Raw genomic sequence first — 115,343 nt, forward strand, 5'->3', positions numbered from 1 at the left:
CGAAAATTTTGATAATAAAGTCTATCCAACCATAGGCATGTCCACATCAATTGAAGTAGGATTTAAAACCAATTTGAATGAAATGGACACCAATTTTGTCTATCTCATTCCCGAGATTAGTTTTGTTCATAAACTAAATGCTTCAGGGAGTTTGGTTTTAGCTACTAAATTAAAAAGTCATCTTATTTTTAATAACGATTTCGAATTTTACCAAGCGGCAACCATAGGTGGAACAGATGGATTGAGAGGTTTTAGAAACCAACGTTTTACAGGGCAAAAATCCTTTTATCAAAATAGCGATATCCGATTTAGTTTTAATAGTTCAAAAACAACCCTTTTACCTATTCGATATGGCTTGTATGGCGGCTTCGATTATGGTCGTGTCTGGATGGACCAAGAAGATTCTACCAAATGGCACAATTCATATGGAGGTGGATTGTTTATAAATGCATCAGAACTGCTCTTAGCTAATATAGGCGTCTTTAATTCATCCGATGGCATAAGAATAGCCTTCAATCTCGGTTTTGGATTCTAAGCCGTTAAAAATCCTTTAACACTATTTAAACGACGACACTTTTAGGAACAAGGCTTCATTTAAAAATGGCTTCATTTCTAAAGTCATACCAAACCAGAATGGCTAAAAGTGTTGCGCTAACAAGTGTTGCAGGTAACGTTCCTAAATCCAAACCTCCTTCTAGTTTTGTTTTGGTAAGCAAATCTCCAAAAGTAGCACCAAAGGGACGTGTAAAAATAAACGCCATCCAAAATAAAAGAATGTGGTTTATTTTAGAAACATAATGCAACAAAACAACTACTGCAATAACGCCTGCTGTAACCATGGCGCCTTGCAAATAACTTAAACCGGCATTGTCGCTTAAAAAATCGCCAAAAGCAGTTCCTAAACTATTAGAAAATAAAATGGCTGTCCAGTAAAATAACTCTACTTTTCTAGTAAAAATAGGGTAAACAGTTATTTTTCCCATGGTATTTCTCCAAAACCAAAGTGTGTTTATCAACAAGGTCATTAAGATTAAAGAACCAGCTAAATAGCCTAAGTTTAAAGTTCTATCCATATAATCAGAAATTTCTGTACCAACCGTTGTGGTGCCAATAATAACCAACCAGTATAAAATGGGATTGTACTTTTTAGCTTTTAATTGAAAAAGTAAAAACAGGACAAAGAAAAGGGCTGTAATTATTAAGCTTATGGCATATCCTAAATTTAAAGTATGAGCTAATAAATCGCCTAAAGTTTCCCCCAAAGTCGTGGCTAAAATTTTCATAAGCCAAAACAGAACGCTAATCTTAGCAACCTTATTTAAGGTTTCTGAAGTGTTGGGTTTTGTTATCATTTTATCTATTGGATTCGTCTAGAAGTTTGCGTTTTTTCATGATTTTCAAAATCAAATAAATAATGCCAGATATCATGGCGCCATAAAACCAAAACGTAGGTTCAAAATAGATGGTTTTTTCTTCCACAAAATCGCCAACCATATCAAAGATCCAAAAGAGTAGAAAAACAGCAACTAGGCCATTCTTTTCTTTTTTAAGCACTTTCTTTATACTGAATGGATATTTCGGTTTTTCGTAATTTTTAAACGAAGGAATAAAGGCTGGAACTTTTTCGGCCCAATTTAAATAGCTAGAACCAAACTTGGTGCGTAAAAAGTTTTCTTCGGCATACATAATACGTTCATAATAAAAGGCGTAGAAAAATATAAAAGCGATGCTAAACCATGCGTTTTCAGTAAGCATGGCAACACCAAGCCACATAAAGAAATTTCCTAAATACAAGGGATGTCTCACCACCGAATAAATACCAGTCGTGTTTAATTCTTCAGCTAGTTGTCCATCTTTTGTGTTTCTACCAGAGGTGTTTTTAGGTGTTCTTGCAACCGTAATAACACGAATACATAAACCAAGTAAACTAACAGCCAGGCAGATGTATTCAAAAGATTCAGAAAACCAGGTGTCTGGAGTTTCTATTTCATAATATTCGGTATTGATAAAAACCAAAAGGCCGATAACCAAAATAATTAAAGGTAAATAACTTCTGTTTTTAAATAAGAAATCGCCTTGTGTTTTTAACTCTTCTTGTAATGCCATTTTCGTAAATAATTTAATAGTGTCTTTAGTTGATCACTCGATTGTTAGTACGAATAACGGAAGATATTTGACAGGTATTTTTTCTAATAGGTACAGAACAAGTTATCTGTACGAATTAGCTTTTTTTATCAAGTTGTTTTTTATATTCGGTAGGTGTTAAGCCCGTGATTTTCTTAAAGGTGGCGTTGAAAGACGACTTGGAGTTAAAGCCTACATCTGTAGCTATTGCTAAGAGTGTGAACTGGTCATTCTGGTCGTTTTTTAGTCTATTTATAAATTCTTCCACGCGATAGGAGTTTACAAAATCTTGAAAACTGGTATGCATGTGTTCATTTAAAACTTCAGAAATATACTGACGTGGCATCTTTAGTTTTTTAGAAACATCATGAATAGATAATTTACCATTTAAATACAATTTATCCGTTTCCATGAGTTGGATTAAATCCGATTGATATTTTTCAATAGTTTTTGGATTAAGATTGGATTTTTTATACTTACTAGGTTCTGTTTTAGGTAAAATACCTTGGCTTTTATTAATCAGTTTAAAGGCTATAAAATAGAAGAGGAAGGCTACAATTAATAAAATAGACGTATTAAAATTATGGTCGTTAAAAATTGAAAACTCATGAAAGCCAGCCAATTTTAAAATATCGTTAAGAGACGAAAAACCAATCAGGATAGCTATTGGAATGCTGAAATACAAGATCCAATGTTTGTTTTTAGAGGAAATTATGTAGTAAACAATCAGCATTAAATAAGCGAAAAAGGTTAATTCTGAAGCAATTTCAAAAATTTCAATCAGCAAATTATCTGCAGTCATATTTAACTCGATTACTTCAATAATAAAGTAAACAAGGTTTGGGATAAAGAAGAGGAGATCTAGTTTCGCAAAGGTTTCTTTTCCGTTCATGTAATACCTAAAAAACAGAAAAAGAAAAGTTACAAATAAAGAACTATCAAAGAGAAACCAATCTGCTCCTGCTACAAAGATGTTATTTTCATCATCTCCTGCAATATAAAATAGCACAGATAAAAGACTACCAAAGAGTAACCAGAAAGTTGTTTTCTTGTATTCTTTCCTATTAGCAAACAAAACGCTAAGAACAAAAAGCCCTTGAATGATGGCAATTATTTGGAAAGTTTTAAGCATGTAAGTTATTTAGGAGCATAAGGTAGATAAAATAGAAATTCAGCAAGTATTTTCATGGGTTTTAATTCCATTTTAATAGTTAACGCAAAGGATGTCTTTAAATTTTAGTGCACATCCATTATAACTCGAATAATAGCAATATGTAGCAAAATAAATTGAATTTTTAAGCCTCCATTTTGGTCTTGTTCGAGTTATCTTCGGGGATTGTTCGGGTTTGGTTCGTAAAATCGGGGTTTTTACGAAGGATCCTCGAAGGAATGTCGAAGGAAACTCGAAGGAAACCCTAAAAAAAGCAGTTTGTTTTATGGTTTTCCGTAAAATATATTTTATTAAAGGATTTACATTAGCATTATATACTAACTTTTAGAAGGATTTACTTATATATTAAATGAGGGGCTATCCTTAATTTGAAAAAAGAAAAATCGATGAATGAATTAAACCAAAACGAATTAAACATTGTTACTTCAAAAGCAAGAGCGGACAAAGCAATAAATTCTTTAAAAGGAATTTTATTAGGTATCAATTTAGATCAAAAAGTTAATGAAAGGGAATTTGCTGAACTAAAAAAATGGTCGCAAAATCATAAAGAATTAATCAATCGAAATCCATTCAAGGAATTTATGACTATTATTAACGAAACTGTTTCTAATAGGATTCCAGAAAAAGAAACTATAGAAGACTTGTATTGGCTTTGTCAAAAATATGAAAGTAATAATTATTATTATAATGCTGTAACAACCGATTTGCAAACTTTACAAGGAATTTGTCACGGAATTTTAGCAGATGGAATCGTAAATGAGAAAGAAGTTTATGACCTTGGAAAGTGGCTAGAAGAAAATACTCATCTAAATACTTACTATCCTTATGACGAAATTAGGAGTTTAATATTATCAATTATTTCTGACGGAAATATTGATGTTGAGGAAAAGTTAATTCTAAAAGCTTATCTAAATCAATTTGTAAATTTAGAAAACAAAGAAGTTGCTAAACAAATTAAAAAAGATACTCTGGACGTAAATATCTCTGGGCATTGTACGAGTGAACCTAATGTTTATGTTGACGGTAAAACATTCTGTGTAACTGGAGTTTTGAAAAGTGGAAATCGTAGTGAGCTAGAGAAATTAATTACAGATTTAGGAGGAATTCCAACAAGAACATTGACTAAAAAAACGGATTATTTGATTGTTGGAGATAATGGAAATCCTGCTTGGGCTTTTGCTTGTTATGGTAGAAAAGTAGAAAAAGCATTGGATATGAGAAAAAGAGGTCATACAATCAGTTTAATTCACGAATTTGATTTTATGGATGCAATTGAAGATTTAAGATATAAATCTAATCAATACATCGCATATAAAAAAGTTATTTTACTTAATCAAGGTTAAATTCTTTACTTCCAAATTTGTAATTTCACTTCTAAATAACTCTCTAAGTTAATATAACCAAAAATTAAAATTATGAACTTTGATAAATGCCCCAATTGTGATAAATCACTAAATGGGTTTTTTAGTGCAGATTTACTTCTTGAATCAAAAGTAAATTTCATTAATAAACATTTAAAGCAAGATAAGAAAGCCTATTGTTCAAGTTGCTCAAAACCATTGTTGAATAAAATAGCAGACAGCTTTAGAAAACAAAAATCTGAAATTGAAAAACGACTTCAGCAAATAATACATTATATTCCTGTAATGACCAGCCCATCCCCTGTAAATTGGGAATATGAAGTTTTAGGAATGGTTAGTGCTCAAACAACATCGGGTACAGGGTTTGCAACAGAATTATCAAGATCTTTTAATGATTTTTTTGGTTCTGGCTCTAAAACTACTAATAGAAAAATTGGTAGAGCGACAAATTTATGTAAAGCAGATTTACGCGTGCAATGTGTAAAGCAAGGCGGGAATGCAATTATTTCTACGGATATTGATTTTAACGAAATTGGTACAGGAACTACAAATATGTTAATGGTTTGTATGGCTGGAACAGCAATACGTGTTACAGATATGGAAAACTTTAGTGCAAAAAACAGAGATACCATTATAGAAGTTATTGAATTAACAGAAAAGTTAGAAGCAATTGCAACAGTAATAAAATAAGTACTTCTTTGCACATTTATAAAATGAATAAACCTTCTGATGTATCACAAAACAGCTATTTTTCTGGGTTTCACAATAATAAATAGATAGGTGGCTTAGACAAAGCAGTTTGTTATATGGTTTTCCGTAACCTGGATATGATAAAAGAATTTAAATTTGAATCATATCCTTTTTAGTTTTTGGGATATCAGTATATTTATTGATTATATAATATGTTGGCAAACATTAAGATAAAACTCTATGGAAGAAGAAATTAATAAGATTTTAAATAAAGTCAAAACCGAATTTGAATTTTCTCCAGAGAGCAGATATAATTTTGATTCTGATATAGAATTTAATAAATATAAAAAAGCCCTTGTCCATTTAAAAACTAAAGGATTCATTAAAATTGAAAGAAACAGATATGTTATATCTGAATTAGGAATGGATATTATAGATTTAGGAGGTTGGAGCAAATACCAAAATTTTCTAATGCAAGAAAAAATAAATGAAAAAGATATTAAACAAATTGAATTTGAAAAATCTAAAGTTGATTTAGAGTTAGCAAAAAAAATGCTTAAAGAATATCCAAAAACTAAATTGATTGCAAGAATTAGTATCATAATAGGAATATGTTTAGCAATTTTAGAAGTAATACGAGCATTAGGATTATTAAATCCCAATAATTAAGAATTTTGATTTCTTTTAAATTTTTATATGACATAATGATAAATTTTTAGATTAATAATTTGATTAAAAACGATTTGGCAACACCTCACAAAATTAATTACTTGGTTTTAAATTACTTACGAAAATTCTAGCGGATTTTCTAGGTCGGTAATTATTTATTAAATTAGTTGTTTAACCAACGCAACTAATCTTGTACAAACTCGGTTCCATTCATTGCACAAACTCACACAATTTTGATACATATGAATAAACTAAATAAATGGATTCTAACGAATTGTTGGATTTCATTTTTAATGTTTTGTTTTATTTTTTATAAAAACATGGGTGTTTCTGGTGGAGATATGGCTATTTACGCTTTCAATATACTATTTGGAATTCTTCAAATAATAATAGTATCCATCCTAATTTGGAAAAAAGAAAATACATTTTTTAGAGTGATAATTTTTATTATACTATTTCAAATAATTGAAATTACTATCATGACAATTTGGGGTTATAGAATAAGTACATTTCTTAAATCTTATTAGTAATCTGAATTTAACCTGTTTTTGAATTGCAAACCTAAACAGAATTGCAAACTTTTAACAATAGAAACGGACGATTAACTATAATTCTAACGTAAACAAATATTCAAAAAATAATGGGTGGAGGAGGAAGTATTCAAGGAATGATTACTAGTCTGAATAATAACAAAAAGTTACTTAGGTCTAAAAGGTTTTTCAAAAAAGAAAGAACTTTTATGAGCTTAAAGAAAGAATATTTTAAAGCTGCACAAGGGGAATTAAATTTTAAAGAAGCTTCAAAAGAAGATTTATTAAGAATAAGAGTTAAAATTGTAAAAAAAAGGAAAAAAGAAAATCTAGCTATCGTTATATCTGCCTTAATCGTTATTAGTATCTTTTCGTATTTTGCTTTTATCTTAGTAGAGAAGCACAATTTATCATCAAAAAATCTACAGTTACGGGAATTTAGAAAAAAGGAAATAAAATTTTTAGCTCTTATCGATGATGGAGACGAATGGTTCAAAAAAGGAAAATGGCAGCATTCTATTTATTTCTATGAGGAAGCAAAAGTTATTTTTCCTAAAAACTACGATATTAATTATCGACTCATTAGGACATACAGTTTTCAATGTGAAAATCAATATAAAAACTGTCACACAGCCAAAGAACTTTTAGACCAACTTTTTTTAATATTCCCTAATAAAGAAAAAGAATTATCAGAAATTAAAAAGCAATTAATATATGAATATTAGCAAACTCTAAATCCATGTGTTATTTTTTCGAGAGTACTAATTAAACTAGTGTCTAAATTTACATCGCTTGCTTCTGTATTTACATTTTAAGGTATGTTCATTAAACAACTTCTGTTGTATTCTTTATACCAATAACAGCTTAGTTCTTTAACTCAAGAGTATTTTGCATGGAAGTTAGATGATTAATATTAAACTAAAACAGTCTTTAATTAACAAAACATAAACATACTAACTGGTATTTTTTTTATTATTTTTGTACCATGCAACAGGAATTAAAATCTGAAATCACCAAACAACTCATTATAAATAAAGCTTTTAGTTTATTTTATGAACATGGTTTTAAAACAACCAGTATCGATAAAATAATGAAAGAAACAACATTAAGTAAAGGTGCCTTTTATCATCATTACAAGAGTAAAAAGGAGTTAGGGTTAGAAGTTATTAGTTTAAAAGTAGAAAAAAGAGTGGTTAATGGTATGATTTTGCCATTAAAGGAATCTGGTAATGCTTATCAAATACTTCAGGAGGTTTTTGTAAATCGTTTAAAAGATTTTTCTATTTACGACAAGCAACATGGATGCCCAATGAACAATTTAATTAATGAAATTGGCAATAATGAAGTCGCTTATCAAAAAGCACTTAAAAATATTATTGAACAATGGAAAACTGCTTTAGTACAACTTATTGAAAGGGGGAAAGTTGAGAATTCCATTAAAAAGGATATTTCAAGTAAAGCAACTGCAATGTATTTGATAAGTTCTTTTGAAGGTATTCGAGGTATTAGAAAATTGTATGATACCGATGTAGTTATAGAAGAGTATATCTCAGGCCTTTCTTTTTACTTACAACAGATGAAAGTTTAATTTTTTTTAACTATAAACATACCTATTAGTATGTTTTATTAAATATATATGTATTATGATAAATGAAAGAAGAGATTTTATTAAAAAATCAACATTAATGGGATTGGGTCTTGCGGCAACACCTCAATTTGGAATGGCATCCAGCACTTCAGAAAATTCAAAAGAAGATTTAAGTACTAGACCAAAAGTATTATTTTTTGATGTAAATGAAACCCTATTGGATTTAACTGCAATGAAAGAGAGTGTAGGGAAGGCTCTAGGGAATAGAAACGATTTATTACCATTATGGTTCACTACAATGTTACAATATTCTTTAGTAACAACTGTTGGAGGACAATATAATGATTTTGGTATTATTGGTGCGGCCGCGTTACAAATGGTAGCCGCTAACAATAATATTACCCTAACAGAAAGTCAAGCAAGAGAAGCTATACTTACTCCAATTAGGTCTTTGCCAGCACATCCAGATGTAAAGCCATCGTTAGCGAGATTAAAAAATGCTGGGTATAAGTTGGTCTCATTTACAAATTCATCAAATAAAGGTGTTGAAACTCAATTTAAAAATGCAGGTCTAATCGATTATTTTGATGAGAGATTAAGTATTGAAGATATGGGTAAATTTAAGCCAGATACGGATAGTTATAATTGGGCGGCTAGAAAAATGGGTATAGCTCCAAAAGAAAGTTTATTAGTAGCGGCACATGGCTGGGATATTGCAGGTGCTATTTGGGCAGGCTGGAGAACGGCTTTTATTAGCAGACCAGGAGCTCAATTATATCCTCTTGCTCCAAAACCTGAATTCAATGAAATGAATTTAAAATTAGTTACAGATAAATTAATCGCATTAAAATAAGATGAAAAAAATTATCCATTTATTAATAAACCTAGTGTCCATTTTAATCCTCTTGTTTTTTGCCATACCAAAAATATTAGGCCAGGCTAAAAGTGTCGCTGGTTTTAATCAATTTGAAAGTCTTCTGGGTATTGACGCTACTTTTTTTAGACTTTTCACAGGCTTTTCAGAATTAGCAATCATTATTTTAATACTAATTTATACATTTATTAGAAAAAAAATAGCTGGTAAATTGGCATATCTGTTTTTATTCGTAACTATGATAACAGCCTTAGGAATCGAATTTTTTATTAGGCCAGAACCTGTAATGCTTTTGGTTATAATAGCCATAGTATTATCACTATTTTCCATTTATCAATTAAAATACATACTAAATCATGAATAGCCTAGACAACAAAGTAATCTTAGTTACTGGTTCATCAAAAGGAATTGGTAAAGAAGTTGCGATTCTTTTAGCAAAAAATGGAGCGAAAATTATAGTCAATCACTCTAACAGTACTCAAGAGGCGGAGACCACCGTAAATGAAATTAAACAAAATGGGGGAGAAGCCATTGCTATAAAAGCAGATGTAAGTGATAAGAATCAAGTAACTCAACTATTTGACAAAGCCATCATGAAATTCGGAAAAATAGATGTTTTGGTTAATAATGCAGGAACTATGATCTCCAAAAAATTGAAGGATAATACCCAAGAAGATTTTACAAAACAGTTTGAAGTAAATGTAAGAGGTGTTTTTAATACCCTACAGGAAGCAGATAGTAAATTGGCTGATAATGGAATTATTATTAACTTCTCATCGAGTACTACAAAACTAATGCTCCCAACTTATGCTATCTATTCAGCAACTAAAGCCGCTGTAGAACAAATAACAAGAGTGTTTTCTAAAGAGATAGGTAGAGGGATTTCAGTTAATGCTATTGCTCCAGGAGCAACGGAAACTGAGTTGTTTTTAAACGGAAAATCTCAAGAACAAATTGATAAGCTAAGTTCTATGAATGCTTTTAATCGACTAGCAAAACCTATCGATATAGCCAAAGTTGTGTTGTTTTTAGCTAGTGATGATTCTAAATGGATATCGGGACAAGTAATAGGGGCTAATGGAGCTTTAGTTTAAGATTAATTTAAAAGTTGAAAATCCATTATTAACTATCGATTTCTAGCTTAATTATGAATATGGAAGCATCAAGACTCGCTAAATTCTACTAACTTTGTATTTACCAAATAGGCTCTTAGCGAATAACTCTGAAATTGTATAAATCAGTAAAGCTAAATAATACCAAATAGTTAGAATAAGGCATGAATGATAATATATATATAGATAAATTTCAAAAAAAAACAGACTCCGAATTAGAGGCTATTATAGAGCATAAAGAAAAATATAATGATGAAGCTTTATTAGCAACTATAGAAGTTTTAAAATCTAGAAATCGTGAATCAGCTATTTTTGAAACTATTGAAACTGAGATTCAACTTTCAAAAGAAAATGAGATTCTTGCTCAAAAGTTAACAATAGAAGAAGACAAAAAGAATAACAACATTTCTGATAATTCAACTGCACCCGAATTGTATTCAAAACGTGTTATAATGGTTTTTTCGGTGTTATTTTCAACTATTTTTGGAGCTGTTTTACTCATGGCTAATTTAAAGCAAACGGGCAACACAAAAGGCCAGATGCAAGTTTTAATTTTTGGCGTGTTGTATACTATTGGATCTGTTGTAATAATCGATTTATTAAAGATACAATCCAATTTAGGAATCATTTTTAATTTTGTAGGCGTAGGAATTTTAACTGAATACTTTTGGAATAAATATATTGGTAAAGAGGTTGAACACAAAAACAGAAGCTGGATAAAACCAGCCATTATTTCTGTATTAATTACTATTCCACTAATGCTAATAATTATCTACGGACAGTAATAATTAGTCATTTGAATGTTGTAAAACCTTATACTTGGAAGAATTAAATGTTCTAAGAAAAAAAGGTTTTAAACGCTTCTTTTTAAAAATGGAATATACAATTGTAGAAAAAACTGACGTTCTCAAAACCTCTCCAACAATTCCAACACCTCTTTCTTATAGCTTCTACTTATGGTTAGGGCTTGGCCATGAATAACAATATGCTCGTTGGTAAATGATGTAATATGAGCCAATGCAATGACATAAGATCTGTGAATTCTAAGAAACTGTTTGCTTGGTAATTTGGCTTCGATAGCGCTTATAGTTTCTCTGGTAACAAGAGTTTCTGTAGCCAGGTGGATTTTTATGTAATCGCTATAACTTTCAATATAGATAATATGTTCAAAATCCACTTTAATCATCCGTCTGTCTGAACGCACAAACATAAACTGATTATTTTCTGTTTTCTGTAAAGTCTTGGTATTTGTATCGCTATAAACTTCAAAATACGTGTTTACAGCTTTTAGTAAGCGTTCAAACGAAATAGGTTTTAATAAATAATCTACAGCTTGCAGTTCGAATCCTTCCACAGCATAATCGCGATAAGCAGTTGTGAAGATAATTTTAATGTTTTTGTTAATGGACTTGGCAAAAGAAATTCCTGAAATCTCAGGCATGTTAATATCTAAGAAAACCAAATCAATGTCATTGTTACTTAAAATATTAAAGGCTTCCATGGCATTAGAGCAACTTGCAATCACGTTTATGTGACTTATTTTCGACAGATGGGTGGCAATAATCTCTCTAGCAATAGCTTCGTCGTCGACAATTAAGCAGGATATGTTTTTTGGATCACTCACTTAGTTTGCGTTTAATTTTAATTCGACTTTAAATAGGTTTTTAGTGTCGTCAATATGTAGCTGGTAGTTGTTTTTATATAGTAAATCTAAACGTTTTTGAATGTTCTCCAAACCAATACCATGGCTGGTGTCTTCAGTTTTTGAATGTGTGTTTTCTATTGAAAATATTAAATTGTCATCTTTGGAAACTAAGTCAATTTTAATGGTTAAAACCCCATTCTTTAAATGTCCATGCTTAAAGCTATTCTCTACAAAAGGAAGTAGGAGCATAGGCGCAATTTGGGTGCTTTCTAATATGTTTTCAATATGAAAAGAAACATCTAAAGTGTTGTTGAATCTCATTTTCTCCAGTTCGATATAATCTTTAATATGATTAATTTCTTCAGATAAAAGCACAAAAGGTTTATCGACCTGATACAACAAATAATCTAATAAATTAGAGAGTTTTAAGATCATCTCAGGAGTTTCATCTGCTTTCTTTAAAGCGAAGCCATACATGGTATTTAAGGTGTTAAACAAGAAATGCGGATGAATTTGCATTTTAAGGTAATTCAATTCTTGTTCCTTAAGTTTTAGTTGTGTTTCTAAGATTTTAGTTTCTAGTTTCTTGGTGTTTTCGGCTTGTTTTAAATTCAGTTTTAATAATTTATAACCACTTACAATAATAACCACTAAATAAACACTAGTTGTTACCAGCAGAATATTTCTGGTAATGGGGTTCATGTCTGTATAATTGAAATTTGCCAAGTAAATAAGACTAAAAAATATGGAAACCATTATCAGGTAACCAGAAATGATAAAGGTATAAAAACTGTACAATCCAAAAAGCCAATAGCGTTTGGTTACTAAATAATCTGGGATTAATTTATAGATGGATACATACGTTGTAGTAATGGTAATGGGCATTAAAAATAACGAAAACATCAAGGTCTTATTGAAATCATTGCTCCCTGTACCAAAAAAATAAGTAAAAAACAATAGGACTCCACACCAAAAAAGGAAGTGCAGCAAGCCACGTATTAAGGTTTTAAATATGATTTTTTGGGTAAGCATGTCAACAAATTATGCTACAATAATAACATAATTTTTCAGGAACTCATTTTTTTATAGACGGATAACCAATTAAGCAAGCAATTTAACAAACCTGTTGAAAAGGATTCTAATTTGGTAGAGTATCGCTTTGTTCACATTCAATTCTATTTGAAGTATATGTTTGTAATCTATTAATCATAACCCTTATAAACATGAAAAAGTTACTTATTATAATTTTGGTTGTTTGGAATTTTTCAAACCTAACAGCACAAAACTTTAATCAATTAGATGAATTTCTAGAAACTCTATACAAGAATCATAAAATGATGGGAAATTTAACCATCTCAAAAGATGGAAATACCATCTATAATAAGTCTGTGGGTTATCAAGTTATAAACGGAAAAGAGAGTATTCCAATTACTGATGCTTCTAAATTTAGAATTGGTTCTATAACTAAAACCTTTACAGCTGTCATGATATTTCAGCTTATAGATGAAGGAAAGTTAAAACTAGAACAACCATTATCCAAATATTTTCCACAAATTCCAGGCTCGGAAAGCATCACAATAGCTAGTATGTTAAATCATTCCAGTGGCTTGTTTAATATTGCTCAAGATGAGAATTTTAACGAGGAAATTGAAACAACAAGAGAGCAAATGTTATCTAAGATTTCAAGTCATCAACTAAATTTTGAAGTTGGTGAAAAACATGAATACAGCAATACCAACTATGTGCTTTTAGGTTATATTTTAGAAGATGTTGAAAAAGCACCTTACAGCCAGATTTTAGAAACTAGAATTGTCAAAACATTAAATTTAAAAAATACATTTTTTGGGAGCGCAATAAATACAACTAATAATGAATGTTTATCATATTATTATGATGATAATGATGGCTCTTTACATGAAGCAAATCAAGCTATCTTAACAATTCCTGGGGGAGCAGGAGGAATTGTTTCAAATCCTTCAGATCTAGTTATTTTTCTCAATGGGTTGTTTCAAGGTAAATTAATGTCTGAAAAGAGTTTTAATGTGATGACCACTATAAACGATGAATTTGGAAGTGGTATTTTAAGTGCTAAAAAAAATGGGATGACCATCTATGCCCATAACGGCACGATAGACTTTTTTAGATCCATGTATATTTACATTCTAGATTTAGATATTGCTATTGCTTTAAACACGAATGCATTAGATTACGGTTTGATGCCCATTATGTTTAACGCTATTGCAGCTATAAAGGGAGAAGATTTAAATATGCCTTCTTTTAAATCGGCAGTTTTAAGTGAATCTGAATTAAACCAATATATAGGTGTTTATGAATCTGATGAGTTGCCATTCAATTTGGTTTTTGAATCCGATGGTAAGGTTCTTAAAGGTGCGCCAGAAGGCAGTGATATGAAAGTTTTAAAAGCAATTAATCCCGATGAGTTTGCCTTAGAATCCTTAGGTGTTACTTTAATATTTAATTTAGAAGCTAAAACATTATTATTTAATCAAGCAGGCGAAGCTCCTAAAACCTTAACCAAGATCAAATAATTATAAGACGGAGGTTAATTCCTTTACTAATCTGGTTGTTCGTCGCATTTAAGTTTTTTTACCGAGGAACTCCATTAAATTTGAACTATAATTAAATATTAAAACCCATCAATTATGAAACTATTTATCTTATTACCAGCAACATTACTTGCCGTAAACCCTTTTGTTGACAGATTTAATGAGGGAGGCCCACTTTTTATGTCTTTAATATTAATTTGTTTGTTGTTGTCTTTGTTCTTCATAGTAAAAGGATTTCTAAGCATAAATAATGACAGCAAGAAATCAAAAAAAATGTTACAGTTAACGGTAGATACTAGTTTATTAGGATTGGTATTGGGGTTTTTAGGCTCTGTCATCGGATTAATTACAGCCTTCGATTCTATAGAAGCTATGGGCAATCCAGATCCAGCAATTTTTGCTGGAGGTCTTAAAGTATCTTTATTAACAGCAACATTTGGATTATTCACTTTTATTGTTGCCAGAATTGGAATTGTTATTTTAAGAGGGATGCAAAAAGAGTAAGTCTTTAAGACAGACCATAGATGCTATTTTTGCTACATAAAGCGAGTCACTTGATTGTTAAATCCCTGTCTATTTATAAGGAAATTAGCTCAAAGTGACTCGCTTTTTTTAGGTTAAAAAATTTAATACTTGCCTAAGTAAGAAAATTTGAAGATATTAGTTGCTTGATAATTATAATAGCTTATTAATTATTAAAGTAACCAAGTCGATTTTCAATACTAAATTTATGTATGGTATATAAATTATTGTTAGGAAGGTTTTGATATGAAGCAAGGTTAAACTAATCCCTTTTCAGAAATGAAGAGGGATTTTTTGGTTTTTCAGGAATAGGTTTGAATTTAAAATCAAAATAGCCGAACTTAGCTTTATGCTTTTAATGGTAGCATTTTAAATTTAATCTAAAACAAATCAGATGCCAATAGAAAACATTCCTGAAATCTTTATCACCAACAAGAAGGAACATCCTGATTTGTTTGTTTACGATTTTAAAATGACGAGCGATGTTGTAAAAAGCAAGGTGAATTTAGGAATGAATATGTTTAGCTTTTTACAAGTTGGAAAAAAACAAGTACATTTTGCAGGAACATCGGTAGCAGTTAATAAAGACCAATCTCTATTGCTTAAAAAAGGAAATTGGCTATGGACCGAGTTATTGGATGCAGAAGCTATTTATTATTGTAAACTCTTCTTTTTTTCTGAAAAGAAACTCACAGATTTTTTAAGTAAGTACACTAATAATGTCAAGCCATATATTGAAGAAGTCCCTTATTTTGTTATAGAAAATGACGAATATATTGCTGCTTTTATAGCCTCTTTATCGTCTAATACTTTTAAAAATCACAGCTATAGCGACGCTTTAATAGTTTTAAAATTTGAAGAAATCATGCTGTATCTACTTAATAAATATGGTAATAAATTCGAATATTATTTACATTCTTTAATTTCTAAAGAAGTTTCACCATTTAAGAATACAGTAGAAAGTAATGTGCACTCTAACTTAAAATTGGAAGAAATTGCTTTTTTATGTAATATGAGTTTATCTACATTTAAACGTCATTTTACAAACGAATATAATGAACCACCAGGAAAATGGTTACAAGACAAGCGTCTACAAAAAGCAAAAGAGCTGTTACAAGGAGGGGATTTAAAAGCGTCTGATATCTATTTAGATATTGGGTATAATAATCTGTCTAACTTTAGTGTTGCTTTTAAAAACAAGTTTGGAATTAGTCCAACAGACATATCGAATTAAAAAGGCTATCATTATATCATTGATTTTTAGTTAGTTAAATATTATTAGTAATATTAATTCATCCTAAAAAACCACATTGACCTTTTTTCATAAGTTATTGAACCGTATCAATAAATAGAAAGCTAAGAAGCTGACGTAAATTTGCATTGTAATTAAACAACACTTGTTTTGGCAAGTTCAATTAAGAATCAAATTTAAAATTTATAATTATGGCAAATGTAACAAAACCTGTATTCAAAGAAAGATACGGGAACTTTATTGGCGGTAAATTCGTAGCACCTGTAAAAGGTCAGTACTTCGATAACGTATCTCCAGTAGACGGAAAAGTATTTACTCAAGCAGCTCGTTCAACACAAGAAGATATTGATCTTGCTTTAGACGCGGCTCACGAAGCATTCCCATCTTGGAGTACTTCATCAGCAACTGAGAGAAGTAATGCTTTATTAAAAATCGCTCAAGTAATGGAAGACAACTTCGAATACTTAGCAACATTAGAAACTATTGATAACGGTAAACCAATCCGTGAATCAAGAGCAGCAGATATCCCTTATTGTATTGATCACTTCCGTTATTTTGCAGGGGTTATCCGTGCAGACGAAGGAAGTATCTCTGAGCATGACAAAAACACAGTAAGTATTGTATTAAACGAACCTATTGGTGTTGTTGGTGAAATCATCCCTTGGAATTTCCCAATGTTAATGCTAGCTTGGAAAATAGCTCCAGCTTTAGCGGCAGGTTGTACTGCAGTTGTAAAACCAGCAGAACAAACTCCAACAAGTGTTATTGCTTTAATGGAACTTATTGGTGATATTTTACCTCCAGGTGTTTTAAACATTGTAACAGGTTTTGGTGCAGAAGCGGGTGCCGCTTTAGCAACATCTAAACGTATTGCTAAACTTTCATTTACTGGTTCAACTGAAACAGGTCGTAAAGTATTGCATAACGCAGCGGAAAACATCATTCCAGTAACTATGGAATTAGGTGGGAAATCTCCAAACATTTTCTTCCCATCAGTAGCAGATCACGATGATGATTTCTATAGCAAAGCTATTGAAGGCGCATTAATGTTCGCATTGAATCAAGGTGAAATTTGTACTGCTCCTTCTCGTATTTTAGTACACGAAGATATTGCTGACGATTTCATCGAAAAAATGAAAGTACGTTTAAAAGCAATCAAAACAGGGAATCCATTAGATCCTGAAACAATGATTGGTTCTCAAGTTTCTAAACCTCAATACGATAAAATTCTTAGCTATATTAAAATTGGTAAAGAAGAAGGTGCAGAAGTTGTAGCTGGTGGAGATGCTGGTAACTATGAAGGGGAGCTTTCTGAAGGATACTATATCCAACCAACCGTATTAAAAGGTAAGAACAACATGCGTGTCTTCCAAGAAGAAATTTTTGGCCCAGTTGTAGCTTTAACAACTTTCAGTTCTACTGAAGAAGCAATCGCAATCGCAAACGATACTCCTTATGGTTTAGGTGCAGGGGTTTGGTCTCGTGATGCGCACGAATTATTTCAAGTTCCTCGTGCTATTCAAGCTGGTAGAGTTTGGGTAAACCAATACCATACTTATCCTGCTCACGCACCATTTGGAGGCGTTAAAGAATCAGGATTTGGTCGTGAAAACCATAAAATGGCTTTAGATCATTACCGTGTTGTAAAAAACATGTTGATCTCTTACGACAAGAAACCTATGGGATTCTTTTAATTGATTAATAGCAATTATTTATTAAATAGAACCTCGGACTTTCCGGGGTTTTATTGTTTCAAACCAAAATTTACATAAATACTTAATCACTAATTATTATGAAAAAACCATTTTACGCCTTTAGATACATTAGTTGGATTGCTATTATATTTTCACTTTTAGGCTCATTATTGCTGTTTATCGTGGGAGCCTTAAAAACACTAAATGCTTTTCGAGTTTTCTTTTTAGGATACATTCCGGAAGGAAAAGAACATTTACACACTGCTGATATAGGAATTATGTATCTTATAAAATCTTTAGACACTTTTTTAATCGCTTTGGTGTTATTTATTTTTGCTCATGGTATCTATACCTTGTTTATTTCCAATACGTCAAGTACCAAAAATAGTGGTGTTTTAAATTGGATTCAAACGCCTAACATTGGCCATTTAAAAAATGTTTTGGCAGAAGTTATTGTCATCATACTTATTTGTAAAATTTCTTGAAGTGGTTTTTGTAAATATTGACAATCTAAATTGGAATCTACTAATCCTACCAATTTCCATTGTATTAATGGCTGTTGGCTTAAAAGTATTGAAGCTTAATAAGGAAGAAAATAATAACAAATAAAAGGCAGTAAACCATGAGCAGAGGATTTGTAAAAGAAGACGATCAAGAAGAAATTCCTATAGTACCACCAAGAGCGGACTTACCAGAAGGTGTGATAAATTATGTGACCCAAGTTGGTATGGATGAACTTTTGATGGAAAAACAGATGCTTAATGATGAAAGAGAGCATCTGAACATTTCAAATGAAAAAGAAAGACGCATTGCAGTCAATTATATAAACGCCAAATTGCAATTGTTGAATAACCGAATTGCCACTGCCAAAATAGTAGATTTAAAAATGCAACCACAAAATGAAATCCGGTTTGGTGCTTTGGTAACCCTAAAAATAGGTTCTGATACGAAGCTTCAAAAATATCAAATTGTAGGTGTAGACGAAGCTGATATTTCTAAAGGGAAAATCTCATTCATTTCTCCAATTGCCAGAATACTGACAAACAAAGAAGTGGGAGGTAAGGCTATATTAAAGCTGGCAACAGAAGATCGGGTTTTTGAAATTATAGAGATTTTATATTAAGATTTCTTTTATTTCTTCCGAAGATGAAATTCTTAAGTTATTCTAAGCTTAGACTCTTATCGCTAATTAATATTAGCTCATTTTGATTTTGTAAAGTGAAAATTTAATAAAATTTTCACTAATAAAATTTCATATGCTTTATGATTAATCGTAATATTGCAATAGAGCAATTCAAAGAAAGCAAGAATTATGAATAAAGAGCAAGAATTAAAAGACATTGTAAAAGAGCGTTATGCTAAAATCGCAGAACAAGGAAAAGCTGAAAACGCGTCTTCTTGTTGTGGAGCCACAACGCCATCGAACAAAGTGTACAACATTATGATGGACGATTATTCTGAAACCTCTGGCTATATCGAAGATGCCGATTTAGGTTTAGGTTGTGGCCTTCCAACGCAATTTGCACAAATTAAAAAGGGAGATGTCGTTATTGATTTAGGTTCTGGTGCTGGTAATGATTGTTTTGTAGCTAGACATGAAACAGGAAGTGAAGGAAAAGTTATTGGTATTGATTTTACACCAATTATGATCCAGAAAGCACGAACAAACGCAGAAAAACTAGGGTATAACAATGTGGAATTTAGAGAAGGAGATATCGATGCCATGCCAGTTAGCGATAATGTTGCAGACGTTATAGTAAGTAACTGTGTGTTGAATTTAGTGCCTAACAAAGGAAAAGTAATTTCAGAAATTCACCGCGTATTGAAACCTGGAGGTCATTTTAGTATTTCAGATATTGTTTTGGTTGGTGAATTGCCGGATGCTCTAAGAGAAGATGCTGAAATGTATGCAGGATGTGTGGCAGGAGCCATTCAAAAGGAATCCTATTTAAAACTGATAAAAGATAACGGATTTCAAAATATAAAAATTCAGAAAGAAAAAACAATTAGTATTCCAGACGATATTCTTATTAAATATCTTTCTCAGGAAGAAATAAATGCCTTCAATACTGGAGCAACTGGTATTTTTAGTATTACCGTTTACGCCGAAAAACAAGGCACAAGTCAAGAAAAAACAACACTTGAATTTTCAGAGCTTCAAGCTACAAATTCTTGTAAGCCAGAAAGTGGCTGTTGTTAATCAAATTCCTGTGAAAGCCGGACTCTTTTAAGTTCAGCTCAGCAAATTTTAATTATATAAAAATCCCTTTTCAGTAATGAGAGGGGATTTTTTGTTGCTAACTTTGATTTTAATGAGGTCTACCAAATGAATCAATAAAAAAGCAACTATATTTGATATATTGAATTAATAGGTACAACACAAATCACATTTTATTAGGTTAAATTTCATGAGTAAAATTGATATTCGAACAGTAAATGTCGTCCAATATGTTTGTCCTTTGCGCGAAGGAGGTTCGCTTCCAGCAATTGTTAAAGCAGATGATGGCTTCTTATATGTGCTGAAATTTAGAGGTGCAGGACAGGGTAAAAAAGCCTTAATCGCCGAGTTTATTGGTGGTGAAATAGCAAGAGCAATAGGTTTAAAAGTTCCAGAATTGGTTTTTATGAATTTAGACGATTCGTTTAGCAAAACAGAACCAGATGAAGAAATTCAGGACTTACTTAAATTTAGTGTTGGATTAAATCTTGGTTTGCATTTTTTATCCAGTGCCATTACTTATGACCCTTTGGTTTCGAACGTCGATGCTATGACTGCTTCAAAAGTGGTTATTCTAGATAGTTTAATCAGCAATATAGACAGAACAGCAAAAAACACCAATTTATTAAATTGGAATAACGAATTGTGGGTTATTGATAACGGTGCTAGTTTTTATTTCCATCACAATTGGAAGACCTGGGAAAACCATTTAACCAGAACATTTCCACTTATTAAAGACCATGTGCTTTTACAAAAAGCGACATCGTTAGAGAAAGCTTCGGAAGACATTAAACAAACTCTTACTGCCAATAAAATAACTGAAATCGTGTCTAATATTCCAGAAGATTGGCTGATAAGTGAAGCCGATTCTATGAGTCCTACCGACATGAGAAACGCTTATATTGAATTTATTAATGCCAAACTTTCTATGATAGATTTGTTAGTTAAAGAAGCTGAAGATGCAAGATAAACAGACATTCGAATATGCTATTATTAGAGTAGTACCAAAGGTAGAGAGGGAAGAATTCTTTAATGTTGGGGTTGTTCTTTTTTCAAAACGAAAAAAATTTCTTGGCATTAAATACCAAATTGATCAAAAAAAGTTAGAAGCTTTTTCTGATGAAATAGATATTGATTTTTTAAATAATTATTTAAAAGCTTGGAGATTAATTTGTGAGGGAGAACCAGAAGGCGGTCCAATAGGTAAACTAGAATTATCCGATAGATTTCGATGGTTAACAGCCTGCAGAAGTACCATTATTCAAAGTTCTAAAACGCATTCGGGACTGTGTTTGGACCCTAATATAGAACTAGAAGATATTTATACAAAATACGTTCTGTAAAAGCGTTTAAGGTGTAAAAATTACTTCTTATTTCGCTTATTATAATTCTTATCGCCACTAAATTCCTGCGCCTGCCTGTCGGTAGATAGGAAGGCAGGAATCTCATTCATCAAAGTGAGTATTTATAATAATTGAGGTAAGGTTTGGTTACTTCTTATTGCGTTTGTTATAATTTTTATCGCCTCGAGTTTTAGGCTTCTTATATTTTGCTGCAATTTTAAATTTATAAGAACCCCCTTTATTTTCTTGTTGATTTTTTTCAGATTTTTCATGAAAAGCAGCTCCAACCTCGTCACTCTTTTTAAGTCTTAGCGGATTGTTACGTTCTTTAATAACTTCGCGTTCTTCTTCAATAAGTTCTGTTGAAATAACAACGTCTTCAGGAATTTCAAGAAACGGAATTTCCATTTGCATCAAGGCTTCTATTTTATCAAGAGATTCTTGCTCTTTTACAGTAGAAAAAATAATAGCTTGCCCTTCACGTTCTGCACGCCCTGTTCTACCAATTCTATGCATGTAATTCTCTGGAAAATCTGGCGTATCAAAATTAAATACATGAGATACATTATCGATATCCAATCCACGAGCCATAACATCTGTGGCTACAAGAATTCTGTTAAAGCCTTCTCTAAACTGCTCTATACTTCGCAATCTGTAGTTTTGTGTTTTGTTGGAGTGAATAACACATAATTCATCATGAAAAATTTCATCTAAAGCTTCGAATAATCTATCGGCCATTTTTTTATGAGCCACAAATATCAATACTTTATTATATTTCTCTGTGTCACGTAATAAGTGGTTTAACAGATTCAACTTCGTATAAAAGTTTGGAACTGTATATTTTGTTTGCGAAATGTTTTCCAATGGGGTACCAGAAACGGCAATAGATACACGTTCTGGTGCAATAAAGAAGTCGTAAATTAAGTCATCAACATCTTGAGTCATTGTAGCCGAAAACATGATATTTTGTCTTTTTTCTGGTAGAATATCAAAAATATTTAAAAGCTGATGTCTAAATCCAAGATCTAACATAACATCAACTTCATCGATTACCACTTTTTGAATGGATTTAAATTGTAACACACGACTAACAGCTAAATCATACACACGACCAGGAGTTGCAACAATAATATCCAAGCCTTGAGCAACTGCTTGTTTTTGAGTATTTATATTCACACCACCATAAACCCCAAGCACACGTAAATTGATGTATTTAGAAAGTTTTTCAATTTCATCAACTACTTGAACCACTAATTCTCTAGTTGGAACTAAAACTAAAACTCTTGGGTTTTCTTGAGTAGAGAACTTTAGATTTTTCAGAATTGGTAACATATAAGCAAATGTTTTACCCGTTCCTGTTTGTGCAATTCCAACCACATCCTTCCCAGAAGCTACCACATTAAAGGCTTCTTGCTGGATTGGCGTAGGTTGTGTAAAACCTAAATCGCTTAAGGCGTTGTATAAAGGGGTATTTAAATTTAAATCTTGAAAAGTGCTCATAGTTGTTAATTCTGGTGCAAAGATAGATTTTTAAAAGGATTTCACATTCCTGAGAAGGCAGGAATCTTATAATTAGTGATTTGAACGATAATTGAAGAGATTTTGCCAATCTTTCGGGATTGTCTCCCAAATTATTTTGCAAAAACTCCCATTGTTTTTTTTGTATTTAGTGCTAATAAAATCAATTATAATCAAGAGTGGTAATAAGTAAGATTATCGCGATATAATGACATAAAAAATAGAAAACAAAACGGTCTTCCCTTTCAAATCCGTTTTAATTTTCGGTAATTTGTGTCAGTGAGAACAACACATTTACATACACCAAAATCCATAGACACTTTTAAAAGGCAACTCTTAAATTGGGGACAGCAGTTTCATGAAAGCGTTTGGATGGATTCCAACCAAGTTCATCAAACTTATTCAAGTTTCGACGCTGTTTTGGCTGTGGATGCTGTTACCTGTATTAAAACAGATTATTCTGAAGCTTTTTCTAGGTTAAAAGAATACCAATCCATCACTAAAGACTGGATTTTCGGCTATTTAACATATGATTTAAAAAATGCTGTTGAAGATTTAAAATCTGAAAATATTGATGGTTTACAATTTCCTGAACTCTATTTCTTTCAACCAAAAAAGTTGTTTTTATTTAAAGGAGATATCGTTGAAATGCATTATTTAAATATGGTTTCAGATGAATGTGAAGAAGATTTAAAAGCAATCTGTCATTGCGAGGAGGAACGACGTGGCAATCTGTTAAATGATATCAAAATAAAACCTCGTATTCAACAAGAAAATTATCTTGAGAAAGTAAACACCATGCTGGAGCATATTCATCGAGGTGATATTTACGAAGCCAATTTTTGTCAGGAGTTTTATGCTGAAAATACACGTATAAATCCTTTAGAAACCTATCAGAAACTGAATGATATTTCTAAACCTCCTTTTGCTTCTTTTATAAAACTTGGAGATAAATACATCTTGTCTGCTTCTCCCGAACGGTATTTAAAGAAGACTGGAAATAAAATAGTTTCACAACCGATTAAAGGAACAGCAAAGCGTTCACAAAATGAAACAGAAGACAATCTATTAAAGGAACAATTGTCAATAGACGAAAAGGAGCGAAGCGAGAACATTATGATTGTTGATTTAGTTCGGAACGATTTATCAAAAACGGCCAATAAGGGAACTGTAAAAGTGGAGGAATTATGCAAAGTATATACTTTCCCGCAAGTGCATCAAATGATTTCAACTGTCACATCAGAAATTGAGGCATCAATTCATCCTGTAGATCTTATTGAATCGACATTTCCTATGGGAAGTATGACTGGAGCTCCAAAAATTTCGGCCATGAAAATTATTGAAGAACTTGAAGAAACGAAACGTGGCGTATATTCTGGAGCCGTTGGATATTTCACACCAAACAATGACTTCGATTTTAACGTGGTTATTAGAAGTATTTTATATAATGAAATAAAACGATACGTCTCTTTTTCTGTTGGAAGTGCCATTACTGCAAAAAGCAACCCTTTAAAAGAATATGAAGAATGTTTGATAAAGGCTAAGGCAATGCGTGAGGTATTGGAGAGTTAGTTTAAGGCAAAAGGCAAAAGTCATAAGGCATAAGGTATAAGGTATAAAGTAGGCAAAATGGATAAGGCAGAAGGCAGAAAGGAGAAGACATTGGTTAAAAGTTGTATTTTTGTATTATGAATAGTTATCGAGATTTAATTGTTTGGCAGAAATCTGTTACTATGGTAACTTTAGTTTATAAAATTTCAGCTAATTTCCCTAAAGATGAAAAATTTGGATTAACATCCCAATTAAAACGAAGTTCCATTTCAATATCTTCAAATATTGCTGAAGGTTATGGAAGGAATTACACGAAAGAATATACTCGTTTTTTACAGATTGCGCGAGGCTCTTTATATGAAATGCAAACACAATTACAGATAGCTGTAAATCTTAGATTTATTGAAGAAGCAAATTTAGAAGACATAACTAACCTTTCTATTGAAATAGAAAAAATGCTTAATACTTTAATTAAAAAATTATCAATTTAAAGTGTTGTAACATCAACCCTTATGCCTTTAACCTTATGCCTTTTAAACTAAACGACTTCCAAAACCATATAAACAACCATCTTAATTTTCTACGGGAATCCAAGCTCTTGATAGCTATTTCCGGAGGATTAGACAGTGTTTTATTAACACATCTTTGTCACAATTTAAAATTAAATATCAGTTTAGCACATTGCAATTTTAATTTAAGAGGAAACGAAAGTGATGCAGACGAAGATTTTGTTTTACAATTAGCTGAAGATTTAGAACTAGAGGTCTTTATTGAAAGTTTTGATACTGAAACGTTTGCAGAAGACCACAAATTATCTACTCAAATGGCAGCTCGTACTTTGCGTTACCATTGGTTTGAGGAATTGGCAGAGCAACTTCATTTCGATTATGTTTTAACAGCTCATCATGCTGATGATAATTTAGAAACCTTTTTAATTAATTTATCTAGAGGGACAGGACTAGATGGTTTAACAGGAATTCCAGAAATTAACGGCAAGATTGTAAGACCTTTATTGAGTTTTTCAAGAGAGACTATTGAAAGCTACGCAGTTCAGAACAACATAAAATGGCGGGAAGATAGTAGTAATGCCTCCACAAAATATCTCAGAAATAAATTACGTCACGATGTGATTCCTGTTTTAAAAGAAATGAATTCGCAATTGCTTCAAAATTTCAAGCAAACGCAAGATCATTTACAGGATTCAAAATTGATTATAAAAGATAGTATAGATAAAGTTCTTGAAACGGTTATCACTAAGATTTCAGAGCATGAAATTCACTTTAGTATTCAAAAAATTAAAGAATTATCGAATCCGAAGGTTTATTTATATGAAATTTTAAAGGAATATCATTTTACAGAATGGCAGGATATCACTGACTTATTAAATGCTCAAACTGGAAAACAAGTATTTTCAAGTTCACATGGTCTCTTAAAAAATAGGGGTGAACTGATTTTATTCCGTAATACTATTGAAGAACATGCCGAAGCGATAGCTATTTCAGAAGAAGATAAAAATATAAAGACTGCTTTAGGATATTTAGTTTTCGAATTGACCAATCAAATTAACGCCTCAAACAACGCAACAATATACGTTGATAAAGATTTGTTAAAATACCCTCTAACCGTAAGGAAATGGGTAAAAGGAGACTATTTTTACCCTTTTGGCATGGAAAACAAAAAGAAACTGAGTAAGTTTTTTAAAGATGAAAAACTTTCCATGTTGGAAAAAGAAAATATTTGGTTGCTTTGTTCTCATAATGAAGTGGTTTGGATTATGAATCATAGAGCAGATAACCGTTTTAAAATAACTAACAATACACAATACATACTAAAAATATCCCTTCAGAATGAAATATAAATTAGCCCTTTTTATCACCCTTTTATTTACAGCTTTTATTGCTCAAGCACAAGTTTTAAATCCGGTGACTTGGACTGGTGAGACCCAAAAAATATCAGAAACAGAATACAACCTAGTTTTTAAAGCTGAGATTGAAAGACATTGGCATTTATATTCTCAAACCATGCCAATTGGGGATGACGTTATTACTCCTATTCCAACAGAATTTATTTATGATTCTTTAAGTCAGATAAATAATTATAATTTAATTGGTAAAACACAAGAAAGCAAATTTATCACAGCTTACGACAAGGTGTTTGAAATGGATTTAAACTATTTTGATGAAGAAGCAACCTTTACCCAAAAAGTTGAAATTTTAAATCCGGAATTAAAAACGATTGAAGTTGAAGCATCCTTTCAAGCTTGCGATGATGAACGTTGTATTTATCAAAATAAAAAGATTTCTTTCGACTTAACAACAGCGACTTTAACGTCAGGTGATCCATCAGATTATGTGGAAGACGAAACCAAAACGGTTATAAAAGAAGGTGTTGATCGAACAGACAACGAGAGCAAAGGTTTATTAACCATATTTTTTACGGCTTTCTTTCTAGGGTTTTTGGTATTGTTAACACCTTGCGTGTTCCCAATGATTCCTATGACAGTGAGTTTCTTTACAAAACAAAGTAAAACTAGAGCTGCTGGAATTAAGAATGCTTTATTATATGGTTTCTTTATTATAGTAATTTATACGCTTTTAGGAACGGCTATTTCTGCTATTTTTGGTAGTAATGCCATGTACGAATTCTCAACTGGAGTGACATTTAATGCCATTATGTTTATTGCTTTAATTGTATTTGCTTTTTCATTTTTAGGAGCTTTTGAAATTATGTTACCAAACTCTTGGGTTAATAAAGTAGATAGTGGCGCAAATAGAGGAGGTGTAGCAGGTATTTTCTTTATGGCTTTAGCTTTGGCAGTGGTATCGTTTTCTTGTACGTTTCCGATTGCTGGAACCGCTTTATTGGATGCGGCAACAAAAGGTGGCATCGCTCCAATTATAAGTATGTTAGGTTTCTCATCAGCTATTGCATTACCATTTGCATTATTTGCCTTCTTCCCAAGTTGGTTAAACTCTCTTCCAAAATCTGGAGGCTGGTTAAATACAGTCAAAGTGGTTTTAGGGTTTTTAGAATTAGCATTTGCTTTTAAATTCTTATCCATGATCGATTTGGTTTTAGAATGGCATTTCTTAGAAAGAGAAGTCTTTTTAGCCATTTGGATAGCCATATTTGGTACTCTAGCCTTGTACTTATTAGGGAAAATTAAATTACCTCACGATTCACCTTTAGAGCATATTTCTGTAGGAAGATTGGTTATGGCCATTATAGCTTTATCGTTCACATTATACATGGTTCCTGGACTTTGGGGAGCTCCTTTAAAATTAATTAGTGGATTTCCACCTCCAATGAGCACCAATAGCGAATCGCCTTATGGGGTTGGTTTTATGAAAAAACAAACGTCAGCTTCAGGAGAATTCATAGCTAAAGAATTACCTAAGGATGCTCATTTTGGTCCAAACGATTTAATTGCGTTTCACGATTACGAAACAGGAATGGCTTATGCCAAAAAAGTAAATAAACCCGTTATGTTAGATTTTACAGGTTTAACTTGTGTAAACTGTCGAAAAATGGAGGAGCAAGTTTGGGTCGAAGACGAAATTTACGCCTTGTTAGATAACGATATTGTACTAATTTCACTATATGTAGACGATAGAACCAAACTTCCTAAAGAAGAACAACACGAATCTGAACTCACAGGAAATTCAGTTAAAACCTATGGCCACAAATGGTTGGAATATCAGCAAGTAAGATACAATACCAATGCACAACCTTTATATGTTATTCAGAATTTAGAAGGTGAAGATATAAGTCCAGCTGTTGGATATACGCCAAATGTGGAAGAGTATTACGATTGGTTGAAAAAAGGGATTGCCAATTATAAGAAATAACAAATTCCTGCGTGGTCACTGAGTGAAGCCGAAGTGAAAGCAGGAATCTTTTGTATAATAATTTATCAAATTTAAATAGAGATTCCTTTTTTTAAAGGAATAAATTATGAAAATTCAAGGAAACATAGTAGACATTCAAAACAGACGTATTTTTAAGGGTGAAATCACTATTGAAGATAACAAGATTTTTAGCATTGAAGAAAAGCAACACGATGTAAATCATTACATCCTTCCAGGATTTGTGGATGCTCATATTCATATAGAAAGTTCGATGTTAGTTCCTAGCGAATTTGCTAGAATAGCGGTTAAACATGGAACTGTTTCGACCGTTTCAGATCCTCATGAAATTGCTAATGTTTTAGGTGTTGAAGGGGTTGAATTTATGATTAACAACGGAAAAGAAACGCCTTTTAAATTTAATTTTGGTGCACCTTCATGCGTACCAGCGACATCTTTTGAATCGGCTGGAGCAGTCATTGATTCCGAGGGGATTAAATCCTTGATGGCAAATCCGGATATCAAGTATTTAGCCGAAATGATGAATTATCCTGGCGTTTTATTTGATGACGAAGAAGTCATGAAAAAAATTGCTTGGGCAAAACACTATAACAAACCAGTTGATGGCCATGCGCCGGGTTTACGAGGAGACGATATTACCAAATACATTCAAGCAGGAATAAGTACAGATCACGAGTGTTTTACTTACGACGAAGGTTTAGAAAAACTCCAAAAAGGGATGAAAGTCCTCATTCGTGAAGGATCTGCTGCAAAAAACTTTGAAGCGCTTATCGATTTACTTCCTGAACATTTTGAAAACATCATGTTTTGTAGCGACGATAAGCATCCAGACGATCTGTTATTACATCATATCAATAATTTATGTGCAAGAGCAGTAGCAAAGGGCATGGACATTTTTAAAGTGCTTCAAGCGGCTTGTATCAATCCGGTGAAACATTATAATTTAGATGTTGGTTTGTTGCAAGTTGGAGATGATGCAGATTGTATTGTGGTTGAAGATTTAAAAACCTTTAAAACCCTTCAAACATATATCAATGGAGAATTGGTTTTCGATAAAGGTGTTTCGAATATTAAATCTGTTCCTTTTAAAATATTAAATAATTTTCATACAGACAAAAAAGACGTTTCAGATTTTAGATTTGAATCTTCTGCAAAAGAAATTCGTGTGATTGAAGCCTTGGAAGGTCAGTTGGTTACTAACGAACTCATTGAAGAAAGTTTGTTGAAAGATGGAAATCTAGTTTCCAATCCAGAAAAAGATATTTTAAAAATGACGGTTGTCAACCGATATCAAAATCAGAAACCTGCCATTGCTTTTATTAAGAATTTCGGTTTAAAAGAAGGTGCTATTGCTAGTTCTGTTGGTCATGATTCTCATAACATTATTGCTGTTGGAGTTAGTGATGAAGCTATTTGTCAGGCTGTCAATTTACTTATTGAAAACAAAGGAGGTATTTGTGCTGTTTCAGATACGAAAGACAAAGTAGTTGCATTGCCAGTTGCAGGTATCATGAGCGATCAGGATGCTAAAACCATTGGAAAGCAATATGCCGAATTAGACCAGATGGCAAAAAATTTAGGAAGCACTTTACATGCACCATATATGACTTTGAGTTTTATGGCATTGTTAGTGATTCCATCCTTAAAATTAAGCGATAAAGGCTTGTTTGATGGGAATAGCTTTCAGTTTACGTCTTTAGAGAAAGAGTAGTGGTATTTTGTTGATTTGTTTGTTGGTAGTCGTGTGTTAATTATTTGCAGATTGTCCAAATAATTTACTCATTGAATCTCTGTGAACCTCTCTGTGTTACTCTGTGTAATAATTTATATATTTAAGAAATGCCAATATTAGAATCAACTTACAAAGCCCCATATTTTTTCAGAAACGGATTTATTGCAACCGTTTATTCCGGTTTAATAAGGAAAGTAGAGGGGCTAGTCCAAAAAAGAGAGCGCATCACTTTACTGGATGGCGATTTTCTAGATTTAGATTGGAGCTATTCAGAAAACAAATCGCAAAAGCTCATCATCATCCTTCATGGTTTGGAAGGCAATGCTCAAAGACATTATATTACAGGAACGGCTAAAATTTTTAATGAGAATCATATCGATGCTGTTTCAATAAATTTTAGAGGTTGTAGTGGTGAAGATAATTTGTCGTTTCGTTCTTATCATTCAGGTGATACCAAAGATTTAGAACAGGTCATTCAGCATATTTTGAACGCGACACAATATTCCGAAATTTATTTAAAAGGTTTTAGTTTAGGAGGAAATGTAGTCCTGAAATATTTAGGAGCGACTGAAGATATTCCTGAACAAATAAAAGCAGGGATAGCAGTTTCAGTGCCCTGTTATTTAGCCGGTTCTGCTAAGGAATTGCATACGTTTAAGAATAAAGCGTTTCATGATAAATTCAAAAGTCATTTAAAAGGGAAGTTAGTCATAAAAAAACTGCAACATACTGATATGTTGAATGATGAAGAGATTACTTCAATTAAAACTTTATACGATTTCGACAATCTGTATACCTCTAAAGCTCACGGTTTTAAGGATGCCCAAGACTATTATGAGCAGAGTTCTAGCTTGCAATTTCTTCCAAACATTAAAATACCAACCTTGCTTATAAATGCCTTAAACGATTCTTTTTTATCTCCTGAATGTTACCCAGTGAAAGAGGCAAAAAACAACCCAAATTTATTTTTAGAAATGCCAAAACATGGAGGTCATGTAGGTTTCTTTCAAAAAGGGGGTTTTTATTATAATGAAAAACGTGCTTTAGAGTTTGTTCAGAAGGTTTGATTTTTGTGTGTAGACGTAGCGTTGTAACCCTTTATTGGTTTCATGAGTTACTTTGATTTTATTTATTTGAAACGATATTAACGCAAGGTTGATAGGACTTTGCAATACAGTTTATACGGCTTTACTATGGAGTTCATATGGCTTTACTATGGAGTAGCTACGAGGGAACCCCCCAGAAACCTCGATATTTACAGGTGTTTAGAGGAGGTGCGTCTATGGCTTAACCTGCAATTTTGTTGACATAAAATTGTAAATACTAGAATTTACGCTGGCTAAGGTTTTATTTGCTTAGATGTAAAAAAAATCTTTAAGTAAGCTTGTGTAATCTGTGTTTAGCTTAGAAATAAAGTTAATACATTACTTGTAAATCTCCAAATATTTAACCTGTTCTTCTAGAGCTACTCTAAAATCTTTTTTAAGCTCTGAAACCAAATCAGATACTTTTGGCGCATCATGAATATTGGTTACCCCTTGTCCAGCAGACCAAATGGTAGACCAAGCTTTCGCATCGTCTTTATGAACGGTTAATTCTTCACCAAAATCGACTTTCTTTTTTCTTTTTAGCATTTCCTCAGTAATGCCCATAGCATTCAAACTGGGACCTAGAAAGTTTGCCGCAACTCCAGAAATGGCAGCCGTATAAACAATGTCGCTAGCACCAGCTTCCATAATCATATCTCTGTATTCTTTTGGGGCCTTGCTTTCTTGTGTATTTATAAAACGGGTTCCCATATAAGCTAAATCGGCTCCCATTTGTAAAGCAGACGCGATATCTCGACCCGTACTGATGGTTCCTGCTAGTAAGATAGTTTTCTTAAAAAAGCTTTTAATTTCAGCAACTAATGGCATCGGGTTTATGGTACCTGCATGTCCTCCAGCTCCAGCAGAAACTAAAATGAAACCATCAACACCAGCTTCCGAAGCTTTTTCAGCATGACGCTTTTTTATGATGTCATGGAAAACTAAGCCACCATAAGAATGCACAGCATCTACTAATTCTGAAACTGCTCCTAAAGAAGTTATTATTAAAGGAACTTTGTGTTTTACACATAGTTCTAAATCGGCTTGCAAGCGCGGATTTGTTTGGTGAACAATCAGGTTAACTCCAAAAGGTGCGGGTTTTTTACCCGTTTCTTTTTCGAATTCTGAAAGTGCTGTTTTAATTTCTATCAACCAAGCTTCAAAACCTTCACTCGTGCGTTGGTTTAGGGCCGGAAAAGTTCCTACAATACCACTTTTGCAACATTCTATAACTAATTCTGGGCCAGAAATTAAAAACATTGGGGCCGCAACTACTGGCAATGTTAAGTCTTTTATAAAGGAAGGTTTACTCATTTTTTTGATAGCTTTAGTTACAAAGATACCAATCTAAAGTTTTGTTTTGAATTATTTGCTTTAGAAATATGGATCCTACTTTTCATAGATTTAGTTATATTTTACTAATTGTTTTTTCTTACATTTATGGAAACCAATCAATTATGCTTAAAAAAGTATTTGGATCTGCTGTATTTGGCGTGGAAGCTACCACAATAACTGTAGAAGTGAACGTAGATAAAGGTATAGGCTATCATTTGGTTGGTTTGCCAGACAATGCTATTAAAGAAAGTAATTATAGAATTGCGGCCGCTTTACAAAACAACGGCTTTAAAATTCCGGGAAAGAAAATCATTATTAACATGTCGCCGGCCGATTTACGCAAAGAAGGTTCTTCATACGATTTAACTTTAGCTATGGGAATTTTAGCGGCTACCAATCAAATTCAAGCAACGGATTTGGAAGATTTTATAATCATGGGAGAATTATCTTTAGATGGCTCCTTACAACCCATTAAAGGCGCTTTGCCAATTGCAATTAAAGCGAAAGAAGAAGGTTTTAAAGGCTTTATACTTCCTATTCAAAATGCCAAAGAAGCAGGAATTGTTTCAGGTTTAAACGTTTATGGGGTTGAATCTATTGAACAGGTTATCAACTATTTTGATAGAGGCGAACCACTTGAGCAAACCATAATTGATGTTGAAGAAGAGTTTAATAAAAGCCTCAATTTTCCAGAATTTGACTTTTCGGACGTCAAAGGCCAAGAATCTATAAAACGCTGTATGGAAATTGCGGCTGCAGGAGGACATAATATTATTTTAATTGGCCCTCCAGGAGCAGGAAAAACCATGCTTGCCAAGCGCTTGCCAAGTATTTTACCACCAATGACCCTGCATGAAGCCTTAGAAACTACCAAAATACATTCTGTTGTTGGACGCGTCAAAGAAAATACGGGACTTATGGCGCAACGACCTTTTAGAAGTCCTCACCATACAATTTCGAATGTTGCCTTGGTCGGCGGCGGAAGTTACCCACAACCAGGAGAAATTTCTTTATCGCATAATGGCGTGTTATTTCTGGACGAATTGCCAGAGTTTAAACGCGATGTTTTAGAAGTCATGCGTCAGCCTTTAGAAGATAGAGAAGTCACCATTTCAAGAGCGAAGTTTACGGTAACTTATCCGTCGTCTTTTATGTTGGTTGCTAGCATGAATCCGAGTCCGAGTGGTTATTTTAACGATCCAGATTCTCCTGTAACTTCCTCTCCAGCCGAAATGCAACGCTATTTAAGTAAGATTTCAGGTCCTTTATTGGATAGAATAGATATTCATATAGAAGTTACTCCAGTACCTTTCGAAAAACTTTCGGATACTAGAAAAGGGGAAGCTTCCATTGATATTAGAAAAAGGGTGACAGCGGCAAGAGTTCTACAAACAAAACGCTTTGAAGATTCAGAAAAAGTACATTACAATGCACAAATGAATACCAAACAAATACGAAAACACTGTTTGTTAGATGATGCCTCTATGCAGTTACTAAAAGTGGCTATGGAACGCTTAAATTTATCTGCCAGAGCTTACGACAGAATATTAAAAGTATCCAGAACCATTGCCGATTTAGAAGGAAGTGAAGATATCAAGGGAGCACATTTAAGCGAAGCCATACAATATAGAAGTTTGGATAGAGAAGGTTGGTTGGGTTGAAAATACCCCATCCATAATCACTCATTGGTTTTAATAATTTTCATATTTTTAATACTCACGCATTAGTTTTAATTTATAAATATAATTTTCTTAAATTATCCCAAGATTTAAACTCTTCAAGTTATTTTTAATTCTTCCACAAATGATGCTAAAAACGATTAGATATGCTCAATATGAGCAGGGACTTCCTCTTGCAGGAAAGCACCTAATAGGACAGACCCGAAATGAAAACATCATTGTTTATCAGGCCTTTAATCCTAACATATCAAAATGGGCTGTTGAAAATCAAAAATTTGGTGGAAGTCATTATAAGTTTACAAGAATGTCTTGGATAAAACCAAACTTTTTATGGATGATGTATCGAGCTGGTTGGGCAATGAAAGAACACAAACAACATATTCTTGCCATAGAAATATCTCAAAATAATTTTGAAACCCTACTTCTTGAAGGTGTACATTCCTCTTACATTGAAAAAATATATAAAACACGAGATAATTGGAATGCTAAAATGAAAAACTCTCAAGTACGACTGCAATGGGATCCGGATCATCATCCAAATGGAGAAAAGCTTGAAAGGAGAGCTATTCAAATTGGTATTAGAGACGAGCTTCTGGAAAAGTTTGCAACGGAATGGATCATTTCAATAGAAGATATCACAGGATTCGTTCACGAACAAAAACGAAAACTTGATGCTGGTGCGCTAGATCAATTAGAAGTTATCCAAGAACAAAAAATTATCCTTAATAATCCTAAAATTGTTCTTCAATTAAATTGCGATAATTAGGGAAATGGTTTACAAAATGAATAAACAAATCGTGCGTAATTCTTTTTTAACAGCTTTTTTTAGGAGTCTACAGGCTTTTTTAAGCTCTTAAAAGTCATTTGGAATAATTAATTGTTGGGTCTCGCTCCATGACTATTAAACTTCTCTTTCAAAAAACATCCTAGGTCTTATCTCTAATTATTACTTTTTGTAAGAATTTCAAACTTTTTAGAGACATATATATTAAAAAAAATAATTTTTTAATATATTTGATTTTGAGGCTATTAATTTATTCTCTGTTATTAATCTGAGACATTTTCCAATCCACCAAATGATAAAAGCCTATTTTCAGCATTACTTTTCACACACAAAGTCTGAACCTTAAACAAAAAAAACGCACTTATTTATGTAATACTTCAGAGGCTACCATTTAATGATGCTTTTAAGAATTTAATGAATATTTATTAATTTTTCTAAAAACTTGTAAATGTCAATTGAAGACGTTTTCGGATTTAAAAAACAATTATTCTATTTTTAGAATAGAAAACAGGCGTTTCACGAAATATAAATACTGTTAACTGAACTTTTTTTATATTTTTAAAAAAAAATTATATATGAAATCTGAAAGTTATAGTCATATTGGCAAGAAGAAAGTCAATGAAGATTATGTTCAATCATCGGATAATATATTTATTGTTTGTGATGGGGTTGGAGGGGAAGTAAGTGGGGATGTTGCAAGTAGAGAAGTAGCAAATTCCATTTTTAAACAAACCCAAAACAATGAATTGAAACTTACTAAAGATGAAATTGAAGCTATTGTTTCTAATTCTCAAAAACATTTGAATATTTTAATTCAGGAAAATGAAGAATTGGAAGGTATGTCTACTACTTTGGCGGCTGTTTTTATTTCTGAAAAAGGTTTCTTTATCACCCATATTGGTGATAGTAGGGTTTATTTGATACGGCCATCAGATAACGTTTTTTGGCAAACTTGGGATCATTCACTAGTAGGGAATTTGGTTAAAAATGGTGAAATTTCAAGGGAAGCGGGACGAAATCACCCAATGAATAATCAAATATTTAAAGCTATAAAGGCAAACTTCAAAAATAAAATTTCCAATCCGGAAATACATTTTGTCACAGATATTAGAAAAGATGATATTCTTTTTATTTGTTCAGATGGAGTTTCAGAAGCTTTTTCAGATTTGGACCTTTTAGAGCTCCTTGCAAATAAAGATCGAAATCTAAAAGAGAAGTTAGAAATTATAAAAAAAGGTTGTATTGAGAAAAGTTTCGATAACAACACGGCTATTGTCTGTTCGGTAGAAAACAAAGATTTACCAAATTCAACCATTATTCCTTTAGAGTGGATTTCTATTGATTCTTTACAAGAAAATTTAGATCTAGACAATGTTATTTTGGATGATGTTACAACGGAAGAAGAGCTTCAGCCTAAGAAAAAAAAATGGTTCAATTTTTTTAAATAGATAAACAAAAAGTATAGCATTAAAAATTATAAACAAAATGACACAACAAGAATTTAGAAAACGCTACGAATTCGATATTAAAACAGATAATATAGGAGGTGGAAGCTTTGGTACAGTTTATAAAGCTTACGATACTGTTTTAGACAGAGAAGTTGCAATTAAAGTATCTGAAGTAAAAACAGTAGGCGATAAAGAGTTTTCTTTATTAGAAGAATATAAAGCGATAGAAAAATTATCAGAGCACAAAAATATAGCCAATTACGAAAAGGTCTATCGTTTTGAATCTTTCCCAGCTATTTACGATTATGGCATTATGCAATACTATGCTTCCGGGAATTTATCTCACTATTTAAAAAATAACGAAGTCAGTTTAGAAAAAAGAGAGAAAATAACTAGAGGAGTTTTAGAAGGTATCGCTTTTTTACACCAACACCAAGTGGTTCACAGAGACCTAAAACCAAGCAATGTTTTGGTTGTGGATAGAAGAGGAGAATTAATACCCAAAATAACAGATTTCGGTTTAAGTAAACAAGCAGAAGGCGATGGAAAAGCCTCACGTTTTACGAATAGTTTTGCCGGAGGAACCTTACAGTATAGTAGTCCTGAACAATTAAAAGGTTTGCCTTTAAAGCTCAATACAGACTTATGGAGTTTTGGTGCCATTGCTTATGAAATTTTAACAGGAAACACGCTGTTTGATGCAGATAACCAAGGTACGGCAACTGCAGAATGGCAAAATACAATTACTCAAAAAATACTACATCACGATGTAAGTGAGCAATTAAAAGCATTGCCAGAAAATTGGAAAAAAGTTGTTAAAGCCTGTTTAGAAAGAGACTTAAGAAAACGCGTACAAAGTTCAGAGGCTTTATTTGCCATTTTAAATAATGAGGGAACCTCAAATGGAGAAGAAAATAATATACCTCCCGTAATAAATAACGATGCAACAATCATTAGAGGTAGTGTTAATGAAAAGCAACCTATAAAACCACAACCTTTAGCACAAAAACCAATTGCACAAAAGATTGTTTCTAAAAAAACAACCCCAATGCCAAAAAAAGAAAAACCTAAATGGTTGATTCCTTCTATTGCGGCAGCAGTAATTACTCTAATAGGTACTGTTGGTTATTTTATGTTTGCTACAGATGATATAGAGCCTGTAAAAAACAAATTGGCTGTATTTAAAGAAGGAAATCTTTATGGTTACAAAGAAGGAGAGTTAATTGTAATTGCTCCCCAATATTTAATGGCAGAGGATTTTACAACAGAAATAGATAGCGTAAAAGTTGCAACAAAAGACAGTATTTTTTACATCAATAGAAAAGGAATTTGGCTTGCAACGATAACTGATAGCACAGCCGTTGAACAAGAAGTTGCAGACGAAGAAAAAAATACTGTATTAACAGCAGATGAAAGTGCGTGGAATGTTGCAAGAAAAGCAAATACTAAAGCTTCTTATGAAAAATATTTAAGAGATTTTAAAAGTGGAGACTACCGTAAAAGTGCTAATAATGCAATAAGTAGCTTGGAAAATAAGAGTGACATACAACCTGTATCCTCAAAAATTCTAAACCAAAAAGAATTAGAAAAATGGGCTGCTGTTTCGAGCAATATGGATAATGCATTAAAAGCAGCAAATAATGGCGATGCAAATGCTCAAATAAGAATGGCTGAAGTAAATCAACATGTCTATGGCAAACCTGAAGAAGCAGAAAAATGGTATTTAAAAGCGGCTATTAAAGGAAATGCAATTGCACAAGGTGAGTTAGGAGCAATGTATGATGAATATACTGGTCGTATTAGAGATGGTAAAAAATCGGAAAAATGGATTAGAAAATCAGCAAACCAAGGGTACGCTGAAGCTGAATATAATCTTGGGTATATTTATAGCTTAGGGTATTATGGTGTTGCTGAAAATAAAGCGGAAGCCATAAAGTGGTGGTTAAAAGCAGCAAACCAAGGACATATAACAGCTATGCATTATTTAGCTGAAGCATATAAAAGCCAAAAAAATTATGAAGACGCGTTAATTTGGTATAAAAAATTAGCCAATGCCGCCAAGCCCGGTGATTATTATTATACAACAGCAGAGGATGATATTGCTGAGTTTTATTACAAAGGTTATGGTGTTGCAAAGGATTATCAAGAATCTTTAAAATGGTATGAAAAAGTAGCAAACTTGAATACAGAAGGAAATTCAAATTATAAATATGGTATAGGTCAAATTTATTATCACGGTGGTTATGGTGTTTCAAGAGATTACAATGAAGCAATGAAATGGTTTAAATCAGCAGCTTGTGAAGATTGTAAAACTATTTATGTAGGTATGAATGGATCTAGGTTTTTGTTAGGTCAAATGTATGAAAATGGTGAAGGGGTTGATAAAAATATGCAAGAAGCCATTAGGTATTATGAATTAGCATCAAGTCGGGAAAGTTATTATTATGACCATTACAAGGATGCACAAAACGCATTAATACGACTAGGTGAATAATATAAAAAGTATATGAGTAAAACCAATAACCTACACTATTTAAATTTTCCAACTTTAGAAGAGGCAGAAAAAGTAGCTGAAAGCTTTAAAGTGTTGCAAACAGAAATTAAAGGCGAAGTTTCCTTTTTTTATTTGGACGAAGACTCTATTGACAATAGAGTCTTGTTGCGTAAATTAATGAATACAAATGAAAAAGAGCATTTTGTGTTAGTTTCAAAAAACAAAGAGGTTTCTTTTTTAGCTTGGAAGGCCAATGTGTTGGCTTTTTTACATTATAAAAATAAAGATATAAATATAGGTTTACTAGATTTTAAAAATCGCTTAAAAAAATACCCTCTCGGGAATACAGAAGTAGAAGAAAAACTAAAAATAAATTTTAAAGGAGGTTTTGATTTGGTGCTTATAAATGCCATTTGTTTTTGTGTGGGTAGTGGTAATTATACTTATATTTATTTAGAAGACGGCACTAGAAAATGTATTTCATATCCATTAAACGTATTAGAAAAAAGATTAATAGAAGTGGGTTTTTTAAAAAGAATAGGTAAATCTTTTATAGTGAATATGAACCGAGTTAAAAAAGTTCAAAGTCAGCATTTAGTTTTTAAAGGAACAAAAGAAATAGAATTAAAATTAGGAGAAATTTACATAAAAAGAGTAAAACAAAATTTACTTTGGTATTAGTATGGAAGCATTTACAATAGGAAGAAATTTAGACAATAGTTACGTTATTAATGATAATACAGTAAGTGGTTATCACGCTAAAATAATAATTGACGATACTGATTATACTACCTTTACTTTAAAAGACTTAAACTCTTCGAATGGAACAAAAGTGAACGGACAGAGTGTTTTATCAAAAAAAATCGATAAAAACAGTAACATAGAATTTGCAACAGCAACTGTAGATGTTAGACAATTATTTGAACAATTAGAGAACTATATTTTGAAAAACAGAGTAGATTTTTCAAAAGAATTTTTTCAACTAAAAGAAACAGAAAGAAAATATATAAAAGAAAAACAAACCATTAATAAATATTTCAAACTCAGGTCTGGTTTAATCCGCGGTGGTATTACCATTGGATTAATGATTCTGGTTTATAATAATGCGTATATAAAATCTATTGAAGGCATCCGGATCTATTTAATGCTAGGTATTGGAACAGTTGGAGGTATTATTTCTACGGCTTCAATTTCAGATAAAAATGTAAAAAATAAACTAGAAGATTTATATATTGAATATTCAGAAAAATTTAATTGTCCGAAATGCGATTTTGATATGACAAGTAAAACTTGGAAGTTTTGGAAGTCTAAAAAAAACTGTCCGAAATGTAAATGTAATTGGGTAAAAAACACTTCAAATAACTAATAATAGATGCATAAACAAAATGAAAAGTTTGATGACTTTATTATAGAAATTGATGTTTCTGAAGTACCCATTACCGAATTATTAACTAAGAATGATAGGCTTTCGTTAGATTTTGATGAACTTTTTCTTGATGATTTAGAAATGATTGATTTGGACGATGATGTTTTTGATGAAGCAGAATTGGAAGATGAATTTAATGATGAATTTGATGAAGATTACAACAGCTATTTTGAGGAGCAGGCTACACTAGATGATATTGATTTAGAATTTGATGAAACATTAGAATAAAATATGGCAGGTTATAAATGTAAAAAATGCAATACAAGAAACACCGTTCTAAAAGAATGGATAGAATTAGGTATCAATAGAATGGTTTCTTGTGAAAATTGTGGTCATAAAATGAATTTAAATCTGCAACCCAAGCAAGTACAACAAACACCAGGTACTCAGGTTGTAGAAAACTCTCAAGCTCATAATCATGTTCTGGAATCTAATGGAGGTACTAATGTTGTCGGTTTAAATAGAGGGAAAGCTAATAAATATATTCTTCAAGTTGTAAAAAGCGAACATTATACCCAGAACTTACAGATAAAAGATTTTAAAAACACACTAAAAATTTTTATAGGAAGAAATCCAAATAATATTGAAAATTCTGAAGTAGATAAAGATGTTTTTTGGACAGTTAATGACCCATATATATCCAGAACGCACTGTTTAATAACTGTCCTGTTAAATAATGGCAAAGCTCAATTTATATTGGAAGATTTAAAGAGTGCCAACGGTACAGAAGTGAATGAAACTAAACTGGAAAACAACGATCAGATTTTATTAAATATTGGAGATGAAGTAGTGATAGGAGATACTGTTTTTACACTTCAAAAACAATAATTAAAGTTTTCATAAAATAAAACAGGTGTTTCATACATCTAAATCGCTTAAAACCAAAAAACTAATTAGTTTTATAAAGTAATAGAAATAGTTATGACGGAAAAGACAATTTTAAAAACCAATTCTGATAAAACCAATATCTTAAGGTTTAAAGGCATTACAAAAAAGCAAATTGCTTTATTGAAAGAAAACAAACTGCCATTTGCTACAATACTTGGTTTGTTAGGAGGTATGAGTACTCAATATGCATTTATGAGTGCAACAGGAACCATTGCAGAGCCGGAAGACGCTATAGATGAAACAATACCTAACGAAAATGAAGAAGAGGCTTTTGATTTTGACGTTCCTACACATATAGAATTTTCTGATGCCGTTACAGAAGAAATGACTTTTAATGAAGCCTTTAAAGCGGCCCGACAAGATACTGATGGATCAGGCTTTTTTAACTGGCATGGCAACACCTACCATACATTAAATAAGGAAGAATGGGAAGGGCTTTCAGATGAAGAACGACAAGAGTTTTTTGATAAGATTCAAGAACATTCAGATTTTAATAGCGGAGATTATAGTAGTGAAACTGATTTGGAAGATAACATTCCAGATGAAATAAGCTACGATGATATCATGTACGATGAACAAGAATATTATTCAGATTCTAATATTGAATCCGATGAGTTTGTAACCCTAGATGAAATTGGAGATACTGTCGATATTATTGACGGTTTAAACGATGGGAAGGCAAAAGGCGAAGCAGATGGCATAGATGGTGGTGTAGAATATATACCTGAAGATATAGATAATACTTCAGAATTTGATATAGAATATGACGATGATGAACTAGATTATGATACTTCAGATCCTGATATAGAATATGACGATGATAGTTTAAATGATTTGCTTTCTTAAAATTTAAAAATATGTACATAAAAAAAGTAATGATTATCTGTTTTTTAATAATGGGAGTTATGCAAAGTTGTAAAACTTACAATCATTATAAAACAAACCAAATCTTTGAGATAAATTTAGAAAATGAAGGTGCGGGTGGCTACAAATGGAGTTTTGTAAAAACACCAGACATAGAAGTTGTAGATTCTAGCCAAGTAGTTTTACAAGGAAATAGCAAGCTAGTAAGCTATGAAAAAAAATATAAATTAAAGGGACTTAAAAAAGGAGCTTATATCTTGACATTTCATCATTTAAGAAATTTTGAAAAGAATGACACAATTCCAGAAGAAAATATTAAAATAATTAACGTAAGAATAAAATAATTATGAGAATCAATAAATATCTAGTTTTTACTATTATAACGTTGTGTTCATTCTTTGCGAAAGCTCAAGAAAACAAGGGAAGAGGTATTCAATTGCCTACTGACAACGAATTTAAAGAGATTTTTAAAATACAAAGTAATTATGTTCAAGGTGGGCAAAAAATATACAATCTCACCTCTTCAGTATATGGAGATGCCAATGCACCTACTTTTGATTTAAGAGATATTAATGGCTTAACGTCTGTGAAAGACCAAGGGTCTTGTGGTTCTTGTTGGGCATTTTCTGCGGTTGCTACTATAGAATCTAGTAATTTATTGATCAATAAAAAATATTTAGACTTATCTGAACAATCTCTAGTTAATTGTGTTGCAGATAGTCAAGGTTGTGAAGGTGGTTGGTATGACCATGCATATAGTTGGTTGCTTTTAAATAATAAAGACGTTGCTTTAGAAGATGAAATCCCATATAAAAACAGTGACCTAAGTTGCAGTCTTTATGAAGGAAACTCGAATGTAAAAATTGCCAATTATAATTTTTTAATAGGAAACCCTTCAATAGAAGAAATTAAGAATGCTTTAGTAAGGCATGGGGCTTTGGCTGTAGCATTATATTCAAACAATACACAATTCTCAAATTATAAAGGAGGAGTTATAAAGGCCCTAAACTCTGCGCCAGATCACGCCGTAACAATAGTTGGTTGGGATGATACTCAAGAAGCCTGGTTGATAAAAAATTCTTGGGGAACAGCATGGGGTATAAATGGTTTTGGATGGGTTGGATATAATACAACGGGAATAACTGCTTTTTCTTGGGTAGATGTTACAAGAAATGATGTTATTGAAGAATCAGAATTAGAACCAAAATCAGATTTAGATCTAGTAGAAATAGACTTTGTACATGTTTTAGGTTCTTTACAAGTGCATCAAGAGCTTTATGTGAAGATTGATGATGATTTGGTGAAAATATTTGGAATGAACAAAAAAGAAATAAAATATCATAATAAAGTATATGTATCGAAAGGAAAACACGAGTTTGAAATTATTACAAAATCAATCATAAAGAAGGATAATAAAAAATCTATGATTTTTGGAATATCATTAGGTAAGATAAATGTCACAGAAGATGTTTCCTACAAACTGGTTTATAAAAGTAGGGTTAATGAATCTAATGTTTTTAAGTTGTCTTTGGAGGCCGACGATATTAAGATTGGTGAATAATTTAAAATAGTTTCATTATTTCAATTTAAAATATGGCCTAGGTTCAATATAAGAAATTACATTAAAATTAACTTATGAAATTTTCAATAACACGAACAGTTTCATCCGTAATTTCACATGCAAACCAAAGAATAATACACGACTATCTAAAAAAACCGTAAAGGAAACCTTAATAATAAAAATTGCCAAACTACGGAATTGTTGCGATAGTGTTTCACCCTCGGTAAATTTTGAAAAAATCGCTTCAGGAGAAAATATTTAAACTTAGAAAATAAACATTATTCAAGTAATCTGTGTAAGTGATATTACGAATATGAATATACTATTGAAGGTCTTGAAGATGATGATTATTTAGTGTATTTAGAAAACGAAGCGGTTAAACAAGATTAAACATATGTGTTTGTAATCATTTTGAGCAATTGTATTAATAACCAGACACCTAAAAATTATATTATGAGAATTTTAATACTACTGCCTATTTTAATAGTAACGCTAACAGCAAAGGCACAACAACTCGTTTTAAACGATGGGCTTATTGCGCAATATACTCAAGAGGCTATTTTGCCGCTTACAGATGAGATTTATGCGCTGGTGAAAGACAGCACAGCCTTTCTCTATAATGTAAATGGAGCAGTCCCTTACAAAGCATCAAAACTTAAGGATAGCTATATTTTAAATACGGTTGAAAACAAACTGTACAATATTAAATTGGTGCCAAATTTTGTAGATCAAATAGAAGACGATACACAGGAGTTAATCACTCTTGTAACCTATGTCTATGAAGTAAACTATGCCACTGTAGATAAGGCAAAAACAAATGATTTAGTAAAACAGTATGGCTACTTAATCCCAAAGAAAGCAGTCTCAGAAACGTTTAGATTTAATGAGACTTTAAATATTGAAGATAGCTATAGTATGAGTATTTATCAAGATAAGCACTTATCATTACCATCACATTATATAAGGATTGATAAAAATAACATATTAGCTTTACATGCTAACGGAGATCTGGTTCTTAATGAAGTGAAAGAACATAAAGTGACTAGGGAAAAAAAATGGTCAGATTTTAATGGTTCTATAAACATTGTTAGTAGCGTAAAGATTGGAGATGTTGCTCGGATAAATTTCCAACACTATCAAGAAAACAGCGATACTGTAGTTTCAATTTGGAGCACGATAAATCTAAAAACTCAAGCTTTTGTTCCTGTGGATTTAAAAGACTTCAATACCAATTTAGAGAATCTACAAGCCCAAGACGTGGCACTACTCAATAGCGTTCCATATTTTTATAAAGCAATAAACGCTAGTAATATGAGGTTGTTCGTATTGCCAGACAGAAACTTTGTGTGGTTAGATGACGAATCTTACTATTATGGCTCTGATGACTTATCAAAATATGTCACCATGAACATGGAAGGTAAGAGTTATGACCTTTCTGCACATGCCTATATCTTCAACTATCCGTCACGTATTATAAGAGCCATTGCGCCTCAAGAGATAGATAAAATTAGAATTTTAGAGGAAGTTTATGTTAAAAATAAACATAAAATAGAATCTGAGCGATGCAAAAACTAACACCATGAATATTAAAAACCTTAGGTGTTTGTTCAAGATATTTAATAGTTATAACAAAAATATGCAGGTAAAATAAAATGATGCTTTACATTAAATTCGAAATTCATGATCCTCCAAAGTTTGAAGATTTTCAAAAACTTTATGATCATATGGTTAAAGTAAGACAAGCTGGTTTTAAGTTTGATGATAAAGGCCCTGAATTTGATTGGGATACCATGTCTGAAGAAGAGATAGATGTTGCAATGGAGGAATTAAATGCTTTTTTAGACCAACAGGTTGAACCTGAAAAACATAGATGCAAAGAGTTAATGCCAAATTATGTAACCGTATTTCTAGAGAGTTATTTGCAAAGCGATAGTGAAAATTTAGAATCATTTGGTAGTTATGATGTCTTTTCCATATTTAATTATTTAGAATTTGGTTTTGAGGTAGATATGGAGAGTCTTAAAAAGATAAATGAGCATTTGGGAATTGTTGCCTTTTCTACTGGAAACTATCCTTTTGGTGGTATGGAGCGTTTTTTAATGACTTTGGCTGCATACAACTTAAAACCTGTAGCGTGTTTTGATGGCTTCCATGAATGTGAACTTATTTGGAGATCTAGGTTTGACTATGAGTCCGTTATTTTATTAAAAAAGCAAAATGGTTTACAAAAAATCAAAAAACTGATTCGCAGTAGTTTCTTTAAAAAATTTCTTTTTTCACTGCTTATAGTTATATCTAATACTGTGGTAGCACAAATTAGAAATCCTCAATTTAAAGCCAATACTATTAAAGATGTGTTAGTTTTAGAAAAGCCAGAGTTTTCTTCGCCAGAAAAAGATATCTTATTTTTCTTTTCAGAAACCTATTTATTTGATCTCCGTAATTATTCTATGGATGTAAAAGAATTGACTTTCGTACATACTGTTTACACCCCTGATGAAACAAGAATAAGCGTTGATACTTTAAGATTTAAATATGAAAACCATTTCATCAAAAACCCTTTAATAAGTAAAAAACCAATTTTAGATTATATAGGAATTGATAGTATTTCTAAAAAAGGCAAGACAGTTAAACTATTTCATTTTGATGAAGATCTAGATTATATCTATCAAGTATATGAACTAAAAAACGAACAAATAATTAGTCTGGCAGACAATACCAGTGTTAAATATTACAATACAAAATACACTTACAATAACAAGCGCCAATTACTAGAAGCCGAAACCATTGATGATTATGGTATTCGCGAATTAATAACGGCAACTTATAACGAAAATAATACTATTAGTTCCAAAAAAAGGTTTGAAACAAGTGATGGCGTAACTATTACTACAACCAACTACAGCTATAAAAATGACTTATTAACTAAAGTAGAAAGACGCAGTGTACTTTATTTTGTTCCTTTAGATCAAGTTAAAACACCGCTAGAAAAAATTGACTATTCTAAATACACAAACAGTGATACTTTTATAAATTTAAATACTGTAAATCTTACTTATAATGAAAAAAGCGAATTAATTAAAATAGTAGATACTAATAAAGGTTTTTCTGAAAATGAAGGAGTTGATTATGAAGATATGGAGCTATTTATATTGCAACAAAAACCAAAGAAGCTGATTATACATGCGGGTTTACCTAAAAAAAGAACTTATGAATATATTTTTGATGACTTAGGTCATCCGAAAGAAATAAACTCGTATGTTGTTGAAGCCCATAAAACTTGGCTCCATAAAAAAACAGCTTTTAAAATTTTATTTTCTGAGTAAGCATTAGTCCATAAAAACTATATAAATCAACTCATATTTAGAAGGAAGTGAAGATATCAAGGGAGCACATTTAAGCGAAGTCATACAATAGAGAAGTTTGGATAGAGAAGGTTGGTTGGGTTAATTGTTGTGAAATCAGGAATCTTATAAATTTTTCGCGTTTTTAAATGTTGCCTTTCGTTTTAAGAATTAAATAATAATAGTACTTATGTTCCTTATTTTTGAAGGAATTTTCAAACTTTTTAATACATTTAGAACTTATTAACCAAACCAACTAATTGTGAAAAAATTTAGTTTATTAATTTTAGGAATTCTTATAGGAGCTTTGGCTACTTATTTCTATTGTTCAAAATCCAATTTAGAACAACCTGAAGTAGCCGTTGTTGCACCAAAAGGACTGATTACTCCAGAAGAAGCCAAAACTTTAGATCAAGCGTTTAACAGCAGACATGCTTTAATTAGCGATTCTATTGTATTGCGTCCAGATAACCGATCTTCTTGGTGGTCTTTAAAAGACATGAGAGATTATTTAAACTATGCAGAAAATGAATCTAAAGAGTTAGGTTATACTATGGATGGTGTACGGGTGTATTTAGGGGCTTACCCAACAAATAAACAAGTTGGTTATACGACTATGTTTTTAGTGCCAACAGGCGTAGAAAATATCTCCCAAGGAAATAGCACATTATTTAATATGTTGTCACCTGGAGGAGGAGATGTTCCAGGAGGTAGTGGGTTAAATGATGGTGTAGGCGGAAACCCACCGTCATCTAATTATCCACATTAAATTTAATGGAAGAGTTTTTAAGAGAAAATTATTTTTTTATTCTTCACCTTATTGAAACCTTTGCTGCTGTTACAGGTTTATATTTCTATAAGAAATATAGAGCTACATCTGCTAAGTATTTTATTTGGTTTTTAGTCTATATTGCAATTTGTGAGTTCTTAGCCAGATATACCATGTTTTGCCATGAAGACAGTTTTTTGTATTTTTTAGAAGGAACTTTATTAGAACGAAATTTTTGGTGGTCAACATTATTCTGGAAAATTGGAGCGATTTTATTTTTTACTTTTTATTATTATAAAATATTAGAAACGGATATTTTTAAAAAAATAATAAAGGGTGTTGGCTATAGCTTTTTTAGCTTTTCAAGTATTTTTATTATTCTGAATTGGAAAGATTTGTTTATTCGTTTTTTTCCAATTTTAAGTGTTTTAGGAGCTCTTGTTGTATTTATTTGTGTAACCCTTTATTTAATTGAGGCATTAAAATCTGACAAATTAATTTTCATTTATAAATCATTAAGTTTTTATATAACTTTGGCTATATTTATTTGGTGGTTAATAATTACACCACTCATTTTTTATGACATATATAATTCAACTTCTGATTGGAATTTTGTGTTTTTAAAATGGCAGATTTATTTAATTGCAAATATATTTATGTATGGGATGTTTGCTATTGGTTTAATTGTAGCAAGTCCTGAAAATGAGAAAATTTGAAATAAAATTTTTAAACTATGCTAAAAACGAATCTAAAGATTTAGGTTATACTATGGATAGTGTACGCGTGTATTTAGGGGCTTATCCAACAGAAAAAGAAGTTGGTTACACGACTATGTTTTTGGTACCAACAGGAGTTGAGAACATTTCTCAAGGAAATAGTGCGTTTTTTAATATGAAGCCACCTGGAGGAGGAGATATTCCTGGAGGTGGTTTAAATGGTGGGCAAAATGGAATGCCACCACCATCTAATTATCCACAGTAAAGCTTTTTTGTTTGGAAGAATTTTTAAGAAATAATTATAGTATTTTAATAACTAGTATTGAGGTTTTTGCAGTTTTTGTGGGTATAATCTCATATAAAAAATACAAATATTCTAATGCTAAATATTTTATTTATACCCTAGTTTATCTCTTTATAATTGAATTACTTGGAGCATATACTATTTATGTAGAAAAATATGAATTTTTAAACAATATAGAAATAGCCTTAAAAGGCACCTTGTTTGAAAAGAATAGATGGTGGTTTACTATATTCTGGAAAATAGGAGGTGTATTAGTATTTGCCATATATTACCAGAGAGTATTAACAAATAAAATTTATTTAAAATTACTTAAAGGATCTACAATTCTATTCTTGTTGTTTTCAATTTATATTATCTCAACCAATTGGAAAGACTTTTTTGTTAAATCTTTTTTATCCCTGGATATTGCAGGAGCATTAATTATTATTCAATGTGCTTTTTATTATTTCTTGGAAATTCTTACTAATGAACGAGTGCTTAAATTTTACAAAGATTTAAACTTTTACATAAGTATTGCAATTTTAATTTTTTGGCTAATAATATCACCTTTAGCTTTTTATGAAGTGTATTATTCAACAGATGATTGGAATTATATTATTTTGAAATGGCAAATCTATTTATTTGCAAACTTGTTTTTGTATGGCGTGTTTGCTATTGGATTAATTGTATCAAATCCAGAAAACGAGAAAATTTAAAATAAAATTATGAAATTTTTAAACTATGCCGAAAACGAATCTAAAGAATTAGGTTATACTATGGATGGTGTACGTGTGTATTTAGGCGCTTTTCCAACAGATAAGGAAGTTGGTTATACGACTATGTTTTTAGTGCCAACAGGCATTGAGAACATTTCTCAAGGTAATAGTACTATATTTAATATGTTGCCTCTTGGAGGAGGAGATGTCCCTGGGGGGAGTGGATTAAATGAAGGTAGTATGGGTAATCCACCGTCATCTAATTATCCACATTAAATTTAATGGAAGAGTTTTTAAGAGAAAATTATTTTTTTATTCTTCACCTTATTGAAACCTTTGCTGCTGTTACAGGTTTATATTTCTATAAGAAATATAGAGCTACATCTGCTAAGTATTTTATTTGGTTTTTAGTCTATATTGCAATTTGTGAGTTCTTAGCCAGATATACCATGTTTTGTCATGAAGACAGTTTTTTGTATTTTTTAGAAGGAACTTTATTAGAACGAAATTTTTGGTGGTCAACATTGTTCTGGAAAATTGGAGCGATTTTATTTTTTACTTTTTATTATTATAAAATATTAGAAACGGATATTTTTAAAAAAATAATAAAGGGTGTTGGCTATAGCTTTTTTAGCTTTTCAAGTATTTTTATTATTCTGAATTGGAAAGATTTGTTTATTCGTTTTTTTCCAATTTTAAGTGTTTTAGGAGCTCTTGTTGTATTTATTTGTGTAACCATTTATTTAATTGAGGCATTAAAATCTGATAAATTAATTTTCATTTATAAATCATTAAGTTTTTATATTACTTTGGCTATATTTATTTGGTGGCTAATAATTACACCACTCGTTTTTTATGACATATATAGTTCAACAGCTGATTGGAATTTTGTGTTTTTAAAATGGCAGATTTATTTAATCGCAAATATATTTATGTATGGTACTTTTACAATTGGTTTAATTGTATCAAGTCCTGAAAACGAGAAAATTTGAAATAAAATAGAATTATGATATTTTTAAACTATGTAGAAAACGAATCTAAAGAGTTAGGTTATACTATGGATGGTGTACGCGTGTATTTAGGGGCATATCCAAAAATTAAACAAGTAGTTATACTCATATGTTTTTAGTGCCTAAAGGAATCAATAATAAATAATATAGTGAGAGAATTTTTATATGAATATTACACCATACTATCTAAAAGTGTCGAAATATTAGCATTTGTTATTGGTGTATTAGTCTATAAAAAATATAAAAATACCCAAGTCAAATATTTTATTTGGTTTTTAGGATGGGTTGTTTTTGTGGAAGCCGTAGGGAGTTATCCAAGACATTTAAAGGATTATGGCTTAGACTATTTAATAGAAGACACTTTAATAGAAAGAAATTATTGGTGGTATACACTATTTTGGACGTCTGCAGCAACCTTATTTTATTCATGGTTTTTTAGTTTAAGATATAAGTCTCAGGTTTTTAAAAAAATCGTTAGACTATGTCAATATGGTTACTTGTTGATTTTAATAGGAACTATTTTTTATGACCCCCAAGCATTTTTTTCTTATAAATCAGAATACCTTAGCATCTTCAGTGTTCTGGTAATATTATTGAGTTTGTTTTTTTATTTTATTGAACTGATTAATGCTGAGAAGCTTACTAACATTTCAAGATCTATTTATTTTTATATTGCTATTACCTTATTTGTTTGGTGGCTTGTAACAACACCTTTAGGGTTTTTTGAGAAATATTTTACAGAAGCCGATTGGGATTATATCATGATAAAATGGTACATGATGTTAATATCCAATGTTTTAATGTACGTTACATTCGCTTTTGCCTTAATCTGGTGCAAACCAGAAAAAGATGTATAAATAGTGCGCTTTAAACCCTATAATAATTTTTAATTATTATATTTATTTCAGATTTAAATTAGAGTTATAATCAATGAAAGACTTCTTACTTCAAAATTATATGTTTATTAATAAAGCTATTATTTTTATAGCGGCATTTGTAGGATTGATTATGCTCAAGAAGTATAATCAAACAGTAGTAAAATACTTTATTTACTTTTTGGTATATCTATTTATTGCAGATATTTTGGGGTCATATGGTAAAATATTAACCCAATTAGGTTATTATCCTTTAATAGAAAATACAGTGTTTAAATATAACTTTTGGTGGGTTACCATAACTTGGTATATAGGGTCTGCTGTCTTTTTTGCCTGGTATTATAGAAAGTTGATTAAAAATGAGTTTTTAAGAAACATACTTCGATATGCTCTTGTACTGTTTCTTATTGTTTCCATAGGAAGTATCATATTAAATTTCGAACGTCTTTTTACTGGCACTTACAAAATTATAAGAATTGGCAACATGTCCATACTTATGTTAAGTGCTCTTTTTTATTTGTATGAAATGCTTCATTCAGAAAAAGTATTAGAATTTTATAAAGACATTCATTTTTATATTAGTGTCATTCTTCTAATTTATTTATTAATTACGATTCCTTTGGTACATTTTGTTTGTGGCCAGGCAAATACAGATCCAAACCAGGCTGTTTTAAAATGGCTCATTATGCTGTATGCCAATGTTTTTATGTACCTTTCTTTTGCAGTTGCCCTAATTGTTTCAAAACCTAAAAATGATTTACCTATTTAATACGTTTTTATTACAACAACCTACAGTTTCTACTTCTGCAGAGCGTTATCTTTTAATATATATGATAGGCGTATTGCTTATTGTAACATCTCTGGTTGTTATCTTCTTTATTGTTTTTCAAAAGCGAAAAAACAAGCTCTTATTGGATAAAATTAAACAACAACAAGCTTTCGACGAGGAGATTTCGAAAACACAAACCGAAATTCAAGAAGAAACTCTAAAACATGTTGGAAGAGAATTACATGACAATGTAGGACAGCTTTTAGCTTTTGCTAGTATGCAGATTAACATGCTTGCGGGTCATGTTAAAGACGATTTAAAAGAAAAGGTTTTAGACACTTCAAATGTTATTAAAGCTAGTCTTCAAGAGGTTAGAGCGCTCTCAAAATCTTTGAATACGGATGTTATTTTAAATGCTGGGTTTGAAGAATCTATTCAAAATGAATTAAACCGTTTAAAACGCATGAAGTTAATGGAGGTTGAACTTATTTGTTTGGGCAAAAAAGATGTTCGTAAAAATAATAAAGATGCTATTATCCTATTTCGAATTATCCAGGAATTCATGTCTAATACGGTTAAATATTCTAAAGCAAAACACTTGAGCATATCTTTAAATTATACGGAAGAAAAATTAATTATTATAGCCAAAGATGACGGGGTAGGTTTTGATATGGAAACCGTAAAAAGTGGCGCTGGATTAATTAATATGAAGGCTAGGACTGAACTTATAGAATCCACTTTTAGCTTAACCTCTAAGCCAAATGAAGGAGTGGAACTTCAAATAGAATATCCAGTTTTGAAGAGAGCTATAAACGATTGATGATTTACGATTTTTGATTTTGGATCAATGATTGAAGATTTTCGAACACTAATTACACACAAGCATCCCAAACAGGGTCTTTAGGGAGAGGAGCTGTTACATTAATAGCTTCGTTTGAAACAGGGTGTATAAACTGTAAATTTCTGGCGTGTAAACTAATGCTTGCATCTTTGTTGCTACGGTCGAATCCATATTTTAGATCGCCTTTAATAGGACAACCAATACTGGCCAATTGCACACGAATTTGATGATGTCTTCCAGTTTCCAAAGTAACTTCTAAAAGGAAATACGTATCTAATTTTTTAACTACTTGATAATGAAGAATGGCTTTTTTACCATCAGGAATTTCATTTGGATAAGCAGTAGATTTATTGTTTTTAGGATTTTTTATCAACCAATGAATTAATGTATCCTGAAGTTTTGTAGGTTCCTTTTTTACTAAAGCCCAATACGTTTTTTCCGTCTTTTTATCCGCAAATAATTTATTGAGTCTTGGTAAAGATTTACTTGTCTTAGCAAACATAACGACACCTGTTGTTGGTCTGTCTAATCGATGAACCACCCCAAGATATACATTTCCAGGTTTGCTGTATTTGTCTTTAATATACTCTTTAACAACCTCGCTTAAGGGTTTGTCTCCCGTTTTATCTCCTTGAACAATATCTCCAGCCCGTTTATTAACGATGATGATGTGATTGTCTTCGTAGAGAACTTGAAGGTTGGATTTATTGGATAATGTTTTGGATTTTTGGATCACTAGATACTTCGATTTTTGGATTTATTTGAGAGTTGATTTAAATTTGGAAATCATTTTAATTATAGATTCTAAATTTTTCAAAAGAGAGATTACTTCTTGTTGGTTTATGAATTTTAAATCTGAAGCGATTAATAGTTGTGTTTCAATTTCATAAGCAGAACCAATTGCTATTTGTAAAAATCTTGTAAAGTCTTTATTTGAATTTCTGGAAGAACCTTCCGCAATATTTGAAGGAATGGAAACTGAAGCTCTTCGCAATTGATTTACTAATCCAAACTTTTCTGATTCTGGAAATTTAGACGTTATTGAATAAATTTCAGAACAGAACAATCTGCTTTTTTTCCAAATTTCCAAATCTTTAAATCTGTGCATCAAATTAGGTTTTAAGTAAGGAATCTAATTATCCAATGTTCGAAACTTCTAATAATCAAACTTAATACTGTTCCTCATCATTCGGAAAATCTTCAGACTTGACATCACCAACATATTGTGAGATGGCAGTTGTCATTTCTTCATATAAATTCATGTAACGTCTTAAAAAACGTGGGTGAAATTCGTGAGTCATACCAATCATATCGTGTAAAACTAAAACTTGCCCATCAACGCCATTACCTGCGCCAATTCCGATTACGGGAATAGAAACACTTTCTGCAACTTCTTTTGCCAAACTAGCTGGTATTTTTTCCAAAACAATAGCAAAACAACCTGCTTTTTCAAGCATTAGAGCATCTTGTTTTAATTGGATCGCTTCTTCGTCTTCCTTAGCACGAACGGTATAAGTACCAAATTTATAGATAGATTGTGGTGTTAAACCTAAATGTCCCATCACAGGAATTCCAGCATTTAAAATACGCTTGATAGATTCTTTTACTTCTTTTCCACCTTCAAGTTTTACGGCATGTCCACCGGATTCTTTCATAATTCTTATAGCAGAACGCAAGGCTTCTTTAGGATCACTTTGGTAACTTCCAAAAGGTAAATCAACAACCACCAAAGCACGTTCTACAGCTCTAACTACAGAAGACGCATGATATATCATTTGGTCTAAAGTAATTGGTAAGGTGGTTTCATGCCCAGCCATGACGTTACTGGCAGAATCACCAACTAAAATAACATCTATTCCAGAACCATCAACAATTTTAGCCATGGTAAAGTCATAAGCTGTAAGCATGGAGATTTTCTCTCCATTAGCTTTCATGTCAACTAAGGTTTTTACGGTAATTCTTTTGTACTCTTTTTTTGCAACAGACATATGTGTAGTTTGAAATTTTAATAGATGTAAAAGTACTAAATAATTGATAGCTTGGTAAGGCTGATAAAAAAATTTAGTTTGCTAATAGAGAATTATCTTTTTTGATTAAATATAATAATAATGAATAGCCCTTCTATTTTAAAAATATAAACTTAAAAGATGCTAGGAGCAAAGAGGGTTGAATTGATTAGCGCATGACAATCTTCAATATTATTTGTTTAAATAACAGTCTAATTTTAATGTGTCAATTATCTAATTATTAGGAAAATAGAGTCTAACAATCAGGAATATTTACTGCAACAGCTAAACCACCTTCACTAGTTTCCTTGTATTTGGAACTCATGTCTTTTGCTGTTTCCCACATGGTAGAAACTACTTTATCGAAAGGGACTTTTACATTTTCTGGATTGGTATCTAGGGCCATTTCAGCGGCGTGAATAGCCTTCATAGCTCCCATAGAATTACGTTCAATACAAGGAATCTGAACCAAGCCACCAATAGGATCGCAAGTAAGACCTAAATGATGTTCCATAGCTATTTCTGCAGCGATTAAAACTTGGTCTGGACTGCCTCCTAATAATTCACATAGAGCTCCAGCTGCCATAGCAGACGATACACCAATTTCTGCTTGACAGCCACCCATGGCTGCCGAAATTGTGGCACCTTTTTTAAACATGCTTCCTATTTCTCCAGCTACCAATAAAAATCTTTTAATATGGTCAAAGTTAGCCTCATGGTTTTCTATAACCAGATAATACATAAGCACGGCAGGAATTACACCAGCACTACCATTTGTAGGCGCCGTAACAATACGACCTAAAGACGCATTAACTTCATTAACGCTTAAAGCAAAACAACTTACCCATTTTAGGATTTGTCTAAATTTAACTTCTGTTAGTCTAATGGTTTCCAACCATTCTTGAGGATCGGAATATGGTACAACTCCTTTTAAATTTTGATGCATGTCGTAAGCACGACGTCTTACATTTAAACCACCAGGGAGATTCCCTTCGGTATGACAACCAATGTACATACATTCCAACATGGTCATCCAAATACGTTGTAGTTCAAAATCTATGGTTTTTTCGTCACGAAGCGATTTTTCATTTTCTAAAACAACACCAGAAATAGGCATATTTAATTGTGCACAATAGGCTAAAAGTTCCGTTCCTTTTACAATAGGATAAGGAAACGTGTTTAGAAAAATTTCTTTATTCTTTTTTGAATTCTTTCGTTCTTCTTTTACAACAAAACCACCACCAATAGAATAAAAAGTCGATTTTAATTTTTTGCCATTTATGGTAGCCGTAAAGGTTAAACCATTGGAATGATAAGGTAGAAATTTTCTGTTGAAGATGATATTAGTTTCTGGAAGGAAAGGCACCAATTTTTCATGGTTAAAATTTAAAACCTTATTTTCTTTAATAGAATTTATAATGCCTTCAATAGAGTTTATAGGAATAATTTCTGGATCGCCACCACTTAAACCTAACATAATAGCATAATCCGTAGCATGTCCTTTACCAGTTAGAGATAAAGAGCCATACAGATTCACAGTGATTTCTTCAACAGCATCAAATTTTTTGCTGTCTTTTAGCTCTTTAATCCAGCGTTCAGCTGCTCGCCAAGGTCCTAAAGTATGAGAACTTGATGGTCCAACACCAATTTTTAACATATCAAAAGTAGAAATGCATTCCATGTTTTATAGGTTTAATTTAACTTCAAAGATACATTTTAGTATTCATGAAATAGAAGAAAAAATGTGAGAAAAAGAATTAGCGTTTTTCGAAAGATTCTATATTATATGCTTCCATTACAGTTGTTAAATCTTCAAAATTTCTTTTCCCGATGTTATCGGCAGGAACAATAACAACTCTAAAAACTTGATTTTGCGTCCAAGAAGGATCTAACGTATTTAAATTAATAGTACCATCTAAGAAGAAACGAACATCTGTACGTGTGAAATCAAAATTATAAGTTAATGAACCTTCATCAAATTCAACAGTTTGTGGCATTAATCTCCAAACATCTTGGCCGTTATTTACTTCCCAAAGTATGTAAACAAGGGTCATGTCGTAAGGATAAATTTCAAAACCGTAGGCTTCAAAGTATTCATAATTATTGAGAGCATTAAAATCCACTTCTATTTCAAAAGCAGGAGCAATAATAATACCGCCATCATTTCCAGGAGGTCCCTGAGGTCCTTCACAAGAAGAAAAAACAACGCTTAATAAAGCTATAAATAAGATAGATAAATTTTTCATAATAGATTTTTGATTTTAAAAGTAGTAATAATTAAGAATTGAACGGGTGTTTTTCGTTCTATTAACATATCTGTATGACATCATGGCGGATTTTTGCCAAATAATAAGCATTAAAGGATTTAATTTAAAATGATCTTTAAGAAATTAAAAAGATTCACCAATTCTAAAATTCACACTCCAATCTTCTTTACCTACAGCGGCATCTAAGCCAATATTCATTTTAATGGCTTTAAATGCTCGGTAACGATAACCAACACCTACACCTGGATAAGCTTTCCAGTTGAAGTCTTCGGTTTCAGATCCATAAATAGTTGCGATTCCTGCAAAACCCACTAATCCCATTTTCTTACCAAAGTTATATCGATATTCACCTTGCAAGGCAATTAAACCATCGCCACGATATTTCCCTTCAGAATAACCTCGAATATCTTTTCCTCCAATAGTTACTTGTTGTTGAAAGGCAATATCACCTAATCCGAATTGTCCCGAAAAACGAGCCGCAATCACATCTTTTCCATTTTTCATAGGAAAATAGGTATTGTATTCTGATAATACTTTTTGCGCTTTTACTTCATTACCAAACCATGTAGGATATGAAATATATCTTAATAGCGACTTAATTCCCGAGGTTGGATAATAAACAGAGTTTCTAGAATCGTAGAGTCCGTTTAATTCAATAGCATTTGTTTGTGTCACATCTTCGGGTTGTATATCGTCTTGAAATTCTGTTTTATAATGAGCAAAGGTGTATGTAATACCACCATATAAATGTTTGACGATTTTTCTTTGCACCTCTACACTAAGAGCTGTTGCTTTCGTCCCATAATTGTAAAATCCAGACAGCTCCATATCGGTCATATAAAACTGTGAATTATAATCTCCAGAAAGGAAAAATAATTTTGCTCGCCATGAATCTTCTTTATAGTACCATTTATTAAATATCGAAATAAAATAAGACCCATTTGTTGTGTAAACTGCAGCCATTCCAGATAAAGATTTAGAGGAAATTGTATCTGTTTTATTTAATTTATAAGTAAACATAGGGATGGCTCCAATTAAGACCTCTAAATTTCTGTTATAACCTAAATAGGGCATTACTGTAAATTCAAGATTCTTAAGATTTAAAGTGTCTGCTGGCTTGATACTATCTGTTGCTTTCTGTTGAGAATAGCTATTAGAGAAACAGGTTACCGCAAGCAATATTAAAAGGAAATATTTTTTCATTTAATTGAATGATATTAATAAAGCGCAAAATACATTGATTTTTCGGTTAACATAAATTATGAATTCATTAATTTGAACATATGTAGTCTAGATAAAATGTGATTCTCTATTAATTGGATATCATGTTTTGTGAAATTTTATGACAGACATTAATCTTCTAGGGTCTGCCTATTTTCTCTTTTATGAAGAAAAGAAAGAATTATAATAGTACATCATAAATTTTAAAATCTTAAGATTCATAGTAATAGTAAGCTATTTAGAGGGTTACATTCAAACGAAAAGCAATCCTATGTGACATCATGTCACATTTTTTTACATGGCATAATCCTTGACTTATACATTCCGAATTTAAATAGAACACAACAACGTTTCCGTGAAGACGGAAATTTATAAAAACAAATATTATTATGAGTAAAATTATTGGAATCGATTTAGGAACTACAAACTCTTGCGTATCTGTAATGGAAGGTAATGAGCCAGTTGTAATTCCTAATGCAGAAGGTAAACGTACAACACCATCTGTTATCGCTTTTGTTGAAGGAGGCGAAATTAAAGTTGGTGACCCAGCAAAACGTCAAGCAGTAACAAACCCAACAAAAACGGTTTATTCTATCAAACGTTTTATGGGTAATAAATATTCTGAATCTAAAAATGAAGCAGAACGTGTACCGTACAAAGTAGTAAAAGGAGATAATGATACACCTCGTGTAGATATTGATGGTCGTTTATATACGCCACAAGAATTATCTGCTATGATTCTTCAAAAAATGAAGAAAACTGCTGAAGATTATTTAGGAACAACAGTTACTGAAGCAGTTATTACAGTTCCTGCTTACTTTAACGATAGTCAACGTCAAGCAACTAAGGAAGCTGGAGAGATTGCAGGTTTAAAAGTTCGAAGAATTATCAACGAACCTACAGCTGCTGCTTTAGCTTACGGAATGGATAAGAAAGGTATCGACCAAAAAATAGCTGTTTTTGATTTTGGAGGAGGAACACATGATGTTTCTATCTTAGAATTAGGAGATGGTGTTTTTGAAGTACTTGCTACAGATGGAGATACGCATTTAGGTGGTGATGATGTAGATCAAAAAATTATCGATTGGTTAGCTGCAGAATTTAAAGCTGAAGAAGATATCGATTTACGTAAAGACCCAATGGCTTTACAACGTTTAAAAGAAGCTGCTGAAAAAGCGAAGATTGAATTATCATCTTCTGCACAAACAGAAATAAACTTACCTTATGTTACGGCTACTGCTAGTGGACCAAAACACTTGGTACGTACTTTAACTCGTTCTAAATTCGAACAATTAATTGACGATTTAGTAAAACGTACTATAGAACCATGTCAAAAAGCTTTAAAAGCGGCAGGATTGACTAAAGATGATATCGACGAAGTTATTCTTGTTGGTGGATCTACTAGAATTCCAGCAGTACAAGAAGCAGTTGAAAAATTCTTTGGAAAAAAACCAAGTAAAGGAGTTAATCCAGACGAAGTTGTTTCTTTAGGAGCAGGTATTCAAGGTGGTGTTTTATCAGGAGATGTTAAAGATGTTTTATTATTAGATGTAACACCTTTATCTCTTGGTATTGAAACTATGGGTAATGTAATGACTAAGTTAATTGAAGCGAATACAACTATTCCTACAAAGAAAAGTCAAGTATTCTCTACAGCGGCAGACAATCAGCCTTCAGTAGAAATTCACGTTTTACAAGGTGAAAGAGCTATGGCAGCAGATAATAATACTATTGGACGTTTTCACTTAGACGGTCTTCCACCAGCACGTAGAGGAACACCTCAAATTGAAGTTACTTTTGATATTGATGCGAATGGAATTATCCATGTAACAGCAGGAGATAAAGCAACTGGAAAAACGCAAGACATTAGAATTGAAGCTTCTTCTGGATTAACAGAAGAGGAAATCAAGAAAATGAAGCAAGATGCTGAAGAGAATGCAGATGCAGATAAAGCAGCTAAAGAAAAAGCTGACAAATTAAATGCTGCAGATGCTATGATTTTCCAAACAGAAAGTCAGTTACAAGAATTTGGTGAAAAATTATCTGATGATAAAAAGAAACCAATTGAAGAAGCTCTTGAAGAATTGAAAGCAGCTTACGAAACTAAGGACATAGCAGTTATTGATCCAGCTTTAGAGAAAATTAACGAAGCTTGGAAAGTAGCTAGCGAAGAAATGTACAAAGCACAAGAAGGTGGACAACAAGGTGGTCCAGAAGCTGGTCCTGATGCAAATGCAGGAGGCGATGCTAACCAAGAAAGTGACGTAGAAGACGTAGATTTCGAAGAAGTTAAGTAAGCAGAGAGCCGAGTTTTACTTTTTGTAAAACTGGAGCGAATCGCTTATGCCGACGTAGGTGGGCATCTTGGAGAACCAATTTTGTAAAACAAAATTGTGTGAATCGCTTGTCTCAAATTTATTTTGGGATCTTAGAGAGCATCCTGATTAAAATCGGGATTGTGAATTCCTTATCCTGAGAGAAGTCGAAGGATCTTTTAAAAATAGAATAGATTTTAAAAAACGCAATCAGAAATGGTTGCGTTTTTTTTATTGGTTTAGATTTAGACCTGCCAGGTTTTATAAACCTGGCAGGTCTTTTTAAGTACAATAACTAATAGATTTTTACTGAAAAATTATTTTACCACAAATCTTAGAAAGATGTATTTTCTTTCTTACATTCGATAGAATTTTTTATATCCAAAGCCATGACCATTAAACCAACCCTCATTTTTGTATTCCTACTAAGTTTCTTTTTAAGTGGTTTTTCTCAATCTATAAGCAAGCAAGCCATGCTTGAAAAGATTAAAAATGAAGGTTTTAATAACTCACAAGCCATGTCGATGATTAGTGAATTATCCGACGTTTATGGACAACGCCTGACTGGTTCTAACGAATATTTAGAAGCAGCAAAATGGATGTCACAACAGATGATTTCTGTTGGTTTGGAGAATGTTCATTTTGAATCTTATTGTAATGATTGTCGTGGTTGGAGCATGGAGAGTTTTAATGTGGAGATGGTTTCACCAAATTTCATGCATATTTCGGCATATCCGTTGTCAATGTCAAAAAGTACGAATGGTATTGTTACGGGAGATGTGGTTCATATTAAAAAATACAGTCAGTTAGATTCTGTGAAACTTAAATTCTCAGGAAAGTTAAAAGGTAAAATTATTTTATTGGGAAAAGTGCCTCGTAAAAAATCCCTAACCGATACGCTATTTGAAAGATATTCTAAAGCCGATTTAGATAAAATGGCTTCACAAGATTCTGCTAAAGTTAAACAAACTCCCTTACCAGAATTATTAAAATCTTGGGAAACAGACGATATTAAAGAAGAAGCATTTTTAAAATTCTTAGAAGAAGAAGGCGCCTTGGCTGTTTTAAAATCCCGATCTATGTATTTGGGAGTTTTACATCCAGATGGCACCTATTATTACAAAGACGGGCAATTAAAACCTTTAGCATATTTTGCTATTATGCCTGAACATTTTGGTCGATTGGCAAGAATGATAGCCATGAATGTAACTCCTAAAGTACGTTTAAACCTAGAAACTACTTTTTATTCTAAACCGGAGAATAATGTGAATATCATAGCTGAATTAACAGGAACGGACAAAAAGTTAAAATCTGAAACCGTTTTGGTAGGGGCGCATTTCGATTCTTGGCACTCAGGAACTGGAGCTACAGATAATGGTGCAAGCTCTATTGTTTTGGTAGAAGCCTTAAGAATCCTTAAAAGTGTTGGCTATCAACCAAAAAGAACTATTAAATTAGGTCTTTGGGGAGGAGAAGAACAAGCTTTTTTAGGATCTGTTTCCTATGGTAAAACCCATTTTGGAGAGCATGATAAAAAACCAAATAAGGAGTCAACTAAAATAACGGCTTATTTAAATTTAGATAATGGAGCTGGAGCTATTAGGGGTTTATTTCTTCAAAATAATGCACTAGCAAAACCGGTGTTTAAAGAAATATTTTCAGCAATTCCAGATGTAACAGATGGTGTTTTAACCATTGAAAACACCTTGTCTACAGATCATGAAACATTCGATTTTTATAATATTCCTTCTTTTCAATTCATTCAAGATCCTTTAGAATATGATACGGTTACACACCACACACAATTAGATCTTTTTGAGTTTGTCCCTGAACAAGACGTCAAAAAGAATGCAGTTATTTTAGCTTGGACTATCTATTCGCTTTCAGAAAACAAAGAGCAGGTGCCAAGAAAACCTTTAAATTAAAGTCCTTGTTTTTATTCATATCAGGAATTATTTTGGATGATGGTTTAAGGGTAATTCATTCTCCCAAAAAAATTATGCACGCATAATAAATTGTCCTATATTTGACATTAAGATCTGCTAGGTTTCTAAAACAGAGCAGGTCTTTTAAAATAAGAAACCTATGCAAACCAAGCTTACTCAATTACTAAATATAAACTACCCAATAATTCAAGCACCTATGTTTTTGGTATCTAATACTGCTATGGTTATTGAAGCTATGAAAGGTGGTATTGCAGGATGTATTCCAGCTTTAAATTATAGAACGCTTGACGAATTAAGAGCGTCCATCCAAGAGTTAAAAGAAGCGAAAGTAGAAGGAGGTTCCTTTGGTTATAATTTAATAGTTAACAAATCCAATATAAAATATAAAGAACAACTTCGCGTGTTATGTGAAGAAGGTTGCGATTTCATTATCACCTCTTTAGGAAGTCCTGAAGAAACTATCAATCAAGCACATGCTGTAGGAATTAAGGTGTTTTGTGATATTACCGATTTAAAATTTGCACAAAAAGTGGAAAGTTTAGGTGCAGATGCGGCTATATGTGTGAATAATGAAGCAGGAGGACACAGAGGCGATTATTCTCCAGAAGAATTAATTAAATTACTAAAAGAAAACATTTCTATTCCTGTAATTTCAGCTGGAGGCGTTGGTTGTAAAGCAGATATTGATAAAATGATAAGTTATGGAGCCGATGGCGTTTCCGTTGGAAGTCCGTTTATCGCTTCTATTGAAGCTGGTGTTACAGAAGAATACAAGCAAGCTTGTGTTGATTATGGCGCCAAAGATATTATCATGACGCAACGTATCTCCGGAACACCTTGTACAGTTATAAACACACCTTATGTGCAAAAAATTGGAACCAAAGAATCTGGATTAGAATCTTTTTTAAATAAGAGTAAAAAACTTAAAAAATGGGTTAAAATGATTCGTTTTTCTATTGGAATGAATGCTACTACCAAAGCGGCAACTCAAGCTACCTATAAAACAGTTTGGGTTGCAGGACCAAGTATTGAATACACCAAAGCTATTTTACCTACCATGGAAATTGTAAAGACATTGACACACTAACTTTAAATATTTTAACGAATTGTTAAGTGTTTTTTTATTAGCCATATTTTTAAATGTGTTATGTTTGCCGGCAACAGATGAAAAAAACAAAGTCACATTTTAAATTTTTAAGAAACACACTTTTACTTTTAGTGGTTTTGTTTTCATTAACGCCATGTTCTGTAAAAGAATCTGGTGCAAAGGCTTTTGATATAGAATATCAAAGACCATTAAATAAGACAAGAGCGGTAATTACGCAACTAGATTCTTGTGAAAACTTGATTTTTAATCAGGCGGAAACAGTACAAACCCAAAAAGTTTCGGTCTTTACTTTACCTGTTATTTCAACAGTCGAGCCTCCTTTAATTCTAACGGATTCCGAAGAGAGTAACTTAATAAAACAGTCTAAAAAGCCTTTAGACCTTAGTCTTCCTTTATATATTTTATATAAGCGATTTAAAATGGATTTAGCTTAATTTCTTCAAGCGATACTTTTTAAATATCAACTTATATACATATTAAATCAATGAAACATTTTACAGATAAACAGTCATATAACATGACTGGACTTTTTACATTGTCTATCAGACTCGTTATTGGATGGACTTATTTTTCTGCCTTCTGGCGTAGACTCGTTTTAGAAAACAAACTAAACCCAGAAGAAGCTGGTTATATTGGCGAAAAATTCAATCATTTTTTACCTAACGCTTTAGGAATTAAACCGCTTATTGAATACATGGTGTCTAATCCAGATGTTTTATGGTGGCATATGATGGCTTTTACCATTATAGAAGGGCTTGTCGGTCTTTTTATTATGTTCGGCTTGTTTACTCGTTTAATGAGTATTGGCGTTTTCTTATTAGCTTTGGGAATTCTATTAGGATCCGGGTGGATTGGCACAACATGCTTGGACGAATGGCAAATAGGTGTTTTAGGAATTGCTAGTGGTTTCGCTCTATTTTTAAGCGGAAGTGGCTATTATTCTATGGATAAATTCTTTATGGATAGGAAATATAAATTTACTGAAACGAAGTGGTTTTCTTTCCTAGGCTCAGGGGTTTTACGAATAAAAAACTTAAAGCAAATTGTATTGGTAGGGGCTTTATCAATCTTCGCTTTAACCTTATATACCAATCAATATTTTCATGGAGGCGTATTTGGAACACTTCATAATAAGTCTGTAAAACCTAAAATTGAATTAAGTGATGCTGTTATTAAAAACAATACGCTACAATTTGAGGTTTTTAGAGTAGAAGGAGTGGATGTCTATGGTTCTTTTTTAATTGGAATTCAATTATTAGACAGTGCTGGTCATGTGGTTTTTGAAAAAAAGGGCGCTGACTTATCTCAATTTCCTATAGAAAACATTAATAATTACTATGTTGCTAAAGTGAAACCAGGAGTACATAGTCTCATTATTCCTTTAGGTTCTAAAGCTATTTTATCCCTCGATTTAGAAGATATCGCTTATTCGAAAGATGAAATTTATACCTTAAAGCTTATTGATATTAGTGGAGCAGAGTGGGAGATTCAAATTGAGAAATAAGATTTTTTAATTTATTATTTTTAAGTAAAACCCTTTAATATTTTCGGATGTTAAAGGGTTTTTATTTTTTAAACTAATCGAGATTACTAATAAAAAGCTCCAAAAATAGAACTTTTAATGCCGGGCCATTCTTCCCTTAAAATCGCATAACAACAGGTGTTTCTTCTATATCCATCTGGCATTAAAGTGTCTTTTTTTAAGATGCCTTCAAGTGTAGCTCCCAGTTTTTCAACCGCTTTTCTTGAACGCGAATTCCGTTCGTCAATTCGAAATTCAACTTTTTCAAATTCTAATACTTCAAAAGCATATTGAAGCATTAAAAATTTCACCTGTTTATTTAAACCTGAACCTTGAAAATCTTTTCCAATCCAAGTCCAACCAATATGCAAAACTTTGTTTTTCCAATTAATAATTCCAAAACGCGTACTTCCAGCATAGGCTATTTTTGTTTTATCGTATATTATAAAAGGAATGATTGTTTTATGATAAAAACCATCAACCGCAGTTTGTACATATGCTTTAAGAGTTTCTGAAGTTGAAATATCGCTAGGTGAGTAGTAGATTAGATCTTTTTCGCTTCCAATATCTTGTAGGTTTTTGTAATTACTCAAATCTAATAAGGAGAGTTTCACATAGCTGTTTTCTAAAGGTGGTATGTTCATAGTATTAAACTAAACTTTTAATAAGCTTGACATTTACTTCATGTTTTCCTTTAAAAGGAACAATATCTAAGTTGTTTCCAAATAACTCTTTGGCTCTGTTAGTTTCGTTAACAATACGTTCCGCATTTAAATATTCGTCATCTGTGCCATAAATCATGGAAACTTTTGCTTGAAGAAAATTAAAATTTTCAGGTATCAACTCCTTAGGAATTCCTCCAGAATGTAATACCAATTGAGAGCAAGCAAGTTTTCTTTTGGCTACATATCTCATAGCCACACTAACACCTTGAGAATACCCTAAAACAATTAAATTAGTGTCTTTTGGAAGTTGTTCTGCTTCAAAAACAGCATCAAAATAACGCATGATGTTTTCAGTTTCTTTTAGCGTATTTTCCTTTGTCAACCAGCTAGCACCCACATGTTTTAAATTTTGGGGTAAATAATATTTACTTTGGGCTTGTGGTGCAATCAGGTAATTTTCATCGGCGTTTAAACCCGTAAAATATCTTAAAAAATACCGACTTAAAAATCCCATGCCATGACAAACAAACCAAACGTTTTTTGTTTTATCGGTCAAGCTGTTTAAAGTTGCGTAGCTATTGGTAGTTGTGTAGGATATTTCTTTTTCTTCTAAATTCATTTCGTACTTTTACATTTCGATTTTAAAAATACAAGAATTCTATGCAATTATCTAAAAAAGACTTGTTAGTTAAGTTAAATAATATAAGTAAAAATACCTTAATGGAAACTTTAGAAATCGAGATTACAGATTGTGGCGACGATTATTTAGTAGCTAGAATGCCTGTAAACTCTCGAGTTCATCAACCAGATGGCGTTTTGCATGGTGGAGCTACAGCGGCACTTGCAGAAAGTGTTGGAAGTTATGCATCTCATCTTTTTTTAAACATAGATGAAGTTTTTGTTAGAGGTACTGAAATTACTGCCAACCATTTAAAGAGCGTTAAAAGTGGCAATATTTATGCCAAAGCTACATTTTTACATAAAGGAAGAACGACTCAATTATTAGATATTAGAATCACTGATGATGACAATAATTTAGTGTCTGTTTGTAGATTATCAACCATTTCGCTTCCAAAAAAGAAATAATGACTTCAGATGTGTTTTTTGAACAGATTCAACAACAATTAAATAAACAATTACCTTTTGTAGTTTATCGAAAACCAAATGATCATTTGGTTAAAGCGATGCTTCAAAATACAGATTTACTTCATAATGTGTCAGATTACACGGAAAAAGGTTTTGTTTTTGCACCTTTTGATGATTCTAAAGATGCCATTTTAATTCCTATGGAAGATTCTGAAATTATTGCATGTGATTCTATTATTTCGAATGAACTTGAGAAATCTGTTGAAAATACCAATTGTTTTGAAGCTGAAAAGCAAATGCATATGAACCTTGTAAAAAAAGGTTTAGATGCCATTAAAGAGGGAAAATTTCAAAAAGTAGTTCTTTCTAGATGTGAAACGGTTGATCTTTTAAAAACAAACCCTTTACACATTTTTAAAAATTTATTGCAACATTATCCAACCGCTTTTGTAAATCTCTGGTATCATCCTAAAGTTGGCTTATGGCTAGGAGCAACCCCAGAAACACTTCTAGAAGTTGAAGGTTCCCGATTTAAAACTATGGCTTTAGCAGGAACTCAGAATTATAATGGAACTATCGATGTTACTTGGGAAAATAAAGAAAAAGAAGAACAACAATTTGTAACGGACTTTATAGTAGATAGTTTAAAAGCTTCAGTAAGTAGTCTAAATGTGTCTAAAGCTATTACAGTGAAAGCAGGAAATGTTATTCACCTTAAAACTGCCATTTCAGGGATTTTAGATTTTAAACTTTTAAACTTTAAACAAGTGCTCAAGGCACTTCATCCAACCCCAGCTGTTTGCGGTTTACCAAAGGAAAAAGCGAAAGAATTCATCTTAAAGAATGAAAATTATTATAGAGAATTTTACACAGGTTTTTTAGGCGAATTAAATTTACAAGAAAAAACAAGTAGAAACGCCAACAGACGTAATGTAGAGAACAATGCTTATAGGGCTGTGAAAAATGTGTCAAATCTTTATGTAAATCTACGTTGTATGAAAATTTCTGAGCAAAAAGCACACATTTATATAGGTGGAGGGATTACAAAAGATTCGAAGCCAGAAGCAGAATGGCAAGAAACCGTTGCAAAAGCGGCCGTCATGAAAAAGGTATTGCAATAATTTTATTTCGCTTGTCTATTTACTACATTTACAGCTAGATTTTTCTAACATGCTATACCCTAAAAACCTTCTTGCACAAACTGTTATTCAGTTGTGTAAAGCTAAAAATGTACAACATATTGTTATTTCTCCTGGAAGTAGAAATGCACCTTTAACCATTGGTTTTACTAACGATCCTTTTTTTACATGCTATAGCATTGTAGATGAGCGTTGTGCCGGGTTTTTTGCTCTTGGAATTGCACAACAATTGGAAAGCCCTGTAGCCTTAGTTTGTACCTCTGGAAGTGCGTTGCTTAACTATTATCCAGCCGTTGCCGAAGCTTTTTATAGCGATATTCCACTAATTGTACTATCAGCAGATAGACCCAATTATTTAATTGGAATAGGAGATGGACAAACCATCAACCAAAAAGATGTTTATGCCAATCATATTTTGTTTTCGGCTAATTTAAAGTTGAATTACGAATATGCACCTAAAAACTCAAATGAACACGAACCAGCTATTATCAAGTCTATTGAAAATAAACTGGAGCGTATGTTGGGAGTCAAGCAGGAACTAGATGATGAAAACGAAACAAAAATCAATGCGGCTATAAATAAGGCCATTTCCTTAAAAGGACCTGTTCATATTAATATTCCTTTTGAAGAACCTCTTTATGAAACCACAGATAAGTTAACGGTTAAACCTAAAGTGATAGATATAGAAGTCCGAAAGAAAAAAATTGACGATTTCTTTATCCAAGAATGCTATGACGATTGGAATACCTATTCTAAAAAAATGATTTTAGTTGGTGCCAATCAGCCCAACCATGTGGAACAGCAAATTCTGGATGAATTAGCTAAAGATAGCAGTGTTATTGTTTTTAATGAAACTACATCCAACATCCATAATAAACAATTTTTCAATAGTATAGATAAATTAATCGCGCCCTTAGAGGAAGCGGATTTTCATAAATTACAACCTGATATTTTAGTTACTTTTGGAGGCTTAATTGTTTCCAAAAAAATTAAAACCTTTTTAAGAAAATTTCAACCAAAACATCATTGGCACATAGATAAGAAAAATGCAAATGACACATTTTTTTGTTTGGATAAACATATTGAAGCGACTCCAAATCAGTTTTTTAATTCCCTTTTACCACGATTGACACATTTTGTAAAGAGTGATTATAGAACATACTGGGGAGAGATCAAGCTAGTTAGAGATCAAAAGCACCAAGAATATTTAGCCGATATTTTATTTAGCGATTTTAAAGTCTTCGACTCCGTTTTTCAAGCTTTACCAGAACAAACGGTTTTACAACTGGGTAATAGTTCTACGGTTAGGTATGCACAACTTTTCAATTTAAAGAAAAGCATTACTGTATTTTGTAATCGTGGTACAAGTGGTATCGATGGAAGCACAAGTACAGCTATTGGTTGTTCTAAAGTTAGTAAAAAGCAAACCACGTTAATTACTGGCGACTTAAGTTTCTTTTACGACAGCAATGCGCTGTGGAACAATTATATCCCAAATAATTTCAGGATTATTGTTATTAATAATCAAGGAGGAGGTATTTTTAGAATATTGCCAGGAGATAAAAACTCAAAGAAATTCGAGACTTACTTTGAAACTGCTCATAATTTAACAGCGAAGCAACTTTGTAAAATGTACGATTTTGATTATGATGTGGCCGCCAACGAACGCCAATTAAAAACACAATTAAAAACATTTTTTGAGGAATCAAATCAACCAAAATTATTGGAGATTTTTACTCCAAGAACGCTTAATGACGAGGTTTTATTAGATTACTTTAAATTTATTAAGTAGCTTTAAAAGCCTTTTCAATTTTGATTATACCCTTACCTAATATTACTACCTTTGCATTATGATACATTTAGGAGAATACAATACATTAGAAATAATTCGTGAATCTGAACAAGGTTTATATTTAGCTGATACGGAAGGAAATGAAATATTATTACCAAATAGATATGTTCCTGAAGCATTTCATATTTGGGATAAAATTGAAGTATTTGTTTATTTAGATAACGAAGAACGTTTAGTCGCTGTTACAGATAAACCTTATATAAAAAATGGAGATTTCGCGCTTTTAAGATGTAGTGCTGTTACAGATCATGGCGCTTTTCTAGATTGGGGAATGCTTAAAGAATTATTTTGCCCGTTTAGAGAACAAGCCTTTGAAATGAAAAAAGGAGGTTGGTATTTTGTCTATTGTTTTTTAGATGAAAAAAGTGAAAGGTTAGTAGCTTCTAGTAAAACAAATCAGTTTTTAGACAATAAGGAACTTACGGTTGTTCCGTTTGAAGAAGTCGATTTAATTGTGTCTCATCCTTCAGATATAGGAATGAATGTTATTATTAATAAAAAACACTCAGGCCTTATTTTTAAAGACGATATCTTCCAAGACCTTAGTGTTGGAGATAGATTAAAAGGTTATGTAAAGAAAATTCGTCCTGATAATAAAATTGATGTTGTTTTAGGACAAGTAGGATATAGAAACATCGAACCAAATGCCGATGCTATCATGATAGAACTTCGTGATAATGATGGGTACTTAAATTTAACAGATAAGTCTGATCCTGAAAAAATAAAACAAGTGTTACAAATGAGCAAAAAAACCTTTAAAAAAGCCGTTGGAACTTTATACAGACAAAAGCTTATTGAAATTAAGGACGACGGAATTTATTTAGTATAAAGCGATATTTCATATTTAAAGAAGACTAAAACATGAGTGAAATAAACTGGAAAACAGCCAAGGAATACGAGGATATAACCTATAAAAAATGCAATGGTGTAGCCAGAATAGCTTTTAACAGACCAGATGTTAGAAATGCTTTCAGACCTAAAACTACAAAAGAATTATACGATGCGTTTTACGATGCTGGAGAAGATGTAAATATTGGAGTGGTGTTGCTTTCAGCTGAAGGGCCATCAACTAAAGATGGTATTTATTCTTTCTGTTCTGGAGGAGATCAAAAAGCGCGTGGGCATCAAGGTTATGTTGGAGACGATGGCTACCACAGGTTAAATATTTTAGAAGTACAGCGTCTTATTCGTTTTATGCCTAAAGCCGTTATTGCCGTAGTTCCAGGTTGGGCAGTTGGTGGTGGACACAGTTTACACGTGGTTTGCGATTTAACTTTAGCAAGTAAAGAACATGCTATTTTTAAACAAACAGATGCCGATGTTACCAGTTTTGATGGGGGATATGGTTCTGCTTATTTAGCAAAAATGGTTGGGCAGAAAAGAGCTCGTGAAATCTTTTTCTTAGGAAGAAATTACTCCGCTCAAGAGGCTTATGATATGGGTATGGTAAATGCTGTTATTCCTCATGAAGAACTTGAAAATACTGCTTATGAATGGGCTCACGAAATATTAGAAAAATCTCCAACATCCATTAAAATGCTAAAATTTGCCATGAATTTGACAGACGATGGTATGGTAGGACAGCAAGTATTTGCTGGAGAAGCGACTCGTTTAGCTTATATGACAGATGAAGCCAAGGAAGGTCGAGATGCTTTTCTAGAAAAACGTAAGCCTAATTTTCCAAAAAAATGGATTCCTTAAAGCTATAAAGATTCAAATTTAGTTTATGCCAAAAAAATATAAAATCTGGTTATCGGCCTTTAGGTTAAGAACATTGCCATTATCTATTTCAGGAATCATTGTGGCTGCAAGTTTGGCTGCTTACAATGGATTGTTTAATTGGATGGTTTTTGTGTTAGCCATTTTAACAACCTTGAGTTTACAGGTGCTTTCCAATCTTGCAAACGATTATGGAGATGGTGTAAAGGGAACAGATAATCACGAAAGAATAGGTCCGCAACGCGCGTTACAAAGCGGGGATATTTCACCAGAAGAGATGTTCGACGCTATAAAAGTTAACATCTTAATTACCATAGGATTGGCTTTTTTCTTAATTATGGCTGCTTTTGGTACGAATCATTTTTTGCTTGCCATGTTATTTTTTGGTATTGGTTTACTCTCTATTTATGCAGCGATAAAATATACCATAGGTAAAAATGCTTATGGTTATAGAGGTCTTGGCGATTTATTTGTTTTTGTTTTTTTTGGTTTTGTAAGTGTGGTAGGTGGTTATGTCTTGTTCTCAAAAGAATTGGACCACATTGTGTTTTTACCAGCTTGTACTATTGGTTTATTAAGTGCTGCTGTTTTAAACCTAAACAATTTAAGAGATATTAACTCAGATAGAAATGCTAATAAGAATACGCTTATCGTTAAAATGGGGTTTGAAAAAGGGAAGAAATATCATTATTTCCTAGTTGGATCTGCTATCGTTTTATCCGCTTTATATGGTATTCTATATTATACATCCATTTTTAATCTTATTTACTTTATTGCTTATATTCCTTTAGTCAAACACCTAATTTTTGTTTATAAAAATAGTGAACCAAAATTATTGGATCCAGAGTTAAAAAAGCTAGCATTAACTACCTTTTTATTGAGTGTTTTACTTGCTATTGGTCATCTGATTTAGTCAGAGCAAATAAAATAAATTCGTAAAGCCTTGTTTTTCAATTAAATAAAACTTATATTTATATTGTTGGTAGGTTATTATCAATAATTGAAGCGGACAAAATGCTTCATATTTTGGGGATTGAAAAACTCAAGCAGATTACTTAAATTTGTTTGAGTTTTTTTGTATTTTTCAGTCTCATTAAAATCTCTCAAAATGAAAATTACATTCTACGGTCATGCAAGTTTAGGAATAGAAGTAAATGATGTTCATATTTTAGTCGATCCTTATATTTCGGCTAATGAAAAAGCTTCACATATAGACATAAATACGTTGAAAGCGGATTATATTTTACTTACTCATGCACATCAGGATCATATTTTAGATGTGGAAGCCATAGCGAAACGCACAGATGCTGTAATAGTTTCTAATTTTGAGATTGTAACTTATTTTCAGAATAAAGGTTTTGAAGGTCATCCGATGAATCTTGGTGGTAGTTGGGACTTCGAATTTGGAAATGTGAAGTACGTAAATGCTATTCATACCTCTTCTTTTCCTGATGGAAGTTATGGCGGACAACCAGGTGGTTTTGTTATTGAAGGTGAGCGTAAAAATATCTATATTGCTGGAGATACAGCCCTTACAATGGATATGAAACTCATTCCACTTCAGATAAAACTGGATCTTGCTATTTTACCTATTGGTGATAATTTTACCATGGGAATTGCGGATGCAATTTTGGCTAGCGATTTTGTTCAATGCGACAAAATTCTTGGTTATCACTTCGATACTTTTGGATATATTGAAATTGATCACGAGGAGGCTAAACGTAAATTTTTCGATAAAAATAAAGATTTAATGTTGTTGGAAATAGGCGAGAGTATTGAGTTGTAAATTCTGATTCTAAATTTTTATGTGACATTACTTCTCAAAATTACTTTATGAAGTAATCTTAAGGATATTCTTTTAACATAGATTCCAAAGACTTCCTTTTTACCAATATAGGCTTCAAACTTCTCTTTTCTTATGGCTTTTAGCATGCGTTTTACAAAAATGTCTACATCCAACCCATTTTCTGTCATGTTATCTTGATAGCCTTGTTTACTGCCATCTGCAGTTAAAGCATTTCTAGCCACATTGGTGTTTACAAATCCTGGACAAATTAAAGTTACTTTTATATGGTCTTTATCATGTTCCAAACGTAAAGCATCAAAAAAACCATGTAAGGCATGTTTTGCGCCACAATAAGCTGAGCGTAGGGGAGAACTGAATTTTCCCATAAGACTTGTTACAACTACGTATTGACCAGATTGGTTTGCAATAAAGTGAGGCAAAAGAGCTTTACTTAACGCTACCGTTCCCAAATAATCTATCTCCATCAATTTTTTATCTACTTCAATGGAAGTTTCTATAATAGGAGAACGTTGACTAATACCACCGTTGTTGATTAGAATATCTATTTTACCAAAAAGTTGAATGGCATTACCAGTAACTTGTTTCATATTGGCGTAATGTGCCAAATCGAATGGGAGTATTTTAATGTTTTCCGGATTTTCACAACTTTTTTGTACCTCTAAAAGCTGGTCCTGGTTTCTCGAAGAAAGTATCAGTTTACAATCTTGTTTTGATAGTTCTAAAGCCAATCCTCTTCCAATCCCACTAGATGCTCCAGTAATCCAAATAACTTTATTTCTAAAAATCATACCGTATCATTTTTAGCATCCGCTGAAAACTGCGACTGTGACTGTAAACTTGAATTCAGCCATTCTTCCCTTAAATCATCGCTCATTTTTCCTGTACCATTATGTTTCCACCCTGGAGGTTTTATAAAATACTTTATTCTGTTAATTAAGGTTGTTTTAGTAGAAAATGCATCCTTTAGTAGGTTGCCCCATTCAACAAAAGCTACTTTTACAGGGTTGTATGTGTTGATATTTGATACCAAGCCATAAACTACTTTTTCTTCCTTTAGTTCTGGTTGAAAGGTTCCAAAAATCTTATCCCAAATAATTAAAATACCAGCATGATTTCTGTCTAAATAAATAGGATTACTTCCATGATGAACTCGGTGATGAGAAGGTGTGTTCATAATAGCCTCAAACCATTTTGGCATTTTATCTATGGCTTCTGTGTGTATCCAGAATTGATATAGCAAACTCACAGACATTTGTAATAAAATCATGGCGGGGTGAAAACCTAGTAAGGGCAACCAAAGCCAAAAAACAAAAGAATAAAAGCTACCAGACCAAGTTTGTCTTAAAGCGGTACTTAAATTATAATGTTGTGAGGAATGGTGAACCACATGAGAGGCCCAAAATAATCTGGATTCATGCGAAATTCTATGAAACCAATAATAAGCCAAATCGTCTGCAAAAAATAACAGGACAAAACTCCACCAAGCAACAGGAATTGTAAAGAGTCTAAAATTTTCGTAAACAAAAAATAATGCTAATAAAACCAAACCTTTACTTACTAACCCAATAAAAACGTTTCCTACACCCATAGCAATAGAGGTAAAGGCATCTTTAGTTTCATAGGTGTTCATTTTCTGCCTTGTTGTAATTATTAGTTCTAATAACATAGACAGCGCAAAAAAAGGAATGGCAAAATGAATAAGATTTGGAAATTCCGGCATGAGTATTTAATATATTATGTAGACTAATGTACAAAAATTTTTGAGTATTTTTGAAACTGATTATGAAAGCAACCTACCAAAAGTATATTTTAAATTTTAAACAGGCTAGTGGTACCTCTAGAGGTGTTTTAAAAACTAAGGAAACTTGGTTTTTAATTCTTGAAAGGGATGGTAAAACTGGAGTTGGAGAATGTGGCTTGTTTCGTGGACTTAGTATAGACGACGTATCAGAATATGAAGAGACATTAAAATGGACTTGCTTAAATATTGAGTTAGGATTACAGGCTTTATTAAACAAACTTGTTGAGTTTCCAAGCATTCAATTCGGACTGGAAACCGCTTTTTCTTCTTTGGAAAGTAAAGATCCTTTTAAAATATTTCCTTCAAATTTCACTCAGGGTTCAGATGCCATTCCTATTAATGGCTTGATTTGGATGGGAAGTGAAACTTTTATGAAACAGCAGATAACAGATAAAATTGAAGCTGGTTTTTCCTGTATTAAAATGAAAATTGGGGCAATCGATTTTCAAACGGAATTACAACTTTTAAAATCTATTAGAAAAACATTTTCTTCAAAAGATATTGAATTAAGAGTCGATGCTAATGGAGCCTTTTCGCCATTAGAAGCTTTAGAAAAACTTAAGATTCTTTCAGAATTAGAAATTCATTCCATAGAACAACCTATAAAACAAGGTCAAGTTCAAGAGATGGCAAAATTATGTGAGGATTCTCCATTGCCGATAGCTCTGGATGAAGAATTGATTGGCGTTTTTTCAAAAGAAAAAAAGGAGGCATTATTACAAACCATAAACCCTCAATTTATTATTTTGAAGCCTAGTTTGGTTGGTGGTTTTACTGGAAGTATGGATTGGATAAATTTGGCAGAAAAACAGAAAATAGGTTGGTGGATAACAAGTGCTTTAGAAAGTAACGTTGGTTTAAATGCTATTGCTCAATGGACTTACACCTTGAAAAGTATGTTGCCCCAAGGGCTTGGAACAGGAAGTCTATTTACCAATAATTTTGACTCGCCTTTAAAAGTAAAAAATGGTACATTGCAGTATCAAAAAAATAAAAACTGGAATTTTAATTTATAAAATATGTATATAGCTCAAGCTTTTAATGTGTTGCACGATTGGTGGCGATATTTAGTTGGATTAATCATTATAGTTATTGCTGTTGTAATTGGTCAGATTCCATTTACAGTTGCTGTTTTTATGAAAGCCATTAGCAACGGGGACAGTATTTTTGGTCTGGATGAAACCCAAATGATGGGGATGTTGGAATCCAATCTCAATTTGTTTTTAATGCTTTTATCTTTTGCTATCGGGTTAGTAGGTTTATTTCTTGTTGCAAAATTCCTTCACAAACAAAGCATCACATCTTTAACTACAGCTAGAACTAAGATAGATTGGAAACGAATTTGGTTTGCTTTTTTACTATGGGGAGTTGTTAGTACTGGTTTTATTATGCTTGATTACTATTTGACGCCAGAAGATTATGTTATAAATTTTGAATTGCAACCTTTTTTAATTCTATGTGTCATTGCAGTTGTTTTAGTACCATTACAAACCAGTTTTGAAGAATATCTGTTTAGAGGATATTTAATGCAAGGAATTGGTGTTTTAGCCAAGAATAAATGGGTTCCTTTAATAACAACGTCGTTTGTTTTTGGAATGTTACATATAGCAAATCCGGAAGTCGAAAAACTGGGTTACGTTATTATGGTTTATTATATTGGAACAGGATTATTTTTAGGAATAATGACTCTAATGGATGACGGTATGGAATTAGCTCTTGGTTTTCATGCGGCTAATAATTTATTTACTGCTTTATTGGTCACAGCAGATTGGACAGCTTTTCAGACACATTCCGTTTTAAAGGATATGTCGGAACCCACTTCGGCAAGCTTTACAGAGATTTTTATGCCAGTTTTTATAATTTTTCCTTTGTTGTTATTCATTTTTTCAAAGAAATATAATTGGACTAATTGGAAAGATAAATTGTTTGGTTCTGTGGAAGAGCCTCTTCTTGAAACAATACAAGTTGAACCTACAAGTGAAGATAATAACCTTTTAAATTAAAAAATTTTGATTCCAGATTTCGATAAAGTACACAATAAGTTTAAATTAAATAATGGAACCTATTCTCATGAAGATTTAAAGGAAGTAGCTTACAGTTTTATTAAAGAAGGAGAGCCTTTTGAAAGAGAACTTGGTATGTTCTTATCAGATTGGTTAGATTCTAAAGATTATATAAAAACCCAAACTTCTGGTACTACAGGGAAACCAAAAACCATAAAGATTAAAAAACAAGCCATGGTTTATTCTGCCATTGCTACTGGTAATTATTTCGATTTAAAACCGGGTGATACCGCTTTGCATTGTTTGCCAACGCAATTTATTGCTGGGAAAATGATGTTGGTTCGTGCTTTTATTTTAGGTCTTGAAATTGATATTATTGAACCAACAACCCTTTTGCATTTTAATACCGAAAAGCAGTACGATTTTTGTGCCATGATTCCTATGCAATTGCAAAGCAACCTAAAAAAACTCAATAATATTAAAAAGATAATTGTTGGGGGAGCTCCTTTGTCTTCTAAACTTGTATCTGAACTACAAACTTTAAAAACGGAGGTTTATGCTACTTATGGCATGACAGAAACGGTCACTCATATTGCTGTTAAAAAAATAAATAATTTTACAAATAGTCACTCTAACCCAATAGAAAGCTCTTATTACGAAACACTTCCGAATATTAAAATTTCCCAAGACAAGAGAACATGTTTGGTAATTGATGCGCCAGAGCTATCCGAAAACCAAATAATTACGAATGATATGGTTAAATTACATTCAAAAACATCTTTTGAATGGTTGGGAAGATTTGACAATGTGATTAATTCAGGAGGAATTAAATTTTTCCCTGAGCAAATTGAAGAAAAATTAAAAGCTAAGATTCAAAATCGCTTTTTTATTGCCTCTGAAACAGATGAAAAGTTAGGAGAGAAGCTTATTCTTATAATAGAAGCAGAAAATAATAAGTTACCAACCACCGTTTTTGAAGGTTTGGATGCTTATGAAATTCCAAAGAAAATCTACGCAATTTCAAAATTTTTAGAAACTGATTCTGGAAAAATTCAGCGTTTGCAAACCTTAGCATCGATATAAAAAAAATGCCTTCTAATTTTTTAGAAGGCATTTTTTTAAACCTGAATGTTTTCTATACCTGAATAACTCCCAAGTTAAATTTTTTCTCAATAGGAGCGTGGTTTGCTGCTTCAATTCCCATGCTAATCCATTTTCTAGTATCTAATGGATCTATAATGCCATCGGTCCAAATTCTAGAAGCTGCATAATATGGAGATACTTGTTTGTCGTAACGATCTTTTATTTTATTGAACAACTCGTCTTCTTTTTCTTTGGTAATCACTTCACCTTTCTTTTTTAGAGAAGCTGTTTCAATTTGCAATAATACTTTTGCGGCACTATTACCACTCATAACAGCTAGTTCGGCACTTGGCCAAGCAACTATTAATCTAGGGTCGTAAGCTTTTCCACACATAGCATAATTTCCAGCCCCATAACTATTACCTAGTATAATTGTGAATTTTGGTACCACGCTATTACTAACAGCGTTTACCATTTTAGCACCATCTTTAATGATACCACCATGTTCGCTTTTGCTTCCAACCATAAAACCAGTGACATCTTGCAAAAACACTAAAGGTATTTTCTTTTGGTTGCAATTGGCAATAAAACGGGTAGCTTTATCAGCACTATCATTATAAATAACACCTCCAAATTGCATTTCCCCAGATTTGGTTTTTACTAATTTTCTCTGATTTGCAACAATTCCAACTGCCCAACCATCAATTCTAGCATATGCTGTTATAATTGTTTTTCCATAACCAGCTTTGTATTCATCAAATTCAGATTTATCTACTAAACGCTTAATAATTTCGTACATATCATATTGATCTGCACGAGATTTAGGAAGAATACCATAAATATCTTCTGGATTTTCTTGTGGTTTTTTAGAATCGGCTCTATTAAAACCAGCCTTATCGAAATCGCCTATTTTATCAATAATATTTTTAATTCTGTCTAAAGCATCTTTATCATCTTTTGCTTTATAATCTGTAACCCCAGAAATTTCGCAATGAGTTGTTGCGCCACCAAGGGTTTCGTTATCTATAGATTCACCAATAGCCGCTTTAACTAAATAACTTCCAGCTAAGAAGATACTTCCGGTTTTATCAACTATCATGGCTTCGTCGCTCATAATTGGTAAATAAGCTCCTCCAGCAACACAACTTCCCATAACTGCGGCAATTTGGGTAATTCCCATACTACTCATAATGGCATTGTTTCTAAAAACACGTCCAAAATGTTCTTTATCAGGAAATATTTCATCTTGTAGTGGCAAATAAACTCCAGCAGAATCCACTAAATAAATTATAGGCAATTTGTTTTCAATTGAAATTTCCTGAGCCCTTAAGTTCTTTTTTCCAGTAATAGGAAACCACGCTCCAGCTTTTACTGTGGCATCATTTGCTACAACAATACATTGTCTTCCCTTTATGTAACCAATTTTTACAACAACGCCTCCAGAAGGGCATCCACCATGTTCTTCGTACATATCTTCTCCCGCAAAAGCCGCAATTTCAATACTGTCTTTTTTAGCATCCAATAGGTAATCAATGCGCTCTCTGGCAGTCATTTTACCTTTGGAATGATGCTTTTCAATGTTTTTAACTCCTCCACCAAGTTTAACTTGGGCAAATCGTTTTTTTAAATCGGATACTAAAAGTTTATTGTGATCTTCGTTTTTGTTGAAGTTAATGTCCATATAAATGATGTTTGCCGCTAAAATACAAAAGTTGTTAGTCTCGTGAAAGAGCTAAACTCATTATTGCTAAATCAAATTATACTACATGGAATTAGTTTCCTTGGAAACTAATTATTTTTATTGTACATTTGTATTCTAATTATATAACTATTTAAAATGAAAAAAGATAAAATTATTTTTTACACCGCTACTGGATTGCTTAGTGTCATATTATTGTATTCAGTAAGTATGTATTTTTTTAATCATGAAGCTGTAGCAGCCATGTTTACTAATTTTGGCTATCCAACCTATATTATTTATCCATACGCCGTATTAAAATTATTAGGTCTAATAACTCTATGGATTCCTAACTTTAAGGTTTTAAAAGAATGGGCTTATTCTGGTTTCTTTTTCGCATTTATTTTAGCATTTTTTGCACATGTCATGATTGGAGATGGAGAACAAGGTGCTTCAGTTGTGGCCATGGTGCTTTTATTAGTATCTTACATTTTTAATAAAAGATTAAATAAGTAAAATGAAAAAAATCATAGCCTTTGCGGGAAGCAATAGTAAAAATTCGATAAATAAACAGTTAGCTATTTATACTTCTCAATTATTAGAAAACACCTCTATAGAAGTTTTAGATTTAAACAATTATAATTTACCTCTATTTGGTGTAGATTTAGAAAAGGAAGAAGGAATTCCAGAAAATGTTCACATGTTTTTAGATAAAATTAGAGAAACAGATGGCATCATTATATCTTTAGCAGAGCACAATGGAGCTTATTCATCTGCTTTTAAAAATTTGTTTGATTGGATGTCGAGAGCAGAACAAAAAACATTTATGAATAAACCCATGCTTTTAATGGCTACATCTCCAGGAGCAAGAGGAGGAGCGTCTGTTTTAGCTATGGCAATTGATAGATTTCCAAGACATGATGCTCAAATAATTGCAGATTTTTCCTTCCCTTCTTTTGGAGCAAACTTTGCTGAAGGAAAGATTATTAATGAGGAGTTAAACAAGGATTTAAAAATGAAGGTTGAACAATTTAAAAACGCTTTGTAACAATGAAAATAGAACATGAAGATAACGGTAAAAAAGGAAAATTCTATATTTTAGTAGATGGGAAACAAGAAGCTGAAATGACTTATGTATATGTAGGTGATGATAAAATAAATATAGATCATACTGAGGTGTCAGATAAACTTAAAGGTCAAGGTATTGGATATAAGTTAATAGAAGCTTCAGTAGAATTTATGCGAGATAAAAATCTAAAAACAATTCCAACTTGTTCCTATGCTAAAGCTGTATTTGAGAAGAAAACGGAATATTCAGATAGATTAGCTTAAGATTATGGGAGATATTTCAAAAGATTTAAACACGTCGTTTCCAAACAATAAGGTAAAAGCTTTATTGAATATTATTTATACTGGAAATTTGATTAATAGCCATCAAATTGCATTTTTTAAACCCTTCGGTATTTCTCCACAACAGTATAATATTTTGAGAATATTAAAAGGTGCAGGAGAGGCTATTAAAGTGCAGACTATTAAAGAAAGGATGGTGGAAAGAGCGCCTAATGCTACTCGTTTAATGGATAAGTTATGTGCTAAAAAACTGATTGAACGAATCCCATGTCCTGAAGATAGAAGAGTGGTTCACATTGAAATAACTCCAGAGGGTATCGAATTATTAGAAGAAATAGCTAAAAATTTTAAAAACGATTTATTAGAAAATTTAACCGAAGAAGAAGCATCTCAACTTAGTGACTTACTAGATAAAATTAGATAGCTTTTTTTAATGAAATATTTTCCATGGAAAATAAATAAAGACGCAGATTATGAAAACAATAGTACATAAAGCAGATAGCAGAGGGCAGGTGAATCATGGATGGTTGCAAGCCAATCATTCGTTTAGTTTTGCAAATTATTTCGATAAAGATAAAATGCAATTTGGAGCATTGAGAGTTTTAAACGATGATGTTATTGCTCCCAAAATGGGTTTCGGAACTCATGCACATGATAATATGGAAATTATAACCATTCCGTTGAGTGGTATATTAAAACATAGAGATAACATGCATCAAGATTGGCAACAAGTTTTGCCAGGAGAAGTGCAGGTTATGAGTGCTGGGACAGGAGTAGAGCATTCTGAAATTAATGGTTCGGTAGATGAGCATTTAAGTTTGTTCCAGATTTGGGTGATTCCTAATAAGCAAAACGTGGAACCACGATATGGTCAAAAAAGATTTCAAAAGGAAGATCGAAAAAACAAATTGCAGATTTTAGTTAGTTCTATAGATGAAAATCATGAAGGAAGTTTAAAAATAAATCAAGATGCCACAATTTCACGTATCGATTTAGATAATGGTAAATCTTTTGAATATCAATTTAAAAATAAGAATCATGGGGTATATGTCATGACTATTTTTGGAAATATAACTATTGAAAATGAAACTTTAGAGCTAAGAGACGCTATGGGTATTTCGGATTCTGAAAATTTTGTAATCCATGCAAATGATAATTCAGAATTATTGTTCATTGAAGTTCCATTGCATTAAATTTTTTTTTAATAGAAATAATTAAGCACCTTTAATAGGTGCTTTTTTTAGTAAAATCACGATATTTGTGTTTACTAACTATCAAAACGAAATTTATATTATGTCAATGAATAAAAATACGGTTTTAGCATGGGCTACCTCGATTATGATTTTTGTGGGATTAGCACTGATTGCTCTAGGAGCTTTTAGATATGATGATGTTGCTGGCTGGGGATTTGCCGCAGTAGGAGTCGGATTTTTTGCTATAGCTTGGGTGTTTAATGCTTTAAAAGGAAGAATGTAATGAGCGACGATAAAAAAGTAATTTTCTCAATGTCTGGTTTAACCAAGACATATCAAAGTGCAAACACACCAGTTTTAAAAAATATTTATTTAAGTTTCTTCTATGGAGCTAAAATTGGAATTTTAGGTCTCAACGGTTCTGGAAAATCAACTTTACTTAAAATTATTGCAGGAATTGATAACAATTATCAAGGTGATGTTGTTTTTTCTCCTGGATATACAGTTGGTTATTTAGAGCAAGAACCTAAGCTGGATGAAACCAAAACGGTTATGGAAATTGTAAGAGAAGGAGCCGCTGAAACAGTTGCTATTCTTGATGAATACAATAAAATTAATGACATGTTTGGTCTAGAAGAAGTTTATAGCGATTCAGATAAAATGGAAAAGCTAATGAACAGACAAGCTGTTTTACAAGATCAGATTGATGCTTCAGATGCTTGGGAATTAGATACAAAATTAGAAATTGCCATGGATGCCTTAAGAACTCCAGATGGTGATAAATTAATTGGAGTACTTTCAGGAGGAGAAAGACGACGTGTAGCTTTATGCAGATTATTATTACAAGAACCAGATGTTTTATTATTGGATGAGCCTACCAACCACTTGGATGCGGAATCTGTACATTGGTTAGAGCATCATTTAGCCCAATATAAAGGAACTGTTATTGCTGTAACGCACGATAGATATTTCTTGGATAACGTAGCAGGTTGGATTTTAGAATTGGATAGAGGGGAAGGAATTCCTTGGAAAGGAAATTATTCATCTTGGTTAGATCAAAAATCGAAACGTATGGCTCAAGAAGGGAAAACAGCTTCTAAGCGTCAAAAAACATTAGAGCGAGAGCTGGAATGGGTAAAACAAGGTGCTAAAGGAAGACAAACCAAACAAAAAGCACGTTTAAAAAATTACGATAAATTATTAAGTCAGGATCAAAAACAATTAGACGAAAAACTGGAAATTTATATTCCAAATGGACCTCGTTTGGGAACAAATGTTATTGAAGCCGTTGGCGTTAGTAAAGGTTACGACGATAAATTATTATACGATAATTTAAACTTTAATCTACCTCAAGCTGGAATTGTAGGAATTATTGGCCCGAATGGAGCTGGAAAAACTACAATCTTTAGAATGATTATGGGTGAAGAAACACCAGACAAGGGCGAATTTAAAGTAGGTGAAACTGCTAAAATTGCTTATGTAGATCAAGCACATTCTAATATTGATCCAGAAAAATCTATCTGGCAAAATTTTAGCGATGAGCAAGAATTGATTATGATGGGAGGAAAGCAAGTTAACTCTCGCGCTTACTTAAGCCGATTCAATTTTAGTGGGAGTGAGCAAAATAAAAAAGTTAAAATGCTATCTGGTGGAGAACGTAACCGATTGCATTTAGCCATGACTCTAAAAGAAGAAGGTAACGTATTACTTTTGGATGAACCAACAAACGATTTGGATGTAAATACGCTTAGAGCTTTGGAAGAAGGTCTAGAGAACTTTGCAGGATGTGCAGTAGTCATATCTCACGATAGATGGTTTTTAGATAGAATTTGTACACATATTCTTGCGTTTGAAGGAAATTCAGATGTGTATTTCTTTGAAGGAAGTTTTAGTGATTACGAAGAGAATAAGAAACAACGTCTTGGTGGAGATTTAATGCCAAAACGAATTAAATACAGAAAATTAGTTAGATAGTTTTCTAATATTTTGATATAAAAAAAGCCTCGAATTTTCGAGGCTTTTTTTATTTTAGGTTATTACTTTTCATATAAATGACCTGAACCTAATGTATAATTATCAACATCAATGTTTTCTATAATTTTGTAGTTCTTATCAAACTCTTCTATTTCTTTACTCCATTGTTTTTCAGGCGTTATAGTATATAAATACTTTTTTGTTTTAATAGCAATTAGTAAAACTATCATATTGAATATTGCTAAAAAGATAACTGTTTCCATAAAATTATTTAATGATTATCATACATGTGGCCATCAGTAAAATCCTTATAATCTTTGTTATCTTGTTCACTGTCTATAGTAAAGTTTTCGCTTAATTCATGACTTTCTTTTTTTAACTTATAAGATTTTCTCCAACCTAAAATTAAGAGAATCAAGAAAAAAAGTACTGAAATCGATAATGCCAAAACAATACTTGATTGTTCTATAAGCAGAAAGGAAAGAAATTCCGTTAGAAATAATACTTGCGACATTGTAGGTACTTGATTTGGTTAATAGCTTTCCAAATATAAACATTTTTTTTAACTAAACAACTAGTTATTAAAACCCTAAGTGGCTAATACCAATCCAATTGAACAACTTCAATTTTCCTATTGCCCTTGTTTACTAACGATTTAAACTTTTTTACATCACTAAATCCGTCAGTACCTTTATAATGATATGGCAATACTATTTTAGGTTTAAAATCTAATACAGCACTAGCAGCACTTTTTACAGGCATGGTGTATGGCAAATTCATGCAAATAAAAGCGATGTCAATATTTTTTAATTGACGCATTTCAAAAGTGTCTTCTGTATCTCCAGAAATGTAAATGCGTTTTTTATTAATTGTTAAAATATAACCTATCCCACGATTTTTAGGATGGTATTTTTTTGCCTCTTCACGAATATTATACATGGCAACACCTTCAAAATCTAAAGACATTTTTGAAGTAGAAAAATTATTACTGACACCACTAAATAATGTGTTGAAATTTTTCAATAATGAAGCTGGCAATTTTGCTTTAACTGCTGCCGGACCAATAATTTGGGTATTTGGAGTGTTTATAGCTTCTAAAGTTTTTACATCTAGATGATCTCCATGAATGTCTGTGATAAAAATAAAGTTAGGGGCTTTAAAATTTTTAAAGGCTTCTTTTCCTCCAACTGGATCTACATAAATCGTTGAGTTATTATACTCTATAACCAAGGTTGCATGTTCAATAGGACTAAATTTAATGTCGTTTTTTGTAAAACTGTTTTCCTTATTTGAAACTGGTTTCTTGTGCTTTTTTACTACAGGCTTTTTAACAGGCTCGGGCGGGACAACCTTAATTTCTTCAATAATAACAGAATCTACTAAAACGGAATCAATAACAATTTCTGGTGGAATAGAATCTTTGATTATAATATTTTCAATTTCTATTTCTTGTTTTTTTGATTCTTTTTTACAGCTAATTATGAAAACTGAAATAAATAATAATGTGAAAATTTTGACTTTCATGGTTTTAAGTATTTGGGGAATAAAATTAAAAATTATATATAACTTAACTAAATCTATTTTTTAAATCTTCAACAACTAATTCAATTTGTTTATTTTTTGCTTGAATTTCTAAGCGTATTGCAGGTGCTTGTCTTACTTCACAATCCTTTATTGCACAACGTTCGCAAGTAACACCAACATCTTGTTTTAGAATTTTAGTATGGGCTAAAAAATTTAATTTCTTTTTAAGTTGTTTGTCTATTAACAAACCAATACTAATACTTCTAAAATAATGCTCTCTAAATGGATCTTTTGTTGCCGAAGATAATATTAAATAACTCATATTATCACTGGGGTAATTCGAAATTTGCATATCGAAAATATGATCTTTTTTTGAAGTACTTATTTCCTTTAAAACATTTAAAGAAACCCAACGTCTACAATAATGCTCGTTGGTTTCGTTGGCAGTAGGTGAATGTTGATGAGATAAATGTAATTCCTTCTTTAAATGAAATTTTTCTGAATCTTTTCGATGTGTAAAACGTAAAAAGAATAGATTTTGGATGTTAAATTCTTCTGGTAATATGTTGGTTAAGCGTTGGTAAAATGATTCAGGCGAAGCATTAAAAGACTGGATGATATCAAGAAATAAGTTTTCATCAAATGTTTTCTTACTGAATAAAGAATTCAGTTTTTGAGTTAAAATCTCTTTTGGTAATATTAAGGCGCCAGCAAAATATGATGCGTAAAAATTATTAAGAACTTGATCAAAATTTTCAAATTTAATCCATGAAAAGGTATAAAGGCGCTCTTTATATTCTAAAAAATTATAAGCTAATTCTTTAGCATAGATAAAAGTTCTTTGTGCTTCATCCATTCTATTTGCTAGAAGCAATGTTTTTGTTTTTGGTACAAAAACGGAACGTAGATTATCCAAAGCTTGATGTTTATCGAGTTCGGTTTGATTGATTGTATAACCAAATTCTTCAATAAGAATCTCTTCTAATTCTGTTGATGTTATAGGTTGCATTAAATCTATTTGATAAGCTTTTGCAAATGCTAAAACGCTTTGCTCAATATCATCAAAATAATTATTATTTGCTTCTTGAAAAGAACGAACTGAGGCAAGATAAAAACTCTCACGACTGAAATTGTAATTTTGAGCTATTTCTATAATAGTACTAATAAAAGCATTGACTTTTGCTGGTGCATTCGCCACTATATCTATTAAATTACTTTCCTTTATTCCAAAAAGCTCTAAAGGTATTTCCTTAAGTATTTTGGATTTTAATATTTCACCAATGGGAGCTAAGTTCTTATCTAATTTTAAAGAAACCATTTGATCATATGGAATATCTAATTTTTCAGAAAGAATAGATATTTTATCAGGTTTTGGATATTTTTTTCCTTTTTCAATTTCATTTAAATAAGACTTTGATAAACCAGAAAGTTTTGATAATCCAAAAAGTGATAAATTCTTTTCAGAGCGCTTCTGCTTTAGTTTTAATCCAAAAATAAGTTTAATGTATTCTTCTTCCATAAAACAAAGATAACTTTTTTTGCGTACTTATCTATTTTGCGAATTTTGATATTTAGCGAACGTTCGCTTGTTTTTCTAAAATGTTTGTTTTATCATTGTAGAAGAAAAATAATAACAACATGGAAAACACATTATTAGTTCAATCAAAAATTCAATTCTCAAAAGCGGTTACCAATTATTACCCTGAAATTTTAACTGATGAAGCATTAGAATTTATAATGGCGTTACATGAAAAATTTAATGATAGTAGATTGGAATTATTAGAATCAAGAAAAAAGCAACAAGCATTTTTTGATAAAGGTAATTTTCCAGATTTCCCTACAGAAACTAAAAACATGAGAGAGTCAGAATGGGTTGCAGGTTCAATTCCTAAAGACTTATTGGATAGAAGAGTTGAAATAACTGGTCCTGTTGACCGAAAAATGGTAATTAATGCCCTTAATTCTGGAGCCAAAACTTTTATGGCAGATTTGGAAGACAGCAATGCGCCAACGTGGAAAAACAATATTGAGGGACAGCAGAATTTAATGGATGCGAATAAAAAAACAATTTCGCTTTTGGATTCTAAACGAAATAAATCTTACGAATTAAACAAAGACACAGCTGTCTTATTAGTTCGCCCAAGAGGCTTGCATTTAAATGAAAAACATCTATTAATTAATAACGAAGAAATTTCAGGAAGTTTATTAGACTTTGGGTTATATGTGTTTCATAATACTAAAACATTATTAAAAAATCACACTGCCCCATATTTTTATCTTCCAAAATTAGAACATTATTTAGAAGCTCGCTGGTGGAATCAAGTTTTCGAATTTGCACAAGATTATTTAAATGTTCCAAAAGGTACTTTTAAAACAACAGTTTTAGTGGAAACCATTACTGCAAGTTTTCAATTAGACGAAATTATCTTCGAACTAAAAGACCATATCGTAGGTTTAAACTGTGGAAGATGGGATTACATTTTTTCATATATAAAAAAATTAAGAAATCACCAAAATTTTATAGTCCCAAATAGAGATCAAGTAACTATGACTTCACCATTTATGGATGCGTATTCTAAGCTAGTTATACAGCGTTGTCATAAAAGAGGTGTTTTAGCTATTGGTGGAATGGCGGCTCAAATTCCTATTAAAAATGATGAATATGCTAATATCATTGCTATGGAAAAAGTGAGAGTGGATAAAGAAAGAGAAGTTAAAAATGGGCATGATGGTACTTGGGTTGCCCACCCTGCATTAGTAAATGTTGCACTTCAGGAATTTAATAAATACATGCCTACAGAAAATCAACTACATGTTAAAAGGGAAGATGTACAGGTAACAAAAGAAAATTTACTTGAAATCCCTAAAGGAACAGTAACAGAAGGAGGCCTTAGAAAAAACATTAATGTTGGAATTCTTTATATGGAAGCTTGGCTTCGTGGACATGGAGCCGTGGCATTATATAATTTAATGGAAGATGCCGCAACAGCGGAAATATCTAGAACTCAAATTTGGCAATGGCTTAAAAATGAGGTGGTATTAGAGGATGGCAGAAAACTCAGTTTAGAGCTTTATATGGCCATTTTTGATGAAGAAATTGAAAAAATCTTAACCGAAGTAGGTGAACAAAATATAGAAAACACCAAATTCGAATTAGCTATAAAATTATTTGATAAACTCGTATTGTCAGACAATTTCGAAGAATTTTTAACAGAATCTGCTTATCATTATATATAACAAAAAAAACCCTGCGAATGCTCGAACATTCAACAGGATCTAATTATTAAAAATTTAATAACGTATCACAAAATTATGAAAAATTTATCAAACAGCAATTATAGTTCTGCTCTACAGACTGTAAAAGATCTTAAAGAAAAGTACGGTAACACTTGGAATGCAATAAATCCTGAAAGTGCGGCTAGAATGGTTACTCAAAATCGATTTAAAACAGGTTTAGATATCGCAAAATATACGGCTGCCATCATGAGAGAAGATATGGCTGCATACGATGTGGATTCTTCTAATTACACGCAATCTTTAGGTTGCTGGCATGGTTTTGTGGCACAACAAAAAATGATTGCGGTTAAAAAACATCATAAAACAACAAGTAAAAAATACCTATATCTTTCTGGTTGGATGGTGGCGGCCTTACGTTCAGAATTTGGACCTTTGCCAGATCAATCCATGCACGAAAAAACAGCTGTTCCTTCTTTAATAAAAGAAATTTATGATTTTTTACGTCAGGCGGATGCTATAGAATTAAATGATTTATTTAAAAGACTTGAAAAAGGTGAAGACGTTCAATATCAAATTGATAATTTTGAATCACACATAGTTCCAATTATTGCCGATATTGATGCCGGTTTTGGAAATGAAGAAGCCACTTATTTGTTAACAAAAAAAATGATTGAAGCTGGCGCTTGTGCCATTCAAATTGAAAATCAAGTATCTGATGCAAAGCAATGCGGACATCAAGATGGGAAAGTTACAGTACCTCATGAAGATTTTATAGCCAAATTAAACGCTATTAGATACGCCTTTTTGGAGTTGGGAGTTGACGACGGAATCATCGTAGCTAGAACGGATTCTGAAGGCGCAAGTTTAACTCAGAAATTACCTGTAAGTCAGAAACCTGGAGATTTAGCCTCTCAATATTTAGCTTTTGTAGAAGCAGAAGAAATAGCCATTACTGATGCTAAAGAAGATGATGTTCTTCTTAAAAGAGATGGTAAACTGGTGAGACCAGTTAGATTAGCAAATGGTTTATATAAATTTAAAGATGGCTCTAATATTGATCGTGTGGTTTTAGATTGTATTACAAGTCTTCAAAATGGAGCAGACCTGTTATGGATAGAAACACCAACACCTAATGTGAAGCAAATTGCACATATGGTAAACAGAGTTAAAGAAGTAATGCCTAATGCAAAATTGGTTTACAATAACTCTCCATCATTTAACTGGACCTTAAATTTCCGTAATCAAGCCTATGAAGAGATGCTTGCCGAAGGAGAAGATATGACTGCATACGATAGAAATAATTTAATGGATTCACTATATGATGGGTCAGAATTATGCCATCGTGCTGATGAGAAAATTAGAACTTTCCAAAGTGATAGTGCTAAAGAAGCAGGTATTTTTCATCATTTAATTACGTTGCCAACCTATCATACAACAGCTCTTCATATGAACGATTTAACCGAAGGTTATTTTGCTGAAGAAGGCATGTTAGCTTATGTGAAGGGAGTTCAGAGAAAAGAAATTAGAAAAGGTGTTTCTTGTGTGAAGCATCAACGCATGGCGGGTTCCGATTTGGGCGATGCCCATAAAACCTTCTTTGCTGGCGATAAAGCTTTAAAAGCTGGTGGCGAAAACAACACCTCAAATCAATTTGAAGTTAAAACAAGTGAGCCTAAGCGCGAACTTGTTTTAGATAAATAAATCTAATTTATAAATTGAGGAAGGCAACATGTACGCATGTTGCCTTTTTAAATTTATCATTTTATACAAGTTTTTTAATCATTACTTATAACTATGTAGTGTCGATTCTATTTTTCGTTCTTTTGGAAACAAAACTATATTTATATGGATGCAGATGGCATTCTAATCAATAAATTTAAATTATTAAATTAATAAAAAATAAATGAAAGGCAGAAAATTATTAATGATTCCTGGTCCTATAGAATTTGAACCAGATGTATTACACGCCATGAGCATTCCTACTGATAGTCATGTCTCACCTGATTTTATTGAGATTTTTGGAAACAGCTTGGAGCTCATGCGAACCGTATGGAAATCGCCAAAAGGGCAACCATTTATTGTTGCTGGAACTGGAACCCTATCCATGGATATGGCAGTTGCTAACCTGATAGAACAAGGAGATAATGTATTAGTTATTTCAACTGGATATTTTGGGAAACGATTTAAAGATATTTTGGAGCGTTATGGAGCAAATACCACTATTTTAGAAGCTCCAATTGGTGAAACAGTAAGTCTTGAGGCAATTGAAGAGGAACTGAATTCCAAACAATACAAAGCCTTAACTATGACCCATGTAGATACATCTACAGGAATATTGGTGGAACCGAAATTTATTGCGGCCTTAGCCAAAAAATATAATACATTAAGTATTCTAGATGGTGTATGCTCGGTTGCAGGTGAAGAAATAAAACAAGATGAATGGGGACTTGATGTGGTCTTAACAGCATCTCAAAAGGCCATCGGTGTTCCGCCAGGACTTGCGCTTTTAATAGCTTCTGAAAAAGCGATAGAAGTATGGCAGAATAGAAAAACACTTGTAAGTAATTACTATGCAGATTGGAATAATTGGTTACCAATAATGAAAGCTTACGAAGAAAGAAGACCTTCATATTTTGGAACACCACCAGTTAATTTGATTGTGGCTTTAGAAACTAGCTTGAAAATTATAAGTAAAGAAGGTATGGTCAAGCGCATAAATAGGCATCAAAGTTTAGCAAAGGCTTTTAGAGCAGGAATTGCTGCATTACATTTAGAGATACTACCAAAATCAAATAAAATAGCAGCCAACACTTTAACAGCAATTTACTATCCTAAAGGTATAGATGGCGCAAAATTTAGTGCAAAAATGATTGAAAATAATATCATTATTGCAGGCGGATTGTTGCCAGAAATAAAAGCAACTTATTTCAGAATTGGTCATATGGGATCGGTTTCTTCAAACGATCTGATCTCAGTATTAGGTGCTTTAGAACGTACTTTATTAGAATTGGGGCATTCAATGGAAGCAGGAAAAAGCATTCAAGCATTTCAAAATGAACTTTTAAAAATAAATGAGTATAATCTTTAACTAAAAAAATACGTTTCATATTTTGAAACGTATTTTTTATAACGGATATTCCATTTTAATATCACAACGTTTATAGTGACAATCAGCTTCTACTGGAACTTCAAAAAAACCATGTTTTTTATAAATATAAATAGCGTTTTCAAGTTTTCTACTTGAATAGAGAACCAGACGTTTAAATTGGTTTTCCTTGGCGTAATCTAAACAATGATGCATCAGTTTCTGACCAATTTTAAGTCCGCGAAACTCTGGCGAAACAGCCATTTTAGTAAGTTCAAAAGAACCTTTTTCTAGCATAGGCATCATCGCAACGGTACCAATTACTTGTTTGTTTAACAAGACAAAAAAGATAAAACCCCCTTTGTGTATAATGTGTTTTTCAGGATTGCTTAAAACCTCTTCATCAAACGGTTCAACATAAAAATAGGTTTTTAACCATTCAATATTTAATTTATAGAAATCTTTGGAATAAGCTTCATTAAATGGAATTATTTCTATTCGCATTGGCTCTTATAAAATCAGTTATTAAATAGGTAATAAGTTTACCAATTTGTGCTTCGGTTTCGGGAGTAGGAGCGGCTTCGCAAATATGTAAATAGGTTGCATTGCTATCTTTTCCAAAAAAGGAAACAAATTGTCTGGTTTCATTCACACTAAAACCACTTGGAGTCATGGCACTACTAGGAATGTTTTGTATGGCATCGCAGTCTATTTCAATTCCGAAGGGATGGTCTGAAACAAAATTTAGTGCCTGCGACATTTCTTTTTTAAATTTTAATTCTTTTCTAACTACAATGGATTCGAACGTATTGTAAGCTATAGTTTTAATACTGTCAAGAGTTTTGAAAATATTTAAGGATGTGTAATTTTCATGCAAGCCAAAAATGAAATATTTTCTTAGAAATCCTTCAGAAAAAGCGTAAGAAAAACCATTACCACTATGTCTCCCTTCTTCTTTTCTGAAATCTGAATGTGCATCGAAATTAACAACATTCATTCGAGAATCTAGTGCTAAGGAACTACCTTTTAAATTACCATAAGCATTGTTATGACCACCACCAATAATAATTGGTTTTTTACCTGCCTTAATTATTTGATAAACGAGGTTTGAAACTTCTGTATCAATTTTAGAAACTAATTTTCTGGCTTTCGCAACATCTTTTGGAACACTTTGATCGAGTTTAGTTAGTTTTTTTAAAAAAGATTCACAGTTTAAATGACCTAAAATCAAAACTTTATCTGGATGAGTAAAAGCATTGTCTTGGATATTTAACAAAACTTTAATTGTAGCTTCCCAAGTAGCGGAAGTGCCTGGTTTGCCGTAATTTGCGAAAACTCCTACGTCTTCGGGCAAACCAATAATTACGTAATCGACGTCCAAAACTTTAAGTTCTTCGTATATATTGGAAATGTTTGAAAGCATTTTTATGCGTTCACCAAATTTGGATTCTGCTGGTCTTTTTTTAAGAAGCTTTTTTAAACTAGCGTTATTAAATAAAATAAGTTTGTCATCCATTTTTGAAAATCGTTTTAAAGTGTTAAAATTACATCTATTAAACTAAAGAAACTAAAACTAATTTTAAATTAAACAAATTACAATGGAAAATAACAATAGTAACAATATGGGATTGAAAGTAGCTTTGGGTATAGCCTTAGTGCTATTTTTAGGGGCTGCTTTTTATTCTTTCGATTTATTAAAAGACAAAAAAGAGACTGAAGCTCAGTTAACAGAAGAAAAACAATTAGTAATGAAGGACCTTAGCAATATGGCGAAACAATACGATATTGTTATTGGAGACAATGAAATTGCAAATGCAGATTTAGTTGAAGCTAAAGCACGTATTCAAGGATTAATTGACTCTTTAAGTATTTCTGATACAAATGTGAAAAGTTTATGGAGATATAAGTCTAAATACTTAGCGCTTCAAAAAGAAATGGACTTTTTATTGACTGAAAATGACAAGTTAAAAATTGAAAACTCTTTATTAGCTACGTCTTTAGATAGTACCAGAGTTCGTTTAGAAGAACGTACTATGTTTACTGATTCTTTAATGGTTCAAAACTTAGCATTAGTTGATGTTGTTGAAAATGCGGCTGTTTTAACAACAGTTGGACTAAAAGGATTTGGAGTAATCGAAAGAACTGCTGGAAAATTAATTCCAACAGAAAGAGCAGGACGATCTGATAAAATTAGAGTTTGTTATACAGTTGCTAAAAATGGTTTAGTGCAAGCTGGAGAACAAGAATTATATGTTCAAGTTATTGACCCTAAAAATAATACCTTAGGTGTAAATGAGCAAGTTCAATTTGGAGAACAAACATTAAATTATAGTTTAGTGAGTAAATTTAATTACGAAAATGCAAATTTAAATATTTGTGAATTCGTAACTCCAGGTGAAAATGGATTTGAAAAAGGACGTTATACAGTGAATGTATTTAACGAAAAAGATTTAGTGTCAACTACTGAGTTCACATTAAAATAATAATTGTTATGATTAGTTAATATCCATAGAGCTAATAATAACAAAAACCCGAAAGTTTCGACTTTCGGGTTTTTTATTTACGATATATTCTGAATACGAGCTTTACGAATTTTCCAAATGGTTTCAAAACCATGGGGAATAGATTCCTCAATAGTCTATTGTTTTAAAAATACTTGGTGTTTGTTAACTTTATAACTTCCAATTTGTAATGGACTAATGGTTTCTTCATCTAAGATGGTGTTTTAAAATAATTTTAGACTTTCAATGCTTCTGGTAAGGTCTAAATTTTATTCCCAAACTTTAAAAGTTCAGCAGGTAATTCTTCATTTGAAAAAATAGAACTTTTATATAATTTGTCCATTTATAATGACATTATCAATATGATTTTCACCAAAGGCATAAGGCATAAAAGCATAGCTTGGTATCTCTTTGGTTATAATCAGGTTGGCTTTCTTTCCCTTTGTAATACTTCCGTACATGGTCCCAATGCCCATAGCATAAGCTCCATTTATGGTAGCAGCATTTATTGCTTCTTCTGGAGTCATTTTCATTTTAATGCAAGCTGTACTAATAACAAAATTCATATTGCCACTAGGGGTAGAACCTGGGTTATAATCTGTTGCTAAGGCTAGTGGAAGTCCTGCATCTATTATTTGTCTTGCAGGCGTATAAGGAATGCTTAAAAAATAGGAGCAGGAAGGCAAGGCAACAGGCATTGTTGCGCTGTTTTTTAGAACATCAATATCTTCTATGTTCATTTCTTCTAGATGATCTACAGAAAGAGCCTCGTATTTTACACCAACACCAACACCCCCAAAAGCATTAAATTGATTGACATGTATTTTAGGGATTAAACCATGTTCTTTTCCTGCTTTTAAAATCCGTTCGGTATCTTCTAAATCGAAATAGCCTTTTTCGCAAAATACATCTATGTAGTTTGCTAATTGCTCTTTAGCAACTTCGGGAATCATTTTATTTATAACTAAATCAACAAAAGCCGTTTTATCATTTTTATATTCTTTAGGAATAGCATGCGCAGCTAAAAGAGTTGCTCTTACCTTTAAAGGAAATTCCTTTTTTAACCTTTTTATTACACGAAGCATTTTTAATTCGGCATCCACTGTTAAGCCGTATCCCGATTTTATTTCAATAGCTCCAGTACCAAGTTTTATAACTTTTTGCAAGCGTTTTGCAGATTGCTGGTATAAATCTTCTTCAGAGGTATTCTGAAGTTTTTCGGCCGAATTTAGTATACCACCACCACGATTAGCAATGTCTTCGTAGCTTAACCCGTTTATTCTATCTACAAACTCTTGTTCCCTATTTCCAGAATAAACAATATGTGTATGAGAATCGCACCAAGTTGGAAGCACCATTTTTCCAGTGGCATCTATAACCTGATCTGCATCTAGATTTTGGATATCGTCCATGGAACCATAATCCACAATGGTATCGTGATCAATTAAAAGATAGGCATTTTTAATACTAGGCAGTATTTTCATATCCTTTCCTTTTACTACTGAAATGTGTGAATCCCTAACTTGAAGGAGTTCTTTAATGTTTTTTATTAATAGAGACACAATGTTATGTTTTTTTCAAAGTTCCGCATTTTTTCTGAAAATAAAAAAGCGCTAACAAAAAGATGTTAGCGCTTTAGAAATTTATTACGTAAAAAAGTTATTCTTTTATAAATTTATAAGTTTCATTTAAATCGTCAAGTTTTAAGACATAAAGACCTTTCTGAAGTTTAGAAACATCTAGAGTTTCGTTAGAATTCAAAGATTGTTTTAGCACTTCTTTTCCTAAAACATCAAAAACAGATACATTAACAGTTTCAGAAGTTAATCCTTTAAAATTAATAAAATCTGAAGTTGGGTTAGGGTAGATGGTTAAAGAATTATTTGCAAATTCTTGGATACCAACTGTTGGGATGTCATTTAAAAAGATAACAAGATTATCTTGTAGATAGCTTATTCCAGCTATGTCAAGATCACCATCATTATCAAAATCTTCAATTGAAATAGAAAAACCTGTACTAGTATTATCGTTAATTATAATTTCATCATCAAAACCACCAGTTTCATTGCTTGGAAACCAAATGTAATCAGCATTCGTTGCACGACCGTTAGTTATAACAAGATCATTATATCCGTCATTATTTATGTCGGCTGCTACTGCGGCGGCAGTTCTTGTAATAGACGTTGCAAGTGTGGTCTCCGTAAAGGTTGTGCTGGTCCCACTACTATCATTAGTATACCAAGCAATATTTGGATTTCCAGCACCAGGATTGTTATCAGATTTTAAGATGTCCAAATTGGAATCATCATTGATATCTGCAAAAGAAACAGTCCATAAATAACCATTTCCAGAATCCACGTTATTTGTGTAGGCAACAAAAGGTACATTTCCACTACCATCCAAACCGTTAGGAATAAGTTCATTATCGTATAACTTAATCTCGCCATTATCAACAAATGCGACAACGGCATCTAAATCACCATCACCATCATAGTCTGCAAGATCTATGGATCCAGGACCACTACCTGCTGTTACCGGAACTAAATAACGAAGAATTCCAAAAGTGCCATCTCCATTTCCTAAAAAGTACATCACACTATTGCCTTCATATGCAAGAACAATTATATCAAGATATCCATTAGCATCATTATCAATATTACCAGTCATGACCATTCCCGCTCCACTTATTCCAGTTGCAATTGTTACCGCTGGTTGAAAGGTTTCGTCTCCATTGTTTTCGAACCAAACCAAATTAGCATTTACATAACTAGTAGCAAGAATATCTTCGTTACCATCACCATTTAAATCAGCAATGGCGACACTTTCAACATAAGATAAAGCATTAGGACCTGTCGCACTAAGTATAATTCCTGAAGCAAAGGTGGCATCACCATTATTTTTATACCAAACAACTTGGCTTCCTGAATCAGTTCCTATAACAAGATCTAAATAAGCATCGTTATTTAAATGCCCAGAAGCAACTGAATAAGGTTCCGCACTAGTAGATCCATCTATTACAGATTTAGTGAAATTTTGAGAGAATATCATGTTACTTAAAAAAAGTATAGATAGACAAGTAAGTAAAGTTTTTTTCATATTTGATATTTTATATTTGTGCTAATATATTGATTATATTTTATTTACAAGTTATTTTATAGTGCCAACCATATCTTCAGGTTTCACCCAAGCATCATAATCTTCGGCAGTTACATACCCTAAATTAATGGCTTCTACTTTTAATGTGGTGCCATTTTTATGAGCTGTATTGGCTATTTCAGCCGCTTTATAATATCCAATTTTGGTATTAAGAGCGGTAACAAGCATTAAAGAGTTGTTTAATAATTGTTTAATAACTTCGTGGTTTGGTTCTATTCCTTCGGCACAATGTTCGTTAAAACTCCTACAAGCATCTCCTAATAATTGAGAAGACTGTAACACATTGGCAGCCATCATTGGTTTAAAGACATTTAATTCATAATGACCTTGAGTTCCTCCAACTGTAATAGCCACATCATTACCCATTACCTGAGCGCAAACCATGGTTAAAGCTTCACATTGAGTAGGGTTAACTTTTCCAGGCATAATAGAACTTCCAGGTTCATTTGCTGGAATATTAATTTCCCCAATTCCTGAACGTGGTCCGGAAGCCATCATTCTGATATCGTTTGCTATTTTATTTAAAGAAACGGCTAATTGCTTTAAAGCACCGTGTGTACCAACTAAGGCATCATGAGCAGCTAAAGCTTCAAATTTATTTTCAGCAGTTACAAATGGTAAATTGGTAAATTTAGCAATGTATTCTGCTACTAAAACATCATAACCTTCAGGTGTGTTTAAACCTGTTCCAACAGCGGTTCCTCCTAGAGCCAATTCAGCCATATGTGGTAAGGTGTTTTGAAGGGCTTTTAAACCATGGTCTAATTGAGAGACATATCCAGAAAATTCTTGACCAAGGGTAAGTGGTGTGGCATCCATTAAATGCGTTCTTCCAATTTTAACTACATTTTTAAACTCAGTTGATTTATTATGTAATGTATTTCTAAGTTGAATTACGCCATGCATGGTGTTTTCTACAATTTTCTTGTAGATGGCAATGTGCATGCCCGTTGGAAACGTATCATTTGATGATTGCGATTTGTTAACATCATCATTTGGTTGAATGGCTTTTTCGCCTTCACCAATAATTTTTCCAACAAGTTGTTGTGCTCTATTGGCAATGACTTCATTGACATTCATATTACTTTGCGTTCCAGATCCCGTTTGCCAGATAACTAATGGAAATTGGTCGTCATGTTTTCCTTCAAGAATTTCATCGCAAACTTGAGCAATTAAGTCGCGTTTTTCTTCTGAAAGTACGCCTAAATCACAATTAGTATAAGCAGCTGCTTTTTTTAAATAAGCAAATCCATAAACTATTTCTAAAGGCATTGAGGCAGGAGCTCCAATTTTAAAATTATTTCTTGAGCGTTCTGTTTGTGCTCCCCAAAGTTTGTCAGCAGGCACTTTTACTTCGCCCATGGTATCTTTTTCTATTCTAAAACTCATGATTCTAATACGGATTGATTGTTATACAAATTTACGATTTTATGACTAAATTATTTAACAGTTAGACAGTTATTTGTAAGAAAATAATTGATATGATTTTCATATTGAATATAAAAAACTACTTTTAATTTATATTAAACTTTAAAATGTCTAAGAAACTGGTTGAGAATAGTAAAATAGGATTACGGGAAGCCATATCCATTGGAATTGGAGGTATGGTAGGAGGAGGGATTTTTGCTGTTCTTGGTTTAGCAGTTTCTCTAGCACACGGTGGTACGCCTATAGCTTTCTTATTTGCTGGAATTATTGCCATTTTAACAGCCTTTAGCTACTCTAAACTGTCCTTAGCTTTTCCGGATAGAGGAGGAACTGTAAAATTTATCAATCAAGGTTTTGGTAAATCGGTATTTAGTGGAGCTATTAATAATTTGTTATGGGTAAGCTATATTATTATGCTATCTCTTTATGCCTCAGCTTTTGGTTCGTATGCTCCAAATTTATATGAGTTAACTGGAAATAAATCTTTGGATTCTCATATATATTTGACGGTCATAATTATAATTGCGACTATTATTAATTATTATAGTATTACGGTTGTTAGTAAAATTGAATCCTATGCCGTAATTATAAAACTAATAATTTTAATAGGTTTTATTGGGGTAGGACTTTATGGGTTGCCTGGAAACCCCAATATAGAGCAACTTTCAGTTTCACATTGGGAAAACCCTTTGTTACTTCTAACAGGAGGAATGGTTATTTTTGTGGCTTATGAAGGCTTTGAACTTATTGCCAATGCGGCACCAGATATTATTAATCCTGAAAAAAATATTCCAAAGGCTTATAATTATTCCGTCTGGTTTGTGATTTTTCTTTATGTTGTTATTGCTATAGTCACTGTAGGTTCTTTACCTTTTGATGACATTGCAAGAGCAGAAGATTATGTGCTAGCAGAAGCAACAAAACCCATGCTTGGAAATGTAGGATTTACTATTATAACTATAGCCGCTTTAATATCAACTTTTTCTGCTATCAATGCCTCACTTTACGGAGGAAGTCGCGTTAGTTATGAGGTTGCTGAAGATGACGAGCTACCACATCATTTAACTAGTAAACTATGGAATCAACCAATAGGATTAATGATTACGGCTGTTTTAACCCTAGTTATAGCAAATACCTTAGACATTGAAAGTATTTCTACTGCCGGAAGTGCCGGGTTTTTATTGATTTTCGCTTTAGTGAATTATGTAGCTTATAAATTATCAAAAGAAATTAAAGGAAAAAAAACAATTCCTCTTATTGGGTTCTTATTATGTTCCATTGCATTTATTGCATTAATAATTCAACAATACGACTCTAATTTTCTAGGAGTTATTGTAATTTCTTCTATTATATTAAGTTGCTTTATTTTAGAATATCTTTATAAGAAACAGGAGAAAATAAAAAATGTCAGTTAGGGTATTCCTATTTAAAATAATAAATCCTCTTCTTTGTAAATATAATTTAACTAAAGTCTATGTTTAAAAAAGTACTTTTTATAATTATTTTCATATTTACAAATCATTTATTTTCTCAGGCAATTGAGGTTGTTTCTGGGTTAAGTCGTCCTGTAGGAATAGCAATTAATGGGGAAGACATATTTATTTGCGAACTGGCTGATGGAGGATCATCGGGAATGATATCTAAAGCTGACTTATCTGTAATTAATCCAACCAAAGAAAACTTACTTACTAACCAGGCAAATCCACGAGCAGTATGTTTGGTTGGAGAAGAATTATACTACGCAACCAATAATTTATTTAAATTAAACATAAATGATTCTAACCCAACAGGAACTCAGGTAATTTATACTAATAGTCCTAGGGCATTAATAGCTACTGATGATGACATGTTTATTTCTGGAGACGATAGAATTTCAAAAATAAACCTAAATAGCACAAATCCTTATCTTCAATTGGTTGTAGACAATATTGAAGCTCGAATTTTAGCCTTTGCTTTAAAAGGGGATGAATTATATTTTGGATATTCTAATAAAGTATCAAAAATTAATATTACAGATGCAAATCCTGTAGTTGAGGAAGTTATTTCAGGGTTTGAATCGAATGTTTATTCCTTAGCTTTTTATGAAGACACTTTAATTGTTGGGCTGGCCTTGTATTATAAATTATTAACTGTAGATATAAATGCTTCCACTTTAGTTGCTCAAGAATTTATTCCATTCATGAATGGTCAACCAATGAATATTATGGTTTATAATAATGATTTATATATTGCTGGGGGACAAGGGAACAACATTCTTAAAGTTGAAAATCTTGAAGCTTTGCTCGGCATAGAAGAAATAAAGTCTAACCTAAATTTGAAAATTTACCCAAATCCGACATCTGATTATATCCAAATTTCTGGTTTACTTAAATCTATACCATATGAAATTTATAAAACCAATGGCGTTTTGGTGATTGACGGTGTTTTAGAACCGAAAAGTAGGATTGATTTGAGGAACTTAAGTTCAGGGATTTATTATATAAATCTAAAGGATGGCTTAGAAAAAGAAACCTGTATAAAAGTTATTAAACATTAGAAAAAAAAGATGTTAATAATTCTTAAATTTACTGTTGTGTAAAAAAAGCATTTCATGTATATTTGCGATAGTTATTTATAAAAGAAATATTTATTATGTTCGAATTTGACCAGTACTTAGGATTTTTAGCCTTTTTAGCCATTTTTACACTTGGTTTTTGGTTAATGTTATTTTTATTAACTTTCGTAGTACCATATTGGATTGGTGGGGCTTTATTAGAGCGTATGAAAGAAATGAGAGAAGAGAAAAAAGCAAAACGTGAATTAAATTAATTTCGTTTTTTACTTATATAAAAAAAGGAAGCCATTTGGCTTCCTTTTTTTATGCGTTGTATTTTGAAGCTTTTAACCTTCATACTCTCCTCCGTCTTCGTAACTGCCACGTTGCTGACGTTTCTTTTGTTGATTAAATCTATACGTAAAAGACAAGTTAATACTACGTTGTCTCCATTGAAACTCAGAAGTACTCATGTACGTAGATGTATTGGTTTCCATGATACGCTTTCTGGTATTAAATAAATCATTAATATTTAAACCTAAAGATGCATTTTCGTTTAAAATGTCTCTACTAAAAGCCATGTTTGCAGAGAAGTTACCTTCTCTTTTATTTTGAGCATCCTCAGAAGGCCCTCTATAATTTAAACTAGTTTGCCATTCAATTTCTCCTGGAAGCGTGTATTTATTATTTATTCTAGCAAACCAACTCATGTTATCACTATCTAAAGAGGCTCCAATTGGATCTGTTCCTTTAATGGATTGTTGAAAAATATTGAAATTGGCATTTATATTCCATTTGCGAATTGGGTTATATGTAACAGTAAATTCAAATCCGTATCTATTTTCTTCAGCTAAATTAATAGGGGTACGCTGAATTACTGAAATTTCTTGACCATTTACATCGACCTTAATACCGGTGTCAAAACTTATAAAACTAAATGCATCCGTAGCATGTTGGTAATAAGCCGAGGTATTTAAAGCAACTTTGCCATACTTTTTATAATAACCTAAGTCAAATAAACCTGAATAACTTGGAGCCAAATTAGGGTTTCCTTGAAAAATAGTTGTAACACTAGTTCTAGATGGGAATGGATTGATAAAATAAGAACGCGGTCTTTGTATACGTCTACTATATCCTAAAGTAAAGTTTTCTACTTCACTTAATTCATAACTTAAATTAACAGTTGGAAATAAGCCTGTATAATCGTTTTTACTATAATCTCCACTTGTTGGTTGATCTACAGTAATACGGGTGTTCTCAAGACGTAGTCCTAATAAGTAAGAAAATTTACTTCCTATTTTACTTCCATATTGTGAGTAAGCGGCATTAATATATTCACGGTAATTTAAAAAATTAGATAAATTAGTGTTTACTACAAATTCATCCGTGTCTTCATCAATAGTTTCAATAGTGTAATCTGTATCCTGGTCGTTAAAGTTACCACGATATCCAAATTCAAACTGACTACTTTCACCAATAGGTAATACATAATCTGCTTGCAATAAGATACGAGTTTGATCTTCAAGAGTACTAGCTTTTTCAGTGTTTATTCCTTCCAATAATATTTCAGAATATTCATCTTCTTTATTATCTTCATATTGGAAGTCCATGGTTAACTTATGACCATTTGTATCAAAATCTTTATTAAAATTTAAGGCATATTGAATCAATTCATCTGTTTCCTCTTCTGGATCAAAACGATTACTTTGTGAAAGTACCTGTTTATTTTCATCCAAATAAATTAAGGTATTTGTTGAATTGCTTTCATTATCACTATTTCTATAAGACACAGAACCTGTTAGTGAAGCCGAATCCGTAACATACCACTCTATACCTAAATTAGTGCTTAAACCTTTTCTAACACGATCGTAATCATTTGTTTCGTCTGAATAAGTATCTGGGTCATTAGAAATAAAATTACCATCATCGTCATATTCTTCATTAAAAAATTGAGTGTATGAAGATGAATTTCCGGGTACTTCTCTATAATCGTAACTAGTGGTATTAAATATGTTTAAATCTCCTGTCCTGTAGTTTATATTTCCAGAAATTCCAGCAGATTTAGGCCATCCTACGTTTGTGGTTACGGCACCATTTAAACCTTGTAATTTACTTCTCTTAAGAATAATATTTAAAATCCCTCCAGATCCTTCCGCATCATATCTAGCTGAAGGCGAAGTAATAACTTCAACTCTTTCTATAGATTCTGCAGGAAGTTGTCTTAGAGCATCAGTAGAGTTTATACCTACTAAGCCAGATGGCTTGCCATTAATTAAGATTCTTACATTTTCATTTCCTCTTAAAGCAACGTTTCCTTCAACATCCACTGAAACAGATGGAATATTATCTAAAACATCACTAACATTACCACCACTAACAGTTAAATCGGATCCTACAGTATATACTTTTTTATCTAGTTTAATCTGTACCGTTGTCTTTTCTGCAATAATTTCAATTTCATTTAAAGATTCAGTATCGGCTTCAAGGTTAATTGTACCAATGTTCTTATCCTTTAATAGGCTTTGATTAGGAATTGTCTGTTTTACAAATGAAATAAATTCTATCGAAATGTCGTAAGTTCCTGGAGGTACTGGAATGCTAAAGTCTCCAGATTCAGTAGTAATTCCTCCAGTCTCTATTCTGTTTTCAGCTTTATTGAAAAAAGCAACAGTAGCATATTCTAAAGGTTGACCTGTAGTTTTATCGATAACTTTACCTGTAATGGTTACGTCTTTCTGAGCTTGAATGCTAGCAAATGATAAGATTGTAAAAAGTAAGGGTAATAAAATTTTATTCATGATTGTTGTTTTGCAAATTGGACTGCAAAAATAGAATTTGGTTTAGTGTAGAATGGTTAAATGTTTGTTAAATAAAAAAGCTTCGAAACCCTAATGTTTTCGAAGCTTTTCCTTTCATTATATAATGTCTAAAATCTTTTCTGGAGGCCTGCCAATTACGGCTCTTTCTCCATTTATAACTATAGGACGCTCAATGAGTTTGGGATGTGACACCATAGCTTCTATAAGCTGATCTTCTGTTAAGTTTTTACCTTTGTAATTCTCTTTCCAAATGGCTTCGTTGGTTCTAATTAAAGCTTCTGCTTTTATATTTAAAAGTGAAAGAATATGTCTCAATTCTTCTTTACTAGGTATGTTTTCTAGATATTTGACAATCTCAACTTCTTTCCCTGATTTCTCTAAAATTTCAAGACCAGCTCTGGATTTACCGCAACGTGGATTATGGTATATTTTTATCATATGGATTATAAGTTATTATCTTCTGGTTTTTGACCCATCATCATTAAGTATGCCTTTAAAAAAGGTTCAATTTGTCCATCAAGCACAGCATCTACATTTCCGGTTTCATGCCCAGAACGTACATCTTTAATTAATTTATAAGGATGCAATACATAATTTCTAATTTGGCTTCCCCATTCAATTTTCATTTTATCTGCTTCAATATCTTGACGTTGAGCCAATTGTTTTTGCAATTCTATTTCATACAACTGCGATTTCAGCATTTGCATGGCACGAGATCTATTATCATGTTGTGAACGTGTTTCTGAACAAGATATTTGTATCCCAGATGGTTTATGAGTAAGTTGTACTTTAGTTTCAACTTTGTTGACATTTTGTCCACCAGCGCCACTAGAACGTGCTGTTGTAATTTCAATATCTGCGGGATTGATTTCGATTTCAATGGTATCATCAACTAAAGGATACACATAAACAGAAGCAAAACTAGTATGTCTTTTGGCATTACTGTCAAAAGGAGAAATACGAACTAATCTATGAACGCCATTTTCACCTTTAAGCCAACCAAAAGCATAATCGCCTTCAATTTCTAAAGTCACCGTTTTGATACCAGCAACATCTCCTTCCTGGTAGTTTAATTCTTTAACCTTAAAACCACTTTTTTCAGCATACATTAAGTACATACGCATAAGCATATTTGCCCAATCACAACTTTCAGTACCACCAGCACCAGCTGTAATTTGAAGTACAGCACTTAAACTGTCACCTTCTTCGGAAAGCATGTTTTTAAACTCTAAATCCTCAATAAGTTTAGTGGCTTTTTCAAAGCTAGTTTCTAAATCTTCAAGATTGGATTCGTCTTCCTTATAGAACTCGTAGATAATTTCAAGTTCTTCCACTAAGCTAATTCCCGTTTGAAAATCTTCGACCCATTTTTTCTTAGTCCGAAGAGATTTCATTACAATTTCGGCTGCTGTAGAATCGTTCCAAAATGTAGGTGAAAAGGTTTGTTCTTCTTCGTTTTGAATTTCAATTAGTTTGGCATCTATGTCAAAGATATTGTCTAAGCGCACTTAGACGTTTATTAAGATCTTTAATTTGATCTGAAGTAATCATATAATCATTTTTGTTTCCACAAAAATAAAATTAAATACTGTCAGATAAAATATAACTTGATTTAATTTTATAGTTTTATGCTTTAATATTTTTCTCATGATTATAGATTTAAGAAGTGATACCGTTACAAAGCCAACATTAGGCATGTTAGAAGCCATGATGCAAGCAAAAGTGGGCGACGATGTATATAAAGAAGACCCAACAGTAAACGCCTTAGAAGAACGACTTGCCAACATGTTTGGAAAACCAAGTGCCATGTTTTTTCCAACAGGTACCATGGCAAACCAAACTGCTATAAAATTACACACCAATCCTGGTGATCAAGTTATATGCGATAAAGACGCACATATTTATCATTATGAAGGAGGTGGTGCTTCCTTTAATAGTGGTGTGTCATGCAAATTAATTCAAGGAGATCGTGGCATGTTTACTGCAGAACAAGTTCTTGAAGCAATAAATCCCCCAGATTTTTATCACAGTCCGTTAACAACTTTAGTTGAAGTTGAGAATACGGCTAATAGAGGAGGAGGTTCTTGTTGGGATTTTGAGGAACTTAAAAAAATTAGAACCGTTTGCGATACTAATAATTTGGGTTTCCATTTAGATGGCGCCAGATTGTGGAATGCTTTGGTGGCTAAAAACGAAACTGCAAAAGATTATGGCCAATTGTTTGATACCATTTCGGTTTGTTTAAGTAAAGGTCTGGGTTGCCCGATTGGTTCTGTGTTGATTGGAGATGAAAAAATCATGCAAAATGCCATGAGAATTCGGAAGATTTTTGGAGGTGGCATGAGACAGGTTGGTTATTTGGCGGCGGCAGGTATTTACGCCTTAGATAATCATATAGACCGATTGGCAGAAGATCATAAAAAAGCTAAAGAAATAGGTCAGGTTTTAAGTGATTTATCATTTATTAAAAAAGTAGAAACTATTGAAACTAATATCGTGATTTTTGAATTACTAGAAAGAACGGATGAAGCGAAATTTTTGAAATCTCTTGAAGATAAAAACATTCGTTTAAGTGGCATGGGACAAGGTAAGTTACGAATAGTGACACATTTGGATTATACGGATGAAATGCATGACAGATTTTTAAGTACTTTAAGAATACTTGAATTATAAAAAACAAAAATAGCATCAGGAAACTGATGCTATTTTTAATGTAATTGTTGAAATTTTTAAAGTCTATTCACCTTCAATACCAGCACTTGGTGCATTGGTTTTGACAGATTCTATGCCGTTTTCCATTCCAGATTCCGAAGCATACATTTGGCTAGTACCAATTATTTGGCCATTGGCTGCTTTTATATTAAAATGAAATTTACCATTAGTTGCTGTTTTCCTTTCAAATTTACCGTCGTCACTACAATTGGTTTTTACAGATTCAACACCGTTTTTTGCACCAGATTTATCAGCATATCCCTGGCTAGATAAAATAACTTGACCGTTTTTAGCTTTTAAATTGAAATAATACTTCTGATTTTTTTCACTTTGAAATAATTCGAACATGATTTTGTTTTTAAAATTAATATCTAAAAATAAGGATTTTAAAATTTATTTTGGCAAATTCTGATATCAAATTAATGTTAAAGTGACAAATAAGCGATATGGAACTTACATAAACTTATCCATTCCTGGAATATTTGGCATGCCGTCTTTGGCAACAGCCGCTAATTCAGCTTCATTAATTTGAGTAGCTCTTTCAATTGCCTTGTTTAATGTTAAAATAAGATAATCTTCCAGCTCTTCTTTGTCTTGCAACAAGCTTTCGTCTATGCTAATGGATTTAATAACTCTATTTGCCGTTAACGTAATTTTTATTTTTTCGTCACTACTTTTTTCATCAATCAAAACAGTATCTAAACGTTTTTTAGTTTCTTCAACTTTTTTCTGGGTTTCCTTTAGTTTACCCATCATTCCCATAAGATCTCCAAACATAATTTTATATTTTATTAAATTCAGTGCAAAGCTATTTAAAATTCATATTTTTGATGCCTATAATTCAAATAAAATTTTTCACTTTTGAAAAACTCCATATTCCCTCCTAAGGCTAAACAACTTCCTAAAAAACTAGTTGCACATAACGATGTTCGTATTGATAATTACTATTGGTTAAATAATAGAGAAGATCAAGAAGTTTTAGATTATTTGCTTGCCGAAAATAAGTATACCAAAAGTATGATGGAACATACTGAAACGTTTCAAGAACGGTTGTTTGAAGAAATGAAGGGTAGAATAAAAGAAGACGATCAATCGGTTCCTTATAAATTTAATGGCTATTGGTATATTACCAGATTTGAGAAAGGAAAAGATTATCCTATTTACGCAAGAAAAAAAGATACTTTAGAGGCTCCAGAAGAATTATTGTTTGATTGTAATGAAATGGCAAAAGTCCATTCATATTTTAGCTTGGGAAGTATATCTATAAGTCCTGATAATACTTTGGCGGCTTTTTCTACAGATACGGTTAGTAGAAGACAATATAAAATACAGATTAAAAATCTGGTTACTGGTGAGATTTATCCCACTAAAATTATAAATACAACTGGAAGTGTTACTTGGGCAAACGACAATAAAACCATTTTTTATTCTCGAAAAGATAAGTTAACCTTGAGATCTCATGCTGTTTTTAAGCATAAACTGCATTCCAAAGTTAAAGAAGATGTTGAAGTCTATCATGAAATGGATGAGACTTTTAACACCTTTGTATATAAAACAAAATCCAGAAAATATATTGTTATAGGTTCTTCAAGTACCTTAACATCAGAATATCGCATTTTAGATGCTGATACTCCAAACGAAGAATTTAAAATATTTAGTCCTAGAGAAAGAGGTCTGGAATATTCCATTGCACATTATAAAGATCATTTTTATGTGCTAAATAATAAGGATGGAGCTGTGAATTTTAAGCTTCAAAAAACTAGTGAAACAAAAACTGAAAGTACTTATTGGGAAGATTTATTACCACATAGAAAAGATGTTTTATTAGAAGATATTGAAATTTTTAAGGATTATTTAGTGGTGAGTGAAAGGGAAGAAGGCTTAAACAATATTCGTATTATTAGCTGGAATGGAAAAGAGGATTATTATTTGCCATTTGAAAGTGAAACTTACACAGCTTATACCGGTAATAATCCAGATTTCGATAGTGAATATCTGCGTTATGGTTATAATTCTTTAACAACTCCAAGTTCTGTCATAGATTATAATTTTATAACTAAAGTTCACGAAATAAAAAAGGAGCAAGAAGTTTTAGATAAAAATTTTAAGAAAGAAAATTATACTTCAGAACGTATTTGGGTAACCGCCAGAGATGGTGTAAAAGTACCAGTATCTTTAGTCTATAGAAAAGATTTGAAAAAAGAGTCTGGCAATCCATTAATGCTTTATGCATACGGTTCCTATGGAGCTACTATCGACCCTTATTTCTCTACAGTTAGATTAAGTTTATTGGACAGAGGTTTTGTATTTGCAATAGCACATATAAGAGGAGGTGAGTATTTAGGTAGAGATTGGTACGAAAACGGAAAACTTCTATCTAAAATGAATACGTATTTCGATTATATAGATTGTTCAAAACATTTAATTGCCGAAAAATATACTTCAGAAAAGCATTTATATGCCTATGGAGGTTCTGCAGGAGGTCTTTTAATGGGAGTAATTATCAATCTTAATCCAGAATTATATCATGGTGTTCTTGCGGTGGTTCCTTTTGTGGATGTTGTTACAACCATGCTAGATGATACAATTCCACTAACTACTGGAGAGTACGATGAATGGGGAAATCCGAATGACAAGACATATTATGAGTACATGAAATCCTATTCGCCTTATGATAATGTAACAGCTCACGCCTATCCAAATATGTTGGTTACAACAGGTTTACACGATTCTCAAGTACAATATTGGGAACCAGCTAAATGGGTGGCTAAATTAAGAGAGCTTAAAACGGATGCAAATAAATTACTGCTTCATACAGATATGGAAACCGGTCATGGAGGTGCTTCTGGACGCTTTGAAAGTCTAAAAGAAGTAGCTCTGGAATACGCATTTATATTGGATTTGGAAGGAATTACTAATTAGTAAAAAAAAATTCGTATTTTTGCAAGGTTTTAGATGTCCAAAATGATTGGGTATCAAAAAATAACATTTATGAAAAAAAATATACAAGTTTTTAATAATGTGTTAGAATTAGTTGGAAATACACCACTAATTAAACTAAATAAAATAACCTCTTCATTTAAAGGAAACTACTTTGCAAAAGTAGAAGCTTTTAATCCTGGTCATTCTTCGAAAGATAGAATTGCTCTTTATATTATTGAGGAAGCAGAAAGAAAGGGTATATTAAAGCCTGGAAATACAATTGTTGAAACAACTTCTGGTAACACAGGTTTTAGCATTGCTATGGTAAGCATTATTAAAGGTTACAAATGCATTCTTGCGGTAAGTTCAAAATCTTCTCCAGATAAAATAGACATGTTAAAATCTATGGGAGCACAAGTTTATGTGTGTCCAGCACATGTTAAAGCAGACGATCCAAGATCTTATTATGAGGTTGCTAAACGTTTACATGAAGAAACAGATGGTTCTGTTTACATCAATCAATATTTTAATGACTTAAACATCGATGCACATTATCTTTCAACAGGTCCAGAAATCTGGAAACAAACTGAAGGTAAAATTACGCATTTAGTAGCTTGTAGTGGAACTGGTGGAACAATTTCAGGAATTGGTAAATATTTAAAAGAACAAAATCCAGACATTAAAATAATTGGTGTCGATGCTTACGGATCTGTTCTTAAAAAATACCATGAAACTCATGAGTTTGATGAAAAGGAAATCTATCCATACAGAATTGAAGGTTTAGGTAAAAATTTAATTCCTACTGCTACAAATTTTGATGTTATTGATGAATTTGTAAAAGTAACAGATGAAGAAAGCGCACATACTGCAAGAGAGATTGCAAAAACCGAAGGTTTATTTGTAGGTTATACTTCTGGAGCTGCTATGCAAGCAATAAAGCAACTTAACGAAGACGAAACATTTACAGAAGACTCTTACGTGGTTGTCATATTTCCAGATCATGGATCTCGATATATGAGTAAAATTTATAGTGATACATGGATGAATGATCAAGGATTTTTAGATAGCCTCCATGAGAAAGAAGAAAATACTCAAAGCATACAATATATAAAATAACTGAATTTTAAAACATGTTACTAAATTTAGTAACATGTTTTTGTTAATAATAGAGTGAAAAAAGATTATGTATTAAACATTTAAATATCTAATTTTGCACTATTAAATCATGATTAATAGCTTATATGAAAGACTTATTCGACAAAATTTATAGAGATAAAGGACCACTGGGAAAGTGGGCTTCACAAGCTGAAGGCTACTTTGTATTCCCAAAATTGGAAGGCGAAATATCTAACAGAATGAAATTCCAAGGGAAGGAAGTCATTACTTGGAGTATAAATGATTATTTAGGTTTAGCAAATCACCCAGAAGTTAGAAAAGTAGATGCTCAAGCTGGAGCAGATTATGGTTCTGCTTATCCAATGGGAGCACGTATGATGTCTGGTCATACAGATATGCATGAGAAACTTCAAACTGAATTAGCTGACTTCGTAGACAAAGAAGCCGCTTATTTATTGAATTTTGGTTATCAAGGGATGGTTTCGACCATAGATGCCTTAGTCGCTAAAGATGATATTATTGTTTATGATGTAGATGCCCACGCATGTATTATAGATGGTGTGCGTTTACATATGGGAAAACGTTTTACCTACAAGCATAACGATATTGAAAGTTTAGAAAAAAATCTTGAAAGAGCTACTAAAATGGCTGAACAAACTGGTGGAGGGATTTTAGTGATTTCTGAAGGTGTGTTTGGTATGAGAGGTGAACAAGGTCGATTGAAAGAAATTGTTGCTCTTAAAGAAAAATTTAATTTCCGCTTTTTCGTAGATGATGCTCATGGTTTTGGAACTCAAGGTAAAACTGGAGCTGGAACAGGAGAAGAGCAAGGCGTACAAGATGGCATAGATGTTTATTTTGCAACCTTTGCAAAAGCATTAGCTAGTACAGGAGCTTTTATTGCTGCTGATAAAGAGATTATTGATTATTTGAAATACAACTTGCGTTCTCAAATGTTTGCAAAATCTTTGCAAATGCAATTGGTTGTTGGAGCTTTAAAGCGTTTAGATATGCTTAAAAACATGCCAGAGTTAAAAAATAAACTTTGGGAAAACACCAACGCACTTCAATCAGGATTAAGAAAACGTGGTTTCGATATTGGTACAACTCAAAGTTGTGTGACTCCAGTTTACTTAAAAGGAAGTATTCCTGAAGCTATGGCTTTAGTGAGAGATTTAAGAGAAAATTATGGTATATTCTGTTCTATTGTTGTGTATCCAGTAATTCCAAAAGGATTAATTTTATTACGTTTAATTCCTACTGCTACACATACTTTAGAAGATGTAAACGAAACGTTAGATGCTTTCGACGCTATTAGAGAAAGACTTGAAAATGGTACTTATAAAAGATTGTCAGCATCAGTAGCTGCTGCCATGGAAAATTAAAAAGGCCAATAATGTATATATTAAAAAACCCGATAGTTAAGCTATCGGGTTTTTTATTATATAAGAACAAAGATCTATAACAATCCTTTTCTAAAGGTTTTACGTCGCTTAATAATTTCACAATCAAAATCTTTCCAAATTTGTTGTGATGCTAAATTATCTGATAATTCAGGAAGTCGGATGCAAGTTTCAATCTTTTGCTTTTTAAAAGTTTCATAAAACTCATTAAAAATAATAGCGGTTACACCTTTATTTTGATAATGTGGTTCCACACCAATTAAATAGAACAAAACCGTTTTGCTATTCTTTTTTGCCTTGAGTAATTTTAAAAAACCAAAAGGAAGCAATTTCCCTTTAACTTCCTGCAATGCATCCGAAAACGAAGGTAAAACAATTGCAAATGCTACCATGTTATCATTTTCATCAAATACAAACTTGATATATTCCGGATTAATGAAATTGATGAATTTCTTTTTAAAATAATCTCTTTGTGCATCAGAAACTGGAACAAAGGTTGATAATTTAGAATAAGTTTGATTGAATAAATCAAACATACCATCAATATGTGGAATGACCTCTTTTGTTTTAGTAAATTTACTTGGTTTTAATTTAAAGCGTTTAGAGATAATTTCGTTTACCCTTTTAAAACGTTCAAGCGGAATGGTATTGAATGCAAATTTACTTTCTATATATTCTTTTTCTGGTAAAAAGCCTAAGGTTTCAAAATGCGTAATATAATAAGGATGATTATACCAAGTAGCCATTGTACCAATATGATCAAAACCATAAGTTAAAGCACCGTTTTTATCAAGATTTGAAAATCCAACAGGACCTTCAACAAATTCAAGATTATGAGATTTTCCTATTTCCACAACTTTATCCAACAAGGCTTTTGAAACGGCCATATCGTCTATAGTGTCGAACCAACCAAAACGCATTTTTTTAACTTTCTGTACGTTAATTTCAGTATGATTGACAATAGCAGCAATTCGTCCTACAATGACATTATTTTTATAAGCCAAGTAAAAATTAGCTTCTGCATGTAAAAAAGCTGGATTTTTATCTTTGCTAAGCGTTGCCATTTCATCAGAAATAATTGGTGGTACCCAATATTTCGAATCTTTATAAAGTTGAAAAGGGAAAGTGACAAATGCCTTTAACTCCTTCTTATTAGTTACTTCTTTTAATGTAATCATAGGTTAAAAAACTACTATTTTAAATATCAGAATCGAAATCAACTGCTTCTTTTTTATTTTTATTCTTTTTATCTCCACGTGCTTTGTTTTCTCTTCTTTCAGTTTCCTCTTCAGCAGAAGTTCCATCCTTAACTTCTTTATCCTTATGGAAATCAAGTCGGTAAGATGCACCTAAACTAACTCCGAAAACAGAAGGGGTATCCTTGGTGTTGAAGGTAAAGGCTGTGTCTAATTGGAAATTTTTATTCCATAAATAAGCACCTCCAAATCGGATTAAGTTATCGGCGTAAAAATCGCTACTTATGTTTTCTGATTCAGCAAAAATGGCCCATTGGGCTGTAATAGATTTTGTAAGTGTTAATATAAAAGAAAAATCAGATTGATCTGTTCCAATGCGGTCTTTAATAAAGTTCATTACAAATACCCAGCCTCCAGAAAAGTTGTTTTGGGTTGAAATTAAAACCTTCGGACTTATTCCTTCTACACCTGCCGCAGTAAATGGATTATCCGCAGGATCGTAATTTGCACCTACATAAACTGCTACAGCTGGAATAAGAAATTTCCATTGGAATTTATGGTTGGCTTTCCAACTATATAAATTTGGCTTATCATCTTCAGAATTTTTAAAAGGGTCGTAAACCAAATATTTCGCACCAAGTGTTAAGGTTTTAAAATTGCTAAAACTGTCCTCATTTGAAATCGTATTTGTGTAGGTTCTATTGGTAGATTGGAAGGTACCTTCCAGATTTATTTCTAATTGTGGCCATAGCAAGCCGTATCTTACTGCAAAATCGGCACCAATACTTTTATCTTCTTTATAAAGAAGCGAGTGTTTTTCAGTTAGAAAATATGGACCTCCCTCAAATTGAACAACGTTTGTTCCAACCGAGAAAGCACTTTGCGAAACACCAGGTCTATTGGAGTTAATAACTTCGGTATATTGTGAATATCCATTAAAAGTAAAGGCTAAAGCAATGAGTAATACATAAGTTTTCAATGACGTCATATGTAAAAAATTTGTTTGTTTGGAGCTTAAAAGTTATAACCAACTGCATTTTAGATTGTTGTAGGTAAAAT

General features: G+C 32.1%; 115 protein-coding genes (1 of these 115 running past the window's edge). 81 read left to right on the forward strand and 34 right to left on the reverse strand.

What is annotated here, in order from left to right; translation table 11 throughout:
* Nucleotides 1-535 carry the final stretch of a metallophosphoesterase gene (locus IEV77_RS07750; RefSeq protein ID WP_188463515.1) on the forward strand. 3,131 nt of this gene lie to the left of the window's left edge, so the window shows 535 of its 3,666 coding nt (coding positions 3,132-3,666); the start codon falls outside the window, past its left edge; it ends in the stop codon at nt 533-535.
* 55 nt (nt 536-590) lie between these two features.
* On the opposite strand, the gene IEV77_RS07755 is transcribed toward IEV77_RS07750, so the two are convergent.
* The 3 genes from IEV77_RS07755 to IEV77_RS07765 all read right to left on the reverse strand — a co-directional run bounded on the left by IEV77_RS07755 (nt 591) and on the right by IEV77_RS07765 (nt 3,256).
* The gene (locus IEV77_RS07755) at nt 591-1,352 is read right to left on the reverse strand and encodes a COG4705 family protein (protein WP_188463517.1); all 762 of its coding nucleotides are present in this window, start codon (nt 1,350-1,352) and stop codon (nt 591-593) included.
* Between the two features lies 1 nt (nt 1,353).
* On the reverse strand, nt 1,354-2,106 hold the full coding sequence (locus IEV77_RS07760; protein ID WP_188463519.1) for a methyltransferase family protein: 753 nt from the start codon (nt 2,104-2,106) through the stop codon (nt 1,354-1,356).
* A 115-nt stretch (nt 2,107-2,221) separates the two neighbouring features.
* Nucleotides 2,222-3,256, reverse strand: coding sequence for a helix-turn-helix domain-containing protein (locus tag IEV77_RS07765; protein WP_188463521.1), 1,035 nt, complete (start codon nt 3,254-3,256; stop codon nt 2,222-2,224).
* Nucleotides 3,257-3,663: 407 nt separating this feature from the next.
* Here IEV77_RS07765 and IEV77_RS07770 point away from each other — a divergent pair, with 407 nt between their 5' ends.
* From IEV77_RS07770 to IEV77_RS07810, 9 genes are all read left to right on the forward strand, one after another.
* A complete protein-coding gene (locus IEV77_RS07770; protein WP_229736613.1) occupies nt 3,664-4,638 on the forward strand; it encodes a BRCT domain-containing protein in 975 nt (324 codons plus the stop codon).
* A 72-nt stretch (nt 4,639-4,710) separates the two neighbouring features.
* The gene (locus IEV77_RS07775) at nt 4,711-5,346 is read left to right on the forward strand and encodes a heavy metal-binding domain-containing protein (RefSeq protein ID WP_188463523.1); all 636 of its coding nucleotides are present in this window, start codon (nt 4,711-4,713) and stop codon (nt 5,344-5,346) included.
* 240 nt (nt 5,347-5,586) lie between these two features.
* A complete protein-coding gene (locus IEV77_RS07780) occupies nt 5,587-6,015 on the forward strand; it encodes a hypothetical protein (RefSeq protein WP_188463525.1) in 429 nt (142 codons plus the stop codon).
* Between the two features lie 640 nt (nt 6,016-6,655).
* Entirely contained in the window at nt 6,656-7,270 is a 615-nt protein-coding gene (locus IEV77_RS07785) for a hypothetical protein (RefSeq protein WP_188463527.1), read from the forward strand.
* A 260-nt stretch (nt 7,271-7,530) separates the two neighbouring features.
* The gene (locus IEV77_RS07790) at nt 7,531-8,133 is read left to right on the forward strand and encodes a TetR/AcrR family transcriptional regulator (RefSeq protein WP_188463528.1); all 603 of its coding nucleotides are present in this window, start codon (nt 7,531-7,533) and stop codon (nt 8,131-8,133) included.
* A gap of 55 nt (nt 8,134-8,188) precedes the next feature.
* Nucleotides 8,189-8,986: a haloacid dehalogenase type II gene (locus tag IEV77_RS07795; protein WP_188463530.1), complete on the forward strand. Its 798-nt coding sequence runs from the start codon at nt 8,189-8,191 to the stop codon at nt 8,984-8,986.
* 1 nt (nt 8,987) lies between these two features.
* Complete coding sequence (locus tag IEV77_RS07800) at nt 8,988-9,371, forward strand: hypothetical protein (RefSeq protein ID WP_188463532.1); 384 nt, start codon at nt 8,988-8,990, stop codon at nt 9,369-9,371.
* The gene (locus tag IEV77_RS07805; protein WP_188463534.1) at nt 9,364-10,101 is read left to right on the forward strand and encodes an SDR family oxidoreductase; all 738 of its coding nucleotides are present in this window, start codon (nt 9,364-9,366) and stop codon (nt 10,099-10,101) included. Before IEV77_RS07800 ends, IEV77_RS07805 begins: the two co-directional genes overlap by 8 nt.
* Before the next feature lie 182 nt (nt 10,102-10,283).
* Nucleotides 10,284-10,904, forward strand: coding sequence for a hypothetical protein (locus IEV77_RS07810; RefSeq protein WP_188463536.1), 621 nt, complete (start codon nt 10,284-10,286; stop codon nt 10,902-10,904).
* A 122-nt stretch (nt 10,905-11,026) separates the two neighbouring features.
* Here the strand turns inward: IEV77_RS07810 and IEV77_RS07815 are convergent, their stop codons facing one another.
* Together IEV77_RS07815 and IEV77_RS07820 are read right to left on the reverse strand one after the other, a co-directional pair.
* The gene (locus tag IEV77_RS07815) at nt 11,027-11,743 is read right to left on the reverse strand and encodes a LytR/AlgR family response regulator transcription factor (protein WP_188463538.1); all 717 of its coding nucleotides are present in this window, start codon (nt 11,741-11,743) and stop codon (nt 11,027-11,029) included.
* Nucleotides 11,744-12,667: a sensor histidine kinase gene (locus IEV77_RS07820; protein ID WP_229736614.1), complete on the reverse strand. Its 924-nt coding sequence runs from the start codon at nt 12,665-12,667 to the stop codon at nt 11,744-11,746.
* Between the two features lie 320 nt (nt 12,668-12,987).
* On the opposite strand from IEV77_RS07820, the gene IEV77_RS07825 reads away from it, so the two are divergent.
* The 9 genes from IEV77_RS07825 (at nt 12,988) to IEV77_RS07865 (ending at nt 21,360) form a co-directional block, all read left to right on the forward strand.
* Nucleotides 12,988-14,313, forward strand: coding sequence for a serine hydrolase domain-containing protein (locus IEV77_RS07825; RefSeq protein WP_188463541.1), 1,326 nt, complete (start codon nt 12,988-12,990; stop codon nt 14,311-14,313).
* Between the two features lie 114 nt (nt 14,314-14,427).
* A complete protein-coding gene (locus tag IEV77_RS07830; protein WP_188463543.1) occupies nt 14,428-14,835 on the forward strand; it encodes a MotA/TolQ/ExbB proton channel family protein in 408 nt (135 codons plus the stop codon).
* A gap of 412 nt (nt 14,836-15,247) precedes the next feature.
* A complete protein-coding gene (locus IEV77_RS07835; protein WP_188463545.1) occupies nt 15,248-16,087 on the forward strand; it encodes a helix-turn-helix domain-containing protein in 840 nt (279 codons plus the stop codon).
* A gap of 209 nt (nt 16,088-16,296) precedes the next feature.
* Entirely contained in the window at nt 16,297-17,799 is a 1,503-nt protein-coding gene (locus IEV77_RS07840) for an aldehyde dehydrogenase family protein (RefSeq protein WP_188463547.1), read from the forward strand.
* A gap of 98 nt (nt 17,800-17,897) precedes the next feature.
* Nucleotides 17,898-18,284 carry a YqhA family protein gene (locus IEV77_RS07845; protein ID WP_229736615.1) on the forward strand — a complete coding sequence of 129 codons (387 nt, stop codon included), beginning with the start codon at nt 17,898-17,900 and terminating at the stop codon, nt 18,282-18,284.
* 137 nt (nt 18,285-18,421) lie between these two features.
* Nucleotides 18,422-18,922: a GreA/GreB family elongation factor gene (locus IEV77_RS07850; RefSeq protein WP_188463549.1), complete on the forward strand. Its 501-nt coding sequence runs from the start codon at nt 18,422-18,424 to the stop codon at nt 18,920-18,922.
* 189 nt (nt 18,923-19,111) lie between these two features.
* On the forward strand, nt 19,112-19,999 hold the full coding sequence (locus IEV77_RS07855; protein ID WP_188463551.1) for an arsenite methyltransferase: 888 nt from the start codon (nt 19,112-19,114) through the stop codon (nt 19,997-19,999).
* Nucleotides 20,000-20,207: 208 nt separating this feature from the next.
* A complete protein-coding gene (locus tag IEV77_RS07860) occupies nt 20,208-20,987 on the forward strand; it encodes a HipA family kinase (RefSeq protein WP_188463553.1) in 780 nt (259 codons plus the stop codon).
* The gene (locus IEV77_RS07865) at nt 20,977-21,360 is read left to right on the forward strand and encodes a DUF3037 domain-containing protein (protein ID WP_188463555.1); all 384 of its coding nucleotides are present in this window, start codon (nt 20,977-20,979) and stop codon (nt 21,358-21,360) included. Before IEV77_RS07860 ends, IEV77_RS07865 begins: the two co-directional genes overlap by 11 nt.
* A gap of 147 nt (nt 21,361-21,507) precedes the next feature.
* Here the strand turns inward: IEV77_RS07865 and IEV77_RS07870 are convergent, their stop codons facing one another.
* Nucleotides 21,508-22,860, reverse strand: a complete 1,353-nt coding sequence (locus tag IEV77_RS07870) for a DEAD/DEAH box helicase (protein WP_188463557.1) — start codon at nt 22,858-22,860, stop codon at nt 21,508-21,510.
* 297 nt (nt 22,861-23,157) lie between these two features.
* Between IEV77_RS07870 and pabB the strand changes: the two genes are divergently transcribed.
* The 6 genes from pabB to IEV77_RS07900 all read left to right on the forward strand — a co-directional run bounded on the left by pabB (nt 23,158) and on the right by IEV77_RS07900 (nt 31,094).
* Nucleotides 23,158-24,450: an aminodeoxychorismate synthase component I gene (gene pabB, locus IEV77_RS07875; protein WP_188463559.1), complete on the forward strand. Its 1,293-nt coding sequence runs from the start codon at nt 23,158-23,160 to the stop codon at nt 24,448-24,450.
* A gap of 116 nt (nt 24,451-24,566) precedes the next feature.
* A complete protein-coding gene (locus IEV77_RS07880) occupies nt 24,567-24,920 on the forward strand; it encodes a four helix bundle protein (protein ID WP_188463561.1) in 354 nt (117 codons plus the stop codon).
* Between the two features lie 35 nt (nt 24,921-24,955).
* Nucleotides 24,956-26,287, forward strand: a complete 1,332-nt coding sequence (gene tilS, locus IEV77_RS07885) for a tRNA lysidine(34) synthetase TilS (protein WP_188463563.1) — start codon at nt 24,956-24,958, stop codon at nt 26,285-26,287.
* Nucleotides 26,277-28,277 carry a protein-disulfide reductase DsbD family protein gene (locus IEV77_RS07890; RefSeq protein WP_188463565.1) on the forward strand — a complete coding sequence of 667 codons (2,001 nt, stop codon included), beginning with the start codon at nt 26,277-26,279 and terminating at the stop codon, nt 28,275-28,277. Before tilS ends, IEV77_RS07890 begins: the two co-directional genes overlap by 11 nt.
* 106 nt (nt 28,278-28,383) lie before the next feature.
* Nucleotides 28,384-30,006, forward strand: coding sequence for an adenine deaminase (gene ade / locus IEV77_RS07895; RefSeq protein WP_188463567.1), 1,623 nt, complete (start codon nt 28,384-28,386; stop codon nt 30,004-30,006).
* A 128-nt stretch (nt 30,007-30,134) separates the two neighbouring features.
* Nucleotides 30,135-31,094 (forward strand): YheT family hydrolase, encoded by a 960-nt coding sequence (locus IEV77_RS07900; RefSeq protein ID WP_188463569.1) that lies wholly within the window; start codon nt 30,135-30,137, stop codon nt 31,092-31,094.
* A gap of 357 nt (nt 31,095-31,451) precedes the next feature.
* On the opposite strand, the gene IEV77_RS07905 is transcribed toward IEV77_RS07900, so the two are convergent.
* A complete protein-coding gene (locus IEV77_RS07905) occupies nt 31,452-32,429 on the reverse strand; it encodes an NAD(P)H-dependent flavin oxidoreductase (protein ID WP_188463571.1) in 978 nt (325 codons plus the stop codon).
* Nucleotides 32,430-32,572: 143 nt separating this feature from the next.
* Between IEV77_RS07905 and IEV77_RS07910 the strand changes: the two genes are divergently transcribed.
* The 23 genes from IEV77_RS07910 (at nt 32,573) to IEV77_RS08015 (ending at nt 52,896) form a co-directional block, all read left to right on the forward strand.
* On the forward strand, nt 32,573-34,111 hold the full coding sequence (locus IEV77_RS07910; protein WP_188463573.1) for a YifB family Mg chelatase-like AAA ATPase: 1,539 nt from the start codon (nt 32,573-32,575) through the stop codon (nt 34,109-34,111).
* Between the two features lie 142 nt (nt 34,112-34,253).
* A complete protein-coding gene (locus tag IEV77_RS07915; protein ID WP_188463575.1) occupies nt 34,254-34,895 on the forward strand; it encodes a DUF4291 domain-containing protein in 642 nt (213 codons plus the stop codon).
* A gap of 593 nt (nt 34,896-35,488) precedes the next feature.
* Nucleotides 35,489-36,361 (forward strand): PP2C family protein-serine/threonine phosphatase, encoded by an 873-nt coding sequence (locus tag IEV77_RS07920; RefSeq protein WP_188463576.1) that lies wholly within the window; start codon nt 35,489-35,491, stop codon nt 36,359-36,361.
* Between the two features lie 37 nt (nt 36,362-36,398).
* Nucleotides 36,399-38,855 (forward strand): serine/threonine-protein kinase, encoded by a 2,457-nt coding sequence (locus tag IEV77_RS07925; RefSeq protein WP_188463578.1) that lies wholly within the window; start codon nt 36,399-36,401, stop codon nt 38,853-38,855.
* Nucleotides 38,856-38,867: 12 nt separating this feature from the next.
* Nucleotides 38,868-39,536 (forward strand): LytTR family transcriptional regulator DNA-binding domain-containing protein, encoded by a 669-nt coding sequence (locus IEV77_RS07930; protein ID WP_188463580.1) that lies wholly within the window; start codon nt 38,868-38,870, stop codon nt 39,534-39,536.
* Nucleotide 39,537: 1 nt separating this feature from the next.
* The gene (locus IEV77_RS07935; RefSeq protein ID WP_188463582.1) at nt 39,538-40,221 is read left to right on the forward strand and encodes an FHA domain-containing protein; all 684 of its coding nucleotides are present in this window, start codon (nt 39,538-39,540) and stop codon (nt 40,219-40,221) included.
* Nucleotides 40,222-40,227: 6 nt separating this feature from the next.
* Nucleotides 40,228-40,509 carry a hypothetical protein gene (locus tag IEV77_RS07940; RefSeq protein WP_188463584.1) on the forward strand — a complete coding sequence of 94 codons (282 nt, stop codon included), beginning with the start codon at nt 40,228-40,230 and terminating at the stop codon, nt 40,507-40,509.
* Between the two features lie 3 nt (nt 40,510-40,512).
* Nucleotides 40,513-41,109 carry an FHA domain-containing protein gene (locus tag IEV77_RS07945; RefSeq protein ID WP_188463586.1) on the forward strand — a complete coding sequence of 199 codons (597 nt, stop codon included), beginning with the start codon at nt 40,513-40,515 and terminating at the stop codon, nt 41,107-41,109.
* A gap of 93 nt (nt 41,110-41,202) precedes the next feature.
* Entirely contained in the window at nt 41,203-42,015 is an 813-nt protein-coding gene (locus IEV77_RS07950; protein ID WP_188463588.1) for a hypothetical protein, read from the forward strand.
* Nucleotides 42,016-42,026: 11 nt separating this feature from the next.
* Nucleotides 42,027-42,377 carry a protease inhibitor I42 family protein gene (locus IEV77_RS07955; protein WP_188463590.1) on the forward strand — a complete coding sequence of 117 codons (351 nt, stop codon included), beginning with the start codon at nt 42,027-42,029 and terminating at the stop codon, nt 42,375-42,377.
* A gap of 2 nt (nt 42,378-42,379) precedes the next feature.
* The gene (locus IEV77_RS07960; RefSeq protein ID WP_188463592.1) at nt 42,380-43,594 is read left to right on the forward strand and encodes a C1 family peptidase; all 1,215 of its coding nucleotides are present in this window, start codon (nt 42,380-42,382) and stop codon (nt 43,592-43,594) included.
* A 453-nt stretch (nt 43,595-44,047) separates the two neighbouring features.
* Nucleotides 44,048-45,169 carry a hypothetical protein gene (locus tag IEV77_RS07965; RefSeq protein WP_188463594.1) on the forward strand — a complete coding sequence of 374 codons (1,122 nt, stop codon included), beginning with the start codon at nt 44,048-44,050 and terminating at the stop codon, nt 45,167-45,169.
* Nucleotides 45,170-45,246: 77 nt separating this feature from the next.
* On the forward strand, nt 45,247-46,920 hold the full coding sequence (locus IEV77_RS07970; protein ID WP_229736616.1) for a hypothetical protein: 1,674 nt from the start codon (nt 45,247-45,249) through the stop codon (nt 46,918-46,920).
* A gap of 280 nt (nt 46,921-47,200) precedes the next feature.
* A complete protein-coding gene (locus IEV77_RS07975) occupies nt 47,201-47,707 on the forward strand; it encodes a hypothetical protein (RefSeq protein WP_188463596.1) in 507 nt (168 codons plus the stop codon).
* 5 nt (nt 47,708-47,712) lie between these two features.
* Nucleotides 47,713-48,423 carry a hypothetical protein gene (locus tag IEV77_RS07980; RefSeq protein WP_188463598.1) on the forward strand — a complete coding sequence of 237 codons (711 nt, stop codon included), beginning with the start codon at nt 47,713-47,715 and terminating at the stop codon, nt 48,421-48,423.
* Nucleotides 48,410-48,688 carry a hypothetical protein gene (locus tag IEV77_RS07985; protein ID WP_188463600.1) on the forward strand — a complete coding sequence of 93 codons (279 nt, stop codon included), beginning with the start codon at nt 48,410-48,412 and terminating at the stop codon, nt 48,686-48,688. The genes IEV77_RS07980 and IEV77_RS07985 overlap by 14 nt, the downstream gene beginning before the upstream one ends.
* Nucleotides 48,689-48,699: 11 nt before the next feature.
* Nucleotides 48,700-49,422 (forward strand): hypothetical protein, encoded by a 723-nt coding sequence (locus tag IEV77_RS07990; protein ID WP_188463602.1) that lies wholly within the window; start codon nt 48,700-48,702, stop codon nt 49,420-49,422.
* Nucleotides 49,423-49,431: 9 nt separating this feature from the next.
* Entirely contained in the window at nt 49,432-49,698 is a 267-nt protein-coding gene (locus IEV77_RS07995) for a hypothetical protein (RefSeq protein WP_188463604.1), read from the forward strand.
* Between the two features lie 5 nt (nt 49,699-49,703).
* Entirely contained in the window at nt 49,704-50,414 is a 711-nt protein-coding gene (locus IEV77_RS08000) for a hypothetical protein (RefSeq protein ID WP_188463606.1), read from the forward strand.
* 14 nt (nt 50,415-50,428) lie between these two features.
* Entirely contained in the window at nt 50,429-50,551 is a 123-nt protein-coding gene (locus tag IEV77_RS17540) for a hypothetical protein (protein ID WP_262891655.1), read from the forward strand.
* Nucleotides 50,552-50,581: 30 nt separating this feature from the next.
* Nucleotides 50,582-51,289 carry a hypothetical protein gene (locus tag IEV77_RS08005; RefSeq protein ID WP_188463608.1) on the forward strand — a complete coding sequence of 236 codons (708 nt, stop codon included), beginning with the start codon at nt 50,582-50,584 and terminating at the stop codon, nt 51,287-51,289.
* A gap of 73 nt (nt 51,290-51,362) precedes the next feature.
* A complete protein-coding gene (locus IEV77_RS08010; protein WP_188463610.1) occupies nt 51,363-52,076 on the forward strand; it encodes a hypothetical protein in 714 nt (237 codons plus the stop codon).
* Nucleotides 52,060-52,896: a sensor histidine kinase gene (locus IEV77_RS08015; RefSeq protein WP_188463612.1), complete on the forward strand. Its 837-nt coding sequence runs from the start codon at nt 52,060-52,062 to the stop codon at nt 52,894-52,896. Before IEV77_RS08010 ends, IEV77_RS08015 begins: the two co-directional genes overlap by 17 nt.
* A gap of 52 nt (nt 52,897-52,948) precedes the next feature.
* Here the strand turns inward: IEV77_RS08015 and IEV77_RS08020 are convergent, their stop codons facing one another.
* From IEV77_RS08020 to IEV77_RS08045, 6 genes are all read right to left on the reverse strand, one after another.
* Entirely contained in the window at nt 52,949-53,653 is a 705-nt protein-coding gene (locus IEV77_RS08020) for an RluA family pseudouridine synthase (RefSeq protein ID WP_229736617.1), read from the reverse strand.
* Between the two features lie 21 nt (nt 53,654-53,674).
* Complete coding sequence (locus tag IEV77_RS08025) at nt 53,675-54,025, reverse strand: four helix bundle protein (protein WP_188463614.1); 351 nt, start codon at nt 54,023-54,025, stop codon at nt 53,675-53,677.
* 61 nt (nt 54,026-54,086) lie between these two features.
* On the reverse strand, nt 54,087-54,905 hold the full coding sequence (gene panB / locus IEV77_RS08030) for a 3-methyl-2-oxobutanoate hydroxymethyltransferase (RefSeq protein WP_188463616.1): 819 nt from the start codon (nt 54,903-54,905) through the stop codon (nt 54,087-54,089).
* 274 nt (nt 54,906-55,179) lie between these two features.
* The gene (locus IEV77_RS08035; protein WP_188463619.1) at nt 55,180-56,604 is read right to left on the reverse strand and encodes an L-serine ammonia-lyase; all 1,425 of its coding nucleotides are present in this window, start codon (nt 56,602-56,604) and stop codon (nt 55,180-55,182) included.
* Between the two features lie 76 nt (nt 56,605-56,680).
* A complete protein-coding gene (locus IEV77_RS08040) occupies nt 56,681-57,169 on the reverse strand; it encodes a hypothetical protein (RefSeq protein WP_188463621.1) in 489 nt (162 codons plus the stop codon).
* 144 nt (nt 57,170-57,313) lie between these two features.
* Nucleotides 57,314-58,393, reverse strand: a complete 1,080-nt coding sequence (locus IEV77_RS08045) for a BamA/TamA family outer membrane protein (RefSeq protein ID WP_188463623.1) — start codon at nt 58,391-58,393, stop codon at nt 57,314-57,316.
* 407 nt (nt 58,394-58,800) lie between these two features.
* Between IEV77_RS08045 and dnaK the strand changes: the two genes are divergently transcribed.
* The 5 genes from dnaK (at nt 58,801) to IEV77_RS08070 (ending at nt 65,284) form a co-directional block, all read left to right on the forward strand.
* Nucleotides 58,801-60,708, forward strand: coding sequence for a molecular chaperone DnaK (gene dnaK, locus IEV77_RS08050; RefSeq protein WP_188463625.1), 1,908 nt, complete (start codon nt 58,801-58,803; stop codon nt 60,706-60,708).
* A gap of 407 nt (nt 60,709-61,115) precedes the next feature.
* Nucleotides 61,116-62,651, forward strand: a complete 1,536-nt coding sequence (locus tag IEV77_RS08055; protein WP_188463627.1) for a M28 family peptidase — start codon at nt 61,116-61,118, stop codon at nt 62,649-62,651.
* A 160-nt stretch (nt 62,652-62,811) separates the two neighbouring features.
* Complete coding sequence (locus tag IEV77_RS08060) at nt 62,812-63,759, forward strand: NAD(P)H-dependent flavin oxidoreductase (RefSeq protein WP_188463629.1); 948 nt, start codon at nt 62,812-62,814, stop codon at nt 63,757-63,759.
* A gap of 77 nt (nt 63,760-63,836) precedes the next feature.
* Complete coding sequence (locus IEV77_RS08065; RefSeq protein ID WP_188463631.1) at nt 63,837-64,214, forward strand: hypothetical protein; 378 nt, start codon at nt 63,837-63,839, stop codon at nt 64,212-64,214.
* A gap of 50 nt (nt 64,215-64,264) precedes the next feature.
* Nucleotides 64,265-65,284 (forward strand): TQO small subunit DoxD, encoded by a 1,020-nt coding sequence (locus IEV77_RS08070; protein WP_188463633.1) that lies wholly within the window; start codon nt 64,265-64,267, stop codon nt 65,282-65,284.
* Nucleotides 65,285-65,370: 86 nt separating this feature from the next.
* On the opposite strand, the gene IEV77_RS08075 is transcribed toward IEV77_RS08070, so the two are convergent.
* Entirely contained in the window at nt 65,371-65,946 is a 576-nt protein-coding gene (locus tag IEV77_RS08075; RefSeq protein WP_188463635.1) for a GNAT family N-acetyltransferase, read from the reverse strand.
* Nucleotides 65,947-65,950: 4 nt separating this feature from the next.
* Nucleotides 65,951-66,586, reverse strand: coding sequence for an alpha/beta hydrolase (locus IEV77_RS08080; protein ID WP_188463637.1), 636 nt, complete (start codon nt 66,584-66,586; stop codon nt 65,951-65,953).
* Between the two features lie 41 nt (nt 66,587-66,627).
* Between IEV77_RS08080 and IEV77_RS08085 the strand changes: the two genes are divergently transcribed.
* The 7 genes from IEV77_RS08085 (at nt 66,628) to IEV77_RS08115 (ending at nt 73,549) form a co-directional block, all read left to right on the forward strand.
* Nucleotides 66,628-67,053, forward strand: a complete 426-nt coding sequence (locus IEV77_RS08085) for a PaaI family thioesterase (RefSeq protein WP_188463639.1) — start codon at nt 66,628-66,630, stop codon at nt 67,051-67,053.
* Entirely contained in the window at nt 67,053-68,174 is a 1,122-nt protein-coding gene (locus IEV77_RS08090; protein WP_188463641.1) for a chorismate-binding protein, read from the forward strand. Before IEV77_RS08085 ends, IEV77_RS08090 begins: the two co-directional genes overlap by 1 nt.
* 49 nt (nt 68,175-68,223) lie before the next feature.
* Complete coding sequence (gene menD, locus IEV77_RS08095) at nt 68,224-69,984, forward strand: 2-succinyl-5-enolpyruvyl-6-hydroxy-3-cyclohexene-1-carboxylic-acid synthase (protein WP_188463643.1); 1,761 nt, start codon at nt 68,224-68,226, stop codon at nt 69,982-69,984.
* 58 nt (nt 69,985-70,042) lie between these two features.
* The gene (locus IEV77_RS08100) at nt 70,043-70,873 is read left to right on the forward strand and encodes a CvfB family protein (RefSeq protein WP_188463646.1); all 831 of its coding nucleotides are present in this window, start codon (nt 70,043-70,045) and stop codon (nt 70,871-70,873) included.
* Between the two features lie 32 nt (nt 70,874-70,905).
* Entirely contained in the window at nt 70,906-71,745 is an 840-nt protein-coding gene (locus tag IEV77_RS08105) for a 1,4-dihydroxy-2-naphthoyl-CoA synthase (protein WP_188463648.1), read from the forward strand.
* Between the two features lie 25 nt (nt 71,746-71,770).
* Nucleotides 71,771-72,676 (forward strand): 1,4-dihydroxy-2-naphthoate octaprenyltransferase, encoded by a 906-nt coding sequence (menA, locus tag IEV77_RS08110; RefSeq protein WP_188463650.1) that lies wholly within the window; start codon nt 71,771-71,773, stop codon nt 72,674-72,676.
* 195 nt (nt 72,677-72,871) lie between these two features.
* On the forward strand, nt 72,872-73,549 hold the full coding sequence (locus IEV77_RS08115) for a metal-dependent hydrolase (protein ID WP_188463652.1): 678 nt from the start codon (nt 72,872-72,874) through the stop codon (nt 73,547-73,549).
* A gap of 17 nt (nt 73,550-73,566) precedes the next feature.
* Here IEV77_RS08115 and IEV77_RS08120 read toward each other — a convergent pair whose 3' ends face one another.
* Both IEV77_RS08120 and IEV77_RS08125 read right to left on the reverse strand, forming a co-directional pair.
* Nucleotides 73,567-74,358: an SDR family oxidoreductase gene (locus IEV77_RS08120; RefSeq protein WP_188463654.1), complete on the reverse strand. Its 792-nt coding sequence runs from the start codon at nt 74,356-74,358 to the stop codon at nt 73,567-73,569.
* Nucleotides 74,355-75,290 (reverse strand): sterol desaturase family protein, encoded by a 936-nt coding sequence (locus IEV77_RS08125; RefSeq protein ID WP_188463656.1) that lies wholly within the window; start codon nt 75,288-75,290, stop codon nt 74,355-74,357. The genes IEV77_RS08120 and IEV77_RS08125 overlap by 4 nt, the downstream gene beginning before the upstream one ends.
* Nucleotides 75,291-75,352: 62 nt before the next feature.
* On the opposite strand from IEV77_RS08125, the gene IEV77_RS08130 reads away from it, so the two are divergent.
* Genes IEV77_RS08130 through IEV77_RS08140 form a run of 3 tightly spaced genes read left to right on the forward strand, consistent with a single transcriptional unit; the run spans nt 75,353 to nt 78,457 of the window.
* Nucleotides 75,353-76,387 (forward strand): o-succinylbenzoate synthase, encoded by a 1,035-nt coding sequence (locus IEV77_RS08130; protein ID WP_188463658.1) that lies wholly within the window; start codon nt 75,353-75,355, stop codon nt 76,385-76,387.
* A 3-nt stretch (nt 76,388-76,390) separates the two neighbouring features.
* Nucleotides 76,391-77,374: a CPBP family intramembrane glutamic endopeptidase gene (locus IEV77_RS08135; RefSeq protein WP_188463660.1), complete on the forward strand. Its 984-nt coding sequence runs from the start codon at nt 76,391-76,393 to the stop codon at nt 77,372-77,374.
* A gap of 6 nt (nt 77,375-77,380) precedes the next feature.
* On the forward strand, nt 77,381-78,457 hold the full coding sequence (locus tag IEV77_RS08140; RefSeq protein ID WP_188463662.1) for an AMP-binding protein: 1,077 nt from the start codon (nt 77,381-77,383) through the stop codon (nt 78,455-78,457).
* Between the two features lie 52 nt (nt 78,458-78,509).
* Here the strand turns inward: IEV77_RS08140 and IEV77_RS08145 are convergent, their stop codons facing one another.
* Nucleotides 78,510-80,138 (reverse strand): acyl-CoA carboxylase subunit beta, encoded by a 1,629-nt coding sequence (locus tag IEV77_RS08145; RefSeq protein WP_188463664.1) that lies wholly within the window; start codon nt 80,136-80,138, stop codon nt 78,510-78,512.
* 156 nt (nt 80,139-80,294) lie between these two features.
* Between IEV77_RS08145 and IEV77_RS08150 the strand changes: the two genes are divergently transcribed.
* The 7 genes from IEV77_RS08150 to ettA all read left to right on the forward strand — a co-directional run bounded on the left by IEV77_RS08150 (nt 80,295) and on the right by ettA (nt 84,652).
* On the forward strand, nt 80,295-80,651 hold the full coding sequence (locus IEV77_RS08150; protein WP_188463666.1) for a DoxX family protein: 357 nt from the start codon (nt 80,295-80,297) through the stop codon (nt 80,649-80,651).
* A 1-nt stretch (nt 80,652) separates the two neighbouring features.
* The gene (locus IEV77_RS08155) at nt 80,653-81,183 is read left to right on the forward strand and encodes an NADPH-dependent FMN reductase (RefSeq protein WP_188463668.1); all 531 of its coding nucleotides are present in this window, start codon (nt 80,653-80,655) and stop codon (nt 81,181-81,183) included.
* Between the two features lie 2 nt (nt 81,184-81,185).
* Nucleotides 81,186-81,467 (forward strand): GNAT family N-acetyltransferase, encoded by a 282-nt coding sequence (locus IEV77_RS08160; protein ID WP_188463670.1) that lies wholly within the window; start codon nt 81,186-81,188, stop codon nt 81,465-81,467.
* Nucleotides 81,468-81,471: 4 nt separating this feature from the next.
* Nucleotides 81,472-81,909 (forward strand): MarR family winged helix-turn-helix transcriptional regulator, encoded by a 438-nt coding sequence (locus IEV77_RS08165; protein WP_188463672.1) that lies wholly within the window; start codon nt 81,472-81,474, stop codon nt 81,907-81,909.
* Nucleotides 81,910-81,958: 49 nt separating this feature from the next.
* Complete coding sequence (locus IEV77_RS08170; protein WP_188463674.1) at nt 81,959-82,678, forward strand: pirin family protein; 720 nt, start codon at nt 81,959-81,961, stop codon at nt 82,676-82,678.
* 100 nt (nt 82,679-82,778) lie between these two features.
* Nucleotides 82,779-82,961, forward strand: a complete 183-nt coding sequence (locus IEV77_RS08175) for a CAL67264 family membrane protein (protein WP_188464823.1) — start codon at nt 82,779-82,781, stop codon at nt 82,959-82,961.
* On the forward strand, nt 82,961-84,652 hold the full coding sequence (ettA, locus tag IEV77_RS08180) for an energy-dependent translational throttle protein EttA (protein WP_188463676.1): 1,692 nt from the start codon (nt 82,961-82,963) through the stop codon (nt 84,650-84,652). The genes IEV77_RS08175 and ettA overlap by 1 nt, the downstream gene beginning before the upstream one ends.
* A gap of 62 nt (nt 84,653-84,714) precedes the next feature.
* Here the strand turns inward: ettA and IEV77_RS08185 are convergent, their stop codons facing one another.
* The 4 genes from IEV77_RS08185 to IEV77_RS08200 all read right to left on the reverse strand — a co-directional run bounded on the left by IEV77_RS08185 (nt 84,715) and on the right by IEV77_RS08200 (nt 87,695).
* Nucleotides 84,715-84,915, reverse strand: a complete 201-nt coding sequence (locus tag IEV77_RS08185) for a hypothetical protein (protein ID WP_229736618.1) — start codon at nt 84,913-84,915, stop codon at nt 84,715-84,717.
* 8 nt (nt 84,916-84,923) lie between these two features.
* A complete protein-coding gene (locus IEV77_RS08190; protein WP_188463680.1) occupies nt 84,924-85,166 on the reverse strand; it encodes a hypothetical protein in 243 nt (80 codons plus the stop codon).
* A gap of 83 nt (nt 85,167-85,249) precedes the next feature.
* A complete protein-coding gene (locus IEV77_RS08195) occupies nt 85,250-86,176 on the reverse strand; it encodes an MBL fold metallo-hydrolase (RefSeq protein WP_188463682.1) in 927 nt (308 codons plus the stop codon).
* 43 nt (nt 86,177-86,219) lie between these two features.
* Nucleotides 86,220-87,695 carry a helix-turn-helix domain-containing protein gene (locus IEV77_RS08200; RefSeq protein WP_188463684.1) on the reverse strand — a complete coding sequence of 492 codons (1,476 nt, stop codon included), beginning with the start codon at nt 87,693-87,695 and terminating at the stop codon, nt 86,220-86,222.
* Nucleotides 87,696-87,814: 119 nt separating this feature from the next.
* Here IEV77_RS08200 and aceB point away from each other — a divergent pair, with 119 nt between their 5' ends.
* The 3 genes from aceB to IEV77_RS08215 all read left to right on the forward strand — a co-directional run bounded on the left by aceB (nt 87,815) and on the right by IEV77_RS08215 (nt 92,501).
* Entirely contained in the window at nt 87,815-89,413 is a 1,599-nt protein-coding gene (aceB, locus tag IEV77_RS08205; protein ID WP_188463686.1) for a malate synthase A, read from the forward strand.
* A gap of 75 nt (nt 89,414-89,488) precedes the next feature.
* Nucleotides 89,489-91,114 (forward strand): isocitrate lyase, encoded by a 1,626-nt coding sequence (locus tag IEV77_RS08210; RefSeq protein ID WP_188463688.1) that lies wholly within the window; start codon nt 89,489-89,491, stop codon nt 91,112-91,114.
* Between the two features lie 202 nt (nt 91,115-91,316).
* Complete coding sequence (locus IEV77_RS08215) at nt 91,317-92,501, forward strand: pyridoxal-phosphate-dependent aminotransferase family protein (RefSeq protein WP_188463690.1); 1,185 nt, start codon at nt 91,317-91,319, stop codon at nt 92,499-92,501.
* 36 nt (nt 92,502-92,537) lie between these two features.
* Here IEV77_RS08215 and IEV77_RS08220 read toward each other — a convergent pair whose 3' ends face one another.
* Nucleotides 92,538-93,002, reverse strand: coding sequence for a GNAT family N-acetyltransferase (locus tag IEV77_RS08220; protein WP_188463692.1), 465 nt, complete (start codon nt 93,000-93,002; stop codon nt 92,538-92,540).
* On the reverse strand, nt 92,977-94,014 hold the full coding sequence (locus tag IEV77_RS08225; protein ID WP_188463694.1) for a formimidoylglutamase: 1,038 nt from the start codon (nt 94,012-94,014) through the stop codon (nt 92,977-92,979). Before IEV77_RS08225 ends, IEV77_RS08220 begins: the two co-directional genes overlap by 26 nt.
* An 82-nt stretch (nt 94,015-94,096) precedes the next feature.
* Between IEV77_RS08225 and IEV77_RS08230 the strand changes: the two genes are divergently transcribed.
* Nucleotides 94,097-94,981 carry a DUF8428 domain-containing protein gene (locus IEV77_RS08230; RefSeq protein WP_188463696.1) on the forward strand — a complete coding sequence of 295 codons (885 nt, stop codon included), beginning with the start codon at nt 94,097-94,099 and terminating at the stop codon, nt 94,979-94,981.
* Between the two features lie 344 nt (nt 94,982-95,325).
* Here IEV77_RS08230 and hutI read toward each other — a convergent pair whose 3' ends face one another.
* From hutI to fumC, 3 genes are all read right to left on the reverse strand, one after another.
* Nucleotides 95,326-96,561, reverse strand: a complete 1,236-nt coding sequence (gene hutI / locus IEV77_RS08235; protein WP_188463698.1) for an imidazolonepropionase — start codon at nt 96,559-96,561, stop codon at nt 95,326-95,328.
* A 97-nt stretch (nt 96,562-96,658) separates the two neighbouring features.
* Nucleotides 96,659-98,095, reverse strand: a complete 1,437-nt coding sequence (locus IEV77_RS08240; protein ID WP_188463700.1) for a T9SS type A sorting domain-containing protein — start codon at nt 98,093-98,095, stop codon at nt 96,659-96,661.
* 51 nt (nt 98,096-98,146) lie between these two features.
* Nucleotides 98,147-99,544: a class II fumarate hydratase gene (gene fumC, locus IEV77_RS08245; RefSeq protein WP_188463702.1), complete on the reverse strand. Its 1,398-nt coding sequence runs from the start codon at nt 99,542-99,544 to the stop codon at nt 98,147-98,149.
* 146 nt (nt 99,545-99,690) lie between these two features.
* Here fumC and IEV77_RS08250 point away from each other — a divergent pair, with 146 nt between their 5' ends.
* From IEV77_RS08250 to IEV77_RS08260, 3 genes are all read left to right on the forward strand, one after another.
* On the forward strand, nt 99,691-100,998 hold the full coding sequence (locus IEV77_RS08250; RefSeq protein WP_188463704.1) for an APC family permease: 1,308 nt from the start codon (nt 99,691-99,693) through the stop codon (nt 100,996-100,998).
* Nucleotides 100,999-101,057: 59 nt separating this feature from the next.
* Nucleotides 101,058-102,119 (forward strand): T9SS type A sorting domain-containing protein, encoded by a 1,062-nt coding sequence (locus IEV77_RS08255; protein ID WP_188463706.1) that lies wholly within the window; start codon nt 101,058-101,060, stop codon nt 102,117-102,119.
* A 95-nt stretch (nt 102,120-102,214) separates the two neighbouring features.
* On the forward strand, nt 102,215-102,391 hold the full coding sequence (locus IEV77_RS08260) for a hypothetical protein (RefSeq protein WP_188463708.1): 177 nt from the start codon (nt 102,215-102,217) through the stop codon (nt 102,389-102,391).
* Between the two features lie 72 nt (nt 102,392-102,463).
* Here the strand turns inward: IEV77_RS08260 and IEV77_RS08265 are convergent, their stop codons facing one another.
* From IEV77_RS08265 to prfB, 3 genes are all read right to left on the reverse strand, one after another.
* Entirely contained in the window at nt 102,464-104,914 is a 2,451-nt protein-coding gene (locus tag IEV77_RS08265; RefSeq protein ID WP_188463710.1) for a TonB-dependent receptor domain-containing protein, read from the reverse strand.
* Nucleotides 104,915-105,031: 117 nt separating this feature from the next.
* The gene (arsC, locus tag IEV77_RS08270) at nt 105,032-105,373 is read right to left on the reverse strand and encodes an arsenate reductase (glutaredoxin) (RefSeq protein ID WP_188463712.1); all 342 of its coding nucleotides are present in this window, start codon (nt 105,371-105,373) and stop codon (nt 105,032-105,034) included.
* Nucleotides 105,374-105,378: 5 nt separating this feature from the next.
* Nucleotides 105,379-106,486, reverse strand: a protein-coding gene (prfB, locus tag IEV77_RS08275) for a peptide chain release factor 2 (RefSeq protein ID WP_188463713.1) whose coding sequence is annotated in 2 segments (ribosomal slippage) — nt 105,379-106,422 and nt 106,424-106,486 — 1,107 coding nt in all. Because the reading frame shifts where the segments join, the coding sequence is not laid out codon by codon here.
* A 96-nt stretch (nt 106,487-106,582) separates the two neighbouring features.
* On the opposite strand from prfB, the gene IEV77_RS08280 reads away from it, so the two are divergent.
* Complete coding sequence (locus IEV77_RS08280) at nt 106,583-107,608, forward strand: threonine aldolase family protein (protein WP_188463715.1); 1,026 nt, start codon at nt 106,583-106,585, stop codon at nt 107,606-107,608.
* Between the two features lie 63 nt (nt 107,609-107,671).
* Here the strand turns inward: IEV77_RS08280 and IEV77_RS08285 are convergent, their stop codons facing one another.
* Together IEV77_RS08285 and IEV77_RS08290 are read right to left on the reverse strand one after the other, a co-directional pair.
* Nucleotides 107,672-107,995, reverse strand: coding sequence for a YegP family protein (locus tag IEV77_RS08285; RefSeq protein WP_188463717.1), 324 nt, complete (start codon nt 107,993-107,995; stop codon nt 107,672-107,674).
* A gap of 105 nt (nt 107,996-108,100) precedes the next feature.
* A complete protein-coding gene (locus IEV77_RS08290) occupies nt 108,101-108,424 on the reverse strand; it encodes a YbaB/EbfC family nucleoid-associated protein (RefSeq protein ID WP_188463719.1) in 324 nt (107 codons plus the stop codon).
* 84 nt (nt 108,425-108,508) lie between these two features.
* On the opposite strand from IEV77_RS08290, the gene IEV77_RS08295 reads away from it, so the two are divergent.
* The 3 genes from IEV77_RS08295 (at nt 108,509) to capB (ending at nt 113,070) form a co-directional block, all read left to right on the forward strand.
* The gene (locus IEV77_RS08295) at nt 108,509-110,569 is read left to right on the forward strand and encodes a S9 family peptidase (RefSeq protein ID WP_188463721.1); all 2,061 of its coding nucleotides are present in this window, start codon (nt 108,509-108,511) and stop codon (nt 110,567-110,569) included.
* 69 nt (nt 110,570-110,638) lie between these two features.
* Nucleotides 110,639-111,685, forward strand: a complete 1,047-nt coding sequence (gene capA / locus IEV77_RS08300) for a cysteate synthase (protein ID WP_188463723.1) — start codon at nt 110,639-110,641, stop codon at nt 111,683-111,685.
* Between the two features lie 125 nt (nt 111,686-111,810).
* Nucleotides 111,811-113,070 (forward strand): cysteate-C-fatty acyltransferase, encoded by a 1,260-nt coding sequence (capB, locus tag IEV77_RS08305; protein WP_188463725.1) that lies wholly within the window; start codon nt 111,811-111,813, stop codon nt 113,068-113,070.
* A gap of 74 nt (nt 113,071-113,144) precedes the next feature.
* Here capB and IEV77_RS08310 read toward each other — a convergent pair whose 3' ends face one another.
* Complete coding sequence (locus IEV77_RS08310) at nt 113,145-114,266, reverse strand: GTP cyclohydrolase (protein ID WP_188463727.1); 1,122 nt, start codon at nt 114,264-114,266, stop codon at nt 113,145-113,147.
* Between the two features lie 19 nt (nt 114,267-114,285).
* Nucleotides 114,286-115,272, reverse strand: a complete 987-nt coding sequence (locus tag IEV77_RS08315) for a transporter (protein ID WP_188463729.1) — start codon at nt 115,270-115,272, stop codon at nt 114,286-114,288.
* Nucleotides 115,273-115,343 lie beyond the last annotated feature (71 nt).

The organism is Xanthomarina arctica (genome assembly GCF_014638915.1).
Classification (GTDB): Bacteria; Bacteroidota; Bacteroidia; order Flavobacteriales; family Flavobacteriaceae; genus Xanthomarina; species Xanthomarina arctica.

Excerpts from the sequence above, each read along its gene's own strand:
- IEV77_RS08260 (WP_188463708.1), top strand. The coding sequence starts at position 102,215 with ATGTTCGAATTTGACCAGTACTTAGGATTTTTAGCCTTTTTAGCCATT.
- IEV77_RS07965 (WP_188463594.1), top strand. The coding sequence starts at position 44,048 with ATGAGAATTTTAATACTACTGCCTATTTTAATAGTAACGCTAACAGCA.
- IEV77_RS08055 (WP_188463627.1), top strand. The coding sequence starts at position 61,116 with ATGACCATTAAACCAACCCTCATTTTTGTATTCCTACTAAGTTTCTTT.
- fumC (WP_188463702.1), bottom strand. The coding sequence starts at position 99,544 with ATGAGTTTTAGAATAGAAAAAGATACCATGGGCGAAGTAAAAGTGCCT.
- IEV77_RS07800 (WP_188463532.1), top strand. The coding sequence starts at position 8,988 with ATGAAAAAAATTATCCATTTATTAATAAACCTAGTGTCCATTTTAATC.
- IEV77_RS08025 (WP_188463614.1), bottom strand. The coding sequence starts at position 54,025 with ATGCACAGATTTAAAGATTTGGAAATTTGGAAAAAAAGCAGATTGTTC.
- IEV77_RS07765 (WP_188463521.1), bottom strand. The coding sequence starts at position 3,256 with ATGCTTAAAACTTTCCAAATAATTGCCATCATTCAAGGGCTTTTTGTT.
- IEV77_RS07880 (WP_188463561.1), top strand. The coding sequence starts at position 24,567 with ATGAATAGTTATCGAGATTTAATTGTTTGGCAGAAATCTGTTACTATG.
- IEV77_RS08210 (WP_188463688.1), top strand. The coding sequence starts at position 89,489 with ATGAAAAATTTATCAAACAGCAATTATAGTTCTGCTCTACAGACTGTA.
- IEV77_RS08160 (WP_188463670.1), top strand. The coding sequence starts at position 81,186 with ATGAAAATAGAACATGAAGATAACGGTAAAAAAGGAAAATTCTATATT.
- IEV77_RS07935 (WP_188463582.1), top strand. The coding sequence starts at position 39,538 with ATGGAAGCATTTACAATAGGAAGAAATTTAGACAATAGTTACGTTATT.
- IEV77_RS07925 (WP_188463578.1), top strand. The coding sequence starts at position 36,399 with ATGACACAACAAGAATTTAGAAAACGCTACGAATTCGATATTAAAACA.
- IEV77_RS07945 (WP_188463586.1), top strand. The coding sequence starts at position 40,513 with ATGGCAGGTTATAAATGTAAAAAATGCAATACAAGAAACACCGTTCTA.
- IEV77_RS08175 (WP_188464823.1), top strand. The coding sequence starts at position 82,779 with ATGTCAATGAATAAAAATACGGTTTTAGCATGGGCTACCTCGATTATG.
- IEV77_RS08185 (WP_229736618.1), bottom strand. The coding sequence starts at position 84,915 with ATGGAAACAGTTATCTTTTTAGCAATATTCAATATGATAGTTTTACTA.
- IEV77_RS08200 (WP_188463684.1), bottom strand. The coding sequence starts at position 87,695 with ATGGAAGAAGAATACATTAAACTTATTTTTGGATTAAAACTAAAGCAG.
- IEV77_RS07780 (WP_188463525.1), top strand. The coding sequence starts at position 5,587 with ATGGAAGAAGAAATTAATAAGATTTTAAATAAAGTCAAAACCGAATTT.
- IEV77_RS08170 (WP_188463674.1), top strand. The coding sequence starts at position 81,959 with ATGAAAACAATAGTACATAAAGCAGATAGCAGAGGGCAGGTGAATCAT.
- menD (WP_188463643.1), top strand. The coding sequence starts at position 68,224 with ATGCTATACCCTAAAAACCTTCTTGCACAAACTGTTATTCAGTTGTGT.
- IEV77_RS07755 (WP_188463517.1), bottom strand. The coding sequence starts at position 1,352 with ATGATAACAAAACCCAACACTTCAGAAACCTTAAATAAGGTTGCTAAG.
- IEV77_RS08125 (WP_188463656.1), bottom strand. The coding sequence starts at position 75,290 with ATGCCGGAATTTCCAAATCTTATTCATTTTGCCATTCCTTTTTTTGCG.
- IEV77_RS07955 (WP_188463590.1), top strand. The coding sequence starts at position 42,027 with ATGTACATAAAAAAAGTAATGATTATCTGTTTTTTAATAATGGGAGTT.
- IEV77_RS07940 (WP_188463584.1), top strand. The coding sequence starts at position 40,228 with ATGCATAAACAAAATGAAAAGTTTGATGACTTTATTATAGAAATTGAT.
- IEV77_RS07835 (WP_188463545.1), top strand. The coding sequence starts at position 15,248 with ATGCCAATAGAAAACATTCCTGAAATCTTTATCACCAACAAGAAGGAA.
- IEV77_RS08145 (WP_188463664.1), bottom strand. The coding sequence starts at position 80,138 with ATGGACATTAACTTCAACAAAAACGAAGATCACAATAAACTTTTAGTA.
- IEV77_RS08150 (WP_188463666.1), top strand. The coding sequence starts at position 80,295 with ATGAAAAAAGATAAAATTATTTTTTACACCGCTACTGGATTGCTTAGT.
- IEV77_RS07985 (WP_188463600.1), top strand. The coding sequence starts at position 48,410 with ATGAGAAAATTTGAAATAAAATTTTTAAACTATGCTAAAAACGAATCT.
- IEV77_RS07855 (WP_188463551.1), top strand. The coding sequence starts at position 19,112 with ATGAATAAAGAGCAAGAATTAAAAGACATTGTAAAAGAGCGTTATGCT.
- IEV77_RS08090 (WP_188463641.1), top strand. The coding sequence starts at position 67,053 with ATGACTTCAGATGTGTTTTTTGAACAGATTCAACAACAATTAAATAAA.
- IEV77_RS08040 (WP_188463621.1), bottom strand. The coding sequence starts at position 57,169 with ATGAAAAATTTATCTATCTTATTTATAGCTTTATTAAGCGTTGTTTTT.
- IEV77_RS07980 (WP_188463598.1), top strand. The coding sequence starts at position 47,713 with ATGGAAGAGTTTTTAAGAGAAAATTATTTTTTTATTCTTCACCTTATT.
- panB (WP_188463616.1), bottom strand. The coding sequence starts at position 54,905 with ATGTCTGTTGCAAAAAAAGAGTACAAAAGAATTACCGTAAAAACCTTA.
- tilS (WP_188463563.1), top strand. The coding sequence starts at position 24,956 with ATGCCTTTTAAACTAAACGACTTCCAAAACCATATAAACAACCATCTT.
- IEV77_RS08070 (WP_188463633.1), top strand. The coding sequence starts at position 64,265 with ATGAAACATTTTACAGATAAACAGTCATATAACATGACTGGACTTTTT.
- IEV77_RS08065 (WP_188463631.1), top strand. The coding sequence starts at position 63,837 with ATGAAAAAAACAAAGTCACATTTTAAATTTTTAAGAAACACACTTTTA.
- IEV77_RS07840 (WP_188463547.1), top strand. The coding sequence starts at position 16,297 with ATGGCAAATGTAACAAAACCTGTATTCAAAGAAAGATACGGGAACTTT.
- capB (WP_188463725.1), top strand. The coding sequence starts at position 111,811 with ATGAAAGACTTATTCGACAAAATTTATAGAGATAAAGGACCACTGGGA.
- IEV77_RS07810 (WP_188463536.1), top strand. The coding sequence starts at position 10,284 with ATGAATGATAATATATATATAGATAAATTTCAAAAAAAAACAGACTCC.
- IEV77_RS07785 (WP_188463527.1), top strand. The coding sequence starts at position 6,656 with ATGGGTGGAGGAGGAAGTATTCAAGGAATGATTACTAGTCTGAATAAT.
- IEV77_RS08255 (WP_188463706.1), top strand. The coding sequence starts at position 101,058 with ATGTTTAAAAAAGTACTTTTTATAATTATTTTCATATTTACAAATCAT.
- dnaK (WP_188463625.1), top strand. The coding sequence starts at position 58,801 with ATGAGTAAAATTATTGGAATCGATTTAGGAACTACAAACTCTTGCGTA.
- IEV77_RS08315 (WP_188463729.1), bottom strand. The coding sequence starts at position 115,272 with ATGACGTCATTGAAAACTTATGTATTACTCATTGCTTTAGCCTTTACT.
- IEV77_RS08075 (WP_188463635.1), bottom strand. The coding sequence starts at position 65,946 with ATGAACATACCACCTTTAGAAAACAGCTATGTGAAACTCTCCTTATTA.
- IEV77_RS07860 (WP_188463553.1), top strand. The coding sequence starts at position 20,208 with ATGAGTAAAATTGATATTCGAACAGTAAATGTCGTCCAATATGTTTGT.
- IEV77_RS07910 (WP_188463573.1), top strand. The coding sequence starts at position 32,573 with ATGCTTAAAAAAGTATTTGGATCTGCTGTATTTGGCGTGGAAGCTACC.
- IEV77_RS08250 (WP_188463704.1), top strand. The coding sequence starts at position 99,691 with ATGTCTAAGAAACTGGTTGAGAATAGTAAAATAGGATTACGGGAAGCC.
- IEV77_RS08085 (WP_188463639.1), top strand. The coding sequence starts at position 66,628 with ATGCAATTATCTAAAAAAGACTTGTTAGTTAAGTTAAATAATATAAGT.
- IEV77_RS08115 (WP_188463652.1), top strand. The coding sequence starts at position 72,872 with ATGAAAATTACATTCTACGGTCATGCAAGTTTAGGAATAGAAGTAAAT.
- IEV77_RS08310 (WP_188463727.1), bottom strand. The coding sequence starts at position 114,266 with ATGATTACATTAAAAGAAGTAACTAATAAGAAGGAGTTAAAGGCATTT.
- IEV77_RS08035 (WP_188463619.1), bottom strand. The coding sequence starts at position 56,604 with ATGGAATGCATTTCTACTTTTGATATGTTAAAAATTGGTGTTGGACCA.
- IEV77_RS07890 (WP_188463565.1), top strand. The coding sequence starts at position 26,277 with ATGAAATATAAATTAGCCCTTTTTATCACCCTTTTATTTACAGCTTTT.
- IEV77_RS07970 (WP_229736616.1), top strand. The coding sequence starts at position 45,247 with ATGATGCTTTACATTAAATTCGAAATTCATGATCCTCCAAAGTTTGAA.
- IEV77_RS08190 (WP_188463680.1), bottom strand. The coding sequence starts at position 85,166 with ATGTCGCAAGTATTATTTCTAACGGAATTTCTTTCCTTTCTGCTTATA.
- IEV77_RS07790 (WP_188463528.1), top strand. The coding sequence starts at position 7,531 with ATGCAACAGGAATTAAAATCTGAAATCACCAAACAACTCATTATAAAT.
- arsC (WP_188463712.1), bottom strand. The coding sequence starts at position 105,373 with ATGATAAAAATATACCATAATCCACGTTGCGGTAAATCCAGAGCTGGT.
- IEV77_RS07915 (WP_188463575.1), top strand. The coding sequence starts at position 34,254 with ATGATGCTAAAAACGATTAGATATGCTCAATATGAGCAGGGACTTCCT.
- menA (WP_188463650.1), top strand. The coding sequence starts at position 71,771 with ATGCCAAAAAAATATAAAATCTGGTTATCGGCCTTTAGGTTAAGAACA.
- IEV77_RS07845 (WP_229736615.1), top strand. The coding sequence starts at position 17,898 with ATGAAAAAACCATTTTACGCCTTTAGATACATTAGTTGGATTGCTATT.
- IEV77_RS07760 (WP_188463519.1), bottom strand. The coding sequence starts at position 2,106 with ATGGCATTACAAGAAGAGTTAAAAACACAAGGCGATTTCTTATTTAAA.
- IEV77_RS07950 (WP_188463588.1), top strand. The coding sequence starts at position 41,203 with ATGACGGAAAAGACAATTTTAAAAACCAATTCTGATAAAACCAATATC.
- IEV77_RS08225 (WP_188463694.1), bottom strand. The coding sequence starts at position 94,014 with ATGGATGACAAACTTATTTTATTTAATAACGCTAGTTTAAAAAAGCTT.
- IEV77_RS08010 (WP_188463610.1), top strand. The coding sequence starts at position 51,363 with ATGAAAGACTTCTTACTTCAAAATTATATGTTTATTAATAAAGCTATT.
- IEV77_RS08120 (WP_188463654.1), bottom strand. The coding sequence starts at position 74,358 with ATGATTTTTAGAAATAAAGTTATTTGGATTACTGGAGCATCTAGTGGG.
- IEV77_RS08130 (WP_188463658.1), top strand. The coding sequence starts at position 75,353 with ATGAAAGCAACCTACCAAAAGTATATTTTAAATTTTAAACAGGCTAGT.
- aceB (WP_188463686.1), top strand. The coding sequence starts at position 87,815 with ATGGAAAACACATTATTAGTTCAATCAAAAATTCAATTCTCAAAAGCG.
- IEV77_RS08165 (WP_188463672.1), top strand. The coding sequence starts at position 81,472 with ATGGGAGATATTTCAAAAGATTTAAACACGTCGTTTCCAAACAATAAG.
- IEV77_RS08215 (WP_188463690.1), top strand. The coding sequence starts at position 91,317 with ATGAAAGGCAGAAAATTATTAATGATTCCTGGTCCTATAGAATTTGAA.
- IEV77_RS07830 (WP_188463543.1), top strand. The coding sequence starts at position 14,428 with ATGAAACTATTTATCTTATTACCAGCAACATTACTTGCCGTAAACCCT.
- IEV77_RS08290 (WP_188463719.1), bottom strand. The coding sequence starts at position 108,424 with ATGTTTGGAGATCTTATGGGAATGATGGGTAAACTAAAGGAAACCCAG.
- IEV77_RS07850 (WP_188463549.1), top strand. The coding sequence starts at position 18,422 with ATGAGCAGAGGATTTGTAAAAGAAGACGATCAAGAAGAAATTCCTATA.
- IEV77_RS08060 (WP_188463629.1), top strand. The coding sequence starts at position 62,812 with ATGCAAACCAAGCTTACTCAATTACTAAATATAAACTACCCAATAATT.
- IEV77_RS07960 (WP_188463592.1), top strand. The coding sequence starts at position 42,380 with ATGAGAATCAATAAATATCTAGTTTTTACTATTATAACGTTGTGTTCA.
- IEV77_RS07825 (WP_188463541.1), top strand. The coding sequence starts at position 12,988 with ATGAAAAAGTTACTTATTATAATTTTGGTTGTTTGGAATTTTTCAAAC.
- IEV77_RS07820 (WP_229736614.1), bottom strand. The coding sequence starts at position 12,667 with ATGTTTTCGTTATTTTTAATGCCCATTACCATTACTACAACGTATGTA.
- IEV77_RS08230 (WP_188463696.1), top strand. The coding sequence starts at position 94,097 with ATGGAAAATAACAATAGTAACAATATGGGATTGAAAGTAGCTTTGGGT.
- IEV77_RS08285 (WP_188463717.1), bottom strand. The coding sequence starts at position 107,995 with ATGTTCGAATTATTTCAAAGTGAAAAAAATCAGAAGTATTATTTCAAT.
- IEV77_RS07930 (WP_188463580.1), top strand. The coding sequence starts at position 38,868 with ATGAGTAAAACCAATAACCTACACTATTTAAATTTTCCAACTTTAGAA.
- IEV77_RS07795 (WP_188463530.1), top strand. The coding sequence starts at position 8,189 with ATGATAAATGAAAGAAGAGATTTTATTAAAAAATCAACATTAATGGGA.
- IEV77_RS08100 (WP_188463646.1), top strand. The coding sequence starts at position 70,043 with ATGATACATTTAGGAGAATACAATACATTAGAAATAATTCGTGAATCT.
- IEV77_RS07905 (WP_188463571.1), bottom strand. The coding sequence starts at position 32,429 with ATGAGTAAACCTTCCTTTATAAAAGACTTAACATTGCCAGTAGTTGCG.
- IEV77_RS17540 (WP_262891655.1), top strand. The coding sequence starts at position 50,429 with ATGATATTTTTAAACTATGTAGAAAACGAATCTAAAGAGTTAGGTTAT.
- IEV77_RS08240 (WP_188463700.1), bottom strand. The coding sequence starts at position 98,095 with ATGAAAAAAACTTTACTTACTTGTCTATCTATACTTTTTTTAAGTAAC.
- IEV77_RS08155 (WP_188463668.1), top strand. The coding sequence starts at position 80,653 with ATGAAAAAAATCATAGCCTTTGCGGGAAGCAATAGTAAAAATTCGATA.
- IEV77_RS08280 (WP_188463715.1), top strand. The coding sequence starts at position 106,583 with ATGATTATAGATTTAAGAAGTGATACCGTTACAAAGCCAACATTAGGC.
- IEV77_RS07865 (WP_188463555.1), top strand. The coding sequence starts at position 20,977 with ATGCAAGATAAACAGACATTCGAATATGCTATTATTAGAGTAGTACCA.
- capA (WP_188463723.1), top strand. The coding sequence starts at position 110,639 with ATGAAAAAAAATATACAAGTTTTTAATAATGTGTTAGAATTAGTTGGA.
- ettA (WP_188463676.1), top strand. The coding sequence starts at position 82,961 with ATGAGCGACGATAAAAAAGTAATTTTCTCAATGTCTGGTTTAACCAAG.
- IEV77_RS08105 (WP_188463648.1), top strand. The coding sequence starts at position 70,906 with ATGAGTGAAATAAACTGGAAAACAGCCAAGGAATACGAGGATATAACC.
- IEV77_RS07900 (WP_188463569.1), top strand. The coding sequence starts at position 30,135 with ATGCCAATATTAGAATCAACTTACAAAGCCCCATATTTTTTCAGAAAC.
- ade (WP_188463567.1), top strand. The coding sequence starts at position 28,384 with ATGAAAATTCAAGGAAACATAGTAGACATTCAAAACAGACGTATTTTT.
- IEV77_RS08265 (WP_188463710.1), bottom strand. The coding sequence starts at position 104,914 with ATGAATAAAATTTTATTACCCTTACTTTTTACAATCTTATCATTTGCT.
- IEV77_RS08135 (WP_188463660.1), top strand. The coding sequence starts at position 76,391 with ATGTATATAGCTCAAGCTTTTAATGTGTTGCACGATTGGTGGCGATAT.
- IEV77_RS08080 (WP_188463637.1), bottom strand. The coding sequence starts at position 66,586 with ATGAATTTAGAAGAAAAAGAAATATCCTACACAACTACCAATAGCTAC.
- IEV77_RS07805 (WP_188463534.1), top strand. The coding sequence starts at position 9,364 with ATGAATAGCCTAGACAACAAAGTAATCTTAGTTACTGGTTCATCAAAA.
- IEV77_RS07920 (WP_188463576.1), top strand. The coding sequence starts at position 35,489 with ATGAAATCTGAAAGTTATAGTCATATTGGCAAGAAGAAAGTCAATGAA.
- IEV77_RS08195 (WP_188463682.1), bottom strand. The coding sequence starts at position 86,176 with ATGAAAGTCAAAATTTTCACATTATTATTTATTTCAGTTTTCATAATT.
- IEV77_RS07775 (WP_188463523.1), top strand. The coding sequence starts at position 4,711 with ATGAACTTTGATAAATGCCCCAATTGTGATAAATCACTAAATGGGTTT.
- IEV77_RS08015 (WP_188463612.1), top strand. The coding sequence starts at position 52,060 with ATGATTTACCTATTTAATACGTTTTTATTACAACAACCTACAGTTTCT.
- IEV77_RS07995 (WP_188463604.1), top strand. The coding sequence starts at position 49,432 with ATGAAATTTTTAAACTATGCCGAAAACGAATCTAAAGAATTAGGTTAT.
- IEV77_RS08220 (WP_188463692.1), bottom strand. The coding sequence starts at position 93,002 with ATGCGAATAGAAATAATTCCATTTAATGAAGCTTATTCCAAAGATTTC.
- IEV77_RS08000 (WP_188463606.1), top strand. The coding sequence starts at position 49,704 with ATGGAAGAGTTTTTAAGAGAAAATTATTTTTTTATTCTTCACCTTATT.
- IEV77_RS07870 (WP_188463557.1), bottom strand. The coding sequence starts at position 22,860 with ATGAGCACTTTTCAAGATTTAAATTTAAATACCCCTTTATACAACGCC.
- IEV77_RS08045 (WP_188463623.1), bottom strand. The coding sequence starts at position 58,393 with ATGAAAAAATATTTCCTTTTAATATTGCTTGCGGTAACCTGTTTCTCT.